The sequence below is a fragment of the Streptomyces sp. PH9007 genome (genome assembly GCF_059813725.1).
Window position 1 is genome coordinate 2,320,862 of record NZ_CM187440.1, and the last position, 110,905, is coordinate 2,431,766.

The following is a 110,905-nucleotide window of genomic DNA, read 5'->3' on the forward strand; positions in this document are numbered from 1 at the left end:
GGACGTACGCGCCCTCCCGCACCACGCACGGGTCGGTGAAGTGCTCGTGCAGGTGGTCGACGTACTCGGTGACCCGGCCCTCCAGCGAGCCGGACACCGCGACGTAGTCGAAAACCGACAGATGCTGGACCAGCTCGCACAGCCCCACGCCGCCCGCGTGCGGACACACCGGCACGCCGAACTTCTTCGCCATCAGATACACCGCGATGATCTCGTTGACGCTGGCGAGCCGGGCCGCGTCCAGCTGGCAGAAGTCGATCGCCTCCGCCTGGAACATCTGCTTGAACAGCACCCGGTTCATGCCGTGTTCGCCGGTCGCCACCCCGATCGGCGCGACGGCGCGGCGGATCGCGGCGTGGCCCAGGATGTCGTCCGGGCTGGTGGGCTCCTCGATCCACAACGGCTTGAACTCGGCCAGCGCGCCGACCCACTCGATGGCCTGCGGCACGTCCCACACCTGGTTGGCGTCGATCATCAGCTGGGCGTGCTCGTACCCGATGACCTCCCGGGCGATGCGCAGCCGCCGGACGTCCTCCGCCAGGCTGCCGCCCACCTTGAGCTTGATGTGCCGGTACCCGGAGTCCACCGCCTCCTGGCACAGCCGGCGCAGCTTGTCGTCGGAGTAGCCGAGCCAGCCGGCGCTGGTGGTGTAGCAGGGGTAGCCGGTGCTCGACAGTTCGGCGACGCGCCGCTCGCGGGTGGGGGCGAGTTCGGCGAGCAGGCCGATCGCCTCGTCCCGGGTCAGGACGTCGGACAGATAGCTCAGGTCGGCGACGTCGACGAGTTCGGCGGGGGTCATGTCGGTGAGCAGCCGCCACAGCGGCTTGCCGGCCACCCGCCCGGCGAGGTCCCACACGGCGTTCATCACGGCGGCCAGCGCCAGGTGCTCCACGCCCTTGTCGGGCCCGAGCCAGCGCAGTTGGGAGTCGGACTTCAGCTCCCGGTACGTGCCGCCGAGGTCTCCCACCACTTCCTCGACGCTCCGCCCGACCAGCGGCCGGCCGCGCAAGCGCGCGGCGAGCACGCAGATGTCGTTGCCGCGCCCGATGGTGAACGTGAAGCCGAACCCGGACAGCTGAGGGTCATCGGTCCTGATGACGACGTACGCGGCGGAGTAGTCCCCGTCCTTGTTCATGGCGTCCGAGCCGTCCATGGTCGCCGAGGTCGGGAACCGGACATCTATCGCGTCGACACTGACGATGGTGGTCATCGTTCCTCCACACTCGGGGGTACGGATCCGACGAAGCATAGATCCGCCGCCGCGAAGCCGTCCCTGCTCACCCGCTACACTGACCGCGGCGGCGACCAGCCGTCCCGCCTCCGTAGCTCAGGGGATAGAGCACGGCTCTCCTAAAGCCGGTGTCGCAGGTTCGAATCCTGCCGGGGGCACAGCTCATGAGCGGCCGCCGGCCGTTCGCGCCCGGATCACCGGCGCGCGGGCCGCGCGGCACCGCCCGAACGGCGGAGACTGACGGACACACCCGCGGGTTACCCATGTTCTCCGGGTCCGTCTCGGAGCGGGCTCCGAGCGGACGCAGCAGACGACACCCCGCGGGCGCCATGGACCTTCCCATCCTCCCGCTGGCCATCACCATGGTGGCCGGCCCCCAGATCATCTCGGCGATCATCTTCGTCACCGTGCCCCGCGCGACACGGGTCTCGCTGGCCTTCCTGTGCGGCGTGGCCCTGGCCGTGACAGCCGGCGTCCTGGTCATGCTCCTGGTCGCCCATCTGCTGGGCAACGCCGTGCACTTGGGCAGTGAGTCCGACAAGGGCTCGGCGGGCAACATCATCAAGTACGTGCTGGTGGGGCTGCTGGCCCTGCTGGCGCTGAAGAACTGGCGCGGCCGGGAGAGCGCCGAGCCGCCCAAGTGGCTCGGCACGCTGATGTCGGCCGGTGCCGCACGGGCGTTCACCGTGGGGATGCTGGTCATCGGGCTGATGCCGTCCGACCTGATCGTGCTGCTGACGGTGGGCGTTCATCTGGAACAACGGCATGCCGGGTTCGCCGCCGCCCTGCCGTTCATCGTGGCGACGGTGCTGATCGCCGCGCTGCCTTTGCTGCTGCGCTCACTCTTCCGTCGCCGGGCGGAGACCGCCATGCCGGCCGTGCGGGACTGGATGAACAGTCACAGCTGGCTGATCAACATCGGCGTCTGCGTGCTCTTCATCGCTCTGGTGCTGTCCGGGGCGTGAGTCCGCCGGCGCCGTCACCCGGACGGCCCCCGTGGGGTGGTCGGGGGCGGGGGCCCGGAGAGACCTTCGGAGCATGGAGCCATCACCGCATTCCACCGGGCCGGCCGGGGGCGGCCCCGGGGGTCACTCCCCCGGCCCCGCCGAAGCTCGCTCGCTGTGGGCCGAGGGACTGGTGCTGTTCGCCGCCATCATGCTGGTCATCGGCGGAATCATGGACATCCTCCGGGGTTCCATGGCCCTGGCGAAGGACCAGATCTTCATCTCGACCCCCGACTACGCCCTGCAGCTGAGCCTGACGCGGTGGGGCTGGATCCACCTCGTCCTGGGGATCCTCGCCGTCCTGGTCGGTCTTGGCCTGTTCCGCGCGGCGCTGTGGGCCCGCGTCGCCGGGGTGGTGATCGCCGGTCTGCTGATGCTGGCGGCCTTCCTGACGATCCCCTACTACCCCTTGTGGTCCGTGGTGCTGATCGCGCTGTACGCGTTCGTGATCTGGGCCCTGTGCGCCGTACGGCCGCCCCGCCGGGAGTGAGCGGCGGGTTCCGGCCCCGCGCCGCGGACGTCCCGCGCGGGCCCGCCCGGCGCGCGGGAGTGCCGGGGCGTCAGCCGGCGGCGGGGCGCGCCACCGGCGCCACCTCGGCGACCACGGCGGACGCCCGCGGCTCCGGCACCCCGGCCGAGATCAGCGTCGCCACCGCGACCTGGGTCCCGTCGTCCACCAGTTCCCCGGTGTTGACGGTCTCCAGCAGGGCCAGCGTCATCGCCTCGAGCGCGGCGCTCAGCGCCGCCGGCGGCAGCGGGGAGTGGAAGACGCCCTCCCGCCGCCCGCGCTCCAGGACGGACCGCACCGCGTCCCTGGCCGGCGCGAGGATCACGGCCACCCGCTCGGCGCCCAGGTCCCGGCGGGCCAGCGCCAGCAGCAGCCGGTAGCGGTCCCCGATCGGCCACATGCCGAACACATGGTGCGCCAGCGCCTGCTCGGGCGGCCCCGCCACCTGCTCGGCCCCGGCCGCCACCGCGCCGCGAATGGCCTCGGCGGCCTCCTCGGCCAGCGCCTCCAGCAGCGCCGCCCGCCCCGGAAAGTGCCCGAACAGAGTGCGCCGTACGACCCCCGCGGCCTGCGCCAGCTCCTCCAGCGTCACATCCGGGTTGCGCCCCAGCTCCTGACGGGCCGTGGCCAGAATGCGCGCCCGGTTGGAGCGCGCGTTGCGGCGCTGCGGCGGGGGGCGTCGCCCGGACGGGATCGGGGGGAGGGCCACCGGCTCGGACACGGCATCCACCTCGGCGCAGTCACGGAACGGGTACCAACGACCCACCTATGGTGACACGGCCGGGGCGCCCCTCCGCCGGCTCAGAACAGCCGGCCCGCCCGTTCCTCCGCCGGCTCCTCCAGCTCCAGCAGGAAGCGTTTGCGCTCCAGCCCGCCCGCGTACCCGGTCAGAGCGCCGCCCGCGCCCACCACCCGGTGGCAGGGCACGATCACCGAGATCGGGTTGCGGGCGTTGGCCGACCCCACCGCCTGCGACAGCGACACCTCGCCCAGTTCCCGCGCCAGCTGCCCGTAGGTACGCCGCTCGCCGTACGGGATCTCCACCAGCAGCCGCCACACCTGGCGCTGGAAGTCGTTGCCGCGCGGCGCCAGCGGCAGCTCGAAACGGGTGAGGCGGCCGGCGAAGTACGCGCCGAGCTGCTCGCGCACCGCCTCGAAGCCACCCGCCACGCGCGGCCCCAGGGCGGCGAGCGGCGGCATCCGCAGATGGCCGGGGAAGTACAGCCCGGTCAGCGCCCCCGTCTCCTCGGCCACCGCCGTCAGCGGCCCGACCGGGGAGTCGATGACCGTGTGCACCACCGGCTCGCTCACCGCCGCACCGCCACACTGTGCTCGTCCAGCCGGTGCGCCCGTGCCCACGCCTCGTCCACGCTCACCCCGAGCCCCGGGCCGGACGGGATCTCGGCCCGGCCCCCGGCGGTCGGCCGGATCGGGTCGGCCAGCACGCCCTCGCGCAGCGGATTGTGCCCCCGGTCGAACTCGAAGATCAGGGGTTCACCGGTGCCCGCGCCGTACGGGACGTCGGGCACCGCCGACAGCAGCTGGAGGGTGGCGGCCTGCGCCACGCCCGTTCCCCAGCAGTGCGGGGACAGCCGGAGGTTCCAGGCGGCGGCCATGGCGCGGATCGCCTGGGCCTCGGTGAACCCGCCGCACTTGGCGACGTCCGGCTGCACGATGTCCAGCTGCCGGCCGGCGATGGGATCGCGGAAACCGTAGCGGGTGTACAGCGCCTCGCCGCCGGCCAGCGGCGGGAGGGCGCGGGCCGTGGCGGCGGCGCGCAGTTCGTGGTAGCCGGCGTGGTCGTGCGGCGGCACCGGCTCCTCGACCCAGTACGGGTCCAGGTCGTGCAGCCGCTCGATGGAGCGGCGGGCGGAGGCAGCGGTGGCGTTGGTGTTGTAGTCGACCATCACCAGCCCGGTGTCGCCGAAGACCTCCCGGGCCACCTGCGTGCGGGCCCGGTCCACGGCCGGGGAGAGACCGATCTTGATCTTGACGGCGCGGAACCCCTCGGCGGCGTTCCGCGCCAGTACGGCGCGCAGTTCGCCCAGGTCACGGCCGGGGGTGACGTAGCCGCTCGACGCGTACGCGGCCACGCTCTCCCGCAGCCGCCCGCCGAGCAGGTCGCCGACCGGCACGCCGAACGTACGGGCCTGGGCGTCCCACAGGGCGATGTCCAGGCCGCTGAGCGCCGCGACGTGGGGGCCGCCGGTGGTGTGGTGGTAGCCGGTGGACAGGGTGTCCAGCAGCGGGTTCTCCCGGACGGCCACCGGCTGTCCGAGCAGCGCGGCGCCGAACTCGGCGAGGAACGGGGCAACCCGGCGCGGCGGCCCGAAGGACTCGCCCCAGCCGTGGATCCCGTCCGAGGTGGTGACCTTGACCAGCGTCGCCACCCGGCGGTCGCCCGGTGCCTTGGCGGTGCCGTAACCGCCGTCCGGCAGCGGGGACTCCAGCGGGAAGGTCTCCACCGCGGTGACCACGGGCCGGGCGGGGCGGCTCACTCGGGGACCTGCTGGAAGCGCCAGCGGTGCACCGGCCGGTGCAGCAGACCGGCCGGCGGGTCGGGGAGTTCGGCGGGGCCGGTGCGCTCCCACCAGGTGATGACGAGCACCCGGTCGGCGGCGGCCGTGAACGTCTCCCGGCGGGCGGGGGCGGGGTCGAGCGCCTGCTGCCGTACCCAGGCCAGCAGTTCGGCGCCCCGGCCCTCGGCGGCCCGCGCCTCCCACATGAGGGTGGTGGTCGTGGTCACGCCCGGCCCCCGTACAGGTTGGCGGCGCTCAGCTCGTGCACATGCGTGTGGGAGTCGGCGTGCGTGTGCGTGTGCCCGGGGATGTGGGTCTCCGTCACGGGCAGCGAGGAGTCCGCGGGCAGATCCAGCCCGGAGGCGGGGCGGTTGCGGGCCACCATCTCCGCGCCGAGCGCCGCCACCATGGCGCCGTTGTCCGTGCACAGCTTCGGCCGGGGCACCCGCAGCGTGATCCCGGCGGCGTCACAGCGCTCCCGCGCCATCGCCCGCAGCCGCGAGTTGGCCGCCACCCCGCCGCCGATCATCAGATGGTCCACACCCTGTTCCTTGCAGGCCCGGACCGCCTTGCGGGTCAGCACATCGGTGACCGCCTCCTGGAAGGAGGCCGCCACATCCGCGACCGGCACCGGCTCCCCGGCCCGGCGCCTGGCCTCGACCCAGCGGGCCACCGCGGTCTTCAGGCCGGAGAAGGAGAAGTCCAGCGGCGCGTCCCTGGGGCCGGTCAGCCCGCGCGGGAACCGGATCGCCTCCGGGTCGCCGTCCCGCGCGTACCGGTCGATCACCGGGCCGCCGGGGAAGCCGAGCCCCAGCACCCGCGCCACCTTGTCGAAGGCCTCCCCCGCCGCGTCGTCGATCGTCGCGCCCAGCGGCCGGACGTCGGAGGTGATGTCGGGCGCCAGCAGCAGCGAGGAGTGGCCGCCCGACACCAGCAGCGCCATCGTCGGCTCGGGCAGCGGACCGTGCTCCAGCTGGTCCACGCAGATGTGCGAGGCGAGGTGGTTGACGCCGTACAGCGGCTTGCCCAGCGCGTACGCGTACGCCTTCGCCGCCGAGACCCCCACCAGCAGCGCCCCGGCCAGGCCGGGACCGGCCGTCACGGCGATGCCGTCCAGGTCGCTCGCCGCGATCCCGGCTTCCTTCAGCGCCCGCTCGACGGTGGGGACCATCGCCTCCAGGTGCGCCCGGCTGGCGATCTCCGGCACCACGCCCCCGAACCGGGCGTGGTCATCGACGCTGGAGGCCACCGCGTCGGCGAGCAGCGTGGTGCCGCGCACGATCCCCACGCCGGTCTCGTCGCAGGAGGTCTCGATGCCCAGCACGAGCGGTTCGTCAGCCATCTCTCTCTATCTCAGCTCTCGTCATGGTGGTCGCCGGGCGCCGGCCGGCGCATCACCAGCGCGTCGTGGTTGCCCGGCTTGTAGTAGCCGCGCCGGATGCCCAGCGGCTCGAAGCCGAACCGGGTGTACAGCCGCTGCGCCCGCGCGTTGTCCACCCGCACCTCCAGGAACACCTCGCCGCAGCCGGCCGCGTCGGCGGCGGACAGCAGGTCGGTGAGCAGCCGGGCGCCGAGCCCGCTGCCCTGGCGGGCGGGGGCCACCGCGATGGACTGCACGTCGGCCTGGTCCCCGGCCACGGCGAGTCCGGCGTACCCGGCCGGGGTCCCGCCCGCCGGGTCCTCCGCGAGGACGTAGTGCCTGCTGCGCCGCGGGCCGGCGGTCAGCGCCAGCTCGGACCAGAACATCCCCGGGGTCCAGGCGTCCTCGGGGAACACCTCGCGTTCCAGGGCCAGCACCGGTTCGATGTCCCACCAGCGCATCGCGCGCAGGGTGACGGCGCTCCCGGTCATGGGGTGACGACCTTGTACCCGGCGGGCACCTGGGCGTCGGGGCGGCGCAGATACAGCGGACGCGGCGGCTCCAGTTCCTCTCCGGCGGCCAGCCGCTGGGCGGCGAGCGCGGCCAGGGCGCCGGCCGAGGCGTGCTGCGGCAGCTCGCGGCGCACGTCCGCGAAGGCGTCGGCGTACAGCAGGGCCCCGGCTCCCACGGCGGGCAGCGCGGTGACCTCGGCGGGCAGCTCTCCGGCGCGGTCCACGGCGGGCCCGGCGACCCGGGTGCCGGTGGCGTCGTACCGCGCCCAGTACACCTCTTTGCGCCGGGCGTCGGTGGCCACCACGAACTCGCCGGTGAGGCCGGCGGCCCCGGCGGCGTGCGCGATGCCGTCCAGCGTGCACAGACCGTGCACCGGTACGGAGCGGGCCGCCCCGAGCGCGGCGGCGGTCACCAGGCCGACCCGCAGCCCGGTGTAGGGGCCGGGGCCGTTGCCGACCACCAGGCCGGTGACCTCGCTGATCTTCCGCCCGGCGGTGGACAGGACGCGGTCCACGGCGGGCATCAGCAGCTCACCGTGGCGGCGGGCGTCGATCTGTTCCCAGGAGGCGAGCACCCGGCCCTCCCCGTACAGCGCGACGGTGACGGCGGGGGTGGCGGTATCCATGGCAAGCAGCAGCACGTCAGCAAGCGTACGGTCTCTCGCGCCCGGCCATGCTGCTGATAGCGTCACCACAGGTTTCACCGGATCCCGCGAAAGGCGGCAGCACCACTGTGGCGCGCAGTCACTCACGCTCCCGGCCAGGGCCCACCGTGGCCGCGCTCACCGTTCTGGCTCTCGCCGTGGTCGCTTTCTTCGCGTACCAGGCCAACGCGGCTCCGGACCGCCCCGGAGCGGGCGGAAAGCCGGATCCGACACCGGTCGAGGAGATCGTGCCGGACAAGCCGTCCGAGACGGACGGGGCCGAGAACGAGAACCCCGCGCTGCCGCCCGAGTCGGGCGACGGGGTGCGGGTGGTCTACTCGCTGTCCGCGCAGCGCCTGTGGCTGGTGGCCGAGGCCCCCGACGGGCTGGGCGAGGAGGTCCTGCACACCTACCCGGCGCACCGCAGCACCGTCGACCCGGAGCCCGGCGCCTACCAGGTCACCCGCCGCGACGAGGCCATTCCCGGCTCGGACGGGGTGCCAATCCAGCACGTGGTGGTCTTCCACACCGACGCCGACGGGATCGTCTTCGGCTTCTCGGCCGCCGTGGACGGGTCGCTGCCCGACCCCTCGGCGCAGGCCCGCACCGGTGGCATCCGCCAGTCTCCCGAGGACAGCCCGCAGCTGTGGGAGTTCGCGGAGGTCGGCACCCAGGTGGTCGTGGTCCCGTAGGCGGGAGCAGGACGGGTTTTCGGGGGCCGGGTGGGTCAGGCCCCGGGCTCCGGCCCGGTCAGCCCGACCCCGGCCCACCGCTCCCCGACGGGGGTGAGGGCGACGGTCCTGGCGTCCTCGCCGTCCTGGGCGATGGCGATGTGCAGCCGGTCGCCCGACAGCTCCTCGACCTTGCCCTCGCCCCACTCGACCACGATCACGGACTCGGGGAGCGAGACGTCGAGGTCGAGGTCCTCCATCTCCTCGAGCCCGCCGCCCAGCCGGTAGGCGTCCACGTGCACCAGGGCGGGCCCGTCCCCCAGCGGGGGGTGGACCCGGGCGATGACAAAGGTCGGCGAGGTGACCGCCCCGCGCACGCCCAGGGCCTCGCCGATGCCGCGGGTGAGCGTGGTCTTCCCGGCCCCGAGATCGCCGCTGAGCACCAGCAGGTCCCCGGCGCGCAGCAGCGCCCCGAGGCGGCGGCCCAGGGCCGTCATCCGCTCGGGACCGTGAACGGTGATCCGGGTGCCCTCTCCGGCAGACGTCGTCATGCTGTGGATGCTACGCGCCGGCGGACAGATGGACGCGCGGCACCCGCGCCCCGATCCGGGTGACGATCTCGTAGCCGATCGTGCCGGTCGCGCGCGCCCAGTCCTCGGCGGTGGGCTCGCCGCCGTCCCCGGGCCCGAACAGGACGGCCTCGTCCCCGGCCTCGGCCAGGTCGCCGCCGAGATCGACCACGAACTGGTCCATCGCGACCCGTCCGGCCACCGTCCGCCATTTCCCGGCGACCAGTACGGGGCCGCTGCCGGAGGCGTGCCGGGGGATGCCGTCCGCGTACCCGGCCGGCACCAGGGCCAGGGTGGTCGCCCCGGGGGTGACGTACTGGTGGCCGTAGCTGACGCCGTGGCCGCCCGGCACCCGCTTCACCAGCGCGAGCTGGGCGCGCAGCGTCATCACGGGCCGCAGCCCGAGGTCGTGCGGCGTGCCCACCTCGGGGGAGGGCGACAGGCCGTAGACCGCGATTCCGGGCCGGACCAGGTCGTAGTGGGTGCCGGGCAGGGTGAGGGTGGCGGGCGAGTTCGCGAGGTGCCGCACCTCGGGCCTGATCCCGGCGCGTTCGGCGATGTCGAGCGCCGTCCGGAACGCCTCCTGCTGGGCGGCGATGGAGGGGTGCCCCGGCTCGTCGGCGCACGCGAAGTGCGACCACAGACCGGTGATCACGACGGTGCCCTCGGCCTCCGCCTCGCGGGCGGCGGCGACCAGGTCGGGCCAGTCGGCGGGCTGGCAGCCGTTGCGCCCCAGGCCGGTGTCCGCCTTGAGGTGCACCCGGGCGGTGCGTCCGCAGGCCCGTGCCGCCGTGACGATCTCGGTGAGCGCCCAGCGCGCGCTCGCCGAGACATCGATGTCCGCCTCGATGGCCTCCCGCCACGGCCCGCCGGGCGTCCACAGCCAGCACAGCAGCCTGCCGCGGTCCCCGGCCGCCCGCAGGGCCAGCGCCTCCTGCGGGGTGGCGGTCCCCAGCCAGGCCGCGCCGGCCTCGCGTGCCGCGCGGGCGCAGGGCAGCAGACCGTGCCCATAGGCGTCGGCCTTGACCACGGCCATCACCTGCGCGCCGCCGACCGCCCGCTCGCGCAGCGCGCGGACGTTGGACCGCAGCGCGGCCAGATCGATCTCGGCACGCAGCCGGGCACTTTCCGGCGGCAATTGGTCGCTCATAGGCTCAAGTGTCGCAGGAGAGAACGCCCGCTCTGCCGCAGACTGGGCCCATGAGGACCGCCTACCGTGTGGAGACCGTACGCGCCGCCGAGAGCGCCCTGATGGCCCGGCTGCCCGCAGGCACCCTGATGACCCGCGCGGCCGCCGGGCTGGCCGCCGCCTGCGCCACCCTGCTGACGAGGGCCACCGGGCGGCCCACCCGGGACCGGCCCACCCGCACGGCCCGGCTGTACGGCGCCAAGGTGGCCCTGCTGGTGGGCAGCGGGGACAACGGCGGCGACGCCCTGTACGCCGGCGCCCGGCTGGCGCGCCGCGGTGCGGCCGTCACCGCCGTGCTGCTGTCCCCCGAGCGGGCCCACCCGGCCGGGCTGGCCGCCCTGCGCCGCGCCGGCGGCAGGGTTCTCACCCTTGCGGACACCTCATCCGTCTCCTCCCTTCTGCGCTCGGCCGACCTGGTGGTGGACGGCATCGTCGGCATCGGCGGCCGGGGCGGGCTGCGCCCCGACGCCGCCCACCTGGCCCAGCGGGTGGCCGACGCCGGAGCCCCGGTGGTGGCGGTCGACCTGCCCAGCGGCGTCGACCCGGACAGCGGCGAGGTGAACGGACCGGCCGTGCGCGCCGCGCTCACCGTCACCTTCGGCACCCTCAAGCCGGGTCTGCTGGTGGACCCGGCCCGGACCCACGCCGGCGAGGTGCACCTCGTCGACATCGGTCTCACCCCCCAGCTGCCGGCCGTGCCCGAGCTGGCCGCCCTGGAGAGCGCCGACGTGGCCGCCCTGCTGCCCCGGCCCTCGGCCGAGAGCGACAAGTACCGGCGCGGTGTGGTGGGCATCGCCGCCGGCTCCGCCCGCTACCCCGGGGCCGCCGTGCTGTGCGTGGCCGGGGCCCTGCACGGCGGGGCGGGCGCGGTCCGCTACGCAGGACCGGCGAGCGATCACGTGCTCGCCCGGTACCCGGAGACGCTGGTCTCCTCCGGGTCCCCCCACCACGCCGGCCGGGTGCAGTCCTGGGTGGTGGGCCCAGGACTGGGCGAGGAGCCGGCCGCCAGGGAGATCGTGGCGGAGGTGCTGGCCACCGAGGTGCCGGTGCTGGTGGACGCGGACGGTCTGCGCGCGCTGGACCCCGACCGTCTGCGGACCCGCGAGGCACCTACTCTCCTCACCCCGCACGCGGGCGAGGCGGCGGCGCTGCTGGGCACCACCCGGGAGCGGGTGGAGTCCGCACGGCTGGCGGCCGTGCGCGAGCTGTCCCAGCGCTACGGGGCGACGGTGCTGCTGAAGGGGTCCACCACCTTGATCGCCGACCCCGATCCCCGGGGCCCGGTCCGCGCGAACCCCACCGGTACGCCCTGGCTGGCCACCGCCGGGAGCGGCGATGTGCTGTCCGGCCTGGCGGGCTCCCTCCTCGCCTCGGGGCTCCCCGCCCTGGACGCCGCCTCGGCAGCGGCCCATCTCCACGGCCTCGCCGGCTCCCTGGCGCCCACCCCGCCCAGCGCCACCACCGTCGCCGCCGCCCTCCCCCGGGCCTGGGCCCGCGTCACCGGCACCGGCACCGGCACCGGCACGGGCGGCGCGGCCTCGTCCTCCCCATCCGCATTCCCCCTCCCCTGATCCCGCACGGATCGCCGGTCATCGGCCCCAGCCAGCCGATCACCGACTCCCCTCCGTGACCGCCCCCTTGGCCGCCATGACCCAAGACTGCCCCACCCCACCCGCCCGGCACACCCCTCACCAGCTCTTTTCACTCGAACTGGTGATCATCCCTCCGCGATGACCACCGCCGAGGCCACGCCCGCGTCGTGACTCAGCGACACATGCCACGAGCGCACGCCCAGCACCTCGGCCCGCTCCGCCACCGTCCCCCGCACCCGCAACCACGGCCGCCCCGAGTCCTCCTGGCAGATCTCCGCGTCCGTCCACCGCAGCCCGCCCGGCGCCCCCAGCGCCTTCGCCAGCGCCTCCTTCGCCGCGAACCGCGCCGCCAGCGAGGCGATCCCCCGCCGCTCCCCGCTCGGCAGCCACAACTCGGCCGTCACGAACAGCCGGTCGGCCAGCTGCGGCGTACGCTCCAGCGACTCCCCGAACCGCGCGATCTCCGCCACATCGATTCCCACCCCGACGATCACGGCGCCACCACCACGCCCCACCCCTCGGTGATCTCCCACCGCACCTCGCCGAACTCCCGCCGCACCAGCACCATCTGATCGCCCTTCACCACAACGCTCTCGCCCGCCCCGTCCCCCCATGCCCCGGCGTCCGAGGCCAACCGCACCGCACCGTCGGCGGCTCCGACCACCAGCGGCACCCCGGCCGCCGCGCCGACCACCGTGTCCGGCTCATCTGCGTGCACCACCAGCGCGGCGAACCCGCCCGCCAGCACCCCCCGCACCTGCCGTACCGCCTCGACCAGTTCACCGCACGAGGAGAACGCCTCGGCCACCAGCCGCGCCACCACCTCGGCATCCGCCACCGGCCCCGGCGTCACTCCCGCCACCGCGCCCGGCGCGCCTGAGCGCCCCCACAGTTCCTCCCGCGCCCCAGCGAGCGCCCCCGCGTCCACCGCCCCCGCCAGCACCACGGCCACCCGCCCGGCACCGTCAAGACCCGGCACACCCCCCAGCCCGCCGATCCCGCACATCCCCGCCGGCAACGGCCGCCGCTCCAGCTCCTCCCGCAGCCTCTCCACCGCAGGTGACGGCCCACCCGGCCCACCAGGCCCACCAGGCCCGCCCCACGTCGCGCCGAGCCCTCCGTCCGCCGACACCACGACCCCCGCCGAGCGCGCCGGACCCTCCGCCCCCACCGGCTCCCCGCGCCGTCCCAACCGCTCAAGACCCCTCAGCAGTACACCCTCGGCCGACTGGCCCCCTGCCCCCGCGTACCCGACGATGCCGCACATGCGGGCAGAGTAGCCCGCCCCCGCGCCCCCGCCACGCCCGGCATGGCCCGCCCCCGCACAATGTTCCCCGTGACCACTTCGCCCCCAGACGTCCCCCCTGGCTCCCCCGCCCCGCAGGCCAGCCCGTACATCGACCTCAGCCGCGCCGAGTGGAGCGCGCTGCGCGACCGTACGCCCCTGCCCCTCACCGCACCCGAACTCGACGCCCTGCGCGGCCTCGGTGACGTCATCGACCTCGACGAGGTACGGGAGATCTACCTCCCCCTCTCCCGTCTCCTCAACCTCCACGTCGCCGCCACCCACCAGCTGCGCAACGCCGTCAGCACCTTCCTCGGCGGCCCTCAGCCCGCCACCCCCTTCGTCATCGGCGTGGCCGGCAGCGTCGCCGTGGGCAAGTCCACCGTCTCCCGCCTCCTGCAGGCTCTCCTCGCCCGCTGGCCCGAGCACCCGCACGTCGCCCGCGTGACCACCGACGGCTTCCTGCTGCCCAAGGCGGAACTGGAACGTCGCGGCCTGATGTCCCGCAAGGGCTTCCCCGAGTCCTACGACCGCCGCGCCCTCACCCGCTTCGTCGCCGACGTGAAGGCCGGCCGCGCCGAGGTCAGCGCACCCGTGTACTCGCACCTGAGCTACGACATCGTCCCCGGCGAGCGGCTGACCGTACGCCGCCCCGACATACTGATCATCGAGGGCCTCAACGTCCTGCAGCCCGCCGCCCCCGGCCAGGTGGGCCTGGCCGACTACTTCGACTTCTCGGTGTACGTGGACGCCCGCCCCGCCGACATCGAGACCTGGTACCTGGAGCGCTTCCGCCAGCTGCGCGCCACCGCCTTCCAGAACCCGGCCTCGCACTTCCACCGGCACGCCGCACTTCCCGAGGACGAGGCCATGGAGTACGCGCTCACCACCTGGCGCACCATCAACGAGCCGAACCTCCGCGAGAACATCGCCCCCACCCGCGGCCGCGCCACCCTGGTGCTGCAGAAGGCGGCGGACCACTCGGTCCGCCGCCTCCGCCTGCGCAAGATCTGAGGAGCTGAAGAGGGAAGAGGGAACAGGGAACAGGGGCAGCGACGAGGACGGAGAGCCCTTCGCCCCACCCGCGACCCGCCCTGTCCCCGCCTACCCCAGCGCCGACTTCACCGCGTCCGCGAGGCCCGACGCGACCGCCCGCGCCTGCGCCGCGTCCGCCGCCTCCACCATCACCCGTACCAGCGGCTCCGTCCCCGAGGGCCGCAGCAGGACGCGCCCGGTCGCCCCGAGCTGCCGCTCCGCGTCCGTCACCGCGTCCGCCAGCTCGGGGGAACGCCCCACCCGCGCCTTGTCCACGTCCGGCACATTGATCAGCACCTGCGGCAGGCGCTCCATCACGGTGCCCAGATCGGCCAGCGTCCGCCCGGTGTCCGCCACCCGCGCCGCCAGCAGCAGCCCGGTCAGCGTGCCGTCCCCGGTCGTCGCGTGGTCGGTGACGATCACGTGCCCGGACTGCTCGCCGCCCAGCGCGTACCCGCCGCGCCGCATCTCCTCCAGCACGTACCGGTCCCCCACCGACGTCTGGAGCAGCCGCAGCCCCTCGCGCTCCATCGCCAGGGACAGACCGAGGTTCGACATCACCGTCGCGACCACCGTGTCCTCGCGCAGCGTGCCGGCCTCCCGCATCGCCACGCCCAGCACGGCGATGATCTGGTCGCCGTCGATGTCGCGCCCCGCCGCGTCCACGGCCAGGCAGCGGTCGGCGTCCCCGTCCACCGCGATGCCGAGGTCCGCGCCGTGCTCCACCACGGCCGCCCGCAGCGGCTCCAGGTGCGTGGAGCCGCAGCCCTCGTTGATGTTGAGGCCGTCCGGGTCCGCGCCGATCGCCACCACCTCGGCGCCGGCGCGCGCGAACGCACCCGGCGCCACCAGGGCGGCCGCCCCGTGCGCCGTGTCGACCACGATCTTCAGCCCGTCGAGCCGGTTCGGGAGCGCGCCCACCAGGTGCGTCACATAGTCGTCCGCGCCGGCCCCGTACTCGGTGACCCGGCCGACCCCGGCCCCCACCGGCCGGTCCCACGGCTCGCCCGCCGCGTGGGCGCGGTAGGCGGCCTCGATCCGGTCCTCCAGATCGTCCGCGAGCTTGTGCCCGCCGCGCGCGAAGAACTTGATGCCGTTGTCCGGCATCGGGTTGTGGCTCGCGGACAGCATCACGCCGAAGGCGGCGTCCAGCGAGCCGGTCAGGTACGCGACGGCCGGGGTCGGCAGGACGCCCACCCGCACCACGTTCACCCCGGCGCTGGCCAGCCCGGCCACCACCGCCGCCTCGAGAAACTCCCCGGATGCCCGTGGGTCGCGCCCGACCACCGCCGTGGGCCGACCGTCACCGGCACTGTCACCGCTGAGCACGCCCGCCGCCGCCACGGACAGCCCGAGGGCCATCTCGGCCGTCAGATCCGCGTTGGCGATTCCGCGTACCCCGTCGGTACCGAAGAGTCGTCCCACTGTCATTCCTCCACGTTCACAAGGCTGACCCGCGTCGTTAACCTTATAAAAGAACGCCCCGACAGCGCGTAAGCACTGTCGGGGCGTCAGCAGCAATCGGGTTAGCGCTTGCTGTACTGGGTACCCTTACGGGCCTTCTTCAGACCGGCCTTCTTGCGCTCGACGGCGCGGGCGTCACGGGTCAGGAAGCCGGCCTTCTTCAGCGCGGCGCGGTTGTTCTCCACGTCGGCCTCGTTCAGCGCCCGGGCGACACCCAGACGCAGCGCACCGGCCTGGCCGGAGATGCCGCCACCGGAGATGCGCGCGACCACGTCGTAGCGCTCGTCCAGCTCGAGCACCTTGAACGGCTCGTTGACTTCCTGCTGGTGCACCTTGTTGGGGAAGTACCCCTCCAGGGTGCGACCGTTGATCTTCCACTTGCCGGTGCCCGGCAGAATGCGCACGCGGGCGATGGCGTTCTTGCGCCGACCGGTGCCGGCGCCCGGGAGCGGCTCGCCGAAGCGCTCGGCGAACTCCTCGTCGGAGGTCGCGAACTCCTCCGGCGCGCTCTCGGTGGTGTACTCCTCGACCTCGGGCACCTCGGTGTCGATGGTCTCGTCAGTGGTGGGCTCGGCCACGATGCTCCTCAGATTCTTTTCGTCTTAGGGGGTGGCCGGGACTACTGCGCGACCTGGGTGATCTCGAACGGGACCGGCTGCTGAGCAGCGTGCGGGTGCTGGTCGCCCGCGTAGACCTTCAGCTTCGAGAAAACCTGACGGCCGAGCGAGTTCTTCGGGAGCATGCCCTTGATGGCCTTCTCGACGGCCTTCTCCGGGCTCTTCTCCAGCAGCTCGTCGTAGCGGATGGACCGCAGACCACCCGGGTAACCGGAGTGGCGGTAGGCCAGCTTCTGGGTCCGCTTGTTGCCGGACAGGTGCACCTTCTCGGCGTTGATGATGATGACGAAGTCACCCGTGTCAACGTGAGGGGCGTACACCGGCTTGTGCTTGCCCCGCAGAAGGGTGGCGGCCTGTGAGGCCAGGCGGCCCAGGACGACGTCGGTGGCGTCGATGACGTGCCACTGACGCTGCACGTCTCCGGGCTTGGGGCTGTACGTACGCACGGTCGTAGCCTTCGCTTCTTCAGTGAATGGGTCCTGACAAGGCCACCCGGTGATCACAGCACCGCCCGCACCCGGTGACGCATACCGGAAGCGGGACCGCTGGAAACCGACCAGATAGACCGGCGCAAGGCCCCTCACGTGAGAACGAGCAAGCCAAACGCATTCAGCCAGGCAGATTACCGTCACCGCCCCGCGCCGGTCAAAACGCGGGCGCCCCGGCTACCGCTCCCGCACGACCCGTCGCTCGTCCCACACCGGCTCCGACGTCTCCCTTACCACACCGTCCGAGCCGAAGACGAGATAGCGGTCGAAGGACCGCGCGAACCACCGGTCGTGCGTGACGGCCAGCACCGTCCCCTCGTACGCCTCCAGGCCGGCCTGAAGGGCCTCGGCGCTCTCCAGGTCCAGGTTGTCGGTCGGCTCGTCCAGCAGCAGCGCCGTGCTCCCCACCAGCTCCAGCAGGAGGATCTGGAAGCGTGCCTGCTGCCCGCCCGACAGGCGCTCGAAGCGCTGCTCGGCCTGCCGGTCCAGCTCGTAGCGGCGCAGTGCGGACATGGCCGGGCCGCGCGCCTTGGCGTGCTCCGTCCACAGGATGTCCAGCAGGGTCCGGCCGAGCAGCTCGGGGTGGGCGTGGGTCTGGGCGAAGTGCCCCGGCACCACCCGTGCCCCCAGCTTCCAGGCGCCGCTGTGGTCGACCCCGTCCCCGCCCAGCAGCCGCAGGAAGTGCGACTTCCCGGACCCGTTCGAGCCGAGGACGGCCACCCGCTCCCCGTAGAACACCTCAAGATCGAACGGCCGCATCAGCCCGGTCAGCTCCAGGCCCTGACAGGTGACGGCCCGCAGCCCGGTACGGCCGCCACGCAGCCGCATCCGGATGTCCTGGCGGCGCGGCGGCTCCTGCGGCGGGCCGGCCTCCTCGAACTTCCGCAGCCGGGTCTGCGCCGCCTTGTACCGGCTCGCCATGTCGTCGCTGCGCGACGCGTACTGCCGCATGTCCACGACCAGCTTCTTCAGCTGGGCCCGCTTCTCGTCCCAGCGCCGGCGCAGCTCCTCGAACCGCTCGAACCGCTTCTCGCGGGCCTCGTGGTACGTCGCGAAGCCGCCGCCGTGCACCCACACGTCCGACCCGGCGGGCCCCGGCTCCACGCTGATGATCTTCTCGGCGGCCCGGGCGAGCAGCTCACGGTCGTGGGAGACGAACAGCACGGTCTTGCGGGTCTCCCGCAGCCGCTCCTCCAGCCAGCGCTTGCCCGGCACGTCCAGATAGTTGTCCGGCTCGTCCAGCAGCAGCACCTCCTCGGGGCCGCGCAGCAGCGCCTCCAGCACCAGCCGCTTCTGCTCACCGCCGGACAGGGTGCGCACCTGCCGCCACTGGGCCCGCTCGTAGGGCACCCCGAGCGCGGCCGTGGTGCAGATGTCCCACAGCGTCTCGGCCTCGTACCCGCGCGCCTCGCCCCAGTCGGCGAGCGCCTGCGCGTACGCCATCTGCGCGTCCTCGTCGTCCCGCGTCATGACGGCCAGCTCGGCCTCGTCCACGGCCCCGGCCGCCGCGCGCAGCGGCGGCGGGGAGACGGACACCAGCAGGTCCCGTACGGTCCGCTCGTCCCGCACGCTGCCGACGAACTGCGGCATGACGGCCAGGCCGCCACTGACGGTGACGCCGCCGGCCTGCGGAGTCAGCTCACCGCCGATCAGCCGCAGCAGGGTGGTCTTGCCGGCCCCGTTCCCCCCGACGAGGGCGACGGCGGCCCCTTCCCCCACCCGGAACGACACATCGTCGAGCAGCACCCGCCCATCGGCCAGCACGTACTCCAGATGCGCCACCTCAACATGCCCCATGCCCCCCATGCTCCCAGCCGGGAGGGGCCGACCCAACCGGGTTTCTGTCACCGTCCCGCTTGGAGCTCAGTCACATCGCGCATCGCCAGCCCCGTGAAAACCAAGACCGCCCACACCCAGCGTTCCACCGACCTCGGACACGGTCGCCGCTTCGGCGAAAGGCCGGTCAGACCGTCGCGTCGCGGTTGTGCTGGCCCGCTGACGACAAAAGCCACCCCCTACGAACGGCAGAAGCACAAACTCCCCGCCAGCGAACACCCGGGTGGCAGCAGCCTGGCCTTCATTTACCTCTGCACGAAGTTGGCATTTGAAGAGCAAATCAACCGCCCGAACGCCAACAGAAGGAACATATTAAAGCGCAATGTCCAGGATGTCAGATGGATTGTGATAAACTATTATCCACCTGAATCCAGCGTTGAGAATTATGGATATTTATCTGCCCTCAATCATTCAGGAAAGATCGGGGATTCCAGATCCAAGCAATAGTGCGCAGACCATCGACTCTCGATTAGACAGGCCGTCTTTGACTCGCCAGCCAATCTCATCGCGAACTGCAACTATAACGCTTCCGGCGCGCACGGTTCTTCGGTCGATAATGAACCTTGAACCCACATCCATGAGCAGCTTCCCTTTTTCGATCCTATGCAGTGCAATTTTTACATCAGACCCTGGGATTTCACCCGAAATTCCCCGACGAAGGAGATAGGTCAAGCCTCCTGCATTCTTTGCAAACTGCGGAAAGGTTGCTATCTTTTCGCCGTCACCAGCAACCAGGGAGGCAGAAAACGCACCTAGATACTCGTGGAGATACAAAGCGTAACGGGCGCTATCTAGTCGAATGTGCTTCTTGTAGCCATTACCGTCGCGCCGCCAGGAACCTACTTCGACAGCATCCGTCCATTTTCCCCCTTCCTGCCGTCTGCCAATTTCAACCCTTCTCATCCTTTGGCATTTAAGCGAAGCAGACGCCAGGCCGACAAGAATACTTACCGGCAGGCCAACCATGGCGACCATGCCAATAGAGCCAAAAAATCCGCCGTAGACAAGTATCCCTGAATAAACTATCAGGAATATCAACAAGCCGTCATTGGCCGCCGCCTTGCCTTTTGCTTTCATTGTCGAATTACCGCCCTTTCAATATTTCAATTCCCTTCTTGAGGGGTGTCGTTCCGTATCTTGCCACAAAGGCACCGTTTCGCGCCCCGCCCGAGGCGGATTGGAAAATCCATTTTGTTACCTTTTGCCCAGTAATATCCTCGTTCGTAGCAGTTGCGAACCCGACGTGCAAGATCGACCCCGCCAAGGCGCCAGCCGTAGCTCCTGCCAAAATTAGGCATCCTGCGCCAGCAGTCGCTCCACAGAACCCGATAGCAAAGGCTGTTCCGAGGCTCACTGCTGCAATATTGACACCAAGATGTCCGAGACGTCGCCACAGATCTTCACTGGTGAAATCATGCCAAGCGTCTGACAATTTATCCAAGGCGACGTCGGCAACACCTGAAACCTTGTTCCACGCTGCGCCGGCAGCGCCAGAAACATCACCCCGCGCCAGGCTGTTCCAGAATCCTCGGTTCTTTTCTTCGTTCTTGCGCCGTTCTTCTGCGGCCTGGCGCTCACGTTCCGCCTGCTCACGATCTTCTGCCCGCGCTTTGGCGGTAACATGACCGGCATTCCACGTGATGCAGCCTGGATCCTTGGAGCACGCTGTTTGCATGGAATTCCGATATCGAACGTAACGCGGCGCCAGGGTTCCGCCCTGGTTCTTGGTGACCGTTTCGTAGTTCTTGCCGTACTCCACCTTTTCCAGGCTGTGGCGCGACCCGTAGGTGCACTTGTACTGGCCCGAGAAACACTCCTCGTAAGCCAGGCCGGTCGGGTCGGCAAAGGCCAGGGGGTTGTTGTTCGCGTACTGGTAGGCGTTGTGCTGGGTGGTGTCATCCTCCAGCAGCAGCGGGTCCGGTGATATGAAGCGGCCCAGCAGCGGGTCGTACTCACGGGCGCCCAGATGAGTGGTACCCGTGGGGTCCTTGGTTCCGTCCAGGAAGCCGCGGTCGCCCGGCCATGAAGTGCTGCCCGTCGAGCCGCGCTCGCCGCCGAACGGGAGCTGCTTGCGGCGCTGGACCGCCTGGCCCAAGCCCCAGGCCACCGCGATCAACGCCGTGCCCTGTTGGTCCGAGAACAGGAAGGTCAGATCACCTGTGGTGCTCTCGCGCATGGCGACCACCTGGCCGCTGTGTTCGTAGTACCGCTGACCTGTCACGGTAGCGCCCGTCGCCGTCAGCTCATTGCCGTGCGGCAGATACGCGGTCGCGCGGCCGTCACCATTGTGGGCGAGCAGTCGGCCACCCGAGGCGTCGTACACATATGAGGTGCTCTTGCCGGCCTCCGTCACGGAGTCCAAGCGGCCCTCGCCGTTCCAGACGAATTCCTGATCACGGGCGCCGCCCGCCCGGCCCGTCATGTTGCCGGCCTCGTCGTACGTGAACGACTCGCTTTGCCCACTGTCGGGGCCGCCCGTGGTGGTCACGCTGCGCAGCGCGTGCGCCCCCTCGCCCCCGGCCTCCGTCATCCCGTACGCACGGGTCACCGTGCCAAAGCCGCTGACCACCGGGTTCTGCGTCTCGCTCACGCGGTTGCCCGCCAGGTCGTACTCGTATTCGTGCCAGTAGCCGTCCGGGCCACCGACCGTCCGCGCCGAGGCGCCCGCCGAGCAGTCGTCGACCGCCGTCGATGTCGTCCACGCCTCGGTCAGGCGGCGCAGCGCGTCCGTCGTGAAGCACTGCGTGTCGGACACGGCCTCCGCGTCCTGGCCGGACACCGAGGCGACCCGCTTCACGTTCCCGGCCTCGTCGTAGGTGTAGCGCGTGTTCTCGATGCGCAGCGCCTCGTCGCCGTCCACGGTCCGGCTTGTCAGCCGGCCCGTGTGCTCGTCCCAGATCCGGGTGTCGTACACCTTGCGGCCCAGCACTCCGAACTCGGTCCGCTCGGCCCGGCCGAACGCGTCGTGGCTGACGTTGTTCACGAGCACCTGGCGTCCGGCCGTGGTCTTGAAGGGCAGACCTTCCCTCGTGAAGTTGGTGGTGACCCGCTCCTGTGGCAACCCGCCCATCGCCGGATGCATCAGCCATTCAAAGATGCCCGTGCGCTTGTTGTAGCCGTACGTCCAGGTATACGCGCCTGCCAGGGCACCTTCCTCCGACGGCAGCGTGACGGTGGAAGAGGTCACCTGATACCGCTCGTTGTAGCCGCCCACCTCCGTGGTGTACGCCGCGCCGTCCACATAGCGGGTGTCCTTGGCGGGCCGACCCTTCTTGACCGTGTCGTACGTCCACTCGGCGGTCGTCTCCCCGTCCACCTCAAGGGCGGTCTTGCGCCCGAGGAGATCAAAGGACGTTGTCATGGTGACACCGCGCGCATCGGTGGCGGAGGCGGGACGGTCCAGCACGTCGTAGGACACCGTCGTCACCCCCGTATCCGGGTCATCGATCCGCACGCGATTGCCGCGCTTGTCGTAGGACCACGACCAGGAGTTCCCTGCGGGGTCCTTCATCGTCACCAGGTTCCCGGCCAGATCGTAGCCGTACGTCGTCGCCTGGTACGCGGTGCGTCCCGCATTGGTGTAGGAGCGTTGTTCGACCTTCCGGCCGTAGGCATCCGTGAGGGTGGTCGTCGCGGTCCCACCCTCCGGCGGGATCACCGTGGTGCGCTCCGCACCGTCGTACAGGGTGCGCGTGCGGGCCTTTTCGTCCCCGTAGCGCAGGGCCACGGAGAGGACGGTCCGGCCGGCGGCGTCGAACTCATTGCGTACGGCCGCCGGCACCTTGTTGTCGGCTGCCTTGACCAGCTCCGCCGACGGGGCGCCATCCGTGAAGTACGGGGTGTACGACTTCCACGCCCGGCCCGCAGTGTCGTACAGCGTCTCGGAGATGATCTTCCCGTCCGGTCTTCCCACCGCACGACCCTGGGTTTCCCTGCTGCGCAGCAGACCGTCGTAGAAGGAATAGGTTGTCAGGTAGTCGCCCTGATAGTCGAGTCGCTGCTCGGTGACGACGTTCGGCTTCGTCCGCGACAAGCTGTACGTGTACGTCGCGGTCGGCTTGGTGGGGTTCTCGGTCTTCGTCCAGCCCGGCTCCCACACCGCCGTCGTCCGCCCCAACGCGTCGTAGGTCGCGTCCGTCCGTACGCCATTGGCGTCAACGGCCGCCGTCACCACGCCGCGTCGCGCGTCGGTGGTCACCTCGGCGGTGTGCCCCAGGGCGTTGGTCGTCACGGTCTTGGTCGGCGACTGCCCGGTGGCAGGTGTGTACGCCGTACGGGTCTCCGCGCCGGCCGCGTCCGTGTGGGTCAGGGCCCGGCCGTACTGGTCGTACGTCACCGTGCTGACCGTCCGGTATCCCGTACCCGCGCTGTCCACTCCGTCGACCCGGGTCGGCAAACCGCGACTGGGTGCGGCTCCCAGGGTGCCGGAACCGTCGTAGTACGTGCGGGTCGCCGACAGGAGACCGTCGGGCAGTGCGGGTGTCTTGTCGCAGGTTCCTGCGACGGTCCGGTTCTCCGCCTCGAGGCCGAGGATGTTCTTGCTCTCGTTCCTGGCGTAGCTGACGGTGGTGCACTTCTCGTCGCCGGCAACCGCTGTGTCGCCCTGGTCGCTGACCGAGGCGACCATGCCGAAGGAATCAAAGGTGCTGTCGGCACGGGTGCGCCGCCAGGTGCCGTCGCTCAGGCGCTCACGCGACGTCTCCGTCTTGAGGTCGACCTGGTACGCCCGCAGGTCGGACACCCCGTCCCGGCTGTGGGTCGCCGTGGCAGCCGAGCGCCAGGGAACGTGTGCAGTGGCGGACAGCACCGCGCCGCCGTCACCCGCGTGGGTCACCGTCTCCCGTACCAGGCCGGCGAACGCCTCGTGATCGGCCACCTGGTTGCCTTCGGTGTCGGCGACCTGGGCCCCGGATATGCCGCGGAAGTAGCGGGTTTCCGTCAGGGTCTGTACGCCCTCCGCCGGATCACCACTCAGTGTCTGGACCCGTCCGTACCCCTTGCGTTCGCTGAACGTGCGGTGCGCCGGCTTGCTGAACTCGTCCTCGGGCTTGGCCCAGCCCATGCCGCCCAGATAGCGGTAATCGGTGCGCACGACGGGAGCGCCCGACGTGTTGTCGGACTCCAGCACCTGGTCCACCACGTAGGTGTGGAACCAGTCCAGGTACGGCTCGTAGTCCGGAGCCGGGGCGTCCGGCGGGGACCACATCACCGGATAGCAGCGCTTGGTGTTGGAAGAAGGTGACGGCAGATTGCGTGGATCGCAGTCCGCCTTGGAGTAGGTGACGCCTATGGTGCCGCCGGTCTCGGTGTCGACGGCGTAGACGCGGTACCGGTTCAGCGGTGGGATCGGGTCGAGAACGCCCTCCACCCGGTTGGGCAGTTGCTGGCCACGGAAGGTCACCGCCGGCAGGGTGAGGTCGGCGTCGCCGGTGTGCCCGGTGCGGGTGATGGACTTCAGCCACAGGGCCGGGTCGCTGCCGTCACCCGTGGAGGGGAAGCTATGGTCCAGCTTCCAGCTGTCCACCTTCTTCAGCTCGCCGGTGGCCAGGGCGTAGGAGGTGATGGAGGTCAGTCGCTTGGTGGTCCAGAAGGACGGCGAGTAGTTGCCCTCGCAGTCGGCTCCGGAGGCACAGTGCTGGTCGAAGGGAACATCCGGCCAGTCCTTGGCGGTGTCTTTGGTGACCTTCGACCAGTCGCAGGCAGCGCCTTCGCGCACACAGCGTTCGGAGACCCCGAAGGTGACACGGCCGGCCGGGTTGGAGGTGTACACGGCGTCGCTGCGCAGCCCGTAGTCGACTCGCTTGAGGTGTCCGCCCCGAATGTAGGTGGTCGGGGTGCCCTTCCAGGAGCTGTCGATGGCCCGGGCGTAGCGGTTGGTCTCCTTGGTCCAGTAGTACGCCATCGCGTTGCCGAGCGGGTCAACGACGTAGTCGAGGTTCCAGCGCCAGGCCTGCTGGCACCAGGAGTCGGCGAAGGAGGAGGCACGGCAGGGCTCACCGGCGTGGTTGCCGAAGACCGGCACGGTCCAGGTGGAATCGGTCACCGCGTTGTCGCCCGACCAGCCGGGAAGCTTGTGCAGGCCGAAGTAGTACTGGACGCCGTCCGGTGCGGTGACACGCCAGTGCTCGCCGTTACGCGCGCCGTTGTCAGCTCCGGTCAGCAGTTCGACGCGGGTGCCGTCGTCGTCCTGCTTGCGCCAGACGCCGGTGGTGTCGTCCTTGACGAGTTCGCCGCCGGATCCGCCGAGGGCCAGAGTGGCGTTCTCCTTCTTCCAGCACAGATCGCCGACCCTGTTACCCGGATTGTTGCCCCCGCTCTTGTCGTCCTCACAGGCGATGTAGCGGCGTTCGATGAAACCGGGTGACAACGACCAGCCGTCACCGACCCAGTTGGCTTGGTTGTTCGTGGCAGCGGTGCGGCCGTCGACCGACTGGGAGGAGTACGACAGGCCAAGGCCGGGCTGCAGACCGCCCGGCACGGAGGGGATGTCGAGGCCGTAGGACCAGGAGAACCCGCCGGAGGAGCCCCCGTGGGTCCAGGACCCGGACGGGGAGAGGTCTGTGGCGGTGAAGTCTCCGGAAGCCCCCGACGGTGCTGCTTCAAGTGCCAGAAGCCGGGTGCCGACGGTGGCCATCAGCCCTGTGGCTGAGGCTAGCTCATCGTCGGCCGGCTTCACCAGGTCACTACCGCTCTCCAGGGCAGCTCCCGTCGCGGGCAGGTCGATCTGTGTGGAGAGCGTCTGCGCGGCGGCATCGTTGTGCGAGGGGAGCTCTTGCTGAGTGCCGCAGTCATCGGTGTCCGGGGTGAGCAGAACGCACTCCGGCAGGGCCCGGACGACGAGACGGCTGGCCCAATCCGCACCGTAGATCCCGGCGAACCGCTCGTAGTCCAGAGCTAGATCGACAGTGGCCGTAGCGGCGTCCGCCCCAGCTGCCTCGCCGTCGTCCGCCAAGCCCCGTACGGCTATCAGGACGCCGTCAACGCCGGCCTTCTCCGTGGCGTCCCCGCTGAGGATCTGCATCTGCACGGTGCCGAGACCGGCCGGGGCGGCCAGTTCCTCCACCTCGGACTGCGACCACTCGGTCTCGGCGGCCCCGTTGGCCGCGGGGCGGTCCTCGGTCTCGTCCGGCCAGTCGAGGGGCTGCCCGGTGACCGAGGTGGTCGGTACCGGATCCATCTCCTCGATGTCGGGCAGATCGAGCCTCTGCTGAGCGGCCACGGGCCCGGCCAGCATTCCGCCGAACAGCAGCGTCGCCAATCCCACAGCTGCCGCGCGCTGCCATCCCCGGCCAGGCCAGTCAACAGACATGCCCACGCCCCCTCCACCTGATCTTCACCATGAAAAACAGCGCTGAACGTAACAGGAAAAGGCCAGGATGATCCGATTCAAGTCTATGCGTTATGTGTTCGTTATTTAGCTACGGGAACTCGGTGGCTGTCGCGATGGGCCCAACCCCCACTCCCGCGCGCGCGTTTGACCTGCAACAACCTTGCAGGTCAACGGGGCCAAACTTCCCCAATGGGCACATACTTGGATAGTAACGCCGACAACGGCTCAATGGGGAGACATTTGACACCGACAATCGACTGCCGTTACATCTTCTCCACGCGTCATATCCGATGGGCAGACGTCATATCGGCACCCCATGAATCAGTGCTGAGAACTTGAGAAGAAGGAATATGAAGAATATGGAGAAGAAATTCTATTCCTCATCACGAGGAAAATATCATCGATACCGAATACTCGCCCCGGCCCTCGCACTCACCCTCGTCTCGTCGCTTTTCAGCGCATCCATGGCAACAGCTGCCGAGGGAGGCGATGACGAGGCTCCGGCGTGGGAGGAGGACTGGCGCTCACAGGAGGAGAGCACTGCGCTGAGCGAAGCCGAAGAAACCGGCGAACCGGTGGAGATACTGTCCCAACGTTCGGAAACCTCACAGGTGTTCGCCAATCCTGATGGCGACTTCACCGAACACAGCTACGTCATGCCGCAATGGGTGCGCCAGAACGGACAGCTGGTCGACATCGACACCACGCTGCGTCACAACGACGACGGCACCTACTCACCTGCGGCCACGGAAGTTCAGGTCTCCTTCTCTGCCGGCGGCGGCGAAGAACCGCTGGCCACGGTGGTCCGGGATGGCCGCTCGATGTCCATCACCTGGCCAGATCCCCTGCCCCAGCCCACGATCGACGAAGACGTGATCACCTACCCCGGGGTCCTGGACGGAGTGGACCTCAAGCTGCAGGCCAGGAACGGTGGTTTCGGTCAGGTTCTGGTGGTTCACGACGCCGTTGCCGCCGCGAACCCCCGGCTCGCGGAACTCTCCTTCGGCTTGGACACCATCGGGCTGGAGGTTAACGCCGACGAGCACGGCAACCTGCGAGCCATCAACCCCGCCGGCCAGGAAGTCTTCACCGCACCCTCCCCCCTCATGTGGGACAGCAAAACCCCGGATGACCCCGAGGTCAGCAGGATGATGAGTGCCGCCGGGGAGGAGGCGCCGATCAGTAGCGACTTCACGCCGGGGATCGGTGCCGAGAGCGCTCTCGCTGAGCTTCGTGTTGACGACAGCCAGTTGTTCCTCGTCCCCGATCAGGACCTGCTGACCGGCGAGAACACCCAGTACCCCGTGTACATCGACCCCACGGTCGAGGGCAGCCGACTCTCTTGGGCCATCGCCTACAAGAAGTACCCCAACAGCAGCTTCTTCAACGGCGCCAACTTCAACGGCGGTACCAGCGAGGCCCGAGTCGGCTACGAGGACACGACCAACGGCACCGCGCGCTCCTTCTTCCGGATGAACTCCAAGAACCTCCTGGACACCAACCGGGTGATCACCTCCTCCAAGTTCCGCATCCGCAACACCTGGTCCTGGTCCTGCAACGCCCGGAAGGTGGAGCTCTGGTATGTCGGAGGCATCACCTCTGCCACGACCTGGAACAACCAGCCCGAATGGCGCTCCTGGCTGAGCACGGTCAATGAGTCCAGGGGCTGGGCTTCCAATTGCCCGGCGGGGAACCTGGTCTTCGACGCCACCGCAGGAGCCAAGACGGCTCAGAGCAGGGGGTTCAACTCACTCACCCTGGGGCTGAGGGTCCCCGACTCCAGCGAGACGGACGTCTACGCCTGGAAGAAGTTCACCGCTACCTCGGCGGTGCTGAGCACCACCTACAACACGCGCCCCAACCCGCCCTCCAACCTCGACACCTCTCCCATCTCCACCAATAACCAGTACGGCTGTGGAGACCGCGCCCCGTACCAATACATCGGTAACACGGACTTCTATCTGCGTGCCAAGGTCTCCGACAAGGACGGCGGCACTGTCAGAGCGATGTTCCATCTGTGGCCGACCGGCCACCGGGACACCGCGCAGGGCGGCCTGATCATCGACAAGACGGTCTCCGTCACCTCTGGCGGCTACGCCCAGGTCAAAGTCGCTAAGTCGACACTGTTGCCCTACATGAACGTTGCCAACGGGAACTTCTCGTGGAAGGTCCAGGCCAACGACGGCTCGCTGAAGTCCGAGTGGACACCGCCGCTGGGCGCACCCGGCTGCCGCTTCGTGTACGACCCGAACCGGCCCTCCAGCCCTCCCGGCGTCACCAGCACCGACTTCCCCGACGGCAGTGAGGGCTGGCCCGGCGGGACGGGGAGCATCCGGCAGGAAGGCACCTTCACGCTGACGTCTGGCGGCGTCAACGATGTGGTCACGTACCGTTACTGGACCAGCTGGAGTGGCACCCGGAAGACCGTCAACGTCAGCGCGGGCGGCAATGCCAACATCAAGCTCACTCCTACCCAATCGGGCCCCAATGTTCTCTATGTGCAGAGCATTGATCGAGCGGCCAACGAATCGGACACGTACGCCTACCTCTTCTACGCCTCGGGGCTGAAGACCCCAGACGCCCCAGGAGATATCAATGGCGACGGGATACCGGACATCTGGGGAATCGACGGTAACGGCAAGCTGATCAGCCACTACGGCTCGGGAGATGGTCAGGTACATGAAGCGACGACTCCAGCCAACGACGGTGACTGGAGCGACACACTGATCACGCATCAGGGGGACTGGACCGGAAACGGTATCGAGGATCTCCTCGCTCTGCGCCCGAGGGAGGGAACCGAGGAATACGGTCTCTGGGTCTATCCCAACTCCGGCTTCGGCGACGTCTGCAGTGACTGCGGCGAACACCGGCCCGTCGAGCTCACGGTCTTCGACGAGACCAACAACCACTGGAACGGCGGGGCGAAGCAGATCCTCGCGGTCGGTGACGTCGACGGCGGCCTCGACACCGACGGAGACGGAGTCGACGACATCCCCGGCTTCCCCGACCTCCTGGTGAACGACGGTGAGTACATCTGGTTGTACTACGGCAGCGACGACTTCAAGCTGGACTCGTACCGCGACCCGGTGCTGATCGCCGGACCGGACGATCCGATCTCATCGCGGGGATCGACCATCAACGAGGTGACGCTGGCCGCTCCGGGAGACGTCAACGAGGACGGCATACCTGATCTCATCGTCGCCTACGACCGTGAGGACGACGGCCTGCTCTTCCTCTTCGACGGTCAGCTCCACGCCGGTCACTACTCCATCAGCCTGGACCATACCCAGCAGCTGGGCTGGGGTTGGCACACAGCCAATGTGACGGCACTGACGGCCAGAACAGCCCTGACACGCGACGGCTTCGTCGAGATCTGGGTCCTGATCCGGCCCACAGGGCAGCTGCAGCTCTCCGCCATCGACATCATCCATCAGAAGGCCACACTGACTACCGTGAGCACCAAGTTCACCGGATACCGCACCATCAGCTAACCCCGGTCCCCCTACCCGGCCCCCGCCGCCTCCCGGCGGGGGCCGGTGCTGCCGGCCGCCGCTAGGATTCGTGCATGAGTTTTGGGCAGGGAGCACCCGGGTGGGGTCAGCAGGGAGCTCCGGACTGGGGCGCGCTCGCCGTTGAGGCGGAGCGGAAGCGGCGGCGCAAGCGGATGTTCGTCATCGGGGGAAGCGCGCTCGCCACGCTGGCCGTCGGGACCGTCGTCGCGCTCGCCATCGTGCAGCAGGACGGCGGGTCCGACGGGCAGGCGGGCGGGGACAGCGGCGGGCAGACCGCCGACACCAGCACCGACGCCACCGCCAGCCCCACCGCCGATCCCTCGTTCGAGGAGACGCGTCTTCCCCCGCTGCCCAAGCCGCGCGAGTTCATAGCGGACGCCGACAAGGACCTCGCGCCCTTCACGGCCGACGAGTTCTACGCGGGCGAGACCATGACCGTCGAGGGCCGCGAGTACACCAAGACCGGCACCGACGCCACCGAGGACTGCACCGAGGGCGTCAGCGCCGAGCTGGGTGCCGTACTCACCGAACACGGCTGCGCCGCCCTGCTGCGCGCCACCTTCACCGGCTCGGGGGCCGCCGTGACGGTCGGCGTCGCCCAGTTCCCCTCCGAGGACGACGCCGTGGCGGCGAACGCCGCCTACACCCGCAATCTGCTGCCGCTCACCGCGGGCGACAGCCCAGAGTTCTGCCAGCGCGGCGGCTGCCGTACCACCACCAACCAGGTGGGCCGCTACGCCTACTTCACCATCGCGGGCAACAGCGACGGCACCCCCGACAGCGGCGACGGCACCGTGGCCCAGCAGGCGGCCCGGGACGGCAACGACCACGCCTTCTCCCGCATCATCCTGCGCGGCGAGACCCAGGCGTCCGCCTCGGCCTCCGCCCTCGTCGAGGAGCGCCGCAACAACAGCTAGCGCACCGTCCCCGAACCTGAACGCCGCGCGGGGGCGGGCGGTCAGCCGCTGATGCCGTCCACGACGGTGGTCAGGTTGTGGTCGAAGGTCTCCCGGGCGTCGAGGTGGGCACCTTCGATGACGAGCCGGGCGACGGTGGGATATCTGCCGGTGTCGAGCATGCGGGTGAGGTAGGGGCCGAGTGCGGCCTGGAAGGCGGCCTCGTCGGTGCCACCGGCACGGGCGGTACGCCGCTCGGTGACCTCTGTGCGGACCGCTCCGATGAGGAAGGCGTTGAGGGCGCCCACCGCCCGCTGGAGATCGTCGATACCGCGCACGCCGGGGGCCTGGCTCAGCGCCGCCGCGGTCGCCTCGCCGACGGCGAGCGCGTGGGGGCCCAGGTGGGGCCTGCCGCCGAGCAGGTCGGCGAACCACTCGTGTGCGAGGGCGGCGTCACGGGTCGCGTGGGCGATGGCCAGCACGGTGGCGCGCCACGCGGTCCGCCGGCCGGCCTCGGCGATCCCGGCGTAGACGACGTCGACCATCAGGTCGAGCAGTTCGGACCGGTTGCTCACGTAGTCGTAGAGCCGCATCGGACCGACCCCGAGTTCCTTGGCGAGCTTGCGGACGGACAGGCCCTCCAGTCCGTCCGCGTCGGCGAGCCGGATCGCCGACGCCGCGATCTTCTCGCGGCTCAACGGCACCGGCGCCGCCCGTGGCTGAGGTTCGGGCCGTTCCCAGACGGACATCCATTCGCTACCGTACGGTGTATTCACCAGTACAGTGTACGGCAAGGAGATGGGGATGGGTATGCGCGTGGCGATAGCCGGCGGCGGGCTGGGCGGGCTGACCCTGGCGCGGATTCTGCGCCGGCACGGCATCGACGCGGTGGTGTACGAGCGCGAGACGAGCCAGTCGGCGCGCCCGCAGGGCGGCTCCCTCGATCTGCACCCGGAGTCCGGCCAACAGGCCCTGGCCGCGGCGGGCCTGGCCGGCCGGTTCCGCTCGCGGGCGCGCCCCGAGGGCGAGGAACATCGCCTTCTCGATCCGAGCGGACGCACCCTGGTCCACCATGTGCCGGACCCCGGCTCGTTCTCCGGACGTCCCGAGATCGACCGGGGCGTCCTGCGTGATCTGCTGCTCGACAGTCTGCCCGGTGACGCGGTGCGGTGGGGGCGCCGCCTGATCGCGGCGAGCCCCCGACCCGGCGGGGGCTGGGAACTGACCTTCCAGGACGGCCACCGCTCAAGCTGCGACCTCCTCGTCGGCGCGGACGGCGCCCGCTCGGTCGTCCGCCCACTGCTGGCCGACGTACGGCTGTCCCACGTGGCCACTCTCGTGGAACTGACCGTCGTGGACGCCGACCGGCGCCGTCCCGGCCTCGCCGAGCTGGTCGGCCCCGGGAACCTCTGGTGCGTCGGTGAGAACCGGATCCTGGCGGCGCAACGCCTGGGGGACGGCAGCCTCCGGATCGGGATCACGCTGCGTCCCGACGGCCGCCCTCTCGACACCTGGCGCGACAAGCGCGCCCTGCTGGATCTGTTCGGCGGCTGGGACCCGCGGCTGACCGCGCTCATCGAAGCCGGGGACGGCACGCCCGCCCCGCGCGCGATCGAAGCGACGCCCACCGGAACGCGCTGGCCCGGCCGACCGGGTGTCACCCTCATTGGTGACGCCGCCCACCTCATGCCACCGGTCGGCGAGGGGGCCAACCAGGCCATGCTCGACGGCGCCGAACTCGCCGCCCGGCTCGCCGCCGGCCCCGCCGACCCCGAGGCGGCGATCCGGGCTTACGAGGAGGGGATGTTCACCAGGATCGGCCCCATCGCCGAGATGTCCGCCCGGATCCAGGCGATGATGCTGTCCCCCACCGCGGCCGCGGACCTCGTCCGTTTCTTCACCACCGGGCCCGCCGAACCCGCGCCCGCGGGCTGAGACCGCCGGCGCCCCATCGGGGCCGAGCCACCGCGTCTAGCAGCAGCCCGCCGACGCCGGGAGGGTGCGGACGTTGCGCGCCTCCCGGCTGCGGGCCGCCAGCAGGTCGTCCGCCGGATAGCCGACCTCCTCCAGGGTCAGCCCGTGCGGGCGCACCACGTGCACCGCCGAGTCGCGCACCCCGGCCGCCAGCACCTTCCCCGGCCACTCGGGGTCCCGGTGCCCGTCCCCGACGAACAGCAGCGCACCCACCAGCGAGCGCACCATGTTGTGGCAGAACGCGTCCGCCTCCACGGTGCCCTCCAGCACCCCGTCCGCGCCACGCTCCCAGCTGAGCCGGCGCAGCGTACGGATCGTCGTCGCGCCCTCCCGCCGCTTGCAGTACGCCGCGAAGTCGTGTTCGCCCAGCAGCCGCTGGGAGGCGGCGTTCATCGCCGCCACGTCCAGCGGCCAGTTGTGCCACAGCACGTGGCCGCGCCGCAGCGGGTCCACCCCGCCCGGGTGGTCGCTCACCCGGTAGACGTACCGGCGCCAGATCGCCGAGAAGCGGGCGTCGAAGTCCGCCGGGGCGCGCGAGACCCGGCGCACCCGTACGTCCTGCGGCAGCCGGCCGGTCAGGCGGCGGTGCAGGTTCTCCCGCTGCTCCTCCCACACCTCCGCCGGCAGGTCCACGTGGGCCACCTGGCCGCGCGCGTGCACCCCGGCGTCGGTACGGCCGGCCACCGTCAGCTCGTACCCCCGCGCCGAGCGGGTGACGACCCGCAGCGCCTCCTCCAGCTCCTCCTGTACGGTGCGCCGCCCCCGCTGGCGGGCCCAGCCGGAGAACGCCGCGCCGTCGTAGGACACGTCAAGACGTACCCGAACCGTCTCGGACACCCGCTTCTTCCTCTCCACATGGCACTGGGCCTGTCTCCCCCGAAAGGGTGACAGGCCCAGCGGCACAGACCAACCAGGACCGGAATCAGGCCTCGGTCTCGTCCTTCTTCTCCTCGGCCTTGGCCTCGGCCGGAGCCTCGGTCGCCTCGGCGGCCTTGGGCGCCTCGGCTTCCTTCACCGAACGCTTGGTGGCGGCCTCGGCCTCGCCGACCGCCTCCTGCTGCACGGTAAGGGCCTCCACCAGCTCGATCACGGCCATGGGGGCGTTGTCCCCGCGGCGGTTGCCGATCTTGGTGATCCGGGTGTAGCCGCCCGGACGGTTCGCGAACTGCGGACCGATCTCGGTGAAGAGGGTGTGCACGACGCTCTTGTCGGTGACGGTGCGCATCACCTGACGACGGTTGTGCAGGTCGCCCTTCTTCGCCTTGGTGATCAGCCGCTCGGCGACCGGACGGAGCCGGCGGGCCTTGGCGACCGTGGTGGTGATCCGGCCGTGCTCGAACAGCGCGGTGGCGAGGTTCGCCAGCATGAGCCGCTCGTGGGCGGGGCCGCCACCGAGCCGGGTGCCCTTCGTGGGCTTCGGCATGGTCTGTCTCCTTCATCTGTCTGCACCGGCCGTGTCAGGTACCGGTGTCAGGGCGCCACTGATCAGCAGTGGCCACTGTCAGCCGCGGGGGCCGCTCAGCACCGCTTTGTCAGTACTGCTCGGTCTCCGCGAAGCCCGTGTCCCCATCGTCCTCGGCCCCGAAGGCGTCGGCGGCGGTGGTCGGGTCGAATCCGGGCGGGCTGTCCTTCAGGGCCAGGCCCATGCCGGCCAGCTTCGCCTTGACCTCATCGATCGACTTGGCACCGAAGTTCCGGATGTCCAGCAGATCGGCCTCGGAGCGGGCCACCAGCTCGCCCACCGAGTGGATGCCCTCACGCTTGAGGCAGTTGTAGGAGCGGACGGTCAGCTCCAGCTCCTCGATCGGCAGCGCCAGATCGGCGGCGAGCGCCGCGTCGGTCGGCGAGGGGCCCATGTCGATGCCCTCGGCGTCGACGTTCAGCTCACGCGCCAGGCCGAACAGCTCGACCAGGGTCTTGCCGGCGGACGCCATGGCGTCGCGCGGACGCATGGCCTCCTTGGTCTCCACGTCGACGACCAGCTTGTCGAAGTCGGTGCGCTGCTCCACACGGGTGGCCTCGACCTTGTAGGTCACCTTCAGCACCGGGCTGTAGATCGAGTCGACCGGGATCCGGCCGATCTCCTGGCCCGCCGCCTTGTTCTGGACGGCGGAGACGTAGCCGCGACCGCGCTCGACGGTCAGCTCCATCTCCAGCTTGCCCTTGTTGTTCAGGGTGGCCAGCACCAGGTCGGGGTTGTGCACCTCGACGCCGGCCGGCGGGGCGATGTCGGCCGCGGTCACCAGGCCGGGACCCTGCTTGCGCAGGTACATCACCACGGGCTCGTCGTGCTCCGAGGAGACGACCAGCTGCTTGATGTTGAGGATGAGGTCGGTCACATCCTCCTTGACGCCCGGCACGGTGGAGAACTCGTGCAGCACGCCGTCGATCCGGATGCTGGTGACGGCCGCGCCCGGGATGGAGGACAGCAGGGTGCGCCGCAGGGAGTTACCGAGCGTGTACCCGAAGCCGGGCTCCAGCGGCTCGATCACGAACCGGGAGCGGAACTCGTCGACGACCTCTTCGGTCAAAGAGGGACGCTGAGCGATCAGCATGAAAAGAACTCCAGTCTTCGGCACCCACTATTTGATGCCGAGGCCGACAGCGGTGTCCGACAGCCGGAACACCGCACGATGTGTTTCAAGAGTACGGGCGGAGCCCCCGGGTCTCCCCGGTGACTCCGCCCACACCACTACTTGGAGTACAGCTCCACGATCAGCTGCTCCTGCACCTGGGTGTCGATCACCTGGCGCTCGGGCAGCGCGTGCACCAGCACCCGCAGACGCGTCGGAATGGACTCCAGCCACGCCGGCACGGTCTTGTCGCCCGCCTCGGCCTTGGCGACCTCGAACGGCGTCAGGTTACGGGAGGACTCCCGCACCTCGACGATGTCGCTCGGGGACACCCGCGCCGAGGGGATGTCGTTCTTCCGGCCGTTCAGCAGGATGTGGCCGTGCCGCACCAGCTGACGGGCGTGGTCCCGGGACTTGGCGAAGCCGGCCCGGTAGACGACGTTGTCCAGTCGCGACTCGAGGATCCGCAGCAGGTTCTCGCCGGTCTTGCCCTGCTGCCGGTTGGCCTCGGTGTAGTAGCCGCGGAACTGCTTCTCCAGAACACCGTAGATCCGCGCGCACTTCTGCTTCTCACGCATCTGAAGCAGGTACTCGCTGTCCTTGGTGCGCCCGCGTCCGTGCTCACCCGGGGGGTAAGGACGGATCTCGATCGGGCACTTCGCGCTCTCGCACTTGCTCCCCTTGAGGAAGAGCTTCTGCTTCTCCCGACGGCATCGCTTGCAGTCGGCCCCGGTGTAACGCGCCATTGTCTATCTGTCTCCTACTTCGACCTGGTCAGACGCGGCGGCGCTTGGGCGGGCGGCATCCGTTGTGCGGGGTGGGGGTGACGTCCTGGATGGAGCCGACCTCGAGCCCGGTCGCCTGGAGCGAGCGGATCGCGGTCTCACGGCCGGAGCCGGGGCCCTTCACGAAGACGTCAACCTTGCGCATGCCGTGCTCCTGCGCACGCCGGGCCGCGTTCTCGGCGGCCATCTGTGCGGCGAAGGGGGTGGACTTGCGCGAGCCCTTGAAGCCGACATGGCCGGCGGAGGCCCACGAGATCACGTTCCCGGACGGGTCGGTGATCGAGACGATGGTGTTGTTGAACGTGCTCTTGATGTGAGCGTGCCCGTGGGCAACGTTCTTCTTTTCCTTGCGGCGCACCTTCTTGGCGCCGGCCGTACGGCCCTTCGGAGGCATATACACGTACTCCTGTGGAGGTGGTCGGTCCTACAACACGGACCGCTGGAACAGCGTCCGGTGCGGACTACTTCTTGCCCGGCTTCTTCTTGCCGGCGATCGCGCGACGCGGGCCCTTGCGGGTACGCGCGTTGGTCTTGGTGCGCTGACCGTGGACCGGCAGGCCGCGGCGGTGACGCAGACCCTCGTAGCAGCCGATCTCGACCTTGCGGCGGATGTCGGCCTGGATCTCGCGACGGAGGTCACCCTCGGTCTTGAGGTTGGCGTCCACGTACTCGCGGAGCTTGACGAGGTCTTCCTCGGCAAGGTCGCGCACGCGGGTGTCGGGGTTCACCCCGGTGCTGGCAAGGGTCTCCTGAGCACGGGTGCGCCCGATGCCGAAGACGTAGGTGAGGGCAACCTCGACGCGCTTTTCACGCGGGAGGTCGACGCCTGCAAGGCGTGCCATGAATGTGGCTCCTGATGGGCTCTTCGGAGGTCTTCCGCAGCACCGTTCCCGTAAGACTCACGAAGTTTTACGAGCCGGGTCCCCGGCCTCCGACCGGGGGTGTCGTCCCCGCGCTGAATGGCGAGGGGTCGGGTGTCTGCGTATCTACATATATGCGTGTCGCGGCGTCGCGCGAAGAACTGCTACGAGTACGAGGCGGTGGCGGTCTGCGTCAGCCCTGGCGCTGCTTGTGGCGCAGGTTCTCGCAAATGACCATGACCCGCCCGTGACGGCGGATCACCTTGCACTTGTCGCAGATCTTCTTGACGCTCGGCTTGACCTTCATGAGAGTGAGGTTCTCCGAGTCGGTACGAACGATCTGGATTTACTTGTAGCGGTAGACGATCCGCCCGCGGGTCAGGTCGTAGGGAGAGAGCTCCACCACGACCCGGTCGTCGGGAAGAATACGGATGTAGTGCATCCGCATCTTGCCGCTGATGTGCGCGAGGACCTGATGCCCGTTCTGGAGCTCCACCTTGAACATCGCGTTCGGCAGGGACTCGACAACAGTGCCCTCGATCTCGATGGCCCCTTGTTTTTTGGCCATACTTGAGCGCTTCACCTTCCGGGATCGGCTACCTGGACAGCCCTGTACGCATGGGTGCACCAGGACCGACGTATCACTCTACGGCACCCCACCCGAAAAGACGAATCCATGATCTTTTCCCCGGATCGGAGATCATTACGCCGCCGGATCACGCCAATGGGTCAGGGGCGGCCTGCACGCCCAGCTCGGCCAGCCGTGCCCGGCCACCGTCCGGCGCCGTCAGCACCAGCGGCCCCTCCTCGGTGAGCGCCACCGAGTGCTCCCAGTGCGCCGCCCAGCTGCCGTCGTTCGTCTTGACGGTCCACTCGTCGTCCAGCACATGCGTCTTCGCGGTCCCCAGGGACACCATCGGCTCGATCGCCAGGCACATCCCGGGCACCAGCTTCGGCCCGCGCCCGCGCCGTCGCTCCACGTAGTTGAGCACATGCGGGTCCATGTGCATCTCGGAGCCGATGCCGTGCCCGCCGTACTCCTCGACGATCCCGTACTTGCCCGAGGAGGGACGCGGCTGCCGCCGGATGTACCCCTCGATCGCCTTGGAGATGTCGACCAGCCGGCCGCCCTTGCGCACCGCCGCGATGCCCGCCCACAGGGACGCCTCGGTCACCCGGTCCAGCTCCCGCACCTCGGCGGAGTGGCCCTCGCCCACGAACACGGTCAGCGCCGCGTCCCCGTGCCAGCCGTCGACCACCGCGCCGGCGTCGATGGAGATGATGTCGCCGGACGCCAGCACCGTCCCGGGCCCCGGGATCCCGTGCACCACGACATCGTTCACCGAGGTGCAGATGTTGCCGGTGAAGCCCCCGTACCCCAGGAAGTTCGGCTTGGCGCCGTGCTCGCGCAGCGTGGCCGCCGCGATCTCGTCCAGCTCGGCCGTGGAGGCCCCGGGCACCGCCGCCGCCGCGCACCTGCGGTGGATCTCCGCCACCACCAGCCCGGCCGCGCGCATCCTGGCGATCTGCTCGGGGGTCTTGATCTCCACCATCGGGGTTTCCCTCATCTTCGGATCGGGCGGGTCGGGGCGGCCCACACCGGGCCCCTCCCACAGTACGGCCGCAGCGCCCGCCCCAAGGCGGTCGCTGCGGCCGTCACAACAGCGGGGACACGCCCCGTACGCGCCGCGCTACGCGGCGTCCGCTTCCGGCAGCGCGGCCAGCGCGCGCTGCGTGATCTCCGGCACCGGGCCCAGGGCCGCGATGGTCACCACGAGGCCCTGCTCCCGGTAGTAGCCGATGATCGGCTCGGTCTCCTGGTGATACAGCTCCAGGCGGTGCCGGACCGTGTCCTCCTGGTCGTCGTCGCGCTGGTACAGCTCGCCGCCGCACACGTCGCAGACACCGGGGACGGCCGGGGGCGCGTACTCCACGTGGAAGACGTGCCCGCTGTTCTTGCGGCACATCCGGCGCCCGGCGATCCGCTTGACCACCTCGTCCTCGGGAACCTCCAGGTCGAGCACGGCGGTGAGCTTGTGCCCGCCCTCGCCCAGCAGCTCGTCCAGCGCCTGCGCCTGGGCGATGTTGCGGGGGAAGCCGTCCAGCAGAAAACCGTCCCCGGCGTCCGGCTGAGCCAGCCGGTCCGCCGCCATCGCGATGGTCACCTCGTCCGGGACCAGACCACCCTCGCGCAGGATCTGCTGGACCTCGCGGCCCAGCTCCGTGCCCTGGCTGATGTTGTCCCTGAACAGGTTTCCGGTCGAGACGTGCGGAATGCCAAGACGTTCGGCGAGGAGCGCGGCCTGCGTGCCCTTGCCCGCGCCCGGCGGTCCGACGAGGACGATTCGCATCAGCGGAGGAACCCTTCGTAATTGCGCTGGTGGAGCTGGCTCTCGATCTGCCGCACCGTTTCCAGGCCGACACCCACGATGATCAGGATGGATGTGCCACCGAAGGGGAAGTCCTGCTGGGCGTTGAACATCACCAGTGCCACCGTCGGCACGAGCGCGATCAGACCCAGGTACATCGCCCCGGGCCACGTGATGCGGTTCAGCACATAGCTCAGGTATTCGACCGTGGGCCGGCCAGCCCGGATACCCGGGATGAAACCACCATACTTCTTCATGTTTTCGGCCACGTCTTCGGGGTTGAAGGTGATGGCCACGTAGAAGAACGCGAAGAAGACGATCAGCAGGAAGTAGGTGACGATGTAGTACGGGTGGTCACCACCGGTGAAGTACCGCTGCACCCAGTCCGCCCAGCCCCCCGCGTCCGCACCGGCGAACTGCACCAGCAGCTGCGGGATGTACAGCAGCGAGGACGCGAAGATCACCGGGATGACACCGGCCTGGTTGACCTTGAGCGGGATGTACGTGGAGGTGCCGCCGTACGAGCGACGGCCGATCATGCGCTTCGCGTACTGCACCGGGATCCGGCGCTGGGCCAGCTCCACGAAGACGACCAGGCCGACCATGGCCAGACCACAGGCCACCACGACACCGAACTCGATCCAGCCGTCCGCCAGCGTGCCGGAGAGCTTGATCTGCCACAGGGCCGACGGGAAGCCCGCCGCGATGGAGACGAACATCAGCATCGACATGCCGTTGCCGATGCCGCGGTCGGTGATCAGCTCACCCATCCACATGATCAGCGCGGTGGCCGAGGTGAGGGCGATCACCATGATCACCGTGGTGAAGATGGAGTCGGAGGGGATGATGTCACCCGCGACCGTGCAGTTGGGGAAGAGGGTGCCGGAGCGGGCGGTGGCGACCAGACCGGTCGCCTGGAGCACCGCCAGGGCCATCGTCAGATAACGCGTGTACTGGGTGATCTTGGCCTGCCCCGACTGCCCCTCCTTCTTCAGGGCCTCGAGTCGGGGGATCACGACGACAAGCAGCTGCAGAATGATGCTCGCGGTGATGTACGGCATGATGCCGAGCGCAAAGATGGTCAGCTGGAGCAGAGCGCCACCACTGAACATGTTCACCAGACCGAACAGCCCGGAACCGGCCCCGCCGGCCTGGGCCTCGTCCACACACTGCTGGACGTTCTGGAAACTGACGCCGGGAACCGGAACGTGCTGTCCGAACCGGAACAGCACCACGATGCCGAGCGTGAAGAGCAGCTTCTTGCGCAGGTCAGGCGTCCGGAACGCCCGGGCGAACGCGGTGAGCACGGTTCCTCCTGCGCCCCCCGCGGCGCGCGCGAGAGGGATGGTCTTGAAGGTCAACGGATAGAAACTGGGCACAAACTCCGCTGCCCGCCGGGCAGCGGTCGGCCCCGGTTGACGGCAACGCACGCCACCTTACCGGCGGATGCGCCAGGCCGGAACGACTGACCGGGGATGCCTCGTCTCAGGCATCCCCGGTCACTCGCACTTCATGCGGCTCAGAGAAGCTCGGTCACGGTGCCGCCGGCCGCGGTGATCTTCTCCTTGGCGGAGCCGGAAACGGCGTCAACCGTCACCGTCAGCGCCACCGAGATGTCACCGGAGCCGAGGACCTTCACCAGCTCGTTCTTCCGCACCGCGCCCTTGGCCACGAGGTCCGCGACGGTCACGTCGCCACCCTCGGGGTACAACTGCGCCAGCTTCTCCAGGTTGACGACCTGGAACTGCTTGTGGTTCGGGTTGTTGAAGCCCTTGAGCTTGGGCAGCCGCATGTACAGCGGCAGCTGCCCGCCCTCGAAGCCCGCCCGCACCTGGTACCGGGCCTTGGTGCCCTTGGTACCGCGACCGGCGGTCTTGCCCTTGGACGCCTCACCACGACCCACGCGGATCTTGGTGGTCTTGGCGCCCGGCGCGGGCCGCAGGTGGTGCAGCTTCAGCGGCGTGCCGCTGTTCTCTTCCTGCGCCATGTCAGTTGACCTCCTCGACCGTCACCAGGTGACGCACCGAGCGGAGCATGCCGCGGAACTCCGGGCGGTCGTCCTTGACGACCACGTCGTTGATCCGCTTCAGGCCCAGCGAGCGCAGCGTGTCCCGGTGGTTCTGCTTGCTGCCGATGTAGGACTTGACCTGGGTGATCTTCAGCTGCGCCATTACGCACTCACCCCGGCACGGGCCCGCAGCAGAGCGGCGGGAGCCACGTCCTCCAGCGGCAGACCACGGCGGGCGGCGATCTCCTCGGGGCGCTGCAGGCCCCGCAGAGCGGCCACCGTGGCGTGCACGATGTTGATGGGGTTCGACGAACCGAGCGACTTGCTCAGCACGTCGTGGATGCCCGCGCACTCCAGCACGGCGCGCACCGGGCCACCGGCGATCACACCGGTACCGGGGGACGCCGGCTTGAGCAGTACGACACCCGCGGCCTCCTCACCCTGGATCGGGTGCGGAATGGTGCCCTGGATACGGGGGACCTTGAAGAAGTGCTTCTTGGCCTCCTCCACACCCTTGGCGATGGCGGCCGGCACCTCCTTGGCCTTGCCGTAACCGACACCCACGGTGCCGTCACCGTCGCCCACCACGACCAGCGCGGTGAAGCTGAAGCGACGACCACCCTTCACAACCTTGGCGACGCGGTTGATCGCGACGACACGCTCGACGTACGCGGTCTTCTCGGCGGCAGCGCCACCGTCCCGACCCTTACGGTCCCGTCGCTCGCCGCCACCGGCGCCGCCACCGCGGCGCTGGGGTCCAGCCATTGGAATTACCTCTCTCGAATCAGTCGACGGAACCGGCTCAGAACTTGAGCCCCGCCTCACGGGCGGCGTCCGCGAGCGCGGCCACGCGCCCGGCGTACCTGTTGCCGCCACGGTCGAAGACCACGGCGTCGATGCCCGCGGCCTTGGCCCGCTCGGCGACCAGCGCACCGACCTTCTTGGCCTTGTCGCTCTTGTCGCCCTCGTTCCCGCGGATGGAGACATCCAGGGAGGAGGCCGACGCCAGCGTGTGACCCTCGATGTCGTCGATGACCTGGGCCACCATGTGACGGTTCGAGCGGGTCACGACCAGGCGCGGACGCGCGGCGGTGCCGGAGACCTTCTTGCGGATCCGCAGGTGACGCCGCTTGTTCGCCGTACGCTTACGGGCATCGCCCTTGGCGATCTTGATGCCGTATGCCATGGCTTACTTACCAGCCTTTCCGACCTTGCGGCGGATGACCTCGCCCGCGTACTTGACGCCCTTGGCCTTGTACGGGTCGGGCTTGCGCAGCTTGCGGATCTTCGCGGCGACCTCGCCGACCTTCTGCTTGTCGATCCCCTGAACACTGAGCTTCGTGGGCGAGTCCACCTTGAAGGTGATGCCCTCGGGAGCCTCGACCAGGATCGGGTGGCTGTAGCCGAGGGAGAACTCCAGGTTGGAGCCCTTCGCGGCCACGCGGTAACCGACACCGCTGATTTCGAGGTCCTTGCTGTACCCATCGGTCACGCCGATGATCAGGTTCGCCACCAGCGTGCGGGACAGGCCGTGCAGGGACTTGTTCCGGTTCTCGTCGTTCGGGCGGGAGACGACGATGGTGCCGTCCTCGCTCCGCTCGACATCGATAGGCGCGGCGACCGTGTGCGAGAGGGAGCCCTTGGGGCCCTTCACCGCAACCGTACGGCCGTCGATGGTGACGTCCACACCGGCGGGAACCTGGATGGGGAGCTTGCCGATACGCGACATGGCTATCCGTTCCCTTCCGTTACCAGACGTAGGCGAGGACTTCCCCACCCACGCCCTTCTTCTGAGCCTGCTGACCGGTCAGGAGACCGTTGGACGTGGAGATGATCGCCACGCCCAGGCCACCCAGCACGCGGGGCAGGTTGGTGGACTTCGCGTAGACCCGCAGGCCCGGCTTGGAGATCCGCTTGATGCCGGCGATCGAACGCTCGCGGTTCGGGCCGTACTTCAGCTCGAGCACGAGGGCCTGGCCCACGGGGGCCTCCTCGGTCTTCCAGCCGGTGATGTAGCCCTCCTGCTGGAGGATCTCCGCGATGTGGGTCTTGATCTTGCTGTGCGGCATCACGACGGTGTCGTGGTACGCCGAGTTGGCGTTCCGCAGACGAGTCAGCATGTCTGCGATGGGGTCGGTCATGGTCATGAGACGGCCTTCGGCCTCTCTCACCGGGGTTTCTCCGGGGCCGCCCCGTACGGATGTGTACGGGGCCGGCCCCAAAGACCTACGGCGTAGTAGTGATTACCAGGAGCTCTTGGTGACGCCCGGCAGTTCGCCGCGGTGCGCCATCTCGCGAAGGCACACACGGCACAGGCCGAACTTGCGGTACACGGAGTGCGGCCGTCCGCAGCGCTGGCAGCGGGTGTACCCGCGCACCGCGAACTTCGGCTTGCGCCCGGCCTTCTGGATCAGGGCCTTCTTCGCCATGGCTCACGCCTCCTTGAACGGGAAACCGAGGTGACGCAGCAGGGCGCGGCCCTCCTCGTCGGTGGTCGCCGTGGTCACCACGGTGATGTCCATGCCCCGGACCCGGTCGATCTTGTCCGGGTCGATCTCGTGGAACATGACCTGCTCGGTCAGACCGAAGGTGTAGTTACCCCGGCCGTCGAACTGCTTCGGGGACAGGCCCCGGAAGTCGCGGATGCGCGGCAGCGCCAGCGACAGCAGACGGTCCAGGAACTCCCACATCCGGTCGCCGCGCAGCGTGGTGTGCGCGCCGATCGGCTGGCCCTCACGCAGCTTGAACTGCGCGATGGACTTGCGGGCCTTGGTGACGGAAGGCTTCTGGCCGGTGATCGTGGCGAGGTCGCGGATGGCGCCCTCGATCAGCTTGGAGTCGCGGGCGGCGTCGCCCACACCCATGTTGACCACGATCTTGGTCAGGCCCGGGATCTGCATGACGTTCTCGTAGGAGAACTGCTCGTGCAGCTTGCCGGCGATCTCTTCGCGGTAGCGCGTCTTGAGACGCGGGATCGCGGTGGTGGCAGTGGCAGTCATCAGATGTCCTCACCGGTTCGCCGGGCAACGCGGATCTTGTTGCCCTCGTCGTCGAAGCGGTAGCCGACACGGGTGACGACCTTCTTGCCGTCCTTCTCCACGATGAGCTGAACATTGCTCACGTGAATCGGGGCTTCGGTCGTCACGATGCCACCGGTCTTCGACCCACGAGCCGTCTGACCGGCCTTCGTGTGCTTCTTGACCCGGTTGACACCCTCGACCAGGACCCGGTCCTCGCGGGGGAAGGCCACGATGACCTTGCCCTGCTTGCCCTTGTCCTTTCCGGTGATGACCTGGACCAGGTCGCCCTTCTTGATCTTCATCGGTTACAGCACCTCCGGCGCGAGGGAGATGATCTTCATGAACTTCTTCTCGCGCAGCTCACGGCCGACCGGGCCGAAGATACGGGTGCCGCGGGGGTCACCGTCGTTCTTCAGAATGACGGCGGCGTTCTCGTCGAAGCGGATGTACGAGCCATCCGGACGCCGGCGCTCCTTGACGGCGCGCACGATGACGGCCTTGACGACGTCACCCTTCTTCACGTTGCCACCGGGGATCGCGTCCTTGACGGTGGCGACAATGACGTCCCCGATGCCCGCGTAGCGGCGACCCGAGCCACCGAGAACGCGGATGCAAAGGATTTCCTTCGCGCCCGTGTTGTCGGCGACGCGCAGTCGCGACTCCTGCTGGATCATGGTTACTTCGCCTTCTCTAGGATCTCGACGACGCGCCACCGCTTGGTGGCGGACAGCGGCCGGGTCTCCATCAGGAGCACGCGGTCACCGATGCCTGCGGCATTCTGCTCGTCGTGCGCCTTGAGCTTGTTGGTCCGGCGGATGATCTTGCCGTAGAGCGCGTGCTTGACGCGGTCCTCAACAGCGACAACGACGGTCTTGTCCATCTTGTCGCTGACGACCAGACCCTCACGGGTCTTCCGCCGGCCGCGCTCCGCCTCGGAGGTCGGGGTCGTCTCAGTCACATTCTTCTCACTCATCAGGCGCTCTCCACCGTCTCCACCGAGGCCTCGATGCCGAGCTCGCGCTCGCGCATCAGCGTGTAGATCCGGGCGATGTCCTTGCGGACGGCCTTGAGCCGGCTGTTGTTCTCCAGCTGTCCGGTCGCCGACTGGAAGCGGAGCCGGAACAGCTCCTCCTTGGCCTCACGCAGCTTCCCAACGAGTTCCTCGTTGTTCAGCTCGCGCAGCTCCGAAACCTTGGTTCCGGTCGCCATCACGCCTCACCTGCCTCGCGCCGAACGATCCGGCACTTCATCGGAAGCTTGTGAGCAGCGCGGATCAGCGCCTCACGAGCAATCTTCTCGTTGGGGTAGGACAGCTCGAACATCACCCGTCCCGGCTTGACGTTCGCGACCCACCACTCCGGCGAACCCTTACCGGAACCCATGCGGGTCTCGGCGGGCTTCTTGGTCAGCGGGCGGTCGGGGTAGATGTTGATCCACACCTTGCCGCCACGCTTGATGTGCCGGGTCATCGAGATACGTGCGGCCTCGATCTGCCGGTTGGTGACGTACGCGGCGGTGACGGCCTGGATGCCGTACTCGCCGAATGCCACCTCGGTACCGCCCTTGGCCATACCCGAGCGCTTCGGGTGGTGCTGCTTGCGGTGCTTGACCCTGCGGGGGATCAGCATGACGGTCAGCCCTCCGTTCCGGTGCTCTCGGCAGCCGGAGCGGCAGCGGCGGGAGCCTCGGCCTTGGGAGCCTCGGCACCGGCGCTCTGCTGCTGCGGCTTGCGGCCGCGGCCACCGCGCTCGCCACGACCGCCCCGCGCGGGACGGTCGCCGGCGCCACCACCGCGCGACGGGCGGTTGCCCGCCCGGGCGGCGGCGTTCTCCGCGCGGACCTCGGCGATGTTCTTGACGTCGCCCTTGTAGATCCAGACCTTCACACCGATGCGGCCGAAGGTGGTACGGGCCTCGAAGAAGCCGTAGTCCACGTTCGCGCGCAGGGTGTGCAGGGGAACCCGGCCCTCGCGGTAGAACTCGGAGCGGGACATCTCGGCGCCGCCGAGACGGCCACCGCACTGGATCTTGATGCCCTTGGCGCCGGCCTTCATCGTGCTCTGCATCGACTTGCGCATCGCACGGCGGAAGGAGACACGGGAGGACAGCTGCTCGGCGACCGCCTGGGCCACCAGCTGGGCGTCCAGCTCGGGGTTCTTGACCTCGAGGATGTTGAACTGGATCTGCTTGCCGGTCAGCTTCTCCAGGTTGCCCCGCAGGCGGTCGGCCTCGGCGCCGCGGCGGCCGATGACGATGCCCGGGCGGGCGGTGTGGACGTCGACGCGGACCCGGTCACGGGTGCGCTCGATCTCCACCTTGGAGATGCCGGCCCGCTCCATGCCCTGGGTGAGCATGCGGCGGATGGCGACGTCTTCCTTGACGTAGTCCTTGTAAAGCTTGTCGGCGTACCAGCGCGACTTGAAGTCGGTTGTGATGCCGAGGCGGAACCCATGCGGGTTTACCTTCTGGCCCATTACCGGGTCCCTTCCTTGCTGCTGACGACCACGGTGATGTGGCTGGTCCGCTTACGGATCCGGTAGGCCCGGCCCTGAGCGCGCGGCTGGAACCGCTTCAGGGTCGGACCCTCGTCGACGTACGCCTCACTGATGTAGAGGCTGTCGATGTCCGTGTGGTCGTAGTTGTGCGCGGCGTTGGCGATGGCGCTGTCGAGCACCTTCCCCACCGGCACGCTCGCGGCCTGCGGCGCAAAGCGCAGGATCGCCTGAGCCTCCGCGGCATTGAGCCCACGGATGAGGTCCACCACCCGGCGGGCCTTCATGGGCGTGACGCGGATGTGCCGCGCACGGGCCATGGCGTCCATGGTTGTCCCTTCGGTGTCGGTCATGGTCATTCACGCCCGCCTCAGCGGCGGCGCGACTTCCGGTCGTCCTTGACGTGGCCCCGGAAGGTGCGCGTCGGCGCGAACTCGCCGAGCTTGTGGCCGACCATCGACTCGGTGACGAACACCGGGACGTGCTTGCGGCCGTCGTGCACCGCGATGGTGTGCCCCAGCATGGCCGGGATGATCATCGAGCGGCGAGACCAGGTCTTGATGACGTTCTTGGTGCCTGCTTCGTTCTGCGTGTCCACCTTCTTGATCAGGTGGTCGTCGACGAAGGGCCCCTTCTTGAGACTGCGCGGCATGTTCTCGCCAGCTCCTAGCGCTTCTTGTTCGTCTTGCGGCGGCGGACGATGTACTTGTTGCTGGCCTTCTTCGGCGAGCGCGTACGACCTTCCTTCTTGCCCCAGGGCGAAACCGGGTGGCGACCACCCGAGGTCCGGCCCTCGCCACCACCGTGGGGGTGGTCAACGGGGTTCATCACCACACCGCGGACGGTCGGGCGAACGCCCTTCCAGCGCATACGGCCGGCCTTGCCCCAGTTGATGTTCGACTGCTCGGCGTTGCCGACCTCACCAACAGTGGCGCGGCAGCGGATGTCGACCAGCCGGATCTCACCGGAGGGCATCCGCAGGTGGGCCATGCGGCCCTCCTTCGCCAGCAGCTGCACGGAGGCACCGGCGGAGCGGGCGAACTTCGCACCGCCACCGGGCTGCAGCTCGATGGCGTGGATGACCGTACCGACCGGGATGTTGCGCAGCGGCAGGTTGTTGCCGGGCTTGATGTCGGCACCGGGGCCGTTCTCAATCCGGTCACCCTGCTTGAGGTGCGCGGGGGCGATGATGTACCGCTTCTCGCCGTCCGCGTAGTGCAGGAGGGCGATACGGGCGGTGCGGTTGGGGTCGTACTCGATGTGCGCGACCTTGGCCGGCACACCGTCCTTGTCGTGCCGACGGAAGTCGATCAGGCGGTAGGCACGCTTGTGGCCGCCACCCTGGTGGCGGACGGTCACACGACCGGCGTTGTTACGGCCGCCCTTGCTGTGCAGCGGGCGGACCAGCGACTTCTCCGGCGTGGACCGCGTGATCTCGACGAAGTCGGCGACACTGGCGCCACGACGGCCCGGAGTCGTCGGCTTGTACTTGCGGATTCCCATTTCTCAGTCCTCGTCCGATATCGGACGACTCAGCCTCCGCTAGGAGACCGGGCCGCCGAAGATGTCGATGCTGTCGCCCTCGGCGAGGGTCACGATGGCGCGCTTGGTGTTCGCGCGCTTGCCGTAACCGGTGCGGGTGCGCTTGCGCTTGCCCTGCCGGTTGATCGTGTTGACCCCGGTGACCTTGACCGAGAAGACCTCTTCGACGGCCTGCTTGATCTGGGTCTTGTTGGCGCGCGGGTCGACGATGAACGTGTACTTGTTCTCATCGAGGAGCGCGTAGCTCTTCTCCGACACCACCGGCTTGATCAGAAGATCGCGGGGGTCCGAGAACTCCTTGCTGCTGACCGGGGTGGCGATCGCGTCGCTCATCAGGCGTCGCTCCCTTCGAGCTGCTTGTCGAACGTCACCTTGGCCTCGCCGGCCACGAAACGGTCGAAGGCGGCCTTGGTGAAGACGACATCGTCGGAGTCGACCACGTCGTACGTGTTCAGCTGACCCGGGTCCAGGATGTGCACCTGGGGCAGGTTGCGGGCGGCCAGCCAGCCGGCCTCGTCCGAGCGCTCGATGACCAGCAGGACCTTCTTGCGGTCGCTGATCTTGCCGAGCAGGGTCTTGACCGCCTTGGTGGAGATCAGACCCTCGGCGATCACGCCGGTCACGACGTGAATGCGCTCGTGGCGGGCCCGGTCCGAGAGGGCACCGCGCAGGGCGGCGGCCTTCATCTTCTTCGGGGTCCGCTGGCTGTAGTCGCGCGGCACGGGGCCGTGGACGACGCCACCGCCGGCGAACTGCGGCGCACGGGTCGAACCCTGGCGGGCGCGGCCGGTGCCCTTCTGGCGGTAAGGCTTCTTGCCACCGCCGCGGACTTCGCCGCGCGTCTTGGTCTTGTGCGTACCCTGTCGGGCCGCGGCCTGCTGGGCGATGACGACCTGGTGGATCAGCGGAATGCTGACCTTGGCGTCGAAGATCTCCGCGGGGAGCTCGACGGTACCGGTCTTGTCGCCGGCGGGCGAAAGAATGTCAACGGTGCTCATTGGTTACCCTCAGGCCCCCTTGGCCGCGGTGCGGACCAGGACGAGGCCGCCGTTCGGACCGGGAACCGCGCCCTTGATGAGCAGCAGACCCTTCTCCGCGTCAACGGCGTGGACGGTCAGGTTCTGGGTGGTGACCCGCTCGTTGCCCATCCGGCCCGCCATGCGCAGGCCCTTGAAGACACGACCCGGGGTGGCGCAGCCACCGATGGAGCCGGGCGAGCGGTGCTTGCGCTGCGTACCGTGCGAGGCGCCGAGACCGCCGAAGCCATGACGCTTCATGACACCGGCGAAGCCCTTGCCCTTGCTCTTGCCGGTCACATCGACCTTGACGCCGGAGTCGAACGCCTCGGCCGTGATCTCCTGGCCCAGGGTGTACTCGGCGGCGTCAGCGGTCCGCAGCTCGACCAGGTGGCGGCGCGGGGTGACATCGGCCTTGGCGAAGTGGCCCTTGAGGGGGCGGTTCACCTTGCGCGGGTCGATCTCGCCGAACGCGATCTGGACGGCCTCATAGCCGTCCCTGTCGTTGGTGCGCACCTGGGTGACGATGCAGGGTCCGGCCTTGACGACGGTCACCGGGACGACACGGTTGTTCTCGTCCCAGACCTGGGTCATGCCGAGCTTCTCGCCCAGGACACCCTTGATCTGCTTGGTCATCTCTCCCGCGCCTCTCAGAGCTTGATCTCGATGTCGACGCCGGCCGGAAGGTCCAGGCGCATCAGCGAGTCAACGGTCTTGGGGGTCGGGTCGAGGATGTCGATCAGACGCTTGTGGGTGCGCATCTCGAAGTGCTCGCGCGAGTCCTTGTACTTGTGCGGCGACTTGATGACGCAGTACACGTTCTTCTCAGTGGGCAGCGGCACCGGGCCCGCGACCGACGCACCAGTGCGGGTCACCGTCTCGACGATCTTCTTCGCCGAGTTGTCGATGACCTCGTGGTCGTAGGCCTTGAGCCGGATGCGGATCTTCTGTCCCGCCATGGCTACTTCGTAGTCCTGTCTCTATCGTTTAACGCCCTGGAACCTGGCTTCCGCGCTCCCCCGCCCCGACCCACGCGGTCGGGTGTGTCGCGCTCCTCGCGAGAATCAACCACGAAGGTTTCTCCGGGGAGGAGGGTGGGGATGACTTCCACCAGGTGCCTGGCCGGACCCCCGCCCACGCTTCCCGGAAGATCCCGGTATTTCCGCACCTCAACGGGCGCGACGAATACAGTGGGACTCGCTTCCGGTCCTCCCGGCGGGAGGCGCGCGGCATCGGCTCCGGGCCGAGCAACCTGCTCAGTGTGCCATACCGGACACTCCCCTCGCCAATCGCGCGGGGTCGCTCAACCGTCCCCGGAGGCCCGCTGTGGTATGTGCAGCCGCAGCACGACGCGTTCGGCCCACTCGGGCGGCTTCGTCAGCAGCGAGACACCCGCCATGACGGCGAACGCCAGCGGTACGGTCCAGGCGGCGGGCTGCGCCAGCAGCACGGTCAGCCAGCCGGTGTGCGGGCCGGTGAGCACGGACGCCAGCGCGGCACCGGTGGCGGCGCACACCCCGGCCACGAGCCCGGCGGCGGCACCGGGCACGGTCAGCCCGCGCCACCATATCCCCAGCACCAGCAGCGGGCAGAAGGTGGAGGCCGCCACCGCGAACGCCCAGCCGACCAGCACATTGATGTCGACCCCCTCGGCGGGCAGCGACAGGCCCACCGCGACCAGCGCCCCCGCCGCCACCGCCAGCCGCAGCCGGGGCACCGAGGAGCGCGACAGATCGTGCGAGAGCCCGCCGGCCAGGGCCATCAGCAGCCCCGAGGAGGTGGACAGGAAGGCGGCGAACGCCCCCGCCGCCACCAGCGCGGTGAGCACCGCGCCCCACTGGCCGGGCACCATGGCGCCCGGCAGCACGACGGTGACCTGGTCGGTGTGCCCCTCGGTGATCAACTCGGCCGCGAACACCCGGCCCAGCAGCCCGTACACGGCGGGGAAGAGATAGAAGAGCCCCAGCAGGACGATGACCCCCACCGCCACCCGGCGGGCGATCCGGGCGGTGGCGCTGGTGTGGAACCGCATGATCACATGCGGGAGTCCGACCGCGCCCAGCGTGGTCGCCAGCAGCACCGACCAGGTGGCGAGCAGCGGCTGGCCCGAGTTGTGGATGTCCAGCAGCGGCCGGGACCAGGTGCCGGCGTCCACCCGCAGCGCCAGCTCCCGCCCCGGCTCCCCCGCCCGTACGAGCAGCACCAGCGCGGGCACCGCGATGAAGACGAGTTTCACCACGTAGTGGAACGCCTGCACATAGGTGGCCGCCCGCATCCCGCCCACCGCGATGGAGGAGCTGACCACCACCCCGGCGAGCACCACACCCACCCAGTACGGCGTCCCGCTCACCAGGTGCAGCACCACCCCGGCACCCTTGAACTGCGGGATCAGATACAGCCACATGATCACCAGCACGATCAGGGCGCACAGTTTGCGGATGGCCCGCGAGCCCAGCCGGTAGTCGGCGAAGTCGGGCACCGTGTACGCGCCCGAGCGCCGCATCGGCCCGGCCACCAGGGCGGCGACCGCGACGTACCCGGCGGTGAAGCCGACCGCCCACCACAGCGAGCCGACGCCGTTCTTCAGCATCAGCCCGGCCAGGCCCAGCACGGAGGCGGCCGAGACGTACTCACCGGCGATCGCCATGGCGTTCCAGCCGGGGCTGATCTGCTGGGAGGCGACGAGGAAGTCGGGGGTGCTGCGGGCCGCCCGCACCCCGTACACCCCGATGATCACGCTGCTCAGGAAGAGCAGCAGGATGGCGAGCAGCGAGATCACGGCGCGCGGTCCTCGATGCGCTCGGCGGCCCGTACGTGCAGCACGGCGATCACCAGCAGCAGCGGGTAGCTGCCGCCCATGAGCACCACCCAGGACAGCGGGGCGGGCAGCAGCCACAGCAGCCCGGACAGCCCGGACAGCAGGCCGCCGAGCAGAAGCACGGTCCGCAGGGCGAGCCGCCGCTGCCGCCGGAACAGCGCGCGGGCGGCCTCGGTGTCCGCCTCGGAGTCCGGGGAGGGCAGCGGCAGCAGATGCTGGGCGGGCCGGTGCCTGCGGGCCAGGGCGACCCGGGTCTGCGGACTGGTGACCCGCACCCGGCCGCCGCCGCTCACCGGCCCTCCCCGTTCGCCCGCGCGCTCACGAGCCCTCCCGCACGGCCGACAGCAGCCGTTCCTTGAGCGCGCGGGCGTGCCGGCGGCTCACCGGTACGTCCCCGGCCGGGGTGTGCGCCAGCAGCCCGGAGGAGGAGCCGGCCCGCAGGTCGCGCACCCAGTGGATGGCGACGAGGTACCCCCGGTGCACCCGTACGAAGCCGGCCGAGCCCCACACGGACTCCAGGTGGGAGAGCGCCAGCCGGATCAGATGCACTCCGCCGCCGGTGTGCAGCCGTACGTAGTCGCCGTGCGCCTCGACGAAGTAGACGTCGTCGCGCCGCACGAAGAAGATGTGCCGCCCGGTGTCGATCCGCACCACGGCCAGCTCGTCGGCGGCGGGCTCGGGCCGCCGGGCGGCGCGGACCCGGGCGACGGCCTCGGCCAGCCGCTCGTCGCGCACCGGCTTGAGCAGATAGTCGACGGCGCCCATCTCCCCGGCCTCTTCCCGGTGGGCCTCGGAGGCGGTGACGAAGACGAGGACGGGCGGCTCGGAGAGCATGTTGAGCACCCGGCCCACCTCGACGCCGCTGAGCCCCGGCATGGAGACGTCGAGGAAGACCGCGTCGAACCCCTCGGTGCCCAGCAGCCGGACGGCGGTCTCCCCGCTGTCGGCGGCCAGGACGCCGTCGACCCCCTCGACGGTGTGCAGCACCTCGACCAGTTCCCGGCGGGTGGCGCCCTCGTCCTCCACGACCAGCACCCGCAGCCCCTGCCGCCCGCTCATCCGGTCACCACCCCGCGGCGGAACCGGGGCACCCGGACCACGACCTTGGTGCCGTTGCCGGGGGCGGTCTCGATGACGAGGCCGTACTCGGCGCCGTAGACGGCGCGCAGCCGCCGGTCGACGTTGGCGAGCCCGACGCTGCAGGTGGGCGGCCCGGTCCCGGCCAGCACCCCCTGGGCGAATTCCGGATCCATCCCCACTCCGTCGTCCTCCACCTCGATGACGCACAGCGGTCCCTCGGCGAATCCGGAGACCGAGATGCCGCCGGTGCCGGTCTTGGGTTCCAGGCCGTGCCGTACGGCGTTCTCGACCAGCGGCTGGATCACCAGGAAGGGGATGGCGACGGCGAGGATGTCGGGTGCCATCCGCACCATGAGTTCCATCCGGTCGTCGAAGCGGGCGCGCTGGAGTTCGAGATAGGTCTGTACGGCCTGCAACTCGTCGGCGACGGTGGCGTAGTCGCCCCGGACGGCGAAGCTGTAGCGCAGGTAGTCGGCGAAGTCGTGCAGGAGTTCCCTGGCCCGTTCCGGCTCGGTGCGGATCCGGGCCCCGATGACGGCCAGCGCGTTGTGCAGGAAGTGCGGCGAGATCTGGGCGCGCAGCGTGCGCAGATCGGCCTGGGCTATCCGGCCCCGGGCGCGGCGCAGCGCGGCGTGGTCGAGGGAGCGCGCCACCAGCGCGCCCACCGGGGCGAGCGCCTCCTCCGCGCCCCCGCGCATCACCAGCGCCCCCGACAGTTCCCCGGCCACCAGCAGAGGCACCGCCGCCCACGGCCCGCGCTGGACGACGCCGCCCTGTTCGTACGCGAGCGCGAGGACCTCCCGCACCCCCTCCCCCACCGTCCCGGCGGAGGCCACCGGTCCGTCGAGGTCGGCGAGCACCACCACCTCGGCGCCCAGCAGCCCGCGCAGCCGCCGCACGGCGCGGCCGGTCCCCCGCCCGTACAGGCCGTCCCGCAGCCCGGAGTCGACCCCCCGTACGCCCTCCAGCACCCGCACCACATCGCCCCCCGCCACCCCCCGGCCCCACCCGCGCCATCGCACCATGGCTGGCACGCTAACCCAGCCCCGTACGCCTGCTGAAGGCTCGTGCGCGCCCCTGATCCGTTTCCATGTCGCGGTCCGCTCGTTGAACGGTCGTATGCAGCACCCTCTGCGGACGCGGGAGAGTTTCTTGATCGCAACAGATGTGGTGAGCCAGCTGCTGGTTCAGCGATTCGGGGTCGCCGCGGCCAGCATCGGCGACGCGACGCCGCTCGCCGCGCTCGGCCTGGATTCCCTCGCCCTGGAGGAGCTGCGCCTGCTCATCGAGGACCGGCTGGACATCGATCTGGAGACGGTGGAGCTGACGCCGCGCGACACCGTGGGGAGACTGGTCGCCGTCGTCGGGCAGGAAGCCGTCGCCTGATGCCGGGCCGGCAGCCGCCGTTCGAGGCGGCGGTCACGGGGCTCGGCCTGGTGACCGCGGCCGGTGCGGGGGCGAAGGCGACGTGGCACGCGGTCACCGGCGGGGCGGCCCCGGAGGGCGTGCGCCGGCCCCCCGAGCTGGCCGAGCTGCCCTGCGACTTCATGTACCTGAACACCGGCCTGGACCCGGCCGCGGTGCTCGGGGTGGCCGCGCTGCGGCTGATGGACCGCTTCACGCAGCTGGCGGTGATCGCCGCCCGCGAGGCGGTGGCCGACGCCGGCCTGGACCCGGCCGCGTGGGACGGTGCCCGGGTCGCCGTGGTCATCGGCTCCGCGCACGGCGGTCTGCCGTTCTACGACGACCAGCACGCCGTCCTGGCCTCCCGGGGCACCCGTCGGGTGTCGCCCAAGCTGGCGCCGCTGACCGTGGTCAACGGCGCGGCCTCCGGCGTGGTCGCGGACCTGGGGGCGCTGGGCCCGAGCCTGGCCGTGTCCACCGCGTGCTCCTCGGGCACCGTGGCGCTGGGCACCGCGCACCAGATGCTGCGCTCGGGCGCCTGCGACATCGTCATCGCCGGCGGCGCCGAGTCGGTGCTCTCCCGGCTGCTGATCGCCAGCGCCTGCCGGCTGCGGGCGGTCTCCACCCGGCGCTCCGACCCGGCGACGGCCTGCCGCCCCTTCGACGCGGACCGGGACGGGTTCGTGGTGGGCGAGGGGGCGGGGCTGCTGGTGCTGGAGCGCCCCGAGCACGCGCGGGCGCGCGGGGCCGCCGTACGCGCCGTGGTACGCGGCTACGGCGCCTCCTCCGACGCCTGCTCGGTGGTGGCCCCCGACCCGGAGGGCGCGGGCATCGAGCGGGCCCTGCGCACGGCGCTGGCGGACGCGGACCTGGCGGGCGCCGACGTGGACCATGTGAACGCGCACGGCACCTCGACGGTGCTGAACGACCTCATCGAGGGCCACGCCCTGTCCCGGGTGCTGGGCGACCGGCCGCTGGTGACCTCCACCAAGGCCGTCACCGGTCACACCCTGGGCGCCGCCGGCGGCATCGAGACCGCGCTGACCGTCCTGGCCCTGGAGGAGCAGACGGTGCCCCCGACCGTCAATCTCACGACGCCCGACCCCGGGCTCCCACCCGGCCTCGACCTGGTCCGCGGTTCGGCCCGCCGGGCCCCTCTGCGGTGCGCGGTGAAGACCTCGCTCGGCTTCGGGGGCCACAACGCCGCGCTCGTCCTGACCCGTGACTGACCGGGAGCACCCATGCCCGACGAGGTGATCCGCTCCCTGACCGTGAGCGGCGTCCCGTACGCCTACCGGCTGTTGCGGCGTTCCGGCCACGACGGCGTCGGCCCCCGTACCCAGCCCGTCCTGGTCATCGGCGGGGCGCTGCAGGGAATGGGCGGGTGGCAGCAGCTGGAGAACGCCCTGGGGCCGGTGGCCGACGTGGTGACCGCCGACCTGCCCGGCATGGGCGGTGCGGCTCCGCTGCCGCCCGGGCCCAGCCACGACCTGCTGTGCCGGGCGCTGGAGGGCATCCTGGACGATCTGCGCTACGAGCGGGTCAATGTCTTCGGCTTCTCCTACGGGGCGGGCCTGGCCCACGGCTGTGCCCGGCGCTTTCCGCACCGGGTGGCGCGCATGATGCTGGGCGGTGTCCCGGCGCACATCGGTGACGCCCTGGTGCGAGCCGTGCGGCGGGCCCAGTGGTCCCTGGCGCGCGGGGACGCGGAGTCGTTCGCCGAGCAGACCGCGGCTGTGATGCTGTGCCTGGACGAGAGCCGGCACGTCACGCGGCGGGCGCTGGCCTACCGCTACGTACGGCGGTCCCTGCTGCACACCGCCCGGCACTCCCCGCATCTGGGGGACTCGCTGCGGCGCGCCCTGACCGAGCCGGCCGACTTCTCCGGCGGCCCCACCGGCGTCCCGACCCTGGTCTTCAGCGGTGAACACGACACGGTCACCTCGGCGGAGCGGCAGCGTGCCTTCGCCGAACGGATCGGCGCCCGCCGCTTCCTCACCATCCCGGACACCGACCACTGGGTGGTGCTGGAACGCGCCCGGGACACCGCCGACCTGGCGGCCCGCTTCTTCACCGACCGCCCGCTCGCCGACGCCCCGTGCCTGCGCCGGGTGCCGCGCGAGCACGGCGAACGGCCCGCCCCCGTACGGTCGGGGGCGGGCCGGCGCTGATCACACCCGGCTCGGCGTCAGCCGACCGAGGCGTTGTACTCGTCGATCTTCTGGGTCAGCTTCTCGGTGGCCGCCGTCAGGGCGTCGGCCGCGGGGGTGTCGGTGACCAGGGCCTCTTCCCAGGCTTCCTCGGCCGTCATCCGGGCCTCGGACATGACGCCCATCATGCAGCCGGCGGTGTTGATGTTGGTCTCGGAGTTGGCCAGCTGGTCGGCGGCCACCGAGAACTGCGGGAACTCGGCGGCCCGCTCGCTGGCCTCGGGGCCGTTGTAGCCCTCGGTGTTGACCGACAGGTAGCCGGTGCCGGCGTGCCACACCGACTGCGACGGCGCGGTCAGCAGGAACTGCACGAACTCCCAGGAGGCGCGGGTCTCGGCGTCCGAGTGGCCCTGGCCGTTGATCCACAGCGAGGCGCCGCCGATGATCGAGCCGGCCGGGTCATCGGCGTGGATGAGCGGGAAGTACCCGGCGCCCACCTCGAAGGAGGACTGCTCCAGGAAGCCACCCATGGCGCCGGTGGACTCCAGGGTCATCGCCGCGCGGCCGGAGGTGAAGGAGGACTGCGCGTCGTCCAGGTTGCGGCCGAGCGGCGCGGCGAGGCCGTCGTCGATCATGCCCTGCCACCACTCGACGAGCTCCACCACGTTCGGGTCGTCGAAGAGGACCTCTTCGGCGCGGCCCTCGCGCCCGTTGCCGTTGTCGCAGTACGGCACGGCGGCGCGGGCCATGAACTGCTCGATGAACCAGCCGTAGACGGCGGCGCCGAAGCCGTACCGCTCCACCTGGCCGCCGGAGCCCTTGACGGTCAGCGCCTCGGCGTACTCGCGGATCTCCGCGAGGTCCTTCGGCGGCTGCTCCGGGTCCAGGCCCGCCTCCTCGAAGGCGTCCTTGTTGATGTACATGAGCGGGGTGGAGTTGTTGAACGGGAAGGACCGCAGCTGCCCGTCCACCGTGAAGTAGTTGAGCAGCGCGTCCTCGATCGGGCCCGTGTCGTAGCTGTCCTTGTCGACGAACGACTGGGCGGGCACCGTCTGACCGGAATCGATCATGAACTGGGTGCCCAGGTCGAATATCTGCACGATGTTGGCGGTGTTGCCCTGCTGGATCGCCGCCCGGTGCTGCGCCAGCGTGGTGTCGTAGTCGCCCTGGAACGAGCCGGTGACCTTGATCTCGCCCTCGTGCTCCGCGTTGAACGCGTCGATCAGTCCGTTCAGCACCTGACCGTTGGTGCTGTCCATGCTGTGCCAGAACTCCACCTGCACCGGGCCGTCCTGGCCCTCCAGCGCCTCGGGCCCGGGCGCCTCCAGGGAGCCGCCGGCCCCCGTGTCGTCGCTGCCGCAGGAGGTGATGCCCAGACACAGCGCCGCGGCGCCGGCCACCAGCGCCGTACGGGTACGGGTTCTTCTCATGATCCGTCCAGTTCCCATCATCACTTGACTGCGCCCGCGGTGAGTCCGCGGACGATGAAGCGCTGCCCGAAGAGCACCAGCGCCAGGGTGGGGAGCACCGACAGGGCGGCGCCGGCCAGCCAGAGTCCGGGGTTCGCGGACTCGGCGTTACGGAGGGAGTTGAGGCCGATCTGAAGCGTCTGCATCTCGGTGGTGCGCGTCATGATCAGCGGCCAGAAGTACATGTTCCAGGAGGTGATGAACACGTAGACGCCCACCGCGCTGAGGGTGGGCTTGGACAGCGGCAGCAGCACCGTCCAGATGAAGCGCAGATGCCCCATGCCGTCCACCCGGGCCGCGTCCCGCAGCTCGGTGGGGAACTGCCGGAAGCTCTGCCGCAGCAGGAAGGTGCCGAAGGCGTAGGCCAGGAACGGCAGCACCAGACCCGCGAAGGTGTTGTGCAGGCCCCAGTCCGAGAGCGTCAGATAGTTGGGGATGATCGTCGACTCGGACGGCACCATCAGCGTGGACAGGAACAGCGCGAACACCACGGCGCTGAACCGGAAGCGCAGGAAGACGAACGCGTACGCGGCCAGCGCCGAGGTGACCAGCTGCGCCACCGTGATGATCCCGGCCATCAGCAGCGAGTTGCCGTACATCCGGGTCAGCGGCACGGCGTCCAGCACCCGCTGGATGTTCTCCAGGTGGAAGCCGGTGGGCACCAGCTGGGGCGGGAAGGTCGCCAGCTCCCTGGGCTGCATGAACGTTCCGGCAAACACGTAGTACACCGGGAAGAGCACCGGGATCAGGGCCAGCAGCAGCACCGCGTACAGGGCGATCCGCCCCGCCACCACTCGCGCGCTCATGAGTAGTGCACCTTCCGCTCGATGACCCCGAACTGGAGCGCCGTGCAGCACAGCACCATCAGCAGCAGCACCAGCGCCTGTGCGCTCGCTCTCCCGAAATCGCTGGTGCCGTACGCGAAGGCGTACTGGTAGATCGAATAGACCAGGGTGGTCGTCGAGCCGACCGGACCGCCCTGGGTCAGGATGTGGATCTGGCCGAAGCTCTGCAGCGCGTTGATCGTGGAGATCACCGCGAGGAAGAACAGCTGCGGCCCCAGCAGCGGCACCGTGATGTGCCAGGCCCGCCGGCCACCGGTCGCGCCGTCCAGCAGCGCGGCCTCGTTCACCTCGCGCGGAATGGAGCCGACCCCCGCGGCCAGCACCAGTACGCCGTATCCGAGGTTCATCCACACCGTGGTGAGGCTGACCGAGATCAGCGACCACTCGGTGGAGTTGAGCCACTTCACCTGGCCCAGGCCCAGCTCGTACAGGATGCCGTTGAGCACCCCGGACGCCGGGTTGTAGAAGACGGCGAAGATGACCGAGGCGCTGGCCACCGAGAAGGCGAACGGCAGCGCGAAGGCGGAGCGGAAGAACCGCTGCCCCCTGATGCCGGACTCCAGCAGCAGCACCACCGCCAGCGCGCCGAGCACCCCGGGCACCACCACCAGCAAGGTGAACAGCAGCGTGGTGACGAGTACTTTCCCGAAGTCGGCGGTGAAGAGTTCGGCGAAGTGATCGAAGCCGACAAAGCGGGTGGGCCGGCCGATGATGTCGTTGCCGTGCATCGACAGATACACGGTGCGGCCCAGCGGATAGATCAGGAAGAGCGCGAAGACGACCAGCGAGGGGGCGAGGAAGCCCCAGGCCAGCAGCGTCTCCTTGCGGCGCTCGCGCAGCAGGGTGCGCGGCGGTCTGTCCCGGGGCGGGGCCCCGCCGGATCTGCCGTCCTTGGTGGTGGAGGAAGTGGACACGCGAGGCAGCGTGGTCCCGGAAGGTGACGCCATCAGCACCTCAGGAGTAACGGGAGTTCAATACGTTCACTGGATCGGATGAAAGATGCCCGGGGGTCCGAGGATTAACTCGGGCCCCCGGGCATCGGGGTGCCGGGCTTGTGGGGAAGTGCCCGGCTATCTGCGGAAAGTCAGGTACACGTCAGGGGCTGGCGGGGCGATCCCGGCGGCCCGGACTCAGTCCGAGGTCGCCCGCTCCGCACCGGCGCCGGTCAGCGCCCGCACCTGGAGCCTGGCGAACTTCACGTCGTCCTTCTCCTTCGACATGATCGTGCCGACGATCGCGCACAGCAGCCCGATCGGGATCGACACCAGACCCGGGTTCTCCAGCGGGAACCAGGCGAAGTCCACGCCCTTGGGGAACAGCGAGGCGCTCTCCCCCGCCGCGTTGACCTTCCCCGACACCACCGGCGAGAAGAACACCAGACCCACGGCGCTGATCAGACCGCCGTAGATGCCGGCCACCGCGCCCGCCGTGTTGAACCGCTTCCAGAACAGGCTCAGCACGATCGTCGGGAGATTCGCCGACGCCGCGATCGCAAACGCCAGCGCCACCAGGAAGGCCACGTTCAGGCTCTGCGCGAAGATCGCCAGCACGATGGCGACCACGCCGACCCCGATCGCGGCGAACCGCGCCACCCGCACCTCTTCCTGCTCGCTCGCCTTCCCCCGCCGCAGCACGCTGTTGTAGAAGTCGTGCGCCAGGGAGGACGAGGAGGCGATGGTCAGACCCGCCACCGTGGAGAGGATCGTCGCGAACGCGACCGCCGCGATCAGGGCCAGCAGCACGGCGCCCAGGAAGTCGCCACCGAAGTGGATACCGACTTCCTCCGCCAGTTGGGGCGCCGCCGCGTTGCCGGCCGCGTCCTGTGCGGTGATGGCCTCCTTGCCCACCAGCGCCGCCGCGCCGAAGCCCAGGATCAGGGTGAAGAGGTAGAAGGTACCGATCAGCCCGATGCCCCAGTTGACGGACTTACGCGCGGCCTTGGAGTCCGGCACCGTGTAGAAGCGGATCAGGATGTGCGGCAGACCGGCCGTGCCCAGCACCAGCGCCAGGCCGAGGCTGATCAGGTCCAGCTTGTTGACCATGGTCTGCCAGGCGTCGTCCACGACCTCGACCCCGTACCGCTGCCCGGGCTCCAGGAAGGCGTCGCCGACCCCGCTCGCCTTCGCCGCGTCGTCCATCAGCGCGCCGAAGTTGAAGTTGTAGATCGACAGCACCAGCAGACACAGCATCGCGGCGCCCGTCATCAGCATGACGGCCTTGACGATCTGCACCCAGGTGGTGCCCTTCATCCCGCCGAAGGACACGTAGACGATCATCAGCAGACCGACCGTGACGATGCCGACGATCTTCGCGACGTCCGCGCTCATCCCCAGATAGGTCTCGCCCGGCTGGATCCCCAGCAGCAGCGCCACCAGGGCGCCCGCACCCACCATCTGCGCCAGCAGATAGAAGATCGAGACGGTGAGCGTGGAGACCGAGGCCGCGGTCCGCACCGGGCGCTGCTTCATCCGGTACGAGACGACGTCCGCCATCGTGAACCGGCCCGAGTTCCGCAGCAGCTCGGCGACCAGCAGCAGGGCCACCAGCCAGGCCACCAGGAAGCCGATGGAGTAGAGGAACCCGTCGTATCCGTACAGCGCGATCATGCCGGCGATGCCGAGAAAGGAGGCGGCCGACATGTAGTCGCCGCCGATGGCGAAGCCGTTCTGGATCCCGGAGAAGCCGCGCCCGCCGGAGTGGAAGTCGGTCGCCGACTTCGTCTGCCGGCTGGCCCAGATGGTGATCCCGAGGGTGATGGCGATCAGTACCGTGAACAGGATGACGGTGATCAGCCGGCCTTCGGCGGACACCTCGCGCGCCATGGTGATCATGACCGGCCCCCCGGGTTCTCCAGCTCGTCACGCAGCTCGTCCGCCAGCGGATCGAGACGGCGGTTGGCGTACCGGGAGTAGAGGATGGCGATGCCGAACGTCGTCACGAACTGGAGCAGTCCGAAGATCAGCGCGACATTGGCGTCGCCGATCACCTTGGTCGACATCACACCGCGTGCGTAACCGGACATCAGGACATACAGCGTGTACCAGGTAAGGAACGCGATGCTCGCCGGGACCACAAAGCGCAGCAACCGCCCGCGCAACTCCTGGAACCGGGGGTCGTCGTGCATCGCGGCCGAGCGGGTCTCCAGATCATCGCCCGGGGGCTCGCCTGCGTCGGGAACGGGTTGCGTCGTCGTCATCGACGGGCTCCTGTGGGTCGGTCGGGGGTAGAGCCCCGCAAATGTAAGGAGGGTCACACTCACCCCACAGCGACCCCGACCCGGACACTCGGCGAACGGTCGAAATACGCGCCGAACGGCTTACCCGCACCACCCGTCGCACACACGACCGGGGCCCGTCCCCACCCACAGGTGGAAACGGGCCCCGGTACGGGAAAGAACTCAGGTCACTTGTTGATCTTGGTGACCTGGCCGGCGCCGACGGTCCGGCCACCCTCACGGATGGCGAACTTCAGGCCCTCCTCCATGGCGATCGGCTGGATCAGCTGAACGCTCATCTCGGTGTTGTCGCCCGGCATGACCATCTCGGTGCCCTCGGGGAGGGTCACCACACCGGTCACGTCGGTGGTACGGAAGTAGAACTGCGGACGGTAGTTGTTGAAGAACGGGGTGTGGCGGCCACCCTCGTCCTTCGACAGGATGTACGCCGTCGCCTCGAACTCCGTGTGCGGGGTAACCGAGCCCGGCTTGATGATGACCTGGCCGCGCTCGACGTCCTCGCGCTTGACACCGCGGAGCAGCAGACCGACGTTCTCACCGGCCTGACCCTCGTCCAGCAGCTTCCGGAACATCTCGATGCCGGTGACCGTGGTGGTGGTCTTCTCGTCCTTGATGCCGATGATGTCGACGGTCTCGTTGACCTTCAGGACACCACGCTCGATACGGCCGGTGACGACCGTACCGCGACCGGTGATCGTGAAGACGTCCTCGATCGGCATCAGGAACGGCTTGTCCACGTCACGCTCGGGCTGCGGGATGGCCTCGTCGACGGCCTTCATCAGCTCGAGAACGGACTTGCCCCACTCGGCGTCGCCCTCCAGCGCCTTCAGCGCGGAGACCTTGACGACCGGGGTGTCGTCGCCCGGGAACTCGTACTCGGTGAGCAGCTCGCGGACCTCGAGCTCGACGAGCTCCAGGATCTCCTCGTCGTCCACCATGTCGGCCTTGTTCAGGGCGACAACGATGTAGGGCACACCAACCTGGCGGGCCAGGAGCACGTGCTCCTTGGTCTGCGGCATCGGGCCGTCGGTGGCGGCCACGACCAGGATCGCGCCGTCCATCTGGGCGGCACCGGTGATCATGTTCTTGATGTAGTCGGCGTGACCCGGGCAGTCGACGTGAGCGTAGTGGCGGCTCTCCGTCTGGTACTCGACGTGCGCGATGGAGATGGTGATACCGCGCTGACGCTCCTCGGGAGCCTTGTCGATCTGGTCGAAGGCCGAGGCCTCGTTCAGGTCGGGGTACGCGTCGTGCAGCACCTTGGTGATCGCCGCGGTAAGAGTGGTCTTACCGTGGTCGATGTGACCGATGGTGCCGATGTTGACGTGCGGCTTAGTCCGCTCGAACTTCGCCTTCGCCACGGGGTCCTCCTGTGGACTGATGCTGTACGCCCCCGCGTTCTGCGGGGGTTCCAGGTGGTCGTACCGAACCGGCGGGGACCCCTAGGGGGATGCCCTGGACCGGTTCGCTTAAAGGGCTGACACAGGGGCGAAATCGCCCCTATGCCGTTTTGCTCCAGCTTAAGGGTTACTCGCCCTTGGCCTTCGCGATGATCTCCTCGGCGACGTTCCGCGGAACCTCACCATAGGAATCGAACTGCATGCTGTAGCTCGCGCGACCCGAGGTCTTGCTCCGCAGGTCGCCGACGTACCCGAACATCTCCGACAGCGGAACCAGGGCCTTGACGACCTTGGCACCACTGCGGTCCTCCATGGCCTGGATCTGGCCACGGCGGGAGTTCAGGTCGCCGATCACATCGCCCATGTAGTCCTCGGGCGTGGTGACCTCGACGGCCATGAGGGGCTCCAGCAGAACGGGACCGGCCATCCGCGCGGCTTCCTTGAACGCCTGGATACCGGCGGTCTTGAAGGCCATCTCGGAGGAGTCCACGTCGTGGTACGCACCGTCGAGCAGGATCATCTTGACGCCCGTCAGCGGGTAGCCGGCGAGAACGCCGAACTGCATCGCTTCCTGGGCGCCCGCGTCCACCGAGGGGATGTACTCCTTGGGGATGCGGCCACCGGTGACCTTGTTCTCGAACTCGTAGCCGTCGCCCTCAAGCGGCTCCAGAGAGATCTGGACCTTGGCGAACTGGCCGGAGCCACCGGTCTGCTTCTTGTGCGTGTAGTCGTGCTTCGCGACGATCTTCCGCAGGGTCTCCCGGTAGGCGACCTGCGGCTTGCCGACGTTGGCCTCGACCTTGAACTCGCGACGCATCCGGTCGACCAGCACATCGAGGTGGAGCTCGCCCATCCCCTTGATGATGGTCTGCCCGGTGTCCTCGTTGGTGGCGACCTGGAAGGACGGGTCCTCCTCGGCCAGCCGCTGGATGGCGACACCCAGCTTCTCCTGGTCACCCTTGGTCTTGGGCTCGATCGCGACCTCGATGACCGGGGCCGGGAAGTCCATCGACTCCAGGATGACCTGGTGGGCGGCGTCCGAGAGCGTCTCACCGGTGGTGGTCTGCTTCAGGCCCATCACCGCGACGATGTCGCCGGCGCCCACCCGCTCGATCTCCTCACGCTTGTTGGCGTGCATGCGGTAGATCTTGCCGATGCGCTCCTTGCGGCCCTTCACCGAGTTCAGCACCTGCGTGCCGGCGGTGAGGACACCGGAGTACACCCGGATGAAGGTGAGCTTCCCGAGGTGCGGGTCGCTGGCGATCTTGAACGCCAGGGCGGCCAGCGGCTCGTCCTCCGAAGGCTTCCGGACGACGACCTCTTCGGGGTCCTTCGGGGAGTGGCCCTCGACGCCCTCGACGTCCAGCGGCGTGGGCAGGTAACGCACCACGGCGTCCAGGAGGGGCTGCACGCCCTTGTTCTTGAACGCGGTACCGCAGAACACCGGGGTGACGGTGGTCGTCTCGCCACCGGTGGAGGCCAGGGTGATGCGACGGATGGCGGCGTACAGCTGCTCCTCGGTGGGCTCATTGCCCTCCAGGTACAGCTCCATGACCTCCTCGTCGTTCTCCGCGACGGCCTCGATGAGCTTGGCGCGGTACTCCTCCGCCTGCTCCACGAGGTCGGCCGGGATGTCGACGGTGTCGTACATCTCGCCCAGCTTGGTCTCCTCGGACCACACCAGGGCCTTGTTGCGGACCAGGTCGATGACGCCCTGGAAGCCCGCCTCGGCCCCGATGGGGAGCTGCATGACCAGCGGAACGGCGCCGAGCCGGTCCTCGATCATGTCGACGCAGCGGAAGAAGTCCGCGCCGGTGCGGTCGAGCTTGTTGACGAAGCAGATCCGCGGCACGCCGTAGCGGTCCGCCTGACGCCACACGGTCTCGGACTGGGGCTCCACACCTGCGACACCATCGAAGACCGTGACCGCGCCGTCGAGCACGCGCAGCGAACGCTCCACCTCGATCGTGAAGTCGACGTGACCGGGGGTGTCGATGATGTTGATGGTGTGGTCGACGCCTTCGAGCGGCCAGTGACAGGTGGTCGCGGCGGACGTGATCGTGATGCCGCGTTCCTGCTCCTGGGCCATCCAGTCCATGGTGGCGGCACCGTCGTGAACTTCGCCGATCTTGTAGCTCACACCGGTGTAGTACAGGATGCGCTCGGTGGTCGTCGTCTTGCCCGCGTCGATGTGAGCCATGATCCCGATGTTGCGGACCGTGGTCAGGTCAAGTGAAGTGGTAGCCATAAGGCTTCAGTTCTCTCGGTCTCGATGGGGTAGCGACTACCAGCGGTAGTGCGCGAAGGCCTTGTTGGACTCGGCCATCTTGTGGGTGTCCTCGCGCTTCTTGACGGACGCGCCGAGGCCGTTGGAGGCGTCGAGCAGTTCGTTCATCAGGCGCTCGGTCATGGTCTTCTCACGGCGAGCGCGCGAGTAACCGACCAGCCAGCGCAGCGCGAGGGTGGAGGAACGGCCGGGGCGAACCTCGACCGGCACCTGGTAGGTGGCGCCACCGACACGGCGGGAGCGGACCTCGAGGGTCGGCTTCACGTTCTCCAGGGCGCGCTTCAGGGTGATGACCGGGTCGTTGCCGGACTTCTCCCGCAGACCCTCCATGGCGCCGTAGACGATGCGCTCGGCGGTGGAGCGCTTGCCGTTCAGCAGCACCTTGTTGATCAGCGAGGTCACCAGAGGAGAACCGTAGACCGGGTCGACGTGGACCGGGCGCTTCGGGGCAGGGCCCTTACGAGGCATTGCTTACTTCTCCTTCTTGGCGCCGTAGCGGCTGCGGGCCTGCTTGCGGTTCCGCACGCCCTGCGTGTCGAGAGAACCGCGGATGATCTTGTAACGGACACCCGGCAGGTCCTTCACACGGCCACCGCGCACCAGCACGATGGAGTGCTCCTGAAGGTTGTGGTTCTCACCCGGGATGTAGGCCGTGACCTCGATCCCACTGCTGAGCTTCACACGGGCCACCTTGCGCAGCGCCGAGTTCGGCTTCTTCGGGGTGGTGGTGAACACACGCGTGCAGACGCCGCGGCGCTGGGGAGACCCATTCAGCGCGGGCGTCTTGTTCTTCTCGACCTTGTCCTGCCGGCCCTTTCGGACCAGCTGCTGGATCGTTGGCACCATTTCTCCAGTTCTGTGTGCCGACTGTGAAGCTAACCCGGAACACGGCGACCGACCCACGCGGTCGGGCGTGTCGAAGACTGCATGACCCCCGACAACAACATGGGAGGAGAACGCAGATCCCGGAGTTCCAGCTGACGCCTCACAAAAAGAGCGCAGGGAACACCCCAGGCACAAGAACTGAGCGTACCTACCCCACGGCCAACGGTCAAAACAACTATCTCCGGCCCCCGCCACCCCGGGCAACCGCTGTGAGGTACCGCACACTTACTCCATGGACACCAGTACGGAGCCGGCCAGACCGATATCCGAGGACACCGCGCCCGTCCCCCGGAAACGCCGCCGCTGGCCACGCGTCATCCTCGCCGTTCTCGCCGCCCTCCTGCTCGCCGTCCTCGCCGGCGCCGGCTGGCTCTACCACCGCACCGACCAGGCGCTGTCCGGCATCGACCGGATCCCCGACGCGCTGCCCACCCTGCCCGAGGAGGAACAGCCGGTACGCGCCCCCGAGGCGGCCGACGCCCAGGTCTATCTGCTGGTCGGACTGGACGCCAAGGACACCCCTCAGTCCGATGAGACCCCCGACGGCACCCCCGAGTGGCAGGCCGGTGCCGCCCGCAGCGACACCATGATGCTGCTCCAGATCGCCGCCGACCGGAACTCCGCTTCCCTGGTCTCCCTCCCCCGCGACACCTGGACGGAGGTCCCGGGCCACGGCGAGGCCAAGCTGAACGCCGCCTACTCCTGGGGCGGCCCCTCCCTCATGGTGGAGACCGTCCAGAACCTCACCGGCATCCGCGTCGACCACCTCGCCGTCATCGACTGGACCGGCTTTCGGGCCCTCACCGACGCGGTCGGCGGCGTCACGCTCGACGGTGAACGGCTGGACGGCGAAGCCGCCCTGGAGTACGTGCGCGAACGGAAGTCGCTCCCCGAGGGCGACCTCGACCGCACCCGCCGTCAGCAGAACTTCCTGCGCGCCCTGCTCTCCCAGACCCTGTCCGCCGGCACCCTCACCGACCCCGGCCGGCTCACCGCGCTGCTGGACACCCTCGGCGACGTGATCAGCGTCGACGACCAGCTCTCCAACGGCGACCTGCGCGACCTCGCCTGGGAGCTGCGCTCGGTCCGGGCCTCCGACATCGCCTTCATGAACGCGCCGGTGGCCGGTACCGGCACGGCCGGCGGCCAGTCCGTGGTCTTCCTGGACGAGGAGGCCGCGGCCCCCCTGTGGCAAGCCATGCGCGAGGACACCATGGCCGCCTTCCTCGCCACCGACGGGGCCCCGGACACCCTGGGCGACACCGTGCGCTGAGCACCCCGGAAACGCCGCCGGGCGGCTCCCCCCGTGAAGGGGAAGCCGCCCGGCGGGACAGCGTACGACCGGATCAGCCCTGGTACGGACCGTAGTCGTAGTCCTCCAGCGGAACCGCCTGGCCGGAGCCCGTGCCGAAGGGGGAGTAGTCGATGTCGTCGTAGCCGACAGCCGAGTACATCGCCGCCTTCGCCTCCTCGGTCGGCTCCACCCGGATGTTGCGGTAACGGGCCAGACCCGTACCGGCCGGGATGAGCTTACCGATGATCACGTTCTCCTTGAGGCCGATCAGGGAGTCCGACTTGGCGTTGATCGCCGCGTCGGTGAGCACCCGGGTCGTCTCCTGGAAGGACGCCGCCGACAGCCACGACTCGGTGGCCAGCGACGCCTTGGTGATACCCATCAGCTGCGGACGGCCGGAGGCGGGGTGACCGCCCTCCGCCACCACGCGGCGGTTCTCGCCCTCGAACTTCGAGCGCTCGACCAGCTCACCGGGCAGCAGCTCCGCGTCGCCCGACTCGATGATCGTCACCCGGCGCAGCATCTGCCGGACGATGATCTCGATGTGCTTGTCGTGGATGGCCACACCCTGCGAGTTGTAGACCTTCTGGACCTCGCCGACCAGGTAGATCTGGACGGCGCGCTGGCCCAGGATCCGCAGCACGTCGTGCGGGTTGGCGGCACCCACGGTCAGCGGCTGGCCGACGACGACGTGGTCGCCCTCGGTGACCAGCAGACGCGCACGCTTGGAGACCGGGTAGGAGGTCTCGTCGGTGCCGTCGTCCGGCGTGACGATGACCTTCTTGGTCTTCTCGGTCTCCTCGATGCGCACCCGGCCGGCCGACTCGGAGATCGGCGCGACACCCTTGGGCTGCCGGGCCTCGAAGAGCTCGACCACACGGGGCAGACCCTGGGTGATGTCCTCACCGGCCACACCACCGGTGTGGAAGGTCCGCATCGTCAGCTGGGTACCGGGCTCACCGATGGACTGGGCGGCGATGATGCCGACCGCCTCACCGATGTCCACCAGCTTGCCGGTGGCCAGCGAACGCCCGTAGCACATGGCGCAGGTGCCGACCGCCGACTCACAGGTGAGCACGGAACGGGTCTTGACCGTCTGCACACCGTGCCGCACGAGCTCGTCGATGAGCACGTCGCCCAGGTCGGTACCGGCCGGGGCCAGCACCTTGCCGTCGACGACGATCTCCTCGGCGAGGCAGCGCGCGTACACGCTGGACTCGACGTTGTCCGCCTTGCGCAGCACACCGTCGGCACCCTTGGCCGCGATGTCCAGCTTGAGGCCGCGCTCGGTGCCGCAGTCCTCCTCGCGGATGATGACGTCCTGCGAGACGTCCACCAGACGACGGGTGAGGTACCCGGAGTCGGCGGTACGCAGGGCGGTGTCGGCCAGACCCTTACGGGCACCGTGGGTGGAGATGAAGTACTCCAGCACGGTCAGGCCCTCGCGGAAGGACGCCTTGATCGGACGCGGGATGGTCTCGTTCTTCGCGTTCGACACCAGACCACGCATACCCGCGATCTGACGCATCTGCATCATGTTTCCGCGGGCCCCGGAGTCCACCATCATGAAGATGGGGTTGGTCTTCGGGAAGTTGTCGTTCATGGTCTCGGCGACCTCGTTGGTCGCCTTGGTCCAGATCGCGATGAGCTCCTGCGTGCGCTCGTCCTTGGTGATCAGACCGCGCTCGTACTGCTTCTGGACCTTCTCGTCCTGCGCCTCGTAGTTCTCGAGGATCTGCTTCTTGGCCTCGGGAACGACGATGTCGGAGACCGCGACGGTGACACCGGACCGGGTGGCCCAGAAGTAACCAGCGGACTTGAGGTTGTCCAGGGTGGCGGCGACGACGACCTTGGGGTAGCGCTCGGCCAGGTCGTTGACGATCTGGGAGAGCTGCTTCTTGCCCACCGAGCCGTCAACGAACGGGTAGTCCTCGGGCAGCAGCTCGTTGAAGAGCGCACGACCCAGGGTCGTCCGCATCCGGAAGCTGTCACCCTGCTGCCACTCGCCCTCGCCCTCGCCCGGGGCCGGCGGGGTCCAGCCCCGGGGCGGCACCGAGCCGATCGGGAAGCGGATGTCGATCTTCGCCTGGAGCGAGAGCTCCCCGGAGTCGAACGCCATGATCGCTTCGGCGGTGGAGGAGAAGGACCGGCCCTCGCCGCGCACCTCGCGCTCTTCCTCATCGGTGGTGAGGAAGAACAGGCCCAGCACCATGTCCTGGGTGGGCATGGTCACCGGCCGGCCGTCGGCCGGCTTGAGGATGTTGTTCGAGGACAGCATCAGGATGCGGGCCTCGGCCTGCGCCTCGGCCGACAGCGGCAGATGGACGGCCATCTGGTCACCGTCGAAGTCCGCGTTGAACGCGGTGCACACCAGCGGGTGGATCTGGATGGCCTTGCCCTCGACCAGCTGCGGCTCGAAGGCCTGGATGCCCAGCCGGTGCAGGGTCGGGGCGCGGTTCAGCAGCACCGGGTGCTCGGCGATGACCTCTTCGAGGACGTCGTACACCACGGTGCGCTGGCGCTCGACCATGCGCTTCGCCGACTTGATGTTCTGCGCGTGGTTGAGGTCCACCAAGCGCTTCATCACGAACGGCTTGAAGAGCTCCAGCGCCATCGCCTTGGGCAGACCGCACTGGTGCAGCTTCAGCTGGGGGCCGACGACGATCACGGAACGGGCCGAGTAGTCGACGCGCTTGCCCAGCAGGTTCTGACGGAAGCGGCCCTGCTTGCCCTTGAGCATGTCGGACAGCGACTTGAGCGGGCGGTTGCCCGGGCCGGTGACCGGCCGGCCGCGGCGGCCGTTGTCGAACAGCGCGTCGACGGCCTCCTGCAGCATCCGCTTCTCGTTGTTCACGATGATCTCGGGGGCACCGAGGTCGAGAAGGCGCTTGAGGCGGTTGTTGCGGTTGATGACACGGCGGTACAGGTCGTTCAGGTCGGAGGTCGCGAAGCGGCCACCGTCCAGCTGCACCATCGGACGCAGGTCCGGCGGGATCACCGGGACGCAGTCCAGGACCATGCCCTTGGGGCTGTTGGAGGTCTGCAGGAACGCGGAGACGACCTTGAGCCGCTTGAGGGCGCGGGTCTTCTTCTGGCCCTTGCCGGTGCGGATGATCTCCCGCAGCCGGGCGGCCTCCTCGTTGAGGTCGAAGGTCTCCAGGCGCTTCTGCAGCGCCGCGGCGCCCATCGAGCCGTCGAAGTAGGTGCCGAAGCGGTCGCGCAGCTCACGGTAGAGGAGCTCGTCGCCCTCCAGGTCCTGGACCTTGAGGTTCTTGAAGCGGTTCCACACCTCGTCCAGGCGGTCGATCTCCCGCTGGGCGCGGTCGCGCAGCTGCTTCATCTCGCGCTCGGCGCCTTCGCGCACCTTGCGGCGGACGTCCGCCTTGGCGCCCTCGGCCTCCAGCTCCGCGAGGTCCGTCTCCTGCTTCTTGGCGCGGGCCTCCAGGTCGGCGTCACGCCGCTGCTCGATCTGCTGGCGCTCGACGGAGACGTGGGCCTCCAGCGAGGACAGATCGCGGGTGCGGCGCTCCTCGTCCACGTACGTGATCATGTACGCGGCGAAGTAGATGACCTTCTCCAGGTCCTTCGGCGCCAGGTCCAGCAGGTAGCCGAGCCGCGAGGGCACGCCCTTGAAGTACCAGATGTGGGTGACGGGAGCGGCCAGCTCGATGTGGCCCATCCGCTCACGGCGCACCTTGGCGCGGGTCACCTCGACGCCGCAGCGCTCACAGATGATGCCCTTGAAGCGGACGCGCTTGTACTTGCCGCAGTAGCACTCCCAGTCCCGGGTGGGGCCGAAGATCTTCTCGCAGAAGAGTCCGTCCTTTTCGGGCTTGAGCGTGCGGTAGTTGATGGTCTCCGGCTTCTTGACCTCGCCGTGTGACCACTGACGGATGTCGTCAGCGGTGGCCAGGCCGATCCGCAGTTCGTCGAAGAAGTTGACGTCGAGCACTCTCGTCAATCCCTCTCAGTGTCGTGAGTCAATGGTCTGTCGGGGTCCGGGTGGGGGGACCGGAAGGGGCACACGTGGTGCGGCCCTTCCGGTCGGGCCCGTCAGACCTCTTCGACGCTGCTCGGCTCGCGCCGGGACAGGTCGATGCCAAGCTCCTCCGCCGCGCGGAAGACGTCCTCATCGGTGTCACGCATCTCGATGGACATACCGTCCGAGGACAGCACCTCCACATTGAGGCAGAGCGACTGCATTTCCTTGATGAGCACCTTGAAGGACTCGGGAATGCCGGGCTCGGGGATGTTCTCGCCCTTGACGATGGCCTCGTAGACCTTCACGCGGCCGGTCACGTCGTCGGACTTGATCGTCAGCAGCTCCTGCAGGGCGTAGGCGGCGCCGTACGCCTCCAGGGCCCACACCTCCATCTCACCGAAGCGCTGGCCACCGAACTGGGCCTTACCGCCGAGCGGCTGCTGGGTGATCATGGAGTACGGACCGGTCGAGCGCGCGTGCAGCTTGTCGTCGACCAGGTGGTGGAGCTTGAGGATGTACATGTAGCCGACCGAGATCGGGTCCGGGAACGGCTCGCCGGAGCGGCCGTCGAACATCCGGGCCTTGCCGGTGGGCAGCACCAGGCGGTCACCGTCGCGGTTGGGGATGGTGGACTCGAAGAGCCCGGCCATCTCGTCCTCGCGGGCACCGTCGAACACCGGGGTGGCGACGTTGGTGCCGGGGGCGACCTCGTCGGCGCCGATGGCGGCGAGGCGCTGCTTCCACTCCTCCTCGGTGCCCTCCACCTTCCAGCCCTGCGAGGCGAGCCACCCGAGGTGGATCTCCAGCACCTGGCCGGGGTTCATCCGGGAGGGGACACCCAGCGGGTTGAGGATGATGTCGACCGGGGTGCCGTCCTCCAGGAAGGGCATGTCCTCCACGGGGAGGATCTTGGAGATGACACCCTTGTTGCCGTGCCGGCCGGCCAGCTTGTCGCCGTCGGTGATCTTGCGCTTCTGCGCGACGTACACCCGCACCAGCTGGTTGACGCCCGGGGGCAGCTCGTCGCCCTCGTCGCGGTCGAAGACGCGCACCCCGATGACCTTGCCGGTCTCGCCGTGCGGCACCTTCAGCGAGGTGTCACGCACCTCGCGGGCCTTCTCACCGAAGATGGCGCGCAGCAGGCGCTCCTCGGGGGTCAGCTCGGTCTCACCCTTCGGGGTGACCTTGCCGACGAGGATGTCGCCGGCCTCGACCTCGGCACCGATACGGATGATGCCGCGGTCGTCCAGGTCGGCCAGGACCTCTTCGGAGACGTTCGGGATGTCCCGGGTGATCTCCTCGGGGCCCAGCTTGGTGTCGCGGGCGTCGACCTCGTGCTCCTCGATGTGGATCGAGGAGAGGACGTCGTCCTGCACCAGACGCTGGGAGAGGATGATCGCGTCCTCGTAGTTGTAGCCCTCCCACGGCATGAACGCGACCAGCAGGTTCTTGCCGAGCGCCATCTCACCGCGCTCGGTGGACGGGCCGTCGGCGATGACCTGCCCGGCGATCACGCGGTCGTTCTCCTCGACCAGGACCTTCTGGTTGAAGGAGGTGCCCTGGTTGGAGCGGGAGAACTTGGCCAGCCGGTGGGTGACGTGGGTGCCGTCGTCGTTGGCGATCGAGACGTAGTCGGCGGAGACGTCGGAGACGACACCGTTCTGCTCGGCCTTGATGACGTCACCGGCGTCGGTGGCGCAGCGGTATTCCATGCCGGTGCCGACCAGCGGCGCCTCGGCGTTGATCAGCGGCACCGCCTGGCGCATCATGTTCGAGCCCATGAGCGCGCGGTTGGCGTCGTCGTGCTCGAGGAACGGGATCATGGCGGTCGCGACCGACACCATCTGGCGCGGCGAGACGTCCATGTAGTCGACCTCGGTGCCGGGGATGTAGTCGATCTCCCCGCCACGACGGCGCACCAGGACGCGGGCCTCGGCGAAGGTCAGCTCGTCGGTCAGCTTGGCGTTGGCCTGCGCGATGACGAAGCGGTCCTCCTCGTCGGCGGTCAGGTAGTCGACGTCGTCGGTGACGACACCGTCGACGACCTTGCGGTACGGGGTCTCCACGAAACCGAAGGCGTTGATCCGGCCGAAGGCGGCCAGCGAGCCGATCAGACCGATGTTGGGGCCTTCGGGCGTCTCGATCGGACACATGCGGCCGTAGTGCGAGGGGTGCACGTCACGGACTTCCAGACCGGCCCGCTCACGGCTCAGACCGCCGGGGCCCAGCGCGTTGAGACGGCGCTTGTGGGTGAGCCCGGACAGGGGGTTGGTCTGGTCCATGAACTGCGACAGTTGGCTGGTGCCGAAGAACTCCTTGATGGAGGCGACGACCGGCCGGATGTTGATCAGCGTCTGCGGCGTGATGGCCTCGACGTCCTGCGTGGTCATGCGCTCGCGGACCACGCGCTCCATCCGGGCCAGACCGGTACGGATCTGGTTCTGGATGAGCTCGCCGACGTTGCGCAGACGACGGTTGCCGAAGTGGTCGATGTCGTCGGTCTCGACGATGATCGTGCGGCCGGACTCCGTGGAGGTCTCGGTCTCACCGGCGTGCAGCCGGACCAGGTACTTGATCGTGGCGACGATGTCCTCGACCGTGAGGACGCCGGCGTCCAGCGGCTCGTCGCCGCCCAGTTTCTTGTTGATCTTGTACCGGCCGACCTTGGCCAGGTCGTACCGCTTCGGGTTGAAGTAGAGGTTCTCCAGCAGGGTCTGCGCGGCCTCGCGGGTCGGCGGCTCTCCCGGACGGAGCTTGCGGTAGATGTCCAGCAGCGCGTCGTCCTGGCCCTGGGTGTGGTCCTTCTCCAGGGTGGCCCGCATCGACTCGTAGTCGCCGAACTCCTCCAGGATCTGGTCCGAGGTCCAGCCCAGCGCCTTCAGCAGCACGGTCACGGACTGCTTGCGCTTGCGGTCGATGCGGACACCGACCATGTCGCGCTTGTCGATCTCCATCTCCAGCCAGGCACCCCGGGACGGGATGATCTTGGCGGAGAAGAGGTCCTTGTCGGAGGTCTTGTCGATGCTGCTGTCGAAGTACGCACCGGGCGACCGGACGAGCTGGGTGACCACGACACGCTCGGTGCCGTTGATGCAGAAGGTGCCCTTGTCGGTCATGAGCGGGAAGTCGCCCATGAAGACCGTCTGGGACTTGATCTCACCGGTCTCGTTGTTGGTGAACTCGGCGGTGACGAAGAGCGGCGCGGCGTACGTGAAGTCGCGCTCCTTGCACTCGTCGATGGAGTTCTTCGGCGGCTCGAACCGGTGATCACGGAAGGTCAGGGACATCGACCCGGAGAAGTCCTCGATCGGGGAGATCTCCTCGAAGATCTCCTCCAGACCGGACTTCCTGGGGACGTCCTGCCCACTCTCCAACGCGGCCTCGACGCGACCCTTCCAGGCGTCATTGCCGAGCAGCCAGTCAAAGCTCTCGGTTTGCAGCGCCAGGAGGTTCGGAACCTCAAGGGGTTCCTTGATCTTCGCAAAAGAGACACGCAGTGGTGCGGTGCTGGTGCCATTATTCGTACTAGTGGTCGAGGCATTGCGCGAGGCGGCCAAGAGGGGGTCCTTCCGAGGGCTCGGACTCTCTGCGCGCATACCCGCCCCCCTGGTGACGGGCAGGAGGCAGCTAGGCAGCGCAAAGGGTCAGTGTAGTCACAAGACCCACTGATGTCCAATGCCTGCGCCACCTCAACAAGGAGCCACCCTCGCTGTGCCCTCGCGTCCGCCTCCGGCTGCCTCGGTCGCCGGGTGCGGACCCGTCTGCCGCAACCTTTCCCGCTTCGCCAGCGATCCATGCCTCGAATCAGGGACCGATGTGCGACGCGACCTGAGAATCGCGTGCCGGAAGCAGTTCGTCAAGGCCCCCGAGGGGCCTGCCGACAGCCGAAGATCACCATACCTGCCGATCGCCGCAGGTGGCCAAGCCGTCACCACAACGCCAGAGGGCGACCACCCGACTGGGTGATCGCCCTCGGTTGAGTCGCATGGACTCAGGGTGACGTCATGAGGTCAGAAGACCGGAACGTCAGGAGGTCACTTGACCTCGACGGAGGCGCCGGCGCCCTCGAGGGCCTCCTTGGCCTTCGCCGCGGCGTCCTTGGCGACCTTCTCGACGACGGCCTTCGGCGCGTTGTCGACGAGGTCCTTGGCCTCCTTCAGGCCCAGCGAGGTCAGCTCACGCACGACCTTGATGACCTGGATCTTCTTGTCGCCGGCACCGGTGAGGATGACGTCGAACTCGTCCTGCTCCTCGGCGGCCTCGGCGCCACCACCGGCACCACCGGGGGCGGCGACGGCAACGGCGGCCGGGGCGGCGGCCTTGACGTCGAACTTCTCCTCGAACGCCTTCACCAGCGCGGAGAGCTCGATCAGGGTCAGGTTCTCGAACTGCTCGAGCAGCTCGTCCTGGGTCAGCTTGGTCGCCATGGTGGGCGGTCCTTCCACTTAGTCGGCAGGTGCCGGAATGATGTTTCTCGGCGGGCGTTCACGGGCCCGCTGTGACCGAACGCCGCAGTTACTCGGCGGACTCGGCCTCGGCGGGAGCCGGCGTACCGGCACCGCCCTGCTCCGCCTTCTCGCGCAGCGCGTCCACGGTGCGGACGAACTCCGTGAGCGGGGCCTGGAAAGTCGCCGCGGCCTTGGCCATGGACGCCTTCATGTTCCCGGCCAGCTTGGCGAGCAGCACCTCGCGGGACTCGAGGTCCGCGAGCGTGTTGATCTCTTCGGCGCTCAGCGCGTTGCCGTCGAGCACACCGCCCTTGATCACCAGGGCGGGGTTGTTCTTGGCGAAGTCACGCAGACCCTTCGCCGCCTCCACCGGGTCACCGGTGACGAAGGCGACGGCGGTCGAGCCCGTGAGGTACTCGTCCAGCTCGGAGATCCCGACCTCGTTGGCCGCGATCTTGGTCAGCGTGTTCTTCGTCACGTGGTACTGAGTGTTCTCACCGAGAGAACGGCGCAGGTCCTTGAGCTGCGCCACGGTGAGACCGGTGTACGCGGTGACAACCGCCGCGTTGGAGTTCTCAAACTTCTGCTTGATCTCCGCGACGGCTTCGACCTTGTCGGGGCTCGCCATGAACCTCGGCCCTCCTTCCGGGATGTCGGACCGCTCGGAAGGGGCTGTACACAACAAACGCCCCGGCGCAGGCGCACGGGGCAGACATGAATCGCTTCGGTCTTCCACAGTCACCTGCGCAGGTCGCCCGCGATCAGCGGATCCTTCGGCCACCACACCCGAAGGGCACGGCGACAACCAGCGGTCTTTGGCTTCTGTGGAAGATTACGCGAACGTGCTCGGCTCAGGCAAATCGCCTTCCGGCGGGGGCCGTCAGATGCCGGCGCCCATCATCTGCATCATCTCCAGGAAGTCGACGACCTCGTCGGCCGGCGGCGCCTCGGCGTTCACCTCGGTCCCGAAGTTGCTGTAGGTGGTCTCCTGCGCGAACGGGCCCATCTCGGTGTCGTAGGACTGGCTGACCTTCACCGGGAAGTCGTCCTCGTTGACCCAGACGTCCAGCTCGTAGAACTCGGTGCCCTGCTCGGCCAGCAGGTCGAGCAGCGCGGCGCGCTCCTCCTCGCCCAGCCCCTCGAAGGTGCCCTGGAGCTCGAAGACGTCCTCCATCGCCAACGTGCCGGCGTAGTGGTTGACGGTGGCGCCGTCCAGCTCCTCCTCGGCGACCCACTCGACGTCCTCGGACTCCAGCAGCATCGCCACCTGGTCGGCGGGGCTCTGCGCACCCTGGTCCATGGTGGAGGACAGCACACTGCCCAGGGCGTCCTCGCCCGCCTCCTCCATGAGAGCGGCCAGGTCCATCGCCATCCAGGACCGGCCGTCCGTCTCCGTGGCGAACTCCTCGCCCAGGTTCATGTACATCACGCCGTCGACCCACACGACCTCGATCTCGCCGGGGCCGCCCGCCGCGGCCCCGAACGTGTCGTTGGCCATCACCGCGGTCATCTCCAGGCCGTCCGCCCAGGAGAGCGAGCCGCTCATGCTCGTCTCGGTGCCCGCCTGCTGCGTCACCGAGACCACATCGGCCGAGGTGATCTCCTCGGTGGACTGCGCGGCGGCCGTCAGCGCCTCGAACGCGCTGCGCGCGGAGGTGTCGGAGCCGCTCCTGTCGTCGCCGGAGCCCTCGTTGCCCCGGGCGTCGGAAGTGCCACTGTCGCTGCCACCACACGCCGCCGTGCCGGCCAGCAGCACCGCCGTGGCCATCCCCAGCAGAGCCTTGCGAACGGGACGCATCTTCTCCCCCACAATCATGGAGCGTTGGAACTCTGTGCCATTCCGACACTAACCGGTGGGACTGTCACACAAGAGGCCCGTCCCGGCTCTGTGACAGAGCTGGGACGGGCCTCTCGACCGCTGACGCGATCAGCCTTCCGCCGGAATCAGACGGCGGGCTCCTCGTCCAGGAGGTTGCGGCTGCGGTTGGGGTCGACGGGAACGCCGGGGCCCATGGTGGTGGTGAAGGTCGCCTTCTTGATGTAGCGGCCCTTGGCGGCGGCCGGCTTCAGCCGGGTGACCTCTTCGAGGGCCGCCGCGTAGTTCTCCACCAGCTTGGTGTCGTCGAAGGACGCCTTGCCGATGATGAAGTGGAGGTTCGCGTGCTTGTCCACGCGGAACTCGATCTTGCCGCCCTTGATCTCGGTGACGGCCTTGGCGACATCCGGGGTGACGGTGCCGGTCTTGGGGTTCGGCATCAGACCACGCGGACCGAGCACCCGGCCCAGCCGGCCGACCTTGCCCATCAGGTCCGGGGTCGCCACCACGGCGTCGAAGTCCAGGCGGCCCTTGGAGACCTCGTCGATCAGTTCGTCCGAGCCGACGATGTCGGCTCCGGCGGCCTCCGCGGCCGCGGCACGGTCACCGGTCGCGAAGACCAGGACCCGGGCGGTCTTGCCGGTGCCGTGCGGAAGGTTCACGGTGCCACGGACCATCTGGTCGGCCTTGCGGGGGTCGACACCCAGCCGCATGGCGACCTCGACGGTCGCGTCGAACTTCTGCGAAGAGGTCTCCTTGGCGAGACGGACGGCCTCCAGGGGCGCGTACAGGCGCTCCCGGTCGATCTTGGCGTCCGCGCCGCGGAAGTTCTTGCTGCGCTTCACTGCTGCTCCTCGAAATGCTTCTGCTGTGGAGTCGTGGTCCGGACCAGCGCCTGGCCCTGCCACGGTGGTACGGGGGCTCAGCCCTCGACGGTCACGCCCATGGAACGGGCGGTACCCGCGATGATCTTGGACGCGGCGTCCAGGTCATTGGCGTTGAGGTCGGGCATCTTGGTGGTGGCGATCTCCCGCACCTGAGCCGCCGTGATCTTGGCGACCTTGGTCTTGTGGGGCTCGCCGGAGCCCTTCTCCACACCAGCGGCCTTGAGGATCATCTTCGCGGCCGGCGGAGTCTTGGTGATGAAGGTGAAGGAACGGTCCTCGTAGACCGTGATCTCCACCGGGATCACCCAGCCACGCTGCGACTCGGTCGCCGCGTTGTAGGCCTTGCAGAACTCCATGATGTTCACGCCGTGCTGGCCCAGCGCGGGGCCGACCGGCGGGGCCGGGTTGGCGGCGCCGGCCTGGATCTGGAGCTTGATCAGCCCCGTGACCTTCTTCTTCTTGGGAGGCATGCTCTCTCCGGGTCATTGATTGAGAGGTTGTGGCCCCCGCCGGCGGACGGTCGCTGCCGATCGGTCCTGGCCGATCGAACCGGACATCATCCGTACGGAGGCATACCGCACCACGATATCGGGTACGGCGATGCCGCCAAAATCCGCCGGCGGGGGAACGGGGCGGGGCGCGGGGTGCGACCCCGGCCCCGTACCGCCCCGGGGGCTACTTGCCGCGACCGGCGGCGGCGTCCGCGTCCGCCCGCTCGCGGTCCTCCGCCGGCGCCGGAACAGCGGCGGCGTCCGGGTCCTGTGCGGCGGCCAGGCCCTGCGCCTCCTGCTTCATGAGCTCGTCGACGTCCACCGAGTTCGGGTTGTCGAGCACGTACTTCAGCCGCTCACGGTCCAGGTCACCGGTCCAGCGGGCGATCGCCAGGGTGCCGATGCCGTTGCCCGTGAGGTTGGTCAGGGCGCGGCCCTCGCTCATGAAGCGGTCGATGCCGACGATCAGCGCGATGCCCGCGACCGGGATCACCGAGTCGAACGCGGCCAGCGACGCGGCCAGCGTGACCAGGCCGGCGCCGGAGACGCCCGCGGCACCGTTGGAGGAGATCAGCATGAAGACGAGCAGACCGATCTGGGTCCAGATGGACACGTCCACGCCGAAGGCCTGCGCGATGAACAGCGCGCCCATGGACATGTAGATCGCAGTGCCGTCCAGGTTGAAGGAGTAGCCGGTCGGGATGGTCATGCCCACCACGTGCTTGGGCGTACCGGCCGCCTCCAGCTTGGTCATCATGCGCGGCAGCACCGTCTCGGAGGAGGAGGTGCCCAGCACGATGAGCAGCTCGTCCTTGATGTAGCGGACGTACTTGATGAGGCTGAAGCCGGTCATCTTGCACACCACGCCGAGCACCAGCGTGATGAACAGCAGACAGGTCACCCAGAACGAGATCATGAACGAGGCGAGCGAGCCGAGGATCGAGCTGCCGTGCTGGCCGATGGTGAAGGCCATACCGCCCATCGCGCCCAGCGGGGCGACCCACATGACCAGCTTGATGACGCCGAACATCGTCTTGGCGAAGGTGTCCAGACCGCGCACCATGCCCTCGGCGCGGGAGCCGAGCATGGTCAGCGCGATGGCGAACAGGATGGCCAGCAGCAGCACCTGGAGCAGCTGGCCGTCGACGAAGGCGCTGGCGAACGAGGTCGGGACCAGGCTCAGGAGGAATCCGGAGAAGCCCGATTCGGTCGCACCCGCGGACTCGATGGTCGCGTCGGCCGCCGAGGTGTCGAAGGACTCGATGTCGTAGCCCAGACCGGAGCCCGGCTGCCAGATGTTGATCACCACGAGGCCGATGGCCAGGGCGAACACCGTGGTGATGTTGAAGTAGAGCACCGTCTTGAGGGCCAGACCGCCGGCCTTGGCCAGGTTGCCCATGCCGGCGATTCCCACCACCACCGTGGCGAAGATGGTCGGGGCGATCACGACCTTGACCAGCTTGATGAAGAGGTCGGCCATCCACTTCATGTCGGCGCCCACCCCGGGCGCCGCGAGACCTATGCCGATGCCGATACTGATGCCTATCAGCACCCAGAAGTACAGATGCTGATAGATCCGCTTCTTCGGCTTCACCAGCTTCGGCGCCGGGGGCGAGGCGGCGGGGGAATTCGTCATGGGTCGTCCATCCCTGTGACTGTTAATGTGGATCGCATCACAGTGCGGGCGGGCAGGCGTCACAGCAACGCATCGGGAAAGAATTTGGGGTTGATCTGACATTGGGGTCGGATCGTTCGCCGCTCGGGATCTCCCGGCGCGTACTGCTCACCGCACCGCTGGGGCTGGCGGCCGCCGCGTGCGGCTCCCCACCCGATCTCGGCATCGGTGACCTCAAGCTGGCGACCGGCCCCGAGGGCGCCACCTACCGGGAGTCCGGCGCGGCACTGGCCGCGCTGTGGAACGCGGCGCTGGACCGCGAGGCCGTGGAGGTCGTCTTCACCGAGGCGTCCGTCGACAATCTGCGGCTGCTGCGCGGCGGCGAGGTGGACCTCGCCTACGGCAACGTGGACGTGCTGCGCCCGTACGACGGCGAGACCGTGGCGCTGCTGCGGATCTTCGACTCGGTGGTGCACCTGGTCACGCTGCGGGACAGCGGCATCCGTGCACTGGCCGACCTGGCGGGGCGGCCGGTGGCCCTGGGGCTGCCGGGGTCGGGCACCCGCTTCACGGGGCAGCGGCTGATCGAGGCCGCCGGGGTGCCGGTCGAGGTCCGCGACCTGGGGCAGACCGCCGCCGCGCGGGCCCTGGTGGACGGCGAGGTGGACGCCGTGTTCTCGCTCACCGCGATGCCCACCCCCGCCATCTCCTGGCTGCTGGCGAACGCGCCGCCGGTGCACTTCGTCGATCTCGCGGCGGAGGCGGAGACCATGCGGTACGCGCACCCCGGTGAGTACCTGCCGGTGACGATCTCCGGCGCGGTCTATCCGGATGTGGCCACCACGGCCACGCTGGCGGTGCCGACGCTGATAGCGGTGCGTTCCGGCTTCCCCACCGAGGCCGCGCGGTTCTTCACCCGGACCGCCGTCGAGGGGGCGGCGGCGCTGGCCAGGACCCGGCCCGAGGCGTACCAGATCAACCCCCGTACGGCCGCCGCCACCGTGCCCATCACCCTGCACCCGGGCGCGGCCGCCTGGTTCCGGGCGGCCAAGCTGTAGCGGCTCCGCCGGAGCGGACAGCCGGTGGCAGGTGGCCGGATCAGGGGCCCGGCCGGCGTACTGCGGGCAGGCGGACGGCGACCCGCAGGCCGCGCGGAGTGTTGGGCTCCAGCCGTACCTCGCCCCCGACGTCCTCCACCACGTCGTGGATGATCGCCAGGCCAAGGCCGGTGCCGCGGATGTTCTGGTGCCGCGCCGCCCGCCAGAACCGGCCGCGGGCCGCCTCGCGCTCCTCCGCCGACAGGCCGGTGCCGTCGTCGGCGACGATCACGGTGCCGAAGCCGCCGTCGGCGTCCGCGAAGGCGTGCACCGTGACCGTGCTGCCGTCCGAGAGCCAGGCCGCGTTGTCCACGAGTTCGTCCAGCACCGCGACCAGACCGCCGGGCGGCTGCCGCAGCACCAGCTCGGGGTCCGGGTCCGCCACGCGCAGCGTGCGCCCGTGCTCGCCGGTGACCGCCTCCCAGTGCGGCCGGGCGGTGGCGAAGACCCGCGCCAGCGTCCACGCCTCGCTGTCCCGTACGCGTTCCCGGCTGGCCGCCGCCGTCGCCGCGAGCATCGCCTCGAACATCTCGCCCATCTGCACGGCGCCGTCCACGGCGTCCTCCACCGCCTCCCGGGCCGGGGGCTGGCGGACCCAGGGCCGCAGATTCTCCACCGAGAGCCGCAGCCCGGCCAGCGGGTTGCGCAGCTGATGGGCCACGTCGCCGACGAACATCCGCTGCCGCTCCAGGGAGCGCTGCACCGTGTCCACCATGGCGTTGAACGAGGAGGCGAGCCCGCGCAGCTCGGGCGGCCCGTGTTCCACCGGGGCGCGCGCCCCCAGCTCACCGCCGCGCACGTCCATCGCGATGCGCTCCAGGTCGCGCACCGGGCGCAGAATCCAGCGGGTGAGCGGCCACAGGCCGCCCATCAGCGCCAGCACGGGGACCAGCAGCAGCGCGGCGCCGATCCCCCAGCGGCGCATGCTGGCCGCGCGCAGCCCGTCGGTGGGCGCCTCGATGACGACGACGGCGGTCACCTGGGAGTCGCGGCCCACCGGCTCCACCACCCGCAGCGGCCCGCGCTGCCAGGGCCATACCGTGGCCGCCTCGGTCGCCCGCGCCCCGGCGAACGCCCGCTGGATGTCCTCGGCGACCGCCGCGCCGTCCGGGGGCGGCGGACCCGGGTCGTGGACCAGGCCCCCGTCCAGGCCGAGCACCCACACCGGCGAGTCGTACAGCTCGTGGTAAGCGTCCAGTTCCGCGTGCAGCCGCGTCCGCTCGCCGGAGGCGATGGCCGCCTCGGCGAGATTGGCGAACCGTACGGCGTCCCCACTGCGGTCGATGAACACCTGCTGGGTGGTGCGCTCGCTCACCACCGCGGCGTACGAGATGCCGATGCCCACCACCAGCAGGGCCAGCACGGGGAGCAGCGCGACGATGATGCGCCGGCGCACGGGTGGCTATCCGTCCACCGGCGCACCGGCCGGTTCGAGCCGGTAGCCCACGCCGCGCACCGTGGTGATGCGCGCCGTGCCGCCGAGCTTGGAGCGCAGCGAGGCGATGTGGGTGTCCAGGGTGCGGCTGCTGCCCTCCCAGGCGGACTGCCAGACCTGGTCGAGGATGTGTTCGCGCTCCACCACAGTGCCGGTGTTCCGGGCCAGCAGCACCAGGATCTCGAACTCCTTGCGGGTCAGCCGCAGTGGTGCGCCGTCGCGGGAGACCTCGTGGCGGTCCCGGTCGATGAGCAGATCGCCGTGGCCGATGGTGCCGCGCGCCGTGAGGCCGGTCTGGAGCACCCGCAGCCGCCGGGTGACGGCCTCGATGCGGGCCAGCAGTTCGGCCACTCCGAAGGGCTTGACCAGATAGTCGTCGGCGCCGGCCCGCAGGCCGCGTACCCGGTCGGTCTGCTCGCCACGGGCGGTGACGGCGATGACCCCGGTGGCGGCACGGTCGCGCAGCATCCGGATCACCTCGACGCCGTCCCCGTCGTCGAGACCGAGGTCCACGAGGGCGATGGCGAAGTCGGCCGTACCGATCGCCCCGGCCGCCTCCCGCACACTGCGGGCGCGCTCCACGTCGTATCCCTCGGCGCGGAGCGTCCGGCTCAGGGCGCGCGCGACCCGGTCATCGTTCTCGACTATGAGCGCGCGCATGCGCCCCAGACTAGCGGCGCCCCGGTACCGCGGTGGAGTGCGGTACCGGGGCGAAAGCCGCGGAGGTCGTTCTTCCGGACCCGCTGCGGGTCCGGGTGACGCGCCGTGCGCTAGTTCTTCTGGATCTGGTCGAAGCTCAGCTCGACCGGGGACTGGCTCCTCTTCACGCGGCCCTCGCACCACTCGGCGCCGGGGCGCCTCCCGGGCTTCGGGCCGCTGTGCCGGACTCCGTCCGGCCTCAGTTCTTCTGGATCTGGTCGAAGCTCAGCTCGACCGGGGTCTCCCGGCCGAAGATCTCCACCAGGCCCTTGACCTTCTTGGAGTCGGCGTTGATCTCGTTGATCGTGGCCTGGAGCGTCGCGAACGGGCCGTCGGTGACGGTGACCGAGTCGCCGACCTCGAAGTCCAGCACCTGGACCTCGACGCGGCGGCCCGCCGCAGGGGCGCCGCCCTCGGCCGCGGCCTGCTCGGCGGCCTTCTGCTCGGCCTCCGGCGCCAGCATCTTCACGATCTCGTCCAGCGTCAGCGGGTACGGGTCGTAGGCGTTGCCCACGAAGCCGGTGACACCGGGGGTGTTCCGTACGACGCCCCAGGACTCGTTCGTCAGGTCCATCCGGACCAGCACGTAGCTGGGGAGCTTGTTCTGCTTGATGGTGCGGCGGTCGCCGTTCTTGATCTGGACGACCTCTTCCTGCGGCACCTCGACCGCGAAGATGTAGTCCTCGACGTTCAGCGACACCGCGCGCTGCTCAAGATTGGTCTTGACCCGGTTCTCGTAGCCCGCGTACGTGTGCACCACGTACCACTCGCCGGGCAGCACCCGAAGCTCCTCGCGCAGCTGCGCGACCGGGTCCACCGGCTCGGGAGCCTCGGCCTCGGCCTCGGCGTCCGCTTCGGCCTCCGCCTCGCCCTCGGCGTCCGCCTCCCGCGCGACCTCGTCCGCGTCCTCCTCGTGGACGGCGGCGGACTCGGCGGGCTCGCCCGCCGCGGCGTCGGCAGCCTCGGTCTGGTCGACGGTGTCCGCTGCCTCGACGATGTCGCGCGCGGTGTCGTCGCCCTCGGCGGCGTCGTCGGTCAGATTCGGGTCAGACTTCGGGTCAGACACGGTGGCTGCTTCTTCCTGCTTCACATTGACGTGGAACATCCGGGCGGGATCGCCGCGGCACGGGTGGGTACCTACGACCGTACGTCCGTGCCCGCCTCGCCCCGTCCGGAGCGGGGTCAGCCGAAGACGTACTCGACGACCCGGCTGAATCCCCAGTCAAGCACGGTGAGGATGCCGATGACGACGAGAACGAAAACGATCACCGCGGAGGTGTACGTCGTCAGCTGGCGCCGAGAGGGCCAGACGACCTTGCGCAGCTCGGCGATGACCTGCCGGTAGAAGAGCGCGAGCTTGCCCAGCGGGCCCCGCTTGGCGCGCCGCCCGCGTCCTCGGCCGGCGCCGTCCCCCCGGGGCTCCGGCGTTTCGACGGAGTCCGTGATCCCAGCCACTCGCCCTCACCTGATCCCGGTCATGGTCGTAAGCCGCCCGGTCCCCCGGACGGCTTGCATTGCGGTACGTACCTACTACCACTACTAACGCTGTACTGCCTGCTGCGTAGCAGGGCCGGAGGGACTTGAACCCCCAACCGCTGGTTTTGGAGACCAGTGCTCTACCAATTGAGCTACGACCCTTTGCTCGCGGCACCGGGAAAACTTACCTCACCCGGCCCCACTGCGTGGAGAGTGTACGTGCTCAATCGCCGCCAGTCGAACGGACAACAGCCGCAACCCGGGTGCCACGGTCCACTCCGGTCTGCAACGATGCCCTCATGAGCGCAGCGACACCCACCGCACAGTCCGCAGAAGCAGCCCCCGGGCGCCGGGTCTCCGCCCGCGTCGGGGCGATCTCCGAGTCCGCGACCCTGGCCGTCGATGCCAAGGCGAAGGCCCTCAAGGCCGCCGGCCGGCCGGTGATCGGCTTCGGTGCCGGCGAACCCGACTTCCCCACCCCCGGGTACATCGTGGACGCGGCCGTGGCCGCGTGCCGGGAGCCGAGGTTCCACCGCTACACGCCGGCCGGCGGGCTGCCGGAGCTGAAGGAGGCCATCGCCGCCAAGACGCTGCGCGACTCCGGCTACGAGGTGAAGCCCTCCCAGGTGCTGGTGACCAACGGCGGCAAGCAGGCGATCTACGAGGCGTTCGCCGCGCTGCTGGACCCGGGCGACGAGGTCATCGTCCCGGCGCCGTACTGGACCACCTACCCCGAGTCGATCCGGCTGGCCGGGGGCGTCCCGGTGGAGGTCGTCGCGGACGAGACCACCGGCTACCGGGTGAGTGTGGAGCAGCTGGAGGCGGCCCGCACCGAGCGCACCAAGGTGCTGCTCTTCGTCTCCCCCTCCAACCCGACCGGCGCGGTCTACCCGCGTGAGCAGGTCGAGGCGATCGGCCGCTGGGCGGTGGAGCACGGTCTGTGGGTGCTCACCGACGAGATTTACGAACATCTGGTCTACGGGGACGCCGAGTTCTCCTCGCTGCCGGTGGTCGTCCCGGAGCTGGCCGACCGCACCGTGATCGTCAACGGGGTGGCCAAGACGTACGCGATGACCGGCTGGCGCGTGGGCTGGCTGATCGGCCCGCAGGACGTGGTGAAGGCCGCCACCAACCTCCAGTCGCACGCCACCTCCAACGTGAGCAATGTCGCGCAGGCGGCGGCGCTGGCCGCGGTCTCCGGAGATCTGGACGCGGTGGCCGCGATGGGCGAGGCGTTCGACCGGCGGCGTCGCACGATCGTGCGGATGCTGAACGAGATCGACGGGATCGTCTGCCCCGAGCCCGAGGGCGCGTTCTACGTCTACCCCTCGGTGAAGGGCCTGCTGGGCAAGGAGCTGCGCGGCCGGCGGCCCGCCACCTCGGTGGAGCTGGCCGAGCTGATCCTGGAGGAGGCCGAGGTCGCCGTGGTCCCGGGTGAGGCGTTCGGCACCCCCGGTTATCTGCGGCTGTCGTACGCCCTGGGCGACGACGACCTGGTGGAGGGCGTCTCCCGCCTCCAGAAGCTGCTGGCGGAAGCGAGCTGACTCACGTTCGGGTGACGCGGCTACCGGCCGGACGGCGCAATGCGGCAAGATTCGTGGATGGATCGTGTACGTGACGTCCGGCTGCTGCCCAAGGCCCACCTGCATCTGCACTTCACCGGCTCGATGCGGCCCGGCACCCTGCTGGAGCTGGCGGACAAGTACGGCGTGCATCTGCCGGAGGCGCTGCGCGGCGGCGAGCCTCCCCGCCTGCGGGCCACCGACGAGCGCGGCTGGTTCCGGTTCCAGCGGCTGTACGACATGGCCCGCTCCTGTCTGCGGGAGCCGGAGGACATCCAGCGGCTGGTGCGCGAGGCGGCCGAGGAGGATCTGCGGGACGGCGCGCGCTGGCTGGAGATCCAGGTCGATCCCACCTCGTACGCGCCCCGGCTCGGCGGGCTGATCCCGGCGCTGGAGATCATCCTGGACGCGGTGCGGGTCACCTCCCGGGAGACCGGCGTCGGGATGCGGGTGCTGGTGGCCGCGAACCGGATGAAGCACCCCCTGGACGCCCGCACCCTGGCCCGGCTCGCGGTCCGCTACCGGGACCAGGGGGTGGTCGGCTTCGGGCTGTCGAACGACGAGCGGCGCGGCTTCGCCCGGGACTTCGACCGCGCCTTCGCGATCGCCCGGGAGGGCGGCCTGCTGGCGGCCCCGCACGGCGGCGAGCTGTCGGGCCCCTCCAGCGTCCGGGACTGCCTGGACGATCTGCGGGCGGCACGGGTGGGGCACGGGGTGCGGGCCGCCGAGGACCCCTGGTTGCTGGAGCGGCTCGCCCGGGACCGGGTGACCTGCGAGGTGTGTCCGGCCTCCAATGTGGCGCTCGGCGTGTACGAGCGGCTGCCGGACGTACCGCTGCGCACCCTGTGGGACGCGGGCGTGCCGATGGCGCTGGGGGCCGACGACCCGCTGCTGTTCGGCTCGCGGCTGGCGGCCCAGTACGAGATCGCGCGGGAGCACCACGGCTTCACCGACCGCGAGCTGGCGGAGCTGGCCCGGCAGTCGGTGCGCGGCTCGGCGGCTCCGTCCGACATCCAGGAGAAGATCATGGTGGAGATCGAGGAGTGGCTGGCGCTGTGACGCCCGGCCGGACCGGCTGATCGCGGCCGGGCCACGGCCCGCTACCGGCCGTCGGCCCCCGGCTGCTGACGGCCCGCCGCGCCGGCCGCCCGCACGTCCGCGATCAGCCGGTCCATGCCCTGGTCGAACCGCTGGCGGTACTTCTCCACCCGCTTCGCGCCGGCCGACCGGGGGCCGAAGGTGTGGGCGAAGTCGATGAGGCCGACCTTCACCGACGGCACCGGGCGGCCCGCCGGGGGCGCCTCGTCCACCGCGATGAGCACGCTCGCCCCGACGAAGGCCAGGCCGGAGGCCCGGGCCGCCTCCCTGACCCGGATCAGCTGCGGCAGCATCGCCTCGGGGACACCGGGTTCGCGGCAGAAGTCGCGTACGATCCGCGGTGTCCGCCGTCCGATGGCCAGCCGGCCTCCCGTGAGGCCCGAGCTGCCGACCGCCCGGTAGCCGCGGCTCGCGGAGCCGGTCAGCCGGTCGGCCGCCTTCATCCTCAGCTTCTTCACCAGGGCGGCTGCCCTCGACATGGAGCGCAGCAGCTCGTGCCAGCTCGCCGTGGACGCGCCCACCTTGAGGTCGAGGATCGTGGGCCGGTTCATGCCGAACGTCAGATTGTCGACGTAGACGTGGGTCGAGTCGTCCCCGGCGCCCCGGTGACCGTCCATCGCCGTGACCTGCCGGGCGGTGTGGGAGTACGGCGCCACCCCGTCCAGGGCGGGGTGTTCACCCGCGCGCAGTTCCGCGTAGAACTCCCGCTCCACGTGGTTGGTGGGTTTCTCCTTGATCCGTCCGCCGGCCCGGTTGCTGATCCCGCCGTGTCCGCCGACCGCTCCGTCCTCGACCCGCTCGACGGCCGGGCCGATGGTCGGGCAGCCCGCGCCCGGCGGCGGGACGGCGGCGTTCCCCGCCGGGTGCGGGTGGGGCCGCACCGCCACGGGAGGAAAGCCGATGGATGCCGAGGCGGGCATGTTCGCGGTCCTGGCCGGGTCGGCCGGGCGTACGGACACCCGCCCGGTACGACGCTGCTCCGCGTTCTCGCGGTGGTCTCCGTGTGTGCGCACAGCCCCTGTTCCCTCCCAGGGCGTCCCCACGCCCCCCTGCTGTCGACAGTTCTACGGCAGTACCGGCCGGCACGGAGGGGGCGCCCGTCCCCGTGGTTAGAGGCTGACGCCGACCGTCACCGGTTCGTTGACCAGGGTGACGCCGAAGGCGTCCCGTACCCCGTCCCGTACCTCGCGGGCCAGCGCCAGCAGATCGGCGGTGGTCGCGCCGCCCCGGTTGGTGAGGGCCAGGGTGTGCTTGCCGGAGATCCGGGCCGGGCCGCTCCCGTACCCCTTGGTGAAGCCGGCCTTGTCGATCAGCCAGGCCGCGGAGGTCTTGGTGTGGCCGCCGGCCGCCGGGAAGGCGGGGGGCTCGACGCCGGGGCCCAGGCGCCGCGCGGCGCGCTCGCGGAAGGCCGCGAACTCCTGTGCCGTCAGCAGCGGATTGGTGAAGAACGAACCGGCCGACCAGGTGTCGTGGTCCTCCGGGTCCAGCACCATGCCCTTGCCGGCCCGCAGCTTCAGCACGGTCTCGCGGGCGGTGGCGGCGGCCACCCGCTCCCCCGCGGCGACGCCCAGCGTCCGGGCGGTCTCGGCGTACGCGATCGGTGCCGAGAGCCCGCCCGCGTCCTCCAGCGCGCAGCGCACCCGCAGCACCACGAACCGCCCGGGGTCGGCCTTGAAGCGGCTGTGCCGGTAGCCGAAGCCGCAGTCGGCGGCGGGGAGGGTGACCGTACGGTGCTCGGCACGGTCGTAGGCGATGACCTCGGTGATGACGGAGGCGACTTCCTGGCCGTAGGCGCCGACGTTCTGGATGGGGGTGGCCCCGGCCGAGCCGGGGATGCCGGCCAGGCATTCGATGCCGGCCAGCCCGGCCTCCACGGTGCGGGCGACGGCCGCCGACCAGTTCTCGCCCGCGGCGAGTTCCAGGCGGGTGCCGTCCAGGTCGAAGCCGGTGGTGGCGATCCGCAGGGCGGTGCCCCGGAAGCCCTCGTCCGCGATCAGCAGGTTGCTGCCGCCGCCGATGATCAGCAGCGGGGTGCCGGTGCCGTCCGCCTCCTGGACGGCGGCGATCACCTCGGCGTCGGTGCTCGCGGTGATCAGCCGGTCGGCGGGGCCGCCGAGCCGGAAGGTGGTCAGATCGGCGAGCGCGGCGCCGGCGGTACCGGCGGGGTCAGAGGTTTCGAGCACCCGTCCAGAATACGGTCCGCCGCCGCGCGGGGCCCGGACCGGGGCGAGGGCGGCCCGGGCCGGATCGCGCGCCGGGGCGGGCCCGGGGCGACGCCCGCCCCGCCGCCCCGGCGGGGCGTTCCGGCCGGGGCCCCCCGGAGCGCCGTCCGCGATCAGGCGGGCACGCGGTCGGCCGGCCGGTGGTCGGTCGTCGGGTCGGTGGGCCCGGCCGGCGGGGCGGCGGTCGGCCGGGGAGCCTTCGGCGCCCGCCGTTCCGGCAGCAGCGCGATGACGGCCGCCGCCACCAGCAGCAGCCCCACGGCCAGCCACAGCGCGGGCACCAGGCCATCCGTGAACGCCTGCGCCGAGCCGTACCCGCCGCGGGACGCGAAGACCGAGGCCAGGACGGCGACGCCCAGCGCCCCGCCGACCTCGCGCGCCGAGTTGTTCACACCGGAGGCCACCCCCTGCCGCCCCTCCGGTACGGCCCCCATCGCGATCGCCCCGGACGGGGCGAAGAACATGGCCATGCCGATGCCGCACAGCACGAACGCCGGCACCATGCCGCCGTACGAGACGCCCGGGTCGGCGTACAGCGCGAACCAGCCCATGCCCACCGCCATCAGCACCAGCCCCGAGGCGACGATCGGCCGGCCGCCGACGCGGTCGGTGAAGGCCCCGGCGATGGGTGCCACGATCATCGGCATGGCGGTCCACGGCAGCATCCGCACTCCGGCCTCCATCGGCGAGTAGCCCATGATCAGCTGGAGGAACTGGGTCAGCAGGAAGATGGAGCCGAACATCCCCGCGTACATCAGCAGGCTGGTGATGTTGATCGCGGTGAAGGTGCGGGAGCGGAAGAAGCCCATCGGCAGCAGCGGCTCGGGGTGGCGCAGCTCCCAGCGGACGAACGCGTACAGCAGCACGGCCCCGAGTGCGAAGCCCGCCAGCACCGGGCCCGTGGTCCAGCCGTGTTCGTGGCCGCGCACGATGGAGAGCACCACGCCCAGCAGACCGGCGCTGGCCAGGACGGTGCCGACCACGTCCAGCCGCTTGACCGGGCCGCGGCTCTCCGGGAGCCGCAGGAAGACCAGGGGCAGCAGCAGGACGCCGATGGGGATGTTGAGCCAGAAGATCCAGTGCCAGGAGAGGTGTTCGGTCACGGCGCCGCCGACGAGCGGGCCCGCGGCGATGGCGAGGCCGTTGACCGCGCCCCACACGCCGAAGGCGGCGCCCCGCCGCTCGGGCGGTACGACGGCGGATATCAGGGTGAGGCTGAGCGGGATGAGGGCCGCGGCGGCGGCGCCCTGGACGGCGCGGGCGGCGATCAGCGCGTCCGTGGAGCCGGCCAGCGCGGCACCGGCGGAGGCGAGGGTGAACAGGGCGACGCCGGCGCCGAAGACCAGGCGGCGGCCGTAGCGGTCGCCCAGGGCCGAGGCGAACAGCAGGAGGCAGGCGAACGGCAGGGTGTAGCCGTTGACGATCCACTCCAGGGCGGCCAGGTCACCGTCGAGGTCCTCGCGGATGATGGGCAGGGCGGTGGTGACGACGAGATTGTCGAGGCTGGCCATGAAGGTGGCGAAGCCGGTCAGCAGCAGCGTCCAGACGATGACGTGCGGGCGCCGCGTGCCCCCGTTCGGGGCTTCGGGCATGTTCCCTCCCAGAAAACTAGTGATTGATCAATAACTTATGCGGACACACGTGTGCCCGGGAACCGGACCGAGAACCGGGCCGGGGCGGCTAGCCGTACCGCTTCTTGCCCTCGTGATCGTGCGCGCAGGCGACCCACAGCGGGTGGTCCGCCGGGAAGCCGAGCGCCAGCAACACGTTGATCAGCATGCCGTTGGCCAGGAAATCGGCGGTCTCCACGCCGTCCGCGCCCAGCCGCAGGTGCACGGCCTCGAACAGTTCGTTCCAGCAGGCACGGATCCGGGCCGCGAAGTCCTCGTCCCCGCCCGCCTCCGCGGTGTGCACCGCGACGTACATCTGCATCTGGAACATGAGCTTGTCGCGGTCGGCGGTGAGCCCGGTGTACGCCTCCGCCATCGCGTCGTGCGCGGCCTGCGGATCCAGGCCCTCGGAGACACGTTCGAACGTCCGCCGGATCTCCGCCGTGCCGTGCTCGGCGGCGGCCAGGAAGATCGCCCGCTTGTCGGGGAACAGCCGGAAGAGATACGGCTGCGAGACCCCGACCCGGCGGGCGATGGCAGCGGTCGTGGTGCCCGCGTACCCTCCCCTGGCGAACTCCACGACGGCGGCGCGGATGACGGCCGTACGCCGCTCCTCCGCCGTCATCCTGCCGCTGTCCCTGGCCATGCGAGTAAGTTATTGACCAATCACTATCTTGTCAACGGGATCGAACGGGCCGGCGTTCAGCCCAGCCGGACCACGGCCCGGGACAGCCCCAGCACCTTCTGGCCCGCGCTGCGCGCCACCAGGTCCACCCGGACCGTGCGCGCCTCGTCGTCCAGCTTGGCCGCGACCTTCGCCGACACCTCGATCTCGGCCCCGGTGTCGTCGTTCGGCACCACCACGGGGTTGGTGAAGCGCACCCCGTACTCGACCACCGCCGCCGGGTCCCCGGCCCAGTCCGTGACCACCCGGGCGGCCTCGGCCATGGTGAACATGCCGTGCGCGATCACGTCCGGCAGCCCGACGTCCCTGGCGAAGCGCTCGTTCCAGTGGATGGGGTTGAAGTCCCCCGAGGCGCCCGCGTAGCGCACCAGATCGGCGCGGGTCACCGGGAACGTACGGGCCGGCAGCTCCGTACCCACCTCGACATCGGCGTACGCGATCCTGGCGGTCACTTCTCCCCCTCCGGCTTCTCCGGCGCGCGCGACACCAGCTTGGTGTACGCGGTCACCACGTGCTCCCCCGCGGCGTCGTGCACATCGCCGCGGACGTCGAGGATGTCGTTGCCCGCCATCGACTTCACGGACTCGATCACCGAGGTGACCGTCAGGACGTCCCCGGCCACCACCGGACGGCTGTACCGGAACTTCTGGTCCCCGTGCACCACGCGGGTGTAGTCCAGGCCCAGCTTCGGGTCGTGGATCACCGCCTGGGCTGCGGCGAAGGAGATCGCGAAGACGAACGTCGGCGGGGCGATCACATCCGGGTGCCCCAGCGCCCGCGCGGCGGCCGGATCCGTGTACGCCGGGTTCTCGTCACCGATCGCGACCGCGAACTCGCGGATCTTCTCGCGCCCCACCTCGTACGGCTCGGTCGGCGGATATGTCCGCCCGGCGAAGGACTGATCCAGGGCCATCGGCCGTCAACCTCCCAAAATCACGCGAGGCCGCCCCCGACAGATCGGGGGCGGCCTCGCAACAGTGACAAGTCAGCGGGTCTCGCGGTGCGCCGTGTGGGCGTTGCAACGCGGGCAGTGCTTCTTCATCTCAAGACGGTCCGGGTCATTACGCCGGTTCTTCTTGGTGATGTAGTTCCGCTCCTTGCACTCCACGCAGGCCAGCGTGATCTTCGGGCGGACGTCGGTGGCAGCCACGTGAGTGCTCCTTGACGGATGGACGGATTAAACACAGGAAAGAGTAGCCGATCGGAGGACCGACCCCGCAATCGGCTACTCGGAGTGAAGTAGCGGCGACCGGACTTGAACCGGTGACACAACGATTATGAGCCGTTTGCTCTACCGACTGAGCTACGCCGCCACGAGCTGCGTGGCTCCCGCCAACAGGAGGAAGACCTCACATCTCAGAGCCCCAAAACGGAATCGAACCGTTGACCTTCTCCTTACCATGGAGACGCTCTGCCGACTGAGCTATTGGGGCGAGCGAGAAAGAGATTACACGCTCCCGGGCCGAAGACGAAATCCGTAAACGGCCGCCCCGGCTCCGTCAACACCTCCCAAGTCACCGGAAACCACAGCAGTACGACTAATGACGTCTTCCCCACCCAACCACCCCGGGCGCCGTAGCCTCGCCTCGTGCCCGACCACCGCGATGCCGCCGCGACCGCACTGCTGCTGGGCAGCGCCCGGCTCGCCGACGGCCGTACCGTCGACGTCCGGCTGAACGGCGAGCGCGTCGAGGCCGTCGGAACCCCCGGCAGCCTGCCCGCCACCGCGCCGGGCGTCCAGCGGCTCGACCTCACCGGCTACCTGCTCCTGCCGGCCCCCGCCGAGCCGCACGCCCACCACGACACCGCCCTCACCAGCGGCTGCCCGGGGCCACCCCCCGAGGGGCCCGACCAGTTGCGGCGGCGGATCATCGAGGCGTCGCTGCTCCAGCTCAGCCACGGCGCCACCGCCCAGCGCAGCCAGATCAGGATCGGCGACGTCCTGGGGCTGCGCGCGCTGGAGGCCGCCCAGGCCGCGCGCCGGGCCCTGCTGGGGCTCGCCGAGCTCCAGCCGGTGGCCGCGCCCCGGCTGCTGACCGGGCGGGCCGGCGCCGACAACCGCGCCCAGCTCGCGGACGCCGCCCAGCTCGGCGGCACCGCGCTGGGCGGCTGTCCCGACCTCGACCCGGACCCGGCCGGCTACGCGGACATCGTGCTGTCCATCGCCGACGCGCAGGGCTGCGCCATCGACCTGCACACGGACGCGGACGACCCGGCCCGGTTCGCCCGGCTGGTGACGGCGGCGGGGGCGTGCCGTACGGCGGTCACGCTGGGCCCGTGCGCCGGGCTCTCCCTGCTGCCCCCGGACACCGCGGCGCGCGCCGCCGACCAGCTGGCGGCGGCCGGGGTCGCGGTCAGCTGCCTGCCGCAGTCACCGTGCGCGGCCCTGCCCGCGCCGCCCCGCCCCTCCCGGCCCCCGACCCCGCCGGTGCGGACGCTGCTGGCCGCCGGTGTCACGGTGGCGGCGGGCAGCGGGGCGGTACGGGACGCCGGCAATCCGGTGGGCCGCGGCGACCCGCTGGAGGCCGCGTACCTGCTGGCGGTGCGCGGGGCGTGCGACACCGCCGGGGCCTACCGGGCCATCAGCTCGGCGGCGCGGGCGGTGCTGGGGCTGCCGAAGGTGCGCATCGAGCCCGGCTTCCCGGCGGAACTGCTGGCGGTGCGCGGCGAGAACCTGCCGGGCGCGCTGTCCCTGGCGTACAGCCGGCTGGTGATCCACCGGGGCCGGGTGGTGGCCCGTACCTCGGCCGTGCGCGAGTACTGCGGCTCCCCTGCGGTCCCCCTCACCGAGCTGCCGCGCCAGCCGGCCCCGAGGAGCTGACGACGGGTCGGTGGCCCGGGGAACGCACGGGTGACGCGCGGCCGACGAGGCGTCTGCGGGCCGTGCCGTCCGGCGCGTTGCCCCGGGCGGGCCAGCGGCCCGTTCGCCGGACGAGGCCGCCGCCGCCCCGTCCCGCCGTGCCGGTGACGGGCCCGCCTCCCCCGGCCCGCGGCGCTGCGTGAACACCGTCCCGGTGTGCCAAGCTCGGGAACATGCGCACAGTCATCGCCGGAGGGCACGGGAAGATCGCACAGCGTCTGGAGCGGCTGCTGGCCGCGCGCGGGGACCGCCCCGCGGGCCTGATCCGCACACCGGAGCAGGCCGCGGCCCTGCTCGCGGCGGGCGCCGAACCGCTCGTCTGCGACCTGGAGTCGGCGCCGGTCGCCGAACTGACGAGGCATCTGGAGGGCGCCGACGCGGTCGTCTTCGCGGCCGGCGCCGGGCCGGGTTCGGGGGCGGCCCGCAAGGAGACCGTGGACCGGGCGGCGGCGGCGCTGCTCGCGGACGCGGCGGAGGCGGCCGGGGTGCGGCGCTATGTGATGGTGTCGGCCATCAACGTGGACGAGGAGCCGCCGCCCGGCACCGACCCCGTCTTCGCCGCCTATCTGCGGGCGAAGGCCGCCGCCGACGCGGACCTGCGCGCGCGCACCGCCCTGGAGTGGACGATCCTGCGCCCCGGCATGCTGACGGACGCCCCCGGCACCGGCCTGGTGGACCTCTCCCCGGACGCTCCGCGCGGCGAGATCACCCGGGACGACGTGGCGGCGGTGCTGCTCGCCCTGCTGGACACGCCCGCGACGGCCGGCCTGACCCTGAACCTGGTCAACGGCTCGACCGCCGTCGACGCCGCGGTGACCCGCGCCGCCGCAGCCGGCTGACGGACTCCGGCCACCGACCACTGCCCGGGTCGTATCCGGCGGCCCCGGGGGGGTCACCCCTCCGGGGCCGTCGCGGCGCGGAGCGGCTGCGCGTGGCGCAGGCCGGTGGTGAGCAGCGTCGCCCACGGCGCGTCGACGGAGAAGGCGTCGATGCTGGTGAGCAGGTGGCACAGCTGCCCGTAGGCGAAGAAGTACTGGATGTCGGCGACCTCCGCCCCGGAGCGGGACGCGACGTGGTCGGTGACCCGGCCGATCCCGTGGCGCACCGCCTCGGCGACGGCCGGCTGATCGGTGGCCGCCTGGGCGTGCACCTGGAGCATCATCAGGTCGCGGTCGGCGATGAGCTGCGCGTACGCACCGGCCATGGCCGCCAGCAGGCCGGACGGCGAGGTGTCCTCGCTCTGTTCGGCCCCGCGCTCCAGCGCCTCGATGATCCGGGTGTAGCAGAGGTCGAGCGCGGCGACGAAGAGCCGTTCCTTGGAGGAGAACAGCTTGGACACGTAGGCCGGGGAGATGCCGGCGTGCTCGGCCACATCGGCGATACGGGTGCCCCGGAAGCCGTGCCGGGCGAAGGTGGCGACCGCGCTGGCAACGACGATCCCCCGGCGATCCTGTGCGGTGGAGAGAATGCGCTCCGTGTTCATGTGATTGACCGTACATTCACTCTTCTCCCGGAGGGCAAGCCTGCCCGGACGGGGATTGACATCCAGTAGTGAGTGGCTGTTCAATCACTCCTGTCGCCACCGGACGGCCCGGTCGGCGCGAAGGACCCGCGCCCGGGTCTTTTTCTTTGACCCAAAGAGTGAATGATCAGCCATTCACCACCCCTTGCGAAGGAGCACCATGACCACCACGACCGCCACCGAAGTCGTCCTGCCGGGCCCGGTCGAGCCCGCCGGATTCCAGCTGCGCCGACGCGAGATCGGCCCGCCGGCCCCCGGCCAGGCCCTGCTCCGCGTCGAGGCCAGCGGCGTCTCGTTCGCCGAACAGCAGATGCGCCGCGGCACCTACTTCGACCAGCCCGCCTACCCCTTCATCCCGGGCTACGACTGCGTCGGCGTCGTCACCGCCGTCGGCGACGGCGTCGACACCTCCCTCGTCGGCCGCCGGGTCGCCGCGCTGACCAAGACCGGTGGCTGGGCCAGCGCCGCGCTGCTCGACGCCCGCGACCTCGTCCCCATACCGGACGGCGTCGGCCCGGCCGAGGCCGAGACGCTCGTCGTGAACGGGCTCACCGCCTGGGGCATGCTGCACCGCACGGCCCGGATACGGCCCGGACAGACCGTCGTCGTGCACGGCGCGAACGGCGGCGTCGGCACCCTCCTGGTACAGCTCGCCCGGCACGCCGGCGCGCGCGTCATCGGCACCTGCTCCGCCCGGCACACCGAGGCCGTCCGTGCTCTGGGTGCCGAACCCGTGGACTATCGCGCACCGGATCTGCACGAACGGATCCGCGCGCTGGCCCCGCACGGCGTCCAGGCCGTCTTCGACCACGTCGGCGGCCCCGGCATCGTGCGCTCGTGGCGGCTGCTGGCCAGGGGCGGCACCCTCGTCGCCTACGGCAGCGCCTCCACCCGCGACGACCCCCGCAACGGGCGGGCGACCATGCTGCTCGTCGGCCGGCTGCTGCTGTGGAACGTGCTCCCCAACGGCCGCCGCGCCTCCTTCTTCAACGTGTGGGCGGGCCGCCGCCGCGCGCGCAGCTTCCGGGCCCGGCAGCACCGGGAGCTCACCGCGGTGCTGCGGCTGCTCGCGGACGGCGTCCTCACCGCCCGGATCGCCGCCCGCGTTCCGCTGACCGAGGCGCCCCGTGCGATGGAACTCGCCGAGTCCGGGACGGTCGTCGGCAAGGTCGTCCTGGTCACCGAGCACACACCCGGCTGACGCGCCGGAGCCGGCCACGACACGCCCGGCCGGGCGCCGGTGACACGCGCCACCCGGCAACGTGCCTCCAAACGCCCTGACTTCGGGTCGCGAGCCGGGAATGTGTCTGCGCGCAGGCGGGTTTGCCCCTCAGGCGAGGTCCTGCCGGACCCCGCCGGAACACCGGGATGAGATTCCGCGCAACATAGTGCCCTCTTGGGGTGGTCTTAACGGTGAGAGCCTGAACGACTCCGACGACTGCCAACCAGCCCACTTAGGGGAGATCTTGCCCACTACCATCCGGAACCCGGACACCGGCCGGGCACCAGGACCGGACGCTCGACCCGATGCCCGCATACCCGTGGCGGTGCACACCTCCGAACCACTCTCCCGCGAAGGCGCGCTCAGTCTGCTGGGGCGACACCCCGACATCGAGCTGCGCGAGGAGACCGGGTTCACCTCCGGCACCGTGGTCCTGCTCATCGCCGACACCCTCGACGGTGCCACCCTCTCCGTCTTAAGGCGTATCGCGCGCACGGCCGGCGCCCGGGCCGTCCTCGTCGTCGGCACGCTGCGGGAGGCCGAACTCCTGGACGTGGTCGCCTGCGGGATCAGCGCCATCGTCTGGCGGCACGAGGCCACCGAGAAGCGCCTGGTGCAGGCCGTGGTGGCGGCGGCCCGCGGCGACGGCACCCTGCCGGGCGACCTGCTCGGCCGGCTGATCAACCAGGTCGGCGCGCTGCACCGGTCCGCGGCGGGCCGCGAGGGCGTGCCCACCACCGGGCTGACGCCCCGTGAGGTGGAGGTGCTGCGGCTGGCGGCCGACGGCCTCGACACCGGGGAGATCGCCGCCAAGCTGGCGTACTCGGAGCGCACCATCAAGAACGTGATGCACGGGCTCACCACCCGCTTCCACCTGCGCAACCGGGCCCACGCGGTGGCCTACGCCTTCAAAGAGGGCTACCTCTGATCTGGGCCGCCCCTCGCCGGGCACCCGGCTGTTGCCTTCCGGGGCAGCGGGTGTGCCCGGCGCCCGGCCCCGGGGCCCATGTGCGGGACGGCCGTCGGCCAGGCATGATCTGCGGCGTCCGCGCGTGACCCGGAACGGCGCTGACACGGAACGGTGGGAGTACGACGGTGATCCACGAGGTGGACGAGGTTCTGAAGGGACTGCTCGGCGGTGGCGCGCTGACCGGCTCCGGCATCGATGTCTCGTTCGAGGTGCCGAGCCGCGACTGGGCGGCACGCCGCAACGGACCGGTGATCAACGCGTACTTGTACGACATCCGGGAGGACACCGGCCGCCGCCACCGCGGTCAGGTCGCGGTGCGCGATGACCGCGACATCACCGTGCAACGGCGCGAGCCGCCCCGCTGGCTGCGGCTGTCGTACCTGGTGACCGCGTGGACGAAACAGCCGGAGGACGAACACCGGCTGCTCTCGGCCGTACTGGCCACGCTGCTGCCCCGCGACACGCTGCACCCCTCCGAACTGCCCGACAGTCTGCGGGCCCTGGGCATGCCGGTGCCGCTGACCGTGGCGGGCCCGCACGGTGAGGCCCGTTCGCTCGCGGACATCTGGTCGGCGCTGGGCGGCGAACTCAAGCCGTCCGTCGATGTGACGCTCACCGCGCCGTTCCCGCTGTCCCCGGAGTACGACGTCGCCCCGCCGATCAAGGAGGCCGTCGTCCGGGTGCGGGGCATGTCCGACGAACCGTCGGCCGCGGAGGAGCGCGCCCAACGTCCGCTGACCCTGCCGAAGCCCCGCGCGGGAGGGGCCCGGGACCCGCGGCCCATCCGGCGGACGCGGGCCGTCCGGCGCAGGCGCGCCACCTGAGGGAGAACGCGCCGGCCGTGCCGGGGGCGGCGGGCGGGGCCGCCGGGTCACGGCCGCCCCGCCCGGGGGTCCGCTACAGGACGATGTCGTTCTCGATGTCGAGGATCGTCCACTGGGCGTGATCGGAGGAGGCGCAGTCGCCGAGGGTCAGCGGGTGGTCGACGCGGCTGGCGTCCAGGCCGTCGACGACAAGGCACAGGTTGTTGCTCTTGAAGTTGCGGATCCAGTAGCCGTTGTCCTGCTTGTCGAGCCACCACAGCTGGTTGTCGTCGGTGTTGGTGACGCACCTGTACTGGGTGATGACCGTGCCGGCCTCATGACCGCGCTGCGCGGGAAGGTCCATGCAGAAGTCGGCCCAGGCGTTGCGGATCTGGAAGAGCGGCGCTCCCGCCGGGCCCCCGTCGGGCAGGCGCACCTCCAGGTTCCACCGCTGGCTCTGCTGGTCCGTCTTGCACTCGTGCTGCTCCACCTTGTAGTCCAACTCGGGCTTGGCGCCGGGGATGTCGGCGCAGCGCCAGGTCGAGGAGTTCCACAGCACGAGGTTCTCCATCAGCGGCTCTTCCTCCTCCTCTTCACCGCCGCCGGCGCCCTCTTCCTCGCCGCCGCTCTCCTCCACTTCCTCCTCGGTCTCCGGCTCCGGATCGGGCTCCGGGTCCGGCTCGGGGGGCGGGGGCGGCGGTTCGGCCGACGCGGGCGGCGGGTCGATGGGCTCACTGACGTCGGTCGTCAGCTCCGTGGCCAGGCTCTTGACCTTCGGGTCGTGGTTGTACCAGAGCATGGCGAAGGCGAGGGCGAGCGCGACGGCCGCCCCCAGGAAGGCGGCGAGCCAGCCGGGCAGGAAGCCGCGCTGGAGGAAGGTGCCCTCCACCGGCAGCGGTTCCTTGCCGGAGCGCTGGACGGCGAGGGTGTACGGCCGCTCCTCCTTGCCACCGAACCACCGGATCTCCTTGGGCCGCAGCGTCGCCTTCACGAACGCCGCCCGGCCCGGCTCGATCCGCACATTGCTGGGGTGCAGGTCGTAGGAGAGCTGGTCGCCGTTGTCGCTGCCGCTGAGCGAGGCGGTGAGCGGGGTGTTGCCGAGGTTGTCGACGGCGAGCCGGGGCCGGCCCCGGAACCTGCCCTTCACGGTGGGCGGCACCAGTTCGGCGCGCACCTCGCTGAAGGGCAGTACGGTCAGGTTGCCTTCGGGGACCGTCACCGCCTCGGGATGCTCGGTCGGCGTGATGCGTACCGCGAACGGGGTCGGCCCGGCCGTGGCGTCGGGGGTACGGGGCGGGGCGAAGGTCAGTTCGACGGCCCCGGTGGTCCCCGGGTAGAGGCGGAGTGTCTGCGGCTCCACGGTGGTCCAGGGCGCGACGTCCCCGACGGGTTCGAAGCGGTACTCGTCGACCACGTCTCCGGTGTTGCGCAGACGCAGGCGTACCCGCGTGCTGTCACCGGGGGCGACGGTCGCGGAGGCGGGTTCCAGAGAGGTCCACAGGGTCACGAGGGCGAGCGTAATGAAGCGGGCCCCGGGCGGTCACGAGGCGACGGCGCCGTCCTTCGGGCGCGAAAGGGCAAGGCGGTTGCCCTTCCGGGACCGCGCCCGGCGGGGCGGGACACGGGACATCGCGGGTACGGAGCGGGCATCGGAAGGCCGCGCCCGGCCCGTACGGTGCCGTACCGGGCCCATGAGGGCCCCGCACGAACTGCCCCCGCAGGACTGGACATTGCCCATCACATGGGCCCCAGGGCCGTTCCGTTGCCGCGCCGAGGCGCGTAAAGGTGGTGCTGTTCCTATCCATACCCCGAGGAGATGCAGACCATGCCGTCCTATCTGTCACCCGGCGTCTACGTCGAGGAGGTGGCCAGCGGCACGCGTCCGATCGAGGGTGTGGGCACCTCCGTCGCCGCCTTCGTCGGGCTCGCGCCCCGCGGGCCGCTGAACGAGCCGACGCTGGTGACCAACTGGTCGCAGTACGTCGCCTCCTTCGGCGATTTCACCGACGGCTACTACCTGGCGCACTCGGTCTACGGCTTCTTCAACAACGGCGGAAGCGCCGCCTATGTCGTGCGCGTCGGCGGCTCCGCGGCGGGCAACCCCGCGGGCGGCCAGGCCGCGCTCGCCGGTTCGGGCCAGGACGCCCCCGCCGCGCTGCCCCCGGCCGAGCCCCAGGAACTGGGCACCTTCACGGTGAACGCGATCGCGCCCGGGCCGCGCGGCCCGCTGAGCGTCGAGGTCGCCGACGCCGAGGGCGAGGGCCCCGCCGAGCGGTTCAAGCTGAACGTCAAGGACGACGGCAAGATCGTCGAGAGCTTCGACGTCACGGCGAAGAAGGGCAACCGCGCCTACGTCGTCACCCAGGTCAAGGAGCGCTCCAAGCTCATCGCGGTGGCCGAGGCGGCGCCCGCCGGGCAGCTCGCGCGCCCCGAGAACCAGACGGTCACGCTGACCGCCCCCGTACCGGCCGGTGCACCGGCCCCCGCCGCCGAGGACGCGCAGCCCGCGCACCCCGGCCCCGGCACGTACCTCGGTGACTCCTCGGACCGCACCGGCTTCGGCGGCCTGGAGGCCGTGGACGAGATCTCCATGGTCGCCGTCCCCGACCTGATGGCCGCCTACCAGAGCGGCGCCATCGACCTGGAGTCGGTCAAGGCCGTCCAGCTCGGTCTCATCGCGCACTGCGAGCTGATGGGCGACCGCGTCGCCATCATCGACCCGCCGCCCTCGCTGAACGCGCGGCAGATCCGGGTCTGGCGGCAGGAAACGGCCGGCTACGACTCCAAGTACGCCACGCTGTACTACCCGTGGATCAAGTCCTTCGACCCCGCCACCGGCAAGGCCCGGCTGATCCCGCCGAGCGGCCACGTCGCCGGCGTGTGGGCCCGCAACGACACCGAGCGCGGCGTGCACAAGGCCCCCGCCAACGAGGTCGTGCGCGGCGCCGTCGACCTGGAGCTCCAGATCACCCGGGGCGAGCAGGACCTGCTCAACCCGATCGGCGTCAACTGCCTGCGGGCCTTCCCCGGCCGCGGCATCCGCGTGTGGGGCGCCCGTACGCTCTCCTCCGACCCGGCCTGGCGCTACCTCAACATCCGCCGGTACTTCAACTACCTGGAGGAGGCCATCCTCCTGGGCACCCAGTGGGTGGTCTTCGAGCCCAACGACCACAAGACGTGGGCCCGTATCCGGCGCAACATCACGGCCTTCCTGACGAACGAGTGGCGTGAGGGCGCCCTGTTCGGCACCCAGGCCAGCCAGGCCTTCTACGTCAAGTGCGACGAGGAGACCAACACGCCGGAGTCCATCGACCTCGGCCGTGTCATCTGCGAGATCGGCGTCTCCGTCGTCAAGCCCGCGGAGTTCGTGATCTTCCGGCTCGCCCAGCACTCCAGCGGGACCGGAGAGCTCGAGGAGTAACCGCTCCGGCGGCCGGCCGCGGCCCACCGGCTCCCCTGACGAACCGGGGGCCGCGGCCGGCCGCCACCCCACGGACCGTCATCGCCACCCCTGCATCGCGGGACCGAGTCCCCGATCCACCGGAAAGAGAACGCAAGCATGCCTCTGGAGCTGGGCGACAGCCTCACAGTTCACAATTTCGGCTTCCAGATCGACGGCATCGCGGTCGAAGCGATCCACGAGATCAGCGACTTCAACATCGAGCAGGAAGTCATCACCTACAAGCAGAACACCCCCGACGGCATCCCCGTCACCAAGAACATGCCGGGCACCGAGCAGAGCGGCAGCGTCAAGGTCGTCTTCGGCCTCACCCGGCAGACCGTCTTCCAGGACTGGATCAAGGAGTCCCAGGAAGGCAACATGGGCTCGGCCCGCAAGAACGCCTCGATCATCCTGCTGGACTACGAGCGGAACGAGGTCATGCGGTACAACCTCGTCAACGCCTGGTGCAACCTGGCGACGCCGACCTCGCTGGAGGCGGGCGGCTCCGCTCCGCTGACCCTCACCGCGACCGTCAACTTCGAACGGCTGGAAGTCGCTTAATGAGGCGCACGGTGGCCAGGCCGGCGAGGGAGAACACCGCCCCGCCGGCTCCGCCCGCACAGGACCGGCCGGAGGCGGAGCCTGCCGCGGCGCCCGCCGCGGCGGCCGTCCCGGAGCCCGCGCTGCGCACGGAGTTCGCCTTCGAACTGCCCCGCGGGTACGTCGACGCGCAGGGCACCGTCCACCGTGAGGGGACGATGCGGCTGTCGACGGCGCGGGACGAACTGCTCCCGCTCCGCGACGCCCGGGTGATGGAGAACCCCGCCTACCTGTCGGTGGTGCTCCTGGGTCGCGTCATCACCCGGCTCGGCACGCTGTCCTCGGTGCACGACGGGACGGTGGAGGGCATGTTCGCCTCCGATCTGGCGTTCCTCCAGGACTTCTACCGCCAGATCAACGCCGAGGGCCACACCCGTGCCACGGTGGCCTGCCCGCACTGCTCCGAGCCCTTCGAGGTGGAACTCGGCGGGAGCCGCCTGGGGGAATCATGACGTACGCGACCGACCGGCTGCACGAGGAGATCGCGTACCTCGCCTACCACTTCCACTGGGGACACGCGGAGATCCTGGACCTGGAACACCACGATCGCCGCCGTTACGTGCAGCAGATCGCGTCCCTGGTGCAGAGCGCCGAAACGAAGGGCTGAGCAGTGGGTTTCCTCGATCGTCTGCTGCGCCGCACGGACGGTGCGGGGGACTCGCCGGGTTCGGCCCCGCCGGGTGCCGCGGACCGGACGGCGCAGGCCGGGGGCGGGACACCGCCCCCGGCGGGCGTGCCCGCCGCCGGTCCGCCGGCTGGCGGACCGGTCGTGCCGGCGTGGACGGTGCTGCCGCCCATCCAGCGCGCGGTGGCGCCCGAACAGCGGGTCGCCGACATGCGGTTCGGCGGACAGCTGGCGACGTTCCAGAACCCCTCGTCGGTACGGGCCCGGCCGCCCGCGATCCTCGACGGGCGGGCTCCCGCCAGCAACATCGGCCGGCCCCTCGAAGCCGCCCGGGCCTCGGTGTCCGGCCTCGAACACCCGGCGCCGCAGCCCGTGGCCCCGGCCGCGCAGCCGGTCGCCGAGCCCGTGGAGCAGTCGGTGGCACAGCCGGTGGCGGAGGGAGCCGCTCGGCGCGCCACCGGGCCCTCGGCCGCTCGCTCCCGCCCGTCGGGCACCCGGGTAGGTCCGGTCACCCAGGACGCCCCGGTGCAGCGTTCGCTGACCCGGAGCGTGGCGGCACCGGCGGGCGCGCCGCGCCGCGTACTGCCCGCGGTCCGGCGCGAACCCGCGTCCGGGACGGGGCGGTCGCACCCGACCGGCGGCCCGGGGGCGGCGGCGTCCGGGCCGCCGCCCGCTTCCGGCAGCGGTGGACCGGGCGCCGGGGCGGCGCCCTCCGTGCAGCGGTCGGCGACGCGTACGGGCGAAGTCGGACGGGAACGGCGTGACGCTTCCCCTGCGGGCGGGGGCGCCGGGGAATCGACGGTCCCCGGCGCCCCTGCCGCACCGCACGGGCCGGGCCCCGCACCGGCCACACCTGCCACACCTGCCACACCTGCCACAAGCATGTCCGGTGACCACCGGGCGGGAGGCCGCCCGGTCCTCGGCGCACCGCTGCGGAAGGCCCCCGCGAACGGCGGCCCGCAGCCGCCGGTGACCCGGCAGGGCCCCACCCCGGACGGGCCGGGCCCCGCCTCCCCCAGCACACCGGAACGGCCCGCGCGGCAGCAGGACACCAACACCGCCCCGGCCGTCCAGCGGACGGCCGCGACATCCGGGGCGGGCCACACCACGCCCCGCACCGCCCCGCGTCCCGACGCCGCCCCGGCCGCGCCGGGCACTTCCGCGTCCCCGGCGGCAAGCCAGGCGAGTGGGGCGGGCCCCGCCGTGCAGCGGCAGGCGTCCTCAGCCCGTCAGGGCCAGGACCGGAGCCAGGACCCCAGCCCGAGCCCGAGCACGGACCGGGTACGTGGTCGGGGAACGGAACGGCCGGACCGGGGCGCGACCGGCCGGACGGCCCCGCGACCGACTGGGGACACCGGTACCCCCGGCACCCCACCGCGTACCCCCACCGCGCAGCACCCCACGGACCAGGCGGCGGCCACCCGCGCGCCGGGCGGCACTCCGCCACGGGCAGCCGCTCGGCCGGCGGCCTCCCCGAGCGGCACCGCCGGGCTGGGCAGCCCCGTCCAGCGCACCGCGAAAGCGGCACCGGCCCCCGCCGCACCGGCGGCCACGCCCCCTTCTTCCTCCAGGACGACCGGCGACAGCGGGCCCGGGGCCCCGGCTGTCCAGCAAGCGGCGAGCGCGACGACGCATCCCGCCACGCCCGTTGCTCCGGCGACCGCGACGAACAGCGGCCCCGGGGCTCCCCGTGCGGCGGCCGGCCGTCCCGCCAACGCGCCGTCAACACCCGGGCAGCCGACGCCCGACGACAGGGGCGGGCCGACAACGCCCGCCGTGCAGCGCAAAGCGAGCACCCCCGCTCCCCCGGCCGCCCGCGCTACTCCCCCGTCGGCGCCTCAGCGGCCGACGGCCGGTCACGGCGGGCTGGGCAGCCCGGTCCGGAGCACCCCGAACACGGCGCCGCCCCCCGCCGCACGCACTGCGCCGCCCGCCCCCGGCACCGCCCGTCCCGCCACTCCGGCGTCAACTCCCCAGCGGCCGAAGCCAAGCGACGGTGCGTCGGCAACCCCCGCCGTGCAGCGCAAGGCGAGCACCCCGACTCCTCCGGCCGCGCCTGCCGCGCCCGCCACCCGCACCACCGGCGGCGCAGCTCCCTCGTCACCGGCCCGGCGGACGACGACCCCCGCGACGGGCGACAGCCGGCCGGTGGCCCCCACCACGCCCGGTCCTTCCCCGGCAACTCCCTCGCACGGCCCTCGCGCTGCCGACACGTCACCGAGCACCCCGCCCACCGGGGCGCACGGTGGCAGCCCGCGACCTCCCGCCGCCCTCCGGCGTACCACGGACGCCGCGCCCGTCCGTCCGGTCTCCCCGGGGGCAGGCGAGGGCCGGCCGGTGACGCCCGTCGTTCAGCGGTCGGCGAGTGCCTCCCCGTCCACCCCGGTTTCTCCCTCCCCCGTGGTTCCGCCGACCCGCACGGCGGGCGGCAGCGGCACCCTGGCACCGGCGCCCCACCGGGCGACGGGCGGCACCACGCCGCCTTCGGCCCCGGCCACCGGCGCGAACCACCCGGCCCACCACCCCGGTCCTGGGCCCGCTGCCCCCGTCCAACGCGCCATCGGCACCGGCACCGGGGGCGCGCCGTCCGCCGCTCCGCGCGGCAGTTCCCCGGCGCGGGCGGACGGCACACCTTTCCGCGCGTCACCGGCGGCGGACGCCACGGCGGGTACGTCCACCGCGGCCCGTTCCCCCCAGGGCACGGCACCGACGCCGGGCGCCACCGCACGGCCGACGCAGGCCGCCCCACCGGCCGGGCCCGTCACTCCCCCGGCGGAGCGGCCGGCCGAAGGCGCCCCGCTCCGTACGGGGCTGGGCACGCCCACCCGTCAGGTGCCGTCCGCGCCCGTGCCCGGCCCGGCCCGCGTGCAGCGCAGCGCCGTCGCCTCCCCGCTGCCGCGCTCCTCCGCCCCTGCGGGGAGCGTGCCGCCCGTCGCGCCCTCCGTCCCGGTGCACCGCTCGCCGCTCGCTACCCCTTCCCCCTCCCCGTCGGGGGCTGAGTCCGGTGCGTCCGCCGGGCAGGGCCCGCGCCCCGCCGGGCTCGGCGGTCCGCTGCCCGCGCAGGACGTGAGCCGCACCCCGGTCGCGCCGGTCCGGCCCGGCCCCGGCCCCATGGCCGTGCAGCGCGCCGCCGCACCCTCCGGTGCGCCCACCGCACCGGTGTCCCCGCCCACCGCGACGCCCTCGCACGCCGACGCTCCCGCCCCGCGCGCCACTCCTCTGCCGGTGCCCGTGCCCACGCCCCCGCTCACCGTCGCCGTTCCGGCCTCCGCCCCTGCCCCTGCCCCTGCCCCTGCCCCGGCCCCGGCCGCATCGCAGCGTCCGCTGCCCGCCGTTGCCCCGTCCCGTCCCGTCGGCGTGCAACGCCTCGCGATGCCCTCGGCCGCTCCCCGGCAGCCGGGCCGCACCGCGCCGGTCGGCCTGACGCCCGCGGCCACCCCCGCGCCCGTGGCCATGCCGGTCGCCCACCGCGCCCAGCCGGCACCGCCCGCACCCACCCCGCAGGCCTCCACGCCCGCACCCGCGCCCGCGCCCAGGTCGGCGCGCACGGTCCAGCGGACGCCCAACGCCTCGTCGCCCGGCGGGGCCCCGTCCGTGCGGTGGCAGTCCGCCGCCGTACCCCCGTCCTCGGGCACCGAGAGGTCCGAGGACGCACACGCCTCCGAGGACCGGCGGGAGGCCACCGATCCGCTCGACCTCAGTGAGTTCCAGCTCGACCAGCTGAGCCGCAAGCTCATCAGCCGCATCACCCGCCTGCTGCGCACCGAACTCCGCCTCGACCGCGAGCGGATCGGACGACTGCGCGACAACCGCCACTGACGACGACCGCCACCGATCCGCTCGCACCGGCCCGACAGCCCGCTGCCCACCGCCCGTAGCCCACCGCCCGCAGAAAGGCCAGCCCCGATGTCCTCACGACTGGACCCGGCCAGCACTCCCTTCTTCCGCCTCAGCATCGACACGGGGTCCCTGGGCTACTTCAACACCTGCGACGGCCTGTCCGCGCAGGTGGAGACGGAGCAGCGGCCGGAGGGCGGCAACAACGGCTTCGTGTGGCAGTTCCCCACCCGGGTCACCTTCTCCAACATCCGCCTCACGCGCCCGGTCACCGAGGACAGCGTGAAGGTCGCCCAGTGGATCTCGTCCATCCAGACCGGCATGGTGCGCCCCACCGCCGCGATCACGGCGCTGCGCGCCGACCGGTCCGAGATCGTCACCTGGAGCCTGCTGGACGTGTTCCCGGTCCGCTGGGAGGCCCCCGGCTTCGACCCGGACGGATCGGCGGTGGCCCTGGAGACCCTGGAGCTGGCCCACCACGGCTTCGCGGACTGACCGGTCCCCGCACCCCGCACACACCGCCCGGCGCGGCGGCCGACCAACCGAAGGGACACCACCAGCCATGGCCACGGGACAGCGCGGCGGCGCGGGCAGCAGCCTCGTCCGCGCCACGCTCGCCATCCACCAGCCTCCCCGGGGCCGCAAGGTCATGCCGGGCGGGCTCATCCAGGAGTTCGCGTTCGAGTTCAACCCGGCCCAGTTGTCCGTCACCCGGGGCGCGCTGTGGAAGCAGACCCCGACGGTGGCCGTGCGCCGGGGGTCCAAGCCGGAGTTCATGGGGGCGGAGCCGCGCCAGATGACGCTGGAGATCTTCCTGGACACCTCCCACGAGCCGGGCAGCAACTCGGTGCTGAAGAAGGTGGACGACCTGATGAAGTGCTGCGAGGTGACGGACGAGAGCCTGGCCGCCAAGCAGCCGTCGCCGCCGTGGGTGATCTTCCAGTGGGGTTCGTTCTCCACCGCCCGGTTCGCCGCGTACGTCAGCTCGGTCGAGGCCTCGTACTCGCTCTTCGCGCCCTCCGGCACCCCGATTCGTGCCACCTGTCAGCTGCGGCTGCACGAGATCCCGGGCCGTACCCCCGGGCAGAACCCGACCTCCGGCGCCCTCACCGCGCGCCGCGTGCACCGGGTGGTGGCCGGCGATTCGCTGCAGTCCCTCGCCTACCGGGAGTACGGCAACGCGTCGGCCTGGCGGGCCATCGCCGAGGCCAACGGAATCGACGACCCCTCACATCTGAGGCCGGGATCGCAGTTGATGATGCCGGCCGCCGAGGAGGTGCGTTCCTGATGGCGGAGTCCTCGTTCTCCAGTGTGCTCAGCATCGCGATCGGCGGGAGCGAACTCACCTGGGACCTCGCGACCGATCTCGTCCAGGGCTGGGTGGATCAGGGGGTGGGCGTGCCGGCCGCGTTCCGGCTCGTCTTCCGGGACGAGACCCGGACGATCCTCGACGACCTCGGCGTGAAGTTCGGCACCTCCGTGGTGATCACGCCCGTGGCCGACGGGGAGGGCAGCACCGAACCACTCTTCACCGGTGAAGTGACCGGCATCGAGGCGGACTTCGACGGTTCGGGATCGTTCGCGATCATCCGTGGCTACGACAGCGGGTTCCGGCTGATGCGGCGCAGCCGGGTGAAGGCGTACCGGGGTGAGACGGCCTCGTCGATCGCGCAGAAGCTCGCCTCCGAGAACGGCGTGCCGATCGGCAAGATCGACTCCACACCCGGCGAGTACGAGTTCATCTCGCAATCCGGCGTCACGGACTGGGACTTCCTGGCGCGGCTCGCGGACGAGAACAAGCGGGTCATGTCGATCGACTCGGAGGGGAAGTTCCACTTCGTCGACCCCAAGCCGGCCTCGGGCGCCCCGTCGCCGTCGGGCGTCATCGACCCGAACCCGCTGGTGCTCCAGGGCGGCAGCGACGTGCTGCGGCTGCGGACGGCGGTGACGGCCGGCGATCAGGTGAGCCGGGTGGAGGCCCGGGGCTGGAACGTCACCACCAAGCAGGAGGTGGTGGAGCCGGTCCCGAACCCCTCGACGAAACGGTTCAGCATCGGCAACACCCCGGCGGACGCGGCCGGGGCGTTCCCCTCCGTGACGCTGGTGGACGCCGGCACCCCGTACGACGAACAGC

117 protein-coding genes and 4 tRNA genes (2 of these 121 cut by a window edge) are annotated in these 110,905 nt (G+C 70.3%); 30 read left to right on the forward strand and 91 right to left on the reverse strand.

The annotated features are described in order from the left end of the window. Nucleotides 1–1,210, reverse strand: partial view of an enolase C-terminal domain-like protein gene (locus tag ACTFAP_RS10460; RefSeq protein ID WP_500468893.1) — the 5' portion only. The gene continues 98 nt to the left of window position 1, outside the view; the window shows 1,210 of its 1,308 coding nt (coding positions 1–1,210); its start codon is at nt 1,208–1,210; its stop codon lies off the left edge, out of view. Nucleotides 1,211–1,316: 106 nt separating this feature from the next. Here ACTFAP_RS10460 and ACTFAP_RS10465 point away from each other — a divergent pair. The 3 genes from ACTFAP_RS10465 to ACTFAP_RS10475 all read left to right on the forward strand — a co-directional run bounded on the left by ACTFAP_RS10465 (nt 1,317) and on the right by ACTFAP_RS10475 (nt 2,725). After that, nucleotides 1,317–1,389, forward strand: a tRNA-Arg gene (locus ACTFAP_RS10465). 171 nt (nt 1,390–1,560) lie between these two features. Continuing rightward, a complete protein-coding gene (locus tag ACTFAP_RS10470) occupies nt 1,561–2,196 on the forward strand; it encodes a GAP family protein (RefSeq protein ID WP_500468894.1) in 636 nt (211 codons plus the stop codon). 73 nt (nt 2,197–2,269) lie between these two features. Next, on the forward strand, nt 2,270–2,725 hold the full coding sequence (locus ACTFAP_RS10475) for a DUF7144 family membrane protein (RefSeq protein ID WP_495684362.1): 456 nt from the start codon (nt 2,270–2,272) through the stop codon (nt 2,723–2,725). Nucleotides 2,726–2,795: 70 nt separating this feature from the next. Here ACTFAP_RS10475 and ACTFAP_RS10480 read toward each other — a convergent pair whose 3' ends face one another. The 7 genes from ACTFAP_RS10480 to tsaB all read right to left on the reverse strand — a co-directional run bounded on the left by ACTFAP_RS10480 (nt 2,796) and on the right by tsaB (nt 7,775). Continuing rightward, nucleotides 2,796–3,464: a TetR/AcrR family transcriptional regulator gene (locus ACTFAP_RS10480; protein WP_500468895.1), complete on the reverse strand. Its 669-nt coding sequence runs from the start codon at nt 3,462–3,464 to the stop codon at nt 2,796–2,798. Nucleotides 3,465–3,544: 80 nt separating this feature from the next. Continuing rightward, nucleotides 3,545–4,054, reverse strand: a complete 510-nt coding sequence (locus tag ACTFAP_RS10485) for a methylated-DNA--[protein]-cysteine S-methyltransferase (RefSeq protein ID WP_495684364.1) — start codon at nt 4,052–4,054, stop codon at nt 3,545–3,547. Next, nucleotides 4,051–5,241, reverse strand: a complete 1,191-nt coding sequence (locus ACTFAP_RS10490; RefSeq protein ID WP_500468896.1) for a mandelate racemase/muconate lactonizing enzyme family protein — start codon at nt 5,239–5,241, stop codon at nt 4,051–4,053. The genes ACTFAP_RS10485 and ACTFAP_RS10490 overlap by 4 nt, the downstream gene beginning before the upstream one ends. Then, a complete protein-coding gene (locus tag ACTFAP_RS10495; protein WP_390122105.1) occupies nt 5,238–5,468 on the reverse strand; it encodes a hypothetical protein in 231 nt (76 codons plus the stop codon). The genes ACTFAP_RS10490 and ACTFAP_RS10495 overlap by 4 nt, the downstream gene beginning before the upstream one ends. A gap of 17 nt (nt 5,469–5,485) precedes the next feature. Beyond that, on the reverse strand, nt 5,486–6,604 hold the full coding sequence (tsaD, locus tag ACTFAP_RS10500) for a tRNA (adenosine(37)-N6)-threonylcarbamoyltransferase complex transferase subunit TsaD (RefSeq protein ID WP_500468897.1): 1,119 nt from the start codon (nt 6,602–6,604) through the stop codon (nt 5,486–5,488). An 11-nt stretch (nt 6,605–6,615) separates the two neighbouring features. Then, entirely contained in the window at nt 6,616–7,113 is a 498-nt protein-coding gene (gene rimI, locus ACTFAP_RS10505; RefSeq protein WP_500468898.1) for a ribosomal protein S18-alanine N-acetyltransferase, read from the reverse strand. After that, nucleotides 7,110–7,775, reverse strand: coding sequence for a tRNA (adenosine(37)-N6)-threonylcarbamoyltransferase complex dimerization subunit type 1 TsaB (gene tsaB, locus ACTFAP_RS10510; RefSeq protein WP_390122088.1), 666 nt, complete (start codon nt 7,773–7,775; stop codon nt 7,110–7,112). The genes rimI and tsaB overlap by 4 nt, the downstream gene beginning before the upstream one ends. Before the next feature lie 131 nt (nt 7,776–7,906). On the opposite strand from tsaB, the gene ACTFAP_RS10515 reads away from it, so the two are divergent. Continuing rightward, on the forward strand, nt 7,907–8,470 hold the full coding sequence (locus ACTFAP_RS10515; RefSeq protein WP_500468899.1) for a L,D-transpeptidase: 564 nt from the start codon (nt 7,907–7,909) through the stop codon (nt 8,468–8,470). Between the two features lie 35 nt (nt 8,471–8,505). Here ACTFAP_RS10515 and tsaE read toward each other — a convergent pair whose 3' ends face one another. Together tsaE and alr are read right to left on the reverse strand one after the other, a co-directional pair. After that, nucleotides 8,506–9,000 carry a tRNA (adenosine(37)-N6)-threonylcarbamoyltransferase complex ATPase subunit type 1 TsaE gene (gene tsaE, locus ACTFAP_RS10520; RefSeq protein ID WP_500468900.1) on the reverse strand — a complete coding sequence of 165 codons (495 nt, stop codon included), beginning with the start codon at nt 8,998–9,000 and terminating at the stop codon, nt 8,506–8,508. Between the two features lie 10 nt (nt 9,001–9,010). Next, on the reverse strand, nt 9,011–10,168 hold the full coding sequence (gene alr, locus ACTFAP_RS10525; protein WP_390122090.1) for an alanine racemase: 1,158 nt from the start codon (nt 10,166–10,168) through the stop codon (nt 9,011–9,013). Between the two features lie 50 nt (nt 10,169–10,218). On the opposite strand from alr, the gene ACTFAP_RS10530 reads away from it, so the two are divergent. Continuing rightward, nucleotides 10,219–11,778, forward strand: coding sequence for an NAD(P)H-hydrate dehydratase (locus ACTFAP_RS10530; RefSeq protein WP_500468901.1), 1,560 nt, complete (start codon nt 10,219–10,221; stop codon nt 11,776–11,778). A gap of 146 nt (nt 11,779–11,924) precedes the next feature. On the opposite strand, the gene ACTFAP_RS10535 is transcribed toward ACTFAP_RS10530, so the two are convergent. Both ACTFAP_RS10535 and ACTFAP_RS10540 read right to left on the reverse strand, forming a co-directional pair. After that, nucleotides 11,925–12,293 (reverse strand): holo-ACP synthase, encoded by a 369-nt coding sequence (locus ACTFAP_RS10535; protein ID WP_500468902.1) that lies wholly within the window; start codon nt 12,291–12,293, stop codon nt 11,925–11,927. Further along, complete coding sequence (locus tag ACTFAP_RS10540) at nt 12,290–12,853, reverse strand: glucosamine--fructose-6-phosphate aminotransferase (protein WP_500468903.1); 564 nt, start codon at nt 12,851–12,853, stop codon at nt 12,290–12,292. The genes ACTFAP_RS10535 and ACTFAP_RS10540 overlap by 4 nt, the downstream gene beginning before the upstream one ends. A gap of 273 nt (nt 12,854–13,126) precedes the next feature. Here ACTFAP_RS10540 and coaA point away from each other — a divergent pair, with 273 nt between their 5' ends. Beyond that, nucleotides 13,127–14,098, forward strand: coding sequence for a type I pantothenate kinase (gene coaA, locus ACTFAP_RS10545; RefSeq protein WP_046723701.1), 972 nt, complete (start codon nt 13,127–13,129; stop codon nt 14,096–14,098). Nucleotides 14,099–14,188: 90 nt separating this feature from the next. Here coaA and glmM read toward each other — a convergent pair whose 3' ends face one another. The 4 genes from glmM to ACTFAP_RS10565 form a co-directional block, all read right to left on the reverse strand. Next, nucleotides 14,189–15,544, reverse strand: a complete 1,356-nt coding sequence (gene glmM, locus ACTFAP_RS10550; protein ID WP_400012891.1) for a phosphoglucosamine mutase — start codon at nt 15,542–15,544, stop codon at nt 14,189–14,191. Nucleotides 15,545–15,645: 101 nt separating this feature from the next. Beyond that, nucleotides 15,646–16,161, reverse strand: coding sequence for a 30S ribosomal protein S9 (gene rpsI / locus ACTFAP_RS10555; protein WP_400012883.1), 516 nt, complete (start codon nt 16,159–16,161; stop codon nt 15,646–15,648). 41 nt (nt 16,162–16,202) lie between these two features. Further along, nucleotides 16,203–16,646, reverse strand: a complete 444-nt coding sequence (rplM, locus tag ACTFAP_RS10560) for a 50S ribosomal protein L13 (RefSeq protein WP_030736222.1) — start codon at nt 16,644–16,646, stop codon at nt 16,203–16,205. Between the two features lie 219 nt (nt 16,647–16,865). Then, nucleotides 16,866–18,485, reverse strand: coding sequence for an ABC-F family ATP-binding cassette domain-containing protein (locus tag ACTFAP_RS10565; RefSeq protein ID WP_436980429.1), 1,620 nt, complete (start codon nt 18,483–18,485; stop codon nt 16,866–16,868). A gap of 93 nt (nt 18,486–18,578) precedes the next feature. Between ACTFAP_RS10565 and ACTFAP_RS10570 the strand changes: the two genes are divergently transcribed. Further along, nucleotides 18,579–18,971: a hypothetical protein gene (locus ACTFAP_RS10570; RefSeq protein WP_500468904.1), complete on the forward strand. Its 393-nt coding sequence runs from the start codon at nt 18,579–18,581 to the stop codon at nt 18,969–18,971. Here the strand turns inward: ACTFAP_RS10570 and ACTFAP_RS10575 are convergent. Further along, complete coding sequence (locus ACTFAP_RS10575) at nt 18,936–19,601, reverse strand: hypothetical protein (protein ID WP_500468905.1); 666 nt, start codon at nt 19,599–19,601, stop codon at nt 18,936–18,938. The genes ACTFAP_RS10570 and ACTFAP_RS10575 overlap by 36 nt on opposite strands. Before the next feature lie 7 nt (nt 19,602–19,608). Continuing rightward, nucleotides 19,609–25,833 carry an RHS repeat-associated core domain-containing protein gene (locus ACTFAP_RS10580; RefSeq protein ID WP_500468906.1) on the reverse strand — a complete coding sequence of 2,075 codons (6,225 nt, stop codon included), beginning with the start codon at nt 25,831–25,833 and terminating at the stop codon, nt 19,609–19,611. A 380-nt stretch (nt 25,834–26,213) separates the two neighbouring features. Here ACTFAP_RS10580 and ACTFAP_RS10585 point away from each other — a divergent pair, with 380 nt between their 5' ends. Together ACTFAP_RS10585 and ACTFAP_RS10590 are read left to right on the forward strand one after the other, a co-directional pair. Then, entirely contained in the window at nt 26,214–29,345 is a 3,132-nt protein-coding gene (locus ACTFAP_RS10585; protein WP_500468907.1) for a VCBS repeat-containing protein, read from the forward strand. A gap of 74 nt (nt 29,346–29,419) precedes the next feature. After that, on the forward strand, nt 29,420–30,283 hold the full coding sequence (locus ACTFAP_RS10590) for a hypothetical protein (RefSeq protein ID WP_364242528.1): 864 nt from the start codon (nt 29,420–29,422) through the stop codon (nt 30,281–30,283). 41 nt (nt 30,284–30,324) lie between these two features. Here the strand turns inward: ACTFAP_RS10590 and ACTFAP_RS10595 are convergent, their stop codons facing one another. Beyond that, complete coding sequence (locus tag ACTFAP_RS10595; RefSeq protein WP_451725301.1) at nt 30,325–31,011, reverse strand: TetR/AcrR family transcriptional regulator; 687 nt, start codon at nt 31,009–31,011, stop codon at nt 30,325–30,327. A gap of 55 nt (nt 31,012–31,066) precedes the next feature. Here ACTFAP_RS10595 and ACTFAP_RS10600 point away from each other — a divergent pair, with 55 nt between their 5' ends. Beyond that, on the forward strand, nt 31,067–32,197 hold the full coding sequence (locus ACTFAP_RS10600; protein ID WP_500468908.1) for an FAD-dependent oxidoreductase: 1,131 nt from the start codon (nt 31,067–31,069) through the stop codon (nt 32,195–32,197). A gap of 36 nt (nt 32,198–32,233) precedes the next feature. Here ACTFAP_RS10600 and truA read toward each other — a convergent pair whose 3' ends face one another. The 36 genes from truA to ACTFAP_RS10780 form a co-directional block, all read right to left on the reverse strand. Beyond that, the gene (gene truA / locus ACTFAP_RS10605) at nt 32,234–33,073 is read right to left on the reverse strand and encodes a tRNA pseudouridine(38-40) synthase TruA (RefSeq protein WP_500468909.1); all 840 of its coding nucleotides are present in this window, start codon (nt 33,071–33,073) and stop codon (nt 32,234–32,236) included. 85 nt (nt 33,074–33,158) lie between these two features. Beyond that, entirely contained in the window at nt 33,159–33,659 is a 501-nt protein-coding gene (gene rplQ / locus ACTFAP_RS10610; protein ID WP_390125899.1) for a 50S ribosomal protein L17, read from the reverse strand. A gap of 109 nt (nt 33,660–33,768) precedes the next feature. After that, nucleotides 33,769–34,791, reverse strand: a complete 1,023-nt coding sequence (locus ACTFAP_RS10615; protein WP_030736242.1) for a DNA-directed RNA polymerase subunit alpha — start codon at nt 34,789–34,791, stop codon at nt 33,769–33,771. 137 nt (nt 34,792–34,928) lie between these two features. Next, nucleotides 34,929–35,555 (reverse strand): 30S ribosomal protein S4, encoded by a 627-nt coding sequence (gene rpsD / locus ACTFAP_RS10620; RefSeq protein WP_390125897.1) that lies wholly within the window; start codon nt 35,553–35,555, stop codon nt 34,929–34,931. A gap of 28 nt (nt 35,556–35,583) precedes the next feature. Beyond that, complete coding sequence (rpsK, locus tag ACTFAP_RS10625; protein WP_019433438.1) at nt 35,584–35,988, reverse strand: 30S ribosomal protein S11; 405 nt, start codon at nt 35,986–35,988, stop codon at nt 35,584–35,586. Between the two features lie 67 nt (nt 35,989–36,055). Further along, on the reverse strand, nt 36,056–36,436 hold the full coding sequence (gene rpsM, locus ACTFAP_RS10630; protein WP_030736247.1) for a 30S ribosomal protein S13: 381 nt from the start codon (nt 36,434–36,436) through the stop codon (nt 36,056–36,058). Nucleotides 36,437–36,647: 211 nt separating this feature from the next. Further along, nucleotides 36,648–36,761 carry a 50S ribosomal protein L36 gene (gene rpmJ, locus ACTFAP_RS10635; RefSeq protein WP_009740505.1) on the reverse strand — a complete coding sequence of 38 codons (114 nt, stop codon included), beginning with the start codon at nt 36,759–36,761 and terminating at the stop codon, nt 36,648–36,650. Between the two features lie 39 nt (nt 36,762–36,800). Next, nucleotides 36,801–37,022, reverse strand: a complete 222-nt coding sequence (gene infA / locus ACTFAP_RS10640) for a translation initiation factor IF-1 (RefSeq protein ID WP_003948620.1) — start codon at nt 37,020–37,022, stop codon at nt 36,801–36,803. A gap of 148 nt (nt 37,023–37,170) precedes the next feature. Further along, entirely contained in the window at nt 37,171–38,007 is an 837-nt protein-coding gene (gene map / locus ACTFAP_RS10645; RefSeq protein ID WP_400012876.1) for a type I methionyl aminopeptidase, read from the reverse strand. A 138-nt stretch (nt 38,008–38,145) separates the two neighbouring features. Further along, nucleotides 38,146–38,805, reverse strand: a complete 660-nt coding sequence (locus tag ACTFAP_RS10650) for an adenylate kinase (RefSeq protein ID WP_030736256.1) — start codon at nt 38,803–38,805, stop codon at nt 38,146–38,148. Beyond that, nucleotides 38,805–40,130: a preprotein translocase subunit SecY gene (secY, locus tag ACTFAP_RS10655; protein WP_200366524.1), complete on the reverse strand. Its 1,326-nt coding sequence runs from the start codon at nt 40,128–40,130 to the stop codon at nt 38,805–38,807. The genes ACTFAP_RS10650 and secY overlap by 1 nt, the downstream gene beginning before the upstream one ends. Before the next feature lie 212 nt (nt 40,131–40,342). Beyond that, nucleotides 40,343–40,810, reverse strand: a complete 468-nt coding sequence (rplO, locus tag ACTFAP_RS10660; protein ID WP_386541065.1) for a 50S ribosomal protein L15 — start codon at nt 40,808–40,810, stop codon at nt 40,343–40,345. A 1-nt stretch (nt 40,811) separates the two neighbouring features. Beyond that, the gene (gene rpmD, locus ACTFAP_RS10665; RefSeq protein WP_030736265.1) at nt 40,812–40,994 is read right to left on the reverse strand and encodes a 50S ribosomal protein L30; all 183 of its coding nucleotides are present in this window, start codon (nt 40,992–40,994) and stop codon (nt 40,812–40,814) included. Further along, nucleotides 40,994–41,596 carry a 30S ribosomal protein S5 gene (gene rpsE / locus ACTFAP_RS10670; RefSeq protein ID WP_016473411.1) on the reverse strand — a complete coding sequence of 201 codons (603 nt, stop codon included), beginning with the start codon at nt 41,594–41,596 and terminating at the stop codon, nt 40,994–40,996. Before rpsE ends, rpmD begins: the two co-directional genes overlap by 1 nt. Before the next feature lie 37 nt (nt 41,597–41,633). Next, nucleotides 41,634–42,017, reverse strand: coding sequence for a 50S ribosomal protein L18 (rplR, locus tag ACTFAP_RS10675; protein WP_030736269.1), 384 nt, complete (start codon nt 42,015–42,017; stop codon nt 41,634–41,636). A 3-nt stretch (nt 42,018–42,020) separates the two neighbouring features. Continuing rightward, entirely contained in the window at nt 42,021–42,560 is a 540-nt protein-coding gene (gene rplF, locus ACTFAP_RS10680) for a 50S ribosomal protein L6 (RefSeq protein WP_030736271.1), read from the reverse strand. A 19-nt stretch (nt 42,561–42,579) separates the two neighbouring features. Continuing rightward, the gene (gene rpsH, locus ACTFAP_RS10685) at nt 42,580–42,978 is read right to left on the reverse strand and encodes a 30S ribosomal protein S8 (RefSeq protein WP_030736273.1); all 399 of its coding nucleotides are present in this window, start codon (nt 42,976–42,978) and stop codon (nt 42,580–42,582) included. Nucleotides 42,979–43,074: 96 nt separating this feature from the next. After that, nucleotides 43,075–43,260 (reverse strand): type Z 30S ribosomal protein S14, encoded by a 186-nt coding sequence (locus tag ACTFAP_RS10690; protein ID WP_030736275.1) that lies wholly within the window; start codon nt 43,258–43,260, stop codon nt 43,075–43,077. A gap of 3 nt (nt 43,261–43,263) precedes the next feature. Continuing rightward, entirely contained in the window at nt 43,264–43,830 is a 567-nt protein-coding gene (gene rplE, locus ACTFAP_RS10695; protein ID WP_030736278.1) for a 50S ribosomal protein L5, read from the reverse strand. Beyond that, entirely contained in the window at nt 43,830–44,153 is a 324-nt protein-coding gene (rplX, locus tag ACTFAP_RS10700) for a 50S ribosomal protein L24 (RefSeq protein ID WP_030736281.1), read from the reverse strand. Before rplX ends, rplE begins: the two co-directional genes overlap by 1 nt. 3 nt (nt 44,154–44,156) lie before the next feature. After that, nucleotides 44,157–44,525, reverse strand: a complete 369-nt coding sequence (rplN, locus tag ACTFAP_RS10705; protein ID WP_019433424.1) for a 50S ribosomal protein L14 — start codon at nt 44,523–44,525, stop codon at nt 44,157–44,159. A 2-nt stretch (nt 44,526–44,527) separates the two neighbouring features. Beyond that, a complete protein-coding gene (rpsQ, locus tag ACTFAP_RS10710) occupies nt 44,528–44,824 on the reverse strand; it encodes a 30S ribosomal protein S17 (protein ID WP_019433423.1) in 297 nt (98 codons plus the stop codon). Continuing rightward, nucleotides 44,824–45,060 carry a 50S ribosomal protein L29 gene (rpmC, locus tag ACTFAP_RS10715; RefSeq protein ID WP_200366523.1) on the reverse strand — a complete coding sequence of 79 codons (237 nt, stop codon included), beginning with the start codon at nt 45,058–45,060 and terminating at the stop codon, nt 44,824–44,826. Before rpmC ends, rpsQ begins: the two co-directional genes overlap by 1 nt. Next, on the reverse strand, nt 45,060–45,479 hold the full coding sequence (gene rplP / locus ACTFAP_RS10720; RefSeq protein WP_030736286.1) for a 50S ribosomal protein L16: 420 nt from the start codon (nt 45,477–45,479) through the stop codon (nt 45,060–45,062). The genes rpmC and rplP overlap by 1 nt, the downstream gene beginning before the upstream one ends. Nucleotides 45,480–45,484: 5 nt before the next feature. After that, nucleotides 45,485–46,324, reverse strand: a complete 840-nt coding sequence (rpsC, locus tag ACTFAP_RS10725; RefSeq protein WP_030736289.1) for a 30S ribosomal protein S3 — start codon at nt 46,322–46,324, stop codon at nt 45,485–45,487. Further along, entirely contained in the window at nt 46,324–46,671 is a 348-nt protein-coding gene (gene rplV, locus ACTFAP_RS10730; RefSeq protein ID WP_030736292.1) for a 50S ribosomal protein L22, read from the reverse strand. Before rplV ends, rpsC begins: the two co-directional genes overlap by 1 nt. A 41-nt stretch (nt 46,672–46,712) precedes the next feature. After that, nucleotides 46,713–46,994, reverse strand: coding sequence for a 30S ribosomal protein S19 (gene rpsS / locus ACTFAP_RS10735; protein WP_030736295.1), 282 nt, complete (start codon nt 46,992–46,994; stop codon nt 46,713–46,715). A 14-nt stretch (nt 46,995–47,008) separates the two neighbouring features. Then, nucleotides 47,009–47,845 carry a 50S ribosomal protein L2 gene (gene rplB / locus ACTFAP_RS10740; protein WP_030736298.1) on the reverse strand — a complete coding sequence of 279 codons (837 nt, stop codon included), beginning with the start codon at nt 47,843–47,845 and terminating at the stop codon, nt 47,009–47,011. 39 nt (nt 47,846–47,884) lie between these two features. Then, nucleotides 47,885–48,217 (reverse strand): 50S ribosomal protein L23, encoded by a 333-nt coding sequence (gene rplW / locus ACTFAP_RS10745; RefSeq protein ID WP_030736301.1) that lies wholly within the window; start codon nt 48,215–48,217, stop codon nt 47,885–47,887. After that, nucleotides 48,217–48,882 carry a 50S ribosomal protein L4 gene (gene rplD, locus ACTFAP_RS10750; RefSeq protein ID WP_390125883.1) on the reverse strand — a complete coding sequence of 222 codons (666 nt, stop codon included), beginning with the start codon at nt 48,880–48,882 and terminating at the stop codon, nt 48,217–48,219. Before rplD ends, rplW begins: the two co-directional genes overlap by 1 nt. 9 nt (nt 48,883–48,891) lie before the next feature. Beyond that, on the reverse strand, nt 48,892–49,536 hold the full coding sequence (gene rplC / locus ACTFAP_RS10755; RefSeq protein ID WP_453855660.1) for a 50S ribosomal protein L3: 645 nt from the start codon (nt 49,534–49,536) through the stop codon (nt 48,892–48,894). 14 nt (nt 49,537–49,550) lie between these two features. Continuing rightward, entirely contained in the window at nt 49,551–49,859 is a 309-nt protein-coding gene (gene rpsJ, locus ACTFAP_RS10760; protein WP_016473429.1) for a 30S ribosomal protein S10, read from the reverse strand. 344 nt (nt 49,860–50,203) lie between these two features. Then, nucleotides 50,204–51,679 (reverse strand): sodium/solute symporter, encoded by a 1,476-nt coding sequence (locus ACTFAP_RS10765; protein ID WP_500468910.1) that lies wholly within the window; start codon nt 51,677–51,679, stop codon nt 50,204–50,206. Next, nucleotides 51,676–52,011 (reverse strand): hypothetical protein, encoded by a 336-nt coding sequence (locus ACTFAP_RS10770; RefSeq protein ID WP_432746504.1) that lies wholly within the window; start codon nt 52,009–52,011, stop codon nt 51,676–51,678. The genes ACTFAP_RS10765 and ACTFAP_RS10770 overlap by 4 nt, the downstream gene beginning before the upstream one ends. A gap of 25 nt (nt 52,012–52,036) precedes the next feature. Next, the gene (locus ACTFAP_RS10775) at nt 52,037–52,777 is read right to left on the reverse strand and encodes a LytR/AlgR family response regulator transcription factor (protein WP_500468911.1); all 741 of its coding nucleotides are present in this window, start codon (nt 52,775–52,777) and stop codon (nt 52,037–52,039) included. Then, the gene (locus ACTFAP_RS10780) at nt 52,774–53,823 is read right to left on the reverse strand and encodes a sensor histidine kinase (protein WP_500468912.1); all 1,050 of its coding nucleotides are present in this window, start codon (nt 53,821–53,823) and stop codon (nt 52,774–52,776) included. The genes ACTFAP_RS10775 and ACTFAP_RS10780 overlap by 4 nt, the downstream gene beginning before the upstream one ends. Before the next feature lie 127 nt (nt 53,824–53,950). Here ACTFAP_RS10780 and ACTFAP_RS10785 point away from each other — a divergent pair, with 127 nt between their 5' ends. The 3 genes from ACTFAP_RS10785 to ACTFAP_RS10795 are packed head-to-tail and all read left to right on the forward strand — an operon-like array spanning nt 53,951 to nt 56,373. Next, nucleotides 53,951–54,184 carry a phosphopantetheine-binding protein gene (locus ACTFAP_RS10785; RefSeq protein WP_495684382.1) on the forward strand — a complete coding sequence of 78 codons (234 nt, stop codon included), beginning with the start codon at nt 53,951–53,953 and terminating at the stop codon, nt 54,182–54,184. Beyond that, nucleotides 54,184–55,431 (forward strand): beta-ketoacyl-[acyl-carrier-protein] synthase family protein, encoded by a 1,248-nt coding sequence (locus ACTFAP_RS10790; RefSeq protein ID WP_500468913.1) that lies wholly within the window; start codon nt 54,184–54,186, stop codon nt 55,429–55,431. The genes ACTFAP_RS10785 and ACTFAP_RS10790 overlap by 1 nt, the downstream gene beginning before the upstream one ends. Nucleotides 55,432–55,443: 12 nt before the next feature. Continuing rightward, nucleotides 55,444–56,373 (forward strand): alpha/beta fold hydrolase, encoded by a 930-nt coding sequence (locus ACTFAP_RS10795; protein WP_495684384.1) that lies wholly within the window; start codon nt 55,444–55,446, stop codon nt 56,371–56,373. 17 nt (nt 56,374–56,390) lie between these two features. Here ACTFAP_RS10795 and ACTFAP_RS10800 read toward each other — a convergent pair whose 3' ends face one another. The 9 genes from ACTFAP_RS10800 to rpsL all read right to left on the reverse strand — a co-directional run bounded on the left by ACTFAP_RS10800 (nt 56,391) and on the right by rpsL (nt 66,431). Then, entirely contained in the window at nt 56,391–57,782 is a 1,392-nt protein-coding gene (locus ACTFAP_RS10800; protein WP_500468914.1) for an ABC transporter substrate-binding protein, read from the reverse strand. Nucleotides 57,783–57,802: 20 nt separating this feature from the next. Continuing rightward, on the reverse strand, nt 57,803–58,627 hold the full coding sequence (locus ACTFAP_RS10805; protein WP_030736324.1) for a carbohydrate ABC transporter permease: 825 nt from the start codon (nt 58,625–58,627) through the stop codon (nt 57,803–57,805). Then, nucleotides 58,624–59,580: a carbohydrate ABC transporter permease gene (locus ACTFAP_RS10810; RefSeq protein WP_386540319.1), complete on the reverse strand. Its 957-nt coding sequence runs from the start codon at nt 59,578–59,580 to the stop codon at nt 58,624–58,626. The genes ACTFAP_RS10805 and ACTFAP_RS10810 overlap by 4 nt, the downstream gene beginning before the upstream one ends. Nucleotides 59,581–59,796: 216 nt before the next feature. Next, nucleotides 59,797–61,497 carry a monocarboxylic acid transporter gene (locus ACTFAP_RS10815; RefSeq protein WP_390125862.1) on the reverse strand — a complete coding sequence of 567 codons (1,701 nt, stop codon included), beginning with the start codon at nt 61,495–61,497 and terminating at the stop codon, nt 59,797–59,799. Continuing rightward, nucleotides 61,494–61,862, reverse strand: coding sequence for a DUF485 domain-containing protein (locus tag ACTFAP_RS10820; RefSeq protein WP_436980406.1), 369 nt, complete (start codon nt 61,860–61,862; stop codon nt 61,494–61,496). The genes ACTFAP_RS10815 and ACTFAP_RS10820 overlap by 4 nt, the downstream gene beginning before the upstream one ends. Nucleotides 61,863–62,068: 206 nt before the next feature. Continuing rightward, on the reverse strand, nt 62,069–63,262 hold the full coding sequence (tuf, locus tag ACTFAP_RS10825) for an elongation factor Tu (protein ID WP_030736332.1): 1,194 nt from the start codon (nt 63,260–63,262) through the stop codon (nt 62,069–62,071). 166 nt (nt 63,263–63,428) lie between these two features. Continuing rightward, nucleotides 63,429–65,549: an elongation factor G gene (gene fusA / locus ACTFAP_RS10830; protein ID WP_436980404.1), complete on the reverse strand. Its 2,121-nt coding sequence runs from the start codon at nt 65,547–65,549 to the stop codon at nt 63,429–63,431. Between the two features lie 36 nt (nt 65,550–65,585). Next, the gene (gene rpsG / locus ACTFAP_RS10835; protein WP_030736338.1) at nt 65,586–66,056 is read right to left on the reverse strand and encodes a 30S ribosomal protein S7; all 471 of its coding nucleotides are present in this window, start codon (nt 66,054–66,056) and stop codon (nt 65,586–65,588) included. Nucleotides 66,057–66,059: 3 nt separating this feature from the next. Beyond that, nucleotides 66,060–66,431 (reverse strand): 30S ribosomal protein S12, encoded by a 372-nt coding sequence (gene rpsL, locus ACTFAP_RS10840; protein ID WP_026047363.1) that lies wholly within the window; start codon nt 66,429–66,431, stop codon nt 66,060–66,062. Nucleotides 66,432–66,705: 274 nt separating this feature from the next. Here rpsL and ACTFAP_RS10845 point away from each other — a divergent pair, with 274 nt between their 5' ends. Continuing rightward, nucleotides 66,706–67,746: an LCP family protein gene (locus tag ACTFAP_RS10845; protein ID WP_500468915.1), complete on the forward strand. Its 1,041-nt coding sequence runs from the start codon at nt 66,706–66,708 to the stop codon at nt 67,744–67,746. A 73-nt stretch (nt 67,747–67,819) separates the two neighbouring features. On the opposite strand, the gene ACTFAP_RS10850 is transcribed toward ACTFAP_RS10845, so the two are convergent. The 8 genes from ACTFAP_RS10850 to dctA all read right to left on the reverse strand — a co-directional run bounded on the left by ACTFAP_RS10850 (nt 67,820) and on the right by dctA (nt 81,027). Beyond that, complete coding sequence (locus ACTFAP_RS10850; RefSeq protein WP_390126045.1) at nt 67,820–71,719, reverse strand: DNA-directed RNA polymerase subunit beta'; 3,900 nt, start codon at nt 71,717–71,719, stop codon at nt 67,820–67,822. A 101-nt stretch (nt 71,720–71,820) separates the two neighbouring features. Then, nucleotides 71,821–75,306, reverse strand: a complete 3,486-nt coding sequence (gene rpoB, locus ACTFAP_RS10855) for a DNA-directed RNA polymerase subunit beta (RefSeq protein WP_390125984.1) — start codon at nt 75,304–75,306, stop codon at nt 71,821–71,823. A gap of 477 nt (nt 75,307–75,783) precedes the next feature. Continuing rightward, nucleotides 75,784–76,176 carry a 50S ribosomal protein L7/L12 gene (rplL, locus tag ACTFAP_RS10860; RefSeq protein ID WP_390125987.1) on the reverse strand — a complete coding sequence of 131 codons (393 nt, stop codon included), beginning with the start codon at nt 76,174–76,176 and terminating at the stop codon, nt 75,784–75,786. A gap of 88 nt (nt 76,177–76,264) precedes the next feature. After that, complete coding sequence (gene rplJ / locus ACTFAP_RS10865; RefSeq protein WP_390125990.1) at nt 76,265–76,825, reverse strand: 50S ribosomal protein L10; 561 nt, start codon at nt 76,823–76,825, stop codon at nt 76,265–76,267. Between the two features lie 252 nt (nt 76,826–77,077). Then, a complete protein-coding gene (locus ACTFAP_RS10870) occupies nt 77,078–77,995 on the reverse strand; it encodes an SCO4651 family lipoprotein (protein ID WP_500468916.1) in 918 nt (305 codons plus the stop codon). A 146-nt stretch (nt 77,996–78,141) separates the two neighbouring features. Beyond that, nucleotides 78,142–78,858, reverse strand: a complete 717-nt coding sequence (gene rplA, locus ACTFAP_RS10875) for a 50S ribosomal protein L1 (protein WP_386538736.1) — start codon at nt 78,856–78,858, stop codon at nt 78,142–78,144. 77 nt (nt 78,859–78,935) lie between these two features. Then, nucleotides 78,936–79,370: a 50S ribosomal protein L11 gene (rplK, locus tag ACTFAP_RS10880; protein ID WP_030736361.1), complete on the reverse strand. Its 435-nt coding sequence runs from the start codon at nt 79,368–79,370 to the stop codon at nt 78,936–78,938. Nucleotides 79,371–79,575: 205 nt separating this feature from the next. Next, the gene (dctA, locus tag ACTFAP_RS10885) at nt 79,576–81,027 is read right to left on the reverse strand and encodes a C4-dicarboxylate transporter DctA (RefSeq protein WP_495684388.1); all 1,452 of its coding nucleotides are present in this window, start codon (nt 81,025–81,027) and stop codon (nt 79,576–79,578) included. A gap of 101 nt (nt 81,028–81,128) precedes the next feature. Here dctA and ACTFAP_RS10890 point away from each other — a divergent pair, with 101 nt between their 5' ends. Beyond that, the gene (locus tag ACTFAP_RS10890; protein WP_500468917.1) at nt 81,129–82,064 is read left to right on the forward strand and encodes a TAXI family TRAP transporter solute-binding subunit; all 936 of its coding nucleotides are present in this window, start codon (nt 81,129–81,131) and stop codon (nt 82,062–82,064) included. Nucleotides 82,065–82,104: 40 nt separating this feature from the next. On the opposite strand, the gene ACTFAP_RS10895 is transcribed toward ACTFAP_RS10890, so the two are convergent. The 5 genes from ACTFAP_RS10895 to ACTFAP_RS10915 all read right to left on the reverse strand — a co-directional run bounded on the left by ACTFAP_RS10895 (nt 82,105) and on the right by ACTFAP_RS10915 (nt 85,875). Continuing rightward, complete coding sequence (locus ACTFAP_RS10895) at nt 82,105–83,499, reverse strand: HAMP domain-containing sensor histidine kinase (protein WP_500468918.1); 1,395 nt, start codon at nt 83,497–83,499, stop codon at nt 82,105–82,107. Nucleotides 83,500–83,505: 6 nt separating this feature from the next. Next, nucleotides 83,506–84,198, reverse strand: a complete 693-nt coding sequence (locus ACTFAP_RS10900) for a winged helix-turn-helix domain-containing protein (protein WP_495684391.1) — start codon at nt 84,196–84,198, stop codon at nt 83,506–83,508. Nucleotides 84,199–84,436: 238 nt separating this feature from the next. Further along, complete coding sequence (gene nusG / locus ACTFAP_RS10905; protein WP_390126008.1) at nt 84,437–85,342, reverse strand: transcription termination/antitermination protein NusG; 906 nt, start codon at nt 85,340–85,342, stop codon at nt 84,437–84,439. A 77-nt stretch (nt 85,343–85,419) separates the two neighbouring features. After that, a complete protein-coding gene (gene secE / locus ACTFAP_RS10910) occupies nt 85,420–85,683 on the reverse strand; it encodes a preprotein translocase subunit SecE (protein WP_030736380.1) in 264 nt (87 codons plus the stop codon). 119 nt (nt 85,684–85,802) lie between these two features. Continuing rightward, nucleotides 85,803–85,875 (reverse strand) — tRNA-Trp (locus ACTFAP_RS10915). A 137-nt stretch (nt 85,876–86,012) separates the two neighbouring features. Here ACTFAP_RS10915 and ACTFAP_RS10920 point away from each other — a divergent pair. Both ACTFAP_RS10920 and ACTFAP_RS10925 read left to right on the forward strand, forming a co-directional pair. Then, entirely contained in the window at nt 86,013–87,257 is a 1,245-nt protein-coding gene (locus ACTFAP_RS10920; RefSeq protein WP_451751600.1) for a pyridoxal phosphate-dependent aminotransferase, read from the forward strand. Nucleotides 87,258–87,314: 57 nt separating this feature from the next. Further along, nucleotides 87,315–88,334: an adenosine deaminase gene (locus ACTFAP_RS10925; RefSeq protein WP_390126014.1), complete on the forward strand. Its 1,020-nt coding sequence runs from the start codon at nt 87,315–87,317 to the stop codon at nt 88,332–88,334. Between the two features lie 41 nt (nt 88,335–88,375). Here the strand turns inward: ACTFAP_RS10925 and ACTFAP_RS10930 are convergent, their stop codons facing one another. The 9 genes from ACTFAP_RS10930 to ACTFAP_RS10970 form a co-directional block, all read right to left on the reverse strand. After that, nucleotides 88,376–89,386 (reverse strand): inositol polyphosphate kinase family protein, encoded by a 1,011-nt coding sequence (locus ACTFAP_RS10930; RefSeq protein WP_500468919.1) that lies wholly within the window; start codon nt 89,384–89,386, stop codon nt 88,376–88,378. A gap of 96 nt (nt 89,387–89,482) precedes the next feature. After that, nucleotides 89,483–90,556, reverse strand: a complete 1,074-nt coding sequence (locus tag ACTFAP_RS10935; protein ID WP_500468920.1) for a UDP-N-acetylmuramate dehydrogenase — start codon at nt 90,554–90,556, stop codon at nt 89,483–89,485. A gap of 152 nt (nt 90,557–90,708) precedes the next feature. Further along, nucleotides 90,709–92,187, reverse strand: coding sequence for an MFS transporter (locus tag ACTFAP_RS10940; protein ID WP_500468921.1), 1,479 nt, complete (start codon nt 92,185–92,187; stop codon nt 90,709–90,711). A gap of 88 nt (nt 92,188–92,275) precedes the next feature. Next, a complete protein-coding gene (locus tag ACTFAP_RS10945) occupies nt 92,276–92,830 on the reverse strand; it encodes a TetR/AcrR family transcriptional regulator (protein ID WP_451751615.1) in 555 nt (184 codons plus the stop codon). Nucleotides 92,831–92,907: 77 nt separating this feature from the next. Then, the gene (locus tag ACTFAP_RS10950) at nt 92,908–93,342 is read right to left on the reverse strand and encodes a MaoC family dehydratase (RefSeq protein ID WP_500468922.1); all 435 of its coding nucleotides are present in this window, start codon (nt 93,340–93,342) and stop codon (nt 92,908–92,910) included. Beyond that, nucleotides 93,339–93,803 (reverse strand): MaoC family dehydratase N-terminal domain-containing protein, encoded by a 465-nt coding sequence (locus tag ACTFAP_RS10955; protein ID WP_030736405.1) that lies wholly within the window; start codon nt 93,801–93,803, stop codon nt 93,339–93,341. Before ACTFAP_RS10955 ends, ACTFAP_RS10950 begins: the two co-directional genes overlap by 4 nt. Before the next feature lie 72 nt (nt 93,804–93,875). Next, nucleotides 93,876–94,040, reverse strand: a complete 165-nt coding sequence (gene rpmG / locus ACTFAP_RS10960; protein WP_004571794.1) for a 50S ribosomal protein L33 — start codon at nt 94,038–94,040, stop codon at nt 93,876–93,878. A gap of 90 nt (nt 94,041–94,130) precedes the next feature. Next, nucleotides 94,131–94,203, reverse strand: a tRNA-Met gene (locus tag ACTFAP_RS10965). A 47-nt stretch (nt 94,204–94,250) separates the two neighbouring features. Next, nucleotides 94,251–94,323, reverse strand: a tRNA-Thr gene (locus ACTFAP_RS10970). Between the two features lie 155 nt (nt 94,324–94,478). On the opposite strand from ACTFAP_RS10970, the gene ACTFAP_RS10975 reads away from it, so the two are divergent. Together ACTFAP_RS10975 and ACTFAP_RS10980 are read left to right on the forward strand one after the other, a co-directional pair. Beyond that, nucleotides 94,479–95,711, forward strand: coding sequence for an amidohydrolase family protein (locus ACTFAP_RS10975; protein WP_495684395.1), 1,233 nt, complete (start codon nt 94,479–94,481; stop codon nt 95,709–95,711). A 212-nt stretch (nt 95,712–95,923) separates the two neighbouring features. After that, nucleotides 95,924–96,589 carry an NAD(P)H-binding protein gene (locus ACTFAP_RS10980; protein WP_390126030.1) on the forward strand — a complete coding sequence of 222 codons (666 nt, stop codon included), beginning with the start codon at nt 95,924–95,926 and terminating at the stop codon, nt 96,587–96,589. Between the two features lie 53 nt (nt 96,590–96,642). On the opposite strand, the gene ACTFAP_RS10985 is transcribed toward ACTFAP_RS10980, so the two are convergent. Continuing rightward, nucleotides 96,643–97,233 carry a TetR family transcriptional regulator gene (locus ACTFAP_RS10985; RefSeq protein ID WP_495684397.1) on the reverse strand — a complete coding sequence of 197 codons (591 nt, stop codon included), beginning with the start codon at nt 97,231–97,233 and terminating at the stop codon, nt 96,643–96,645. Nucleotides 97,234–97,432: 199 nt separating this feature from the next. On the opposite strand from ACTFAP_RS10985, the gene ACTFAP_RS10990 reads away from it, so the two are divergent. The 3 genes from ACTFAP_RS10990 to ACTFAP_RS11000 all read left to right on the forward strand — a co-directional run bounded on the left by ACTFAP_RS10990 (nt 97,433) and on the right by ACTFAP_RS11000 (nt 100,288). After that, on the forward strand, nt 97,433–98,473 hold the full coding sequence (locus ACTFAP_RS10990; RefSeq protein WP_495684398.1) for a zinc-binding dehydrogenase: 1,041 nt from the start codon (nt 97,433–97,435) through the stop codon (nt 98,471–98,473). A gap of 277 nt (nt 98,474–98,750) precedes the next feature. Beyond that, entirely contained in the window at nt 98,751–99,422 is a 672-nt protein-coding gene (locus ACTFAP_RS10995) for a helix-turn-helix transcriptional regulator (protein ID WP_390126054.1), read from the forward strand. A gap of 167 nt (nt 99,423–99,589) precedes the next feature. Further along, nucleotides 99,590–100,288: a Pvc16 family protein gene (locus tag ACTFAP_RS11000; RefSeq protein WP_500468923.1), complete on the forward strand. Its 699-nt coding sequence runs from the start codon at nt 99,590–99,592 to the stop codon at nt 100,286–100,288. Between the two features lie 73 nt (nt 100,289–100,361). Here the strand turns inward: ACTFAP_RS11000 and ACTFAP_RS11005 are convergent, their stop codons facing one another. Then, the gene (locus ACTFAP_RS11005) at nt 100,362–101,774 is read right to left on the reverse strand and encodes an RICIN domain-containing protein (RefSeq protein ID WP_500468924.1); all 1,413 of its coding nucleotides are present in this window, start codon (nt 101,772–101,774) and stop codon (nt 100,362–100,364) included. 318 nt (nt 101,775–102,092) lie between these two features. Between ACTFAP_RS11005 and ACTFAP_RS11010 the strand changes: the two genes are divergently transcribed. From ACTFAP_RS11010 to ACTFAP_RS11025, 4 genes are all read left to right on the forward strand, one after another. After that, nucleotides 102,093–103,688, forward strand: coding sequence for a phage tail sheath subtilisin-like domain-containing protein (locus ACTFAP_RS11010; RefSeq protein WP_495684934.1), 1,596 nt, complete (start codon nt 102,093–102,095; stop codon nt 103,686–103,688). Nucleotides 103,689–103,826: 138 nt separating this feature from the next. Further along, complete coding sequence (locus ACTFAP_RS11015) at nt 103,827–104,270, forward strand: phage tail protein (RefSeq protein WP_390124160.1); 444 nt, start codon at nt 103,827–103,829, stop codon at nt 104,268–104,270. After that, a complete protein-coding gene (locus ACTFAP_RS11020; RefSeq protein WP_390124163.1) occupies nt 104,270–104,761 on the forward strand; it encodes a hypothetical protein in 492 nt (163 codons plus the stop codon). Before ACTFAP_RS11015 ends, ACTFAP_RS11020 begins: the two co-directional genes overlap by 1 nt. Continuing rightward, a complete protein-coding gene (locus tag ACTFAP_RS11025) occupies nt 104,758–104,916 on the forward strand; it encodes a DUF6760 family protein (RefSeq protein ID WP_390124165.1) in 159 nt (52 codons plus the stop codon). Before ACTFAP_RS11020 ends, ACTFAP_RS11025 begins: the two co-directional genes overlap by 4 nt. Before the next feature lie 1,874 nt (nt 104,917–106,790). On the opposite strand, the gene ACTFAP_RS11030 is transcribed toward ACTFAP_RS11025, so the two are convergent. The 3 genes from ACTFAP_RS11030 to ACTFAP_RS11040 all read right to left on the reverse strand — a co-directional run bounded on the left by ACTFAP_RS11030 (nt 106,791) and on the right by ACTFAP_RS11040 (nt 108,173). Next, complete coding sequence (locus ACTFAP_RS11030) at nt 106,791–107,096, reverse strand: hypothetical protein (protein WP_500468925.1); 306 nt, start codon at nt 107,094–107,096, stop codon at nt 106,791–106,793. 189 nt (nt 107,097–107,285) lie between these two features. Then, on the reverse strand, nt 107,286–107,612 hold the full coding sequence (locus ACTFAP_RS11035; protein ID WP_500468926.1) for a hypothetical protein: 327 nt from the start codon (nt 107,610–107,612) through the stop codon (nt 107,286–107,288). Nucleotides 107,613–107,762: 150 nt separating this feature from the next. Continuing rightward, nucleotides 107,763–108,173: a hypothetical protein gene (locus ACTFAP_RS11040; protein WP_500468927.1), complete on the reverse strand. Its 411-nt coding sequence runs from the start codon at nt 108,171–108,173 to the stop codon at nt 107,763–107,765. A 118-nt stretch (nt 108,174–108,291) separates the two neighbouring features. On the opposite strand from ACTFAP_RS11040, the gene ACTFAP_RS11045 reads away from it, so the two are divergent. From ACTFAP_RS11045 to ACTFAP_RS11060, 4 genes are all read left to right on the forward strand, one after another. Continuing rightward, entirely contained in the window at nt 108,292–108,753 is a 462-nt protein-coding gene (locus ACTFAP_RS11045) for an extensin (RefSeq protein WP_500468928.1), read from the forward strand. A gap of 87 nt (nt 108,754–108,840) precedes the next feature. Next, the gene (locus ACTFAP_RS11050; protein WP_390124170.1) at nt 108,841–109,266 is read left to right on the forward strand and encodes a phage tail protein; all 426 of its coding nucleotides are present in this window, start codon (nt 108,841–108,843) and stop codon (nt 109,264–109,266) included. Nucleotides 109,267–109,333: 67 nt separating this feature from the next. Continuing rightward, nucleotides 109,334–110,059: a CIS tube protein gene (locus ACTFAP_RS11055; protein ID WP_390124172.1), complete on the forward strand. Its 726-nt coding sequence runs from the start codon at nt 109,334–109,336 to the stop codon at nt 110,057–110,059. Then, a protein-coding gene (locus ACTFAP_RS11060) for a VgrG-related protein (RefSeq protein WP_500468929.1) crosses the window boundary here: on the forward strand, nt 110,059–110,905 show its 5' portion. 1,013 nt of this gene lie beyond the right edge of the window; only the first 847 of its 1,860 coding nucleotides appear in the window; its start codon is at nt 110,059–110,061; its stop codon lies beyond the right edge, outside the window. The genes ACTFAP_RS11055 and ACTFAP_RS11060 overlap by 1 nt, the downstream gene beginning before the upstream one ends.

Excerpts from the sequence above, each read along its gene's own strand:
- ACTFAP_RS10470 (WP_500468894.1), top strand. The coding sequence starts at position 1,561 with ATGGACCTTCCCATCCTCCCGCTGGCCATCACCATGGTGGCCGGCCCC.
- ACTFAP_RS10475 (WP_495684362.1), top strand. The coding sequence starts at position 2,270 with ATGGAGCCATCACCGCATTCCACCGGGCCGGCCGGGGGCGGCCCCGGG.
- ACTFAP_RS10495 (WP_390122105.1), bottom strand. The coding sequence starts at position 5,468 with ATGTGGGAGGCGCGGGCCGCCGAGGGCCGGGGCGCCGAACTGCTGGCC.
- tsaD (WP_500468897.1), bottom strand. The coding sequence starts at position 6,604 with ATGGCTGACGAACCGCTCGTGCTGGGCATCGAGACCTCCTGCGACGAG.
- rimI (WP_500468898.1), bottom strand. The coding sequence starts at position 7,113 with ATGACCGGGAGCGCCGTCACCCTGCGCGCGATGCGCTGGTGGGACATC.
- tsaE (WP_500468900.1), bottom strand. The coding sequence starts at position 9,000 with ATGACGACGTCTGCCGGAGAGGGCACCCGGATCACCGTTCACGGTCCC.
- alr (WP_390122090.1), bottom strand. The coding sequence starts at position 10,168 with ATGAGCGACCAATTGCCGCCGGAAAGTGCCCGGCTGCGTGCCGAGATC.
- ACTFAP_RS10530 (WP_500468901.1), top strand. The coding sequence starts at position 10,219 with ATGAGGACCGCCTACCGTGTGGAGACCGTACGCGCCGCCGAGAGCGCC.
- coaA (WP_046723701.1), top strand. The coding sequence starts at position 13,127 with ATGTTCCCCGTGACCACTTCGCCCCCAGACGTCCCCCCTGGCTCCCCC.
- ACTFAP_RS10565 (WP_436980429.1), bottom strand. The coding sequence starts at position 18,485 with ATGGGGCATGTTGAGGTGGCGCATCTGGAGTACGTGCTGGCCGATGGG.
- ACTFAP_RS10575 (WP_500468905.1), bottom strand. The coding sequence starts at position 19,601 with ATGAAAGCAAAAGGCAAGGCGGCGGCCAATGACGGCTTGTTGATATTC.
- ACTFAP_RS10580 (WP_500468906.1), bottom strand. The coding sequence starts at position 25,833 with ATGTCTGTTGACTGGCCTGGCCGGGGATGGCAGCGCGCGGCAGCTGTG.
- ACTFAP_RS10585 (WP_500468907.1), top strand. The coding sequence starts at position 26,214 with ATGGAGAAGAAATTCTATTCCTCATCACGAGGAAAATATCATCGATAC.
- ACTFAP_RS10590 (WP_364242528.1), top strand. The coding sequence starts at position 29,420 with ATGAGTTTTGGGCAGGGAGCACCCGGGTGGGGTCAGCAGGGAGCTCCG.
- ACTFAP_RS10595 (WP_451725301.1), bottom strand. The coding sequence starts at position 31,011 with ATGTCCGTCTGGGAACGGCCCGAACCTCAGCCACGGGCGGCGCCGGTG.
- ACTFAP_RS10600 (WP_500468908.1), top strand. The coding sequence starts at position 31,067 with ATGGGTATGCGCGTGGCGATAGCCGGCGGCGGGCTGGGCGGGCTGACC.
- rplQ (WP_390125899.1), bottom strand. The coding sequence starts at position 33,659 with ATGCCGAAGCCCACGAAGGGCACCCGGCTCGGTGGCGGCCCCGCCCAC.
- ACTFAP_RS10615 (WP_030736242.1), bottom strand. The coding sequence starts at position 34,791 with ATGCTGATCGCTCAGCGTCCCTCTTTGACCGAAGAGGTCGTCGACGAG.
- rpsD (WP_390125897.1), bottom strand. The coding sequence starts at position 35,555 with ATGGCGCGTTACACCGGGGCCGACTGCAAGCGATGCCGTCGGGAGAAG.
- rpsK (WP_019433438.1), bottom strand. The coding sequence starts at position 35,988 with ATGCCTCCGAAGGGCCGTACGGCCGGCGCCAAGAAGGTGCGCCGCAAG.
- rpsM (WP_030736247.1), bottom strand. The coding sequence starts at position 36,436 with ATGGCACGCCTTGCAGGCGTCGACCTCCCGCGTGAAAAGCGCGTCGAG.
- rpmJ (WP_009740505.1), bottom strand. The coding sequence starts at position 36,761 with ATGAAGGTCAAGCCGAGCGTCAAGAAGATCTGCGACAAGTGCAAGGTG.
- infA (WP_003948620.1), bottom strand. The coding sequence starts at position 37,022 with ATGGCCAAAAAACAAGGGGCCATCGAGATCGAGGGCACTGTTGTCGAG.
- map (WP_400012876.1), bottom strand. The coding sequence starts at position 38,007 with ATGGTGGAGATCAAGACCCCCGAGCAGATCGCCAGGATGCGCGCGGCC.
- ACTFAP_RS10650 (WP_030736256.1), bottom strand. The coding sequence starts at position 38,805 with ATGCGAATCGTCCTCGTCGGACCGCCGGGCGCGGGCAAGGGCACGCAG.
- rplO (WP_386541065.1), bottom strand. The coding sequence starts at position 40,810 with ATGGCGCAGGAAGAGAACAGCGGCACGCCGCTGAAGCTGCACCACCTG.
- rpmD (WP_030736265.1), bottom strand. The coding sequence starts at position 40,994 with ATGGCGCAGCTGAAGATCACCCAGGTCAAGTCCTACATCGGCAGCAAG.
- rpsE (WP_016473411.1), bottom strand. The coding sequence starts at position 41,596 with ATGGCTGGACCCCAGCGCCGCGGTGGCGGCGCCGGTGGCGGCGAGCGA.
- rplR (WP_030736269.1), bottom strand. The coding sequence starts at position 42,017 with ATGGCATACGGCATCAAGATCGCCAAGGGCGATGCCCGTAAGCGTACG.
- rplF (WP_030736271.1), bottom strand. The coding sequence starts at position 42,560 with ATGTCGCGTATCGGCAAGCTCCCCATCCAGGTTCCCGCCGGTGTGGAC.
- rpsH (WP_030736273.1), bottom strand. The coding sequence starts at position 42,978 with ATGACCATGACCGACCCCATCGCAGACATGCTGACTCGTCTGCGGAAC.
- ACTFAP_RS10690 (WP_030736275.1), bottom strand. The coding sequence starts at position 43,260 with ATGGCGAAGAAGGCCCTGATCCAGAAGGCCGGGCGCAAGCCGAAGTTC.
- rplE (WP_030736278.1), bottom strand. The coding sequence starts at position 43,830 with ATGACTGCCACTGCCACCACCGCGATCCCGCGTCTCAAGACGCGCTAC.
- rplX (WP_030736281.1), bottom strand. The coding sequence starts at position 44,153 with ATGAAGATCAAGAAGGGCGACCTGGTCCAGGTCATCACCGGAAAGGAC.
- rplN (WP_019433424.1), bottom strand. The coding sequence starts at position 44,525 with ATGATCCAGCAGGAGTCGCGACTGCGCGTCGCCGACAACACGGGCGCG.
- rpsQ (WP_019433423.1), bottom strand. The coding sequence starts at position 44,824 with ATGAGTGAGAAGAATGTGACTGAGACGACCCCGACCTCCGAGGCGGAG.
- rpmC (WP_200366523.1), bottom strand. The coding sequence starts at position 45,060 with ATGGCGACCGGAACCAAGGTTTCGGAGCTGCGCGAGCTGAACAACGAG.
- rplP (WP_030736286.1), bottom strand. The coding sequence starts at position 45,479 with ATGCTGATCCCCCGCAGGGTCAAGCACCGCAAGCAGCACCACCCGAAG.
- rpsC (WP_030736289.1), bottom strand. The coding sequence starts at position 46,324 with ATGGGCCAGAAGGTAAACCCGCATGGGTTCCGCCTCGGCATCACAACC.
- rplV (WP_030736292.1), bottom strand. The coding sequence starts at position 46,671 with ATGGACGCCATGGCCCGTGCGCGGCACATCCGCGTCACGCCCATGAAG.
- rpsS (WP_030736295.1), bottom strand. The coding sequence starts at position 46,994 with ATGCCGCGCAGTCTCAAGAAGGGGCCCTTCGTCGACGACCACCTGATC.
- rplB (WP_030736298.1), bottom strand. The coding sequence starts at position 47,845 with ATGGGAATCCGCAAGTACAAGCCGACGACTCCGGGCCGTCGTGGCGCC.
- rplW (WP_030736301.1), bottom strand. The coding sequence starts at position 48,217 with ATGAGCGACGCGATCGCCACCCCGGTCAGCAGCAAGGAGTTCTCGGAC.
- rplD (WP_390125883.1), bottom strand. The coding sequence starts at position 48,882 with ATGAGCACCGTTGACATTCTTTCGCCCGCCGGCGACAAGACCGGTACC.
- rplC (WP_453855660.1), bottom strand. The coding sequence starts at position 49,536 with ATGACCAAGCAGATCAAGGGTGTCCTGGGCGAGAAGCTCGGCATGACC.
- rpsJ (WP_016473429.1), bottom strand. The coding sequence starts at position 49,859 with ATGGCGGGACAGAAGATCCGCATCCGGCTCAAGGCCTACGACCACGAG.
- ACTFAP_RS10775 (WP_500468911.1), bottom strand. The coding sequence starts at position 52,777 with ATGAGCGGGCGGCAGGGGCTGCGGGTGCTGGTCGTGGAGGACGAGGGC.
- ACTFAP_RS10780 (WP_500468912.1), bottom strand. The coding sequence starts at position 53,823 with ATGGTGCGATGGCGCGGGTGGGGCCGGGGGGTGGCGGGGGGCGATGTG.
- ACTFAP_RS10790 (WP_500468913.1), top strand. The coding sequence starts at position 54,184 with ATGCCGGGCCGGCAGCCGCCGTTCGAGGCGGCGGTCACGGGGCTCGGC.
- ACTFAP_RS10795 (WP_495684384.1), top strand. The coding sequence starts at position 55,444 with ATGCCCGACGAGGTGATCCGCTCCCTGACCGTGAGCGGCGTCCCGTAC.
- ACTFAP_RS10800 (WP_500468914.1), bottom strand. The coding sequence starts at position 57,782 with ATGAGAAGAACCCGTACCCGTACGGCGCTGGTGGCCGGCGCCGCGGCG.
- ACTFAP_RS10805 (WP_030736324.1), bottom strand. The coding sequence starts at position 58,627 with ATGAGCGCGCGAGTGGTGGCGGGGCGGATCGCCCTGTACGCGGTGCTG.
- ACTFAP_RS10815 (WP_390125862.1), bottom strand. The coding sequence starts at position 61,497 with ATGATCACCATGGCGCGCGAGGTGTCCGCCGAAGGCCGGCTGATCACC.
- ACTFAP_RS10820 (WP_436980406.1), bottom strand. The coding sequence starts at position 61,862 with ATGACGACGACGCAACCCGTTCCCGACGCAGGCGAGCCCCCGGGCGAT.
- fusA (WP_436980404.1), bottom strand. The coding sequence starts at position 65,549 with ATGGCTACCACTTCACTTGACCTGACCACGGTCCGCAACATCGGGATC.
- rpsG (WP_030736338.1), bottom strand. The coding sequence starts at position 66,056 with ATGCCTCGTAAGGGCCCTGCCCCGAAGCGCCCGGTCCACGTCGACCCG.
- ACTFAP_RS10845 (WP_500468915.1), top strand. The coding sequence starts at position 66,706 with ATGGACACCAGTACGGAGCCGGCCAGACCGATATCCGAGGACACCGCG.
- rplL (WP_390125987.1), bottom strand. The coding sequence starts at position 76,176 with ATGGCGACCAAGCTGACCCAGGACGAGCTGCTCGAGCAGTTCGAGAAC.
- rplJ (WP_390125990.1), bottom strand. The coding sequence starts at position 76,825 with ATGGCGAGCCCCGACAAGGTCGAAGCCGTCGCGGAGATCAAGCAGAAG.
- ACTFAP_RS10870 (WP_500468916.1), bottom strand. The coding sequence starts at position 77,995 with ATGCGTCCCGTTCGCAAGGCTCTGCTGGGGATGGCCACGGCGGTGCTG.
- rplK (WP_030736361.1), bottom strand. The coding sequence starts at position 79,370 with ATGCCTCCCAAGAAGAAGAAGGTCACGGGGCTGATCAAGCTCCAGATC.
- dctA (WP_495684388.1), bottom strand. The coding sequence starts at position 81,027 with ATGACGAATTCCCCCGCCGCCTCGCCCCCGGCGCCGAAGCTGGTGAAG.
- ACTFAP_RS10900 (WP_495684391.1), bottom strand. The coding sequence starts at position 84,198 with ATGCGCGCGCTCATAGTCGAGAACGATGACCGGGTCGCGCGCGCCCTG.
- nusG (WP_390126008.1), bottom strand. The coding sequence starts at position 85,342 with ATGTTCCACGTCAATGTGAAGCAGGAAGAAGCAGCCACCGTGTCTGAC.
- ACTFAP_RS10920 (WP_451751600.1), top strand. The coding sequence starts at position 86,013 with ATGAGCGCAGCGACACCCACCGCACAGTCCGCAGAAGCAGCCCCCGGG.
- ACTFAP_RS10925 (WP_390126014.1), top strand. The coding sequence starts at position 87,315 with ATGGATCGTGTACGTGACGTCCGGCTGCTGCCCAAGGCCCACCTGCAT.
- ACTFAP_RS10940 (WP_500468921.1), bottom strand. The coding sequence starts at position 92,187 with ATGCCCGAAGCCCCGAACGGGGGCACGCGGCGCCCGCACGTCATCGTC.
- ACTFAP_RS10945 (WP_451751615.1), bottom strand. The coding sequence starts at position 92,830 with ATGACGGCGGAGGAGCGGCGTACGGCCGTCATCCGCGCCGCCGTCGTG.
- ACTFAP_RS10955 (WP_030736405.1), bottom strand. The coding sequence starts at position 93,803 with ATGGCCCTGGATCAGTCCTTCGCCGGGCGGACATATCCGCCGACCGAG.
- ACTFAP_RS10980 (WP_390126030.1), top strand. The coding sequence starts at position 95,924 with ATGCGCACAGTCATCGCCGGAGGGCACGGGAAGATCGCACAGCGTCTG.
- ACTFAP_RS10985 (WP_495684397.1), bottom strand. The coding sequence starts at position 97,233 with ATGAACACGGAGCGCATTCTCTCCACCGCACAGGATCGCCGGGGGATC.
- ACTFAP_RS10990 (WP_495684398.1), top strand. The coding sequence starts at position 97,433 with ATGACCACCACGACCGCCACCGAAGTCGTCCTGCCGGGCCCGGTCGAG.
- ACTFAP_RS11010 (WP_495684934.1), top strand. The coding sequence starts at position 102,093 with ATGCCGTCCTATCTGTCACCCGGCGTCTACGTCGAGGAGGTGGCCAGC.
- ACTFAP_RS11015 (WP_390124160.1), top strand. The coding sequence starts at position 103,827 with ATGCCTCTGGAGCTGGGCGACAGCCTCACAGTTCACAATTTCGGCTTC.
- ACTFAP_RS11020 (WP_390124163.1), top strand. The coding sequence starts at position 104,270 with ATGAGGCGCACGGTGGCCAGGCCGGCGAGGGAGAACACCGCCCCGCCG.
- ACTFAP_RS11025 (WP_390124165.1), top strand. The coding sequence starts at position 104,758 with ATGACGTACGCGACCGACCGGCTGCACGAGGAGATCGCGTACCTCGCC.
- ACTFAP_RS11050 (WP_390124170.1), top strand. The coding sequence starts at position 108,841 with ATGTCCTCACGACTGGACCCGGCCAGCACTCCCTTCTTCCGCCTCAGC.
- ACTFAP_RS11055 (WP_390124172.1), top strand. The coding sequence starts at position 109,334 with ATGGCCACGGGACAGCGCGGCGGCGCGGGCAGCAGCCTCGTCCGCGCC.